Origin of the sequence: Lysobacter sp. ESA13C (assembly GCF_019970005.1) — a bacterium.
Taxonomy (GTDB): Bacteria; Pseudomonadota; Gammaproteobacteria; order Xanthomonadales; family Xanthomonadaceae; genus Lysobacter; species Lysobacter antibioticus_B.
On sequence record NZ_JAHXYK010000010.1, the window covers coordinates 109,004 to 222,985 of the forward strand.

Consider the following 113,982-nt stretch of genomic DNA (forward strand, 5'->3'; position numbering starts at 1 on the left):
TACGCAAATCAGCGGCTTACGAGGCTTGGTTCGCGGCCGCGCCGGCAGGCCGGCGATGCCTGGCCACAGGGCCGGGACGGGGCCCGACCAGAGCCGAATGCGCGAAACCTCCGCGCCGGCCCGCGGCCCGATCTTCGATGCGGCCGTCGATGCAGGCCGTCGTGCGGCGAGCGCCGCAGCCGCTGTGCGGGGGCGATCGACACGGTTCGCAGCGCCGGTTCGCGGCGCTACGAAGAAGGGCCGCTTTCGCGGCCCTGTGCAGGCTTACTGCTTTTTCTTCGGCGCGATCATCATGACCATCTGCCGCCCTTCCAGTCGCGGACGCGACTCGACGACGATGTCCTCGCCCAGGTCGGCCTCGATCCGGGCCGCCATCTCGCGACCGAGTTCCTGATGGCTCATCTCGCGGCCACGGAAACGGATGTTGACCTTGACCTTGTCGCCCTCTTCCAGAAAACGGCGCATGTTGCGCAGCTTGATCTGGTAGTCGCCTTCGTCGGTCACCGGACGGAACTTGAGTTCCTTGATTTCGACCTGCTTCTGCTTCTTTTTGGCCGCATTGGCCTTCTTCTGCAGTTCGAACTTGTACTTGCCGAAGTCCATGATGCGGCAGACCGGCGGATCGGCATTCGGCTGAATCTCGACAAGATCCAGCGCCTCGTCCTCGGCCATGCGCAAGGCTTCGTCGCGCGTAAGCACGCCGATCATTTCGCCATCGCTGCCGATCACGCGTACGCGCGGTACGCGGATCTCGTTGTTCTTACGATTCGGCTTCTCGGGGGTACTGATTGTTGCAATCTCCAAAGTGGATACGCTGTTTGCGCATCGGGCCGTCCCGGGCTCGGACCGGGACGGGATCTGTACGAGCTGCGCGCGGTTAGCCGACGTTCTCGCCGTTCAAACGCGAAGCGAACTCGGCGACGGTCATCGTCCCCAGGTCCTCCCCACCCCGCGTACGCACCGCAATCATGCCATTGTCCTTCTCGCGGTCGCCGGCCACAAGCAGGTACGGCACGCGCTGCAGCGTGTGCTCGCGAATCTTATAGCCGATCTTTTCGTTCCGCAAATCGGACTGGACCCGGAACCCTTGATTTGCAAGGAGTTTCCGGACTTCGTCCACATAATCGGCCTGGGCGTCGGTGATGTTCATCACGGTGGCCTGAACCGGGGCCAGCCAGGCCGGGAACTGGCCGGCGTGGTGCTCGATCAGGATGCCGATGAAACGCTCCATCGAACCGACGATGGCCCGGTGCAGCATGACCGGGGTGCGGCGCTGGCTGTTCTCGTCGACGTATTCCGCGCCCAGCCGGCCCGGCATCATGAAGTCGACCTGCATCGTGCCCAGCTGCCAGGTCCGGCCGATCGCGTCCTTGAGGTGATACTCGATCTTGGGGCCGTAGAAGGCGCCCTCGCCCGGCAGTTCCTGCCATTCGACCCCGCAGGCGCCCAGGGCGCTGCGCAGGGCCGCCTCGGCCTTGTCCCAGGTGGCGTCGTCGCCCAGGCGCGAGTCCGGGCGCAGGGCGATCTTGATCTGGATGTCCTCGAAGCCGAAATCGCCGTACACCGCCAGGGCCTGGCGGTGGAACGCGGTGACCTCGGACTCGATCTGGTCTTCCAGGCAGAACACGTGGCCGTCGTCCTGGGTGAAGCCGCGCACGCGCAGGATGCCGTGCAGCGCGCCGGAGGGCTCGTTGCGATGGCAGGAGCCGAACTCGCCGTAGCGGATCGGCAGGTCGCGGTAGCTGTGCAGGCCCTGGTTGAACACCTGGACGTGGCCCGGGCAGTTCATCGGCTTGACCGCGTAGGTGCGCTTCTCCGACTCGGTGAAGAACATGTTCTCCTTGTAGTTGTCCCAGTGGCCGGACTTCTGCCACAGCGACACGTCGAGGATCTGCGGGCAACGCACTTCGCCGTAGCCGCTGTCGCGGTAGACGCGGCGCATGTACTGCTCGACGACCTGCCAGATCGACCAGCCCTTCGGGTGCCAGAACACCAGGCCCGGCGCCTCTTCCTGCAGGTGGAACAGGTCCTGCTGCTTGCCGATGCGGCGGTGGTCGCGCTTTTCGGCTTCCTCGATGCGCTGGATATACGCCGCCAGCTGCTTCTTGTCGGCCCAGGCGGTGCCGTAGACGCGCTGCAGCTGCTCGTTCTTGGAGTCGCCGCGCCAGTACGCGCCGGAGATGCGGGTGAGCTTGAAGGCCTTGAGGAAACGCGTGTTCGGCACGTGCGGGCCGCGGCACATGTCGACGTATTCCTCGTGGTAGTACAGGCCCATCGCCTGCTCGTCGGGCATGTCCTCGACCAGCCGCAGCTTGTAGTCCTCGCCGCGCGACTGGAACACCGAGATGACCTCCTCGCGCGGCGTGACCTTCTTGATCACGTCGTAGTCCTTGTCGATCAGCTGGACCATGCGCTGCTCGATCGCGGCCAGGTCCTCGGGCGTGAACGGGCGCTCGTACCAGATGTCGTAATAGAAGCCTTCGTCGATGACCGGGCCGATCACCATCTTGGCGGTCGGGTACAACTGCTTGACCGCGTGCCCGACCAGGTGGGCGCAGGAATGGCGGATGATCTCGACGCCTTCGGGGTCCTTGGGGGTGATGATGCGCAGCTTGGCGTCGTGATCGATGCGGTCGCTGGCGTCGACCAACTTGCCGTCGACCTCGCCGGCCACGGTGGCCTTGGCCAGGCCGGCGCCGATCGAGGCGGCGACGTCCATGACGGACACGGGATGTTCGAATTCGCGGCGGCTGCCGTCGGGGAGCGTAATGGCGATCATGGCGGGGTCTTCGTAGGCTCGAGCGTTGGTGAGTGACCGCCCCGGCCGGCAGCGCCCCTTGCGAGGGCGGATCTGCGGCGGCGGCAGCGACCCGGAATCGGGAGTCGGTGCGAAACAAACAGCGGGGAGCGGCGAAACCGGTCGAATCGCCCGACGGGCAAACCCGGCTCGGGCAGCGCCGGCGAAAACGCCGATGGAGACGCCGACAAGCCGGCGGCAAGAAAAAAGCGCCACGAAGGCGCCTGCATCTGCGGGGCCTCGGGCGATTCAGCGATGGGCGCGGGTAGTGTCCATGTCGCACGCTAGGCCGGCGGTTCGCGCGGGCCACCTCGGGTTCGGCACGCGATCGGATGCCGCGTGATGACCGTAATAGTTGGGGACGAGTGAGGACAAGTCAATGCGCGCAGCCTCCGCGCCGACCCAGAACTCCGCCGCCGGAAAACAGAAAGGCCCGGCTTGCGCCGGGCCTTTCGTCACCGAATTGGTGGGCGGTACAGGGTTCGAACCTGTGACCCCTACCATGTCAAGGTAGTGCTCTACCGCTGAGCTAACCGCCCGTCGCCGTCTTGCCTGAAACCTGCTGCAAACTCCCCGGCGAGGGGCGCGCAGTGTAGCCCAGCGCGAGACGGCGGACAACCGTTTTTTACATCTCGGCGACACCGGCATCGGCGACCGCCTCGGCCGGCCCGAAAACTCGCCGTGTCAGGCGGCGAACCCCGCGTCCTTGAGCCGGCGCAACTGGTCGCGCACCGCCGCGGCCTCCTCGAACTCCAGATCGCGGGCGTGCTGGTACATCTGCTGCTCCAGGGCCTTGATCCGGGCGGCGAACTGGGACGGGCTGAGCGCGGCGTAATCGGCGGCCTCGTCGGCGACCTTGCGCCCCTTGCCGCGGGCTTTGAGGCCGTCCGGATCGACGCGCGCGCCTTCCATGACGTCGACGATGGTCTTGCTGACCGACTTGGGGGTGATGCCGTGCTCGGTGTTGTACTCGACCTGCTTGTGGCGACGGCGGTCGGTCTCCTCGATCGCCTTCTGCATCGAGTTGGTGACGCGATCGGCGTACAGGATCGCCTTGCCGCGCAGGTTGCGCGCGGCGCGGCCGATGGTCTGGATCAGCGAACCGGCCGAACGCAGGAAGCCTTCCTTGTCGGCGTCGAGGATCGCTACCAGCGATACCTCGGGCATGTCCAAGCCCTCGCGCAGCAGGTTGATGCCGACCAGCACGTCGAACTTGCCCAGGCGCAGGTCGCGGATGATCTCGACGCGCTCGACGGTGTCGATATCCGAATGCAGGTAGCGCACCTTGACCCCGTGCTCGGCGAGATACTCGGTGAGGTTCTCCGACATGCGCTTGGTCAGGGTGGTGATCAGCACGCGGTCGCCCATCGCGACCCGCTCGCGAATCTCGCCGAGCACGTCGTCGACCTGGGTCGCGACCGGGCGGATCTCGACCTGGGGATCGATCAAGCCGGTCGGGCGCACGACCAGTTCGGTCACCTGCCCTTCCGACTTGCGCAGCTCGTACGGCCCCGGTGTCGCCGAGACGAAAATCGAGCGCGGCGAGCGGCCTTCCCACTCTTCGAACTTCAAGGGCCGGTTGTCGAGCGCCGACGGCAGGCGGAAACCGAATTCGACCAGGGTTTCCTTGCGCGAGCGGTCGCCTTTGTACATGGCGCCGATCTGCGGAATGGTCACGTGGGATTCGTCGATGACCAGCAGGGCGTCCGGCGGCAGATAATCGAACAGGCACGGCGGCGGTTCGCCCGGCATGTGCCCGCTCAAGTGCCGCGAGTAGTTCTCGATGCCGTTGCAATAGCCGACCTCGGCCAGCATCTCCAGGTCGAACTGGGTGCGCTGGGCCAAGCGCTGGGCTTCGACCAACCGGTTCTGGGCGTAGAGCAGCTCCAGCCGTTCGCGCAGCTCGTCCTTGATCGTTTCGATCGCATCGAGCACCGTGCGCCGCGTCGTCACGTAATGCGAGCCGGGATAGATCGTGTACCGCGGGACCTTGCTCAAGGTTTCGCCGGTCAGCGGGTCGAACAGGGTCAGGTTCTCGATCTCGCCGTCGAACAGCTCGACCCGCAGGGCCTCCGAGTCGCTTTCGGCCGGGTGCACGTCGATGACCTCGCCGCGCACGCGGTAGGTCGCACGGCGCAGCTCGGTGTCGTTGCGGGTGTACTGCATTTCGGTGAGGCGACGGATCAGCTCGCGCTGGTCGATACGCTCGCCACGGACCATGTGCAGGACCATGCGGAAGTATTCGTTCGGGTCGCCGAGGCCGTAGATCGCCGACACGGTGCAGACGATGATCGCGTCGCGCCGCTCGAGCAGGGCCTTGGTCGCCGACAGGCGCATCTGCTCGATGTGCTCGTTGACCGAGCTGTCCTTCTCGATGAAGGTGTCGCTCGAGGGCACGTAGGCCTCGGGCTGGTAGTAATCGTAGTAGCTGACGAAGTACTCGACCGCGTTGTGCGGAAAGAACGCCTTGAACTCGCCGTACAGCTGCGCGGCGAGGGTCTTGTTCGGGGCCATGACCAGGGTCGGCTTCTGCACCGCCTGGATCACGTTGGCGACCGTATAGGTCTTGCCCGAGCCGGTCACGCCGAGCAGGGTCTGCTGGGCCAGGCCGTTGTCGAACCCCTGGATCAGGCGCTCGATGGCCTGCGGCTGATCGCCCGCGGGCGAATAAGGCGCGACCAGCTGGAAACCGGGGGACTGCTGACTGTCGTCCATCGTGCGACCCGAGCGTTGCGAGTCGTCCAGTTTAGCCAAGTCGGTCGCAGCGGGTGAGACCGGGCCGTGAAGTCGACCCTCTTAACGCGAAGGCCCGCTCAGGGAGCGGGCCTTCGTTCACCGATCGCGGATCAGTTGAGGTTCCAACACTCCTTCAGTGAAGCGTCGTTCGGTGTTTTCACCCCGGTGTTGGTGATGCCCAGCGTGCCGCATTTGTCCTTGCTTTGGCCGGTGCTGGCGCTCGGCACCGCCTGCAAGCTGAACGTGCTCGCGGTGGGCGCCCCGTTCAACGAGATCGTGTAATGGGCGGTATCGCCGACCTGAGGCGACTTGGTCGGCGCGCCGATGGTGGCCAAATCCGCTCCCACATACGTGTTGCGCATCGTATAGAAACGCTCCATCGCCTGAGCGGCCTCGGCCAGGTCCGCTTTGGCTTGGCCTCGACGGCTCTTGCGCACGCTGTCCTGGTAGGTCGGCACAGCGATGCCGACCAGGATGCCGATGATGGCCACGACGACCATGAGTTCCAACAAGGTGAAACCCCGCTGGACGCGTACCGCCGCTTTCGCAAACTGCTGCTTCATGTCCGCTCCTGTTTATCGAATCTGGCGCCAGGACTGGCGTCCGCACGGCCTGGGCAGATAGATCGGCTGCGAGCCGGAAGTCTGGACCATCACCGAGCACTTGGCCGCGACCGCCTTGGCGATCTCCTCGTCGGTCGCAGTGACAGGCAGGATGTCGGATGCTCCGGTCGCCGCCACGCTTACTTCCGTGACCGGCGCGGTGCCGGTGCCACTGCCCTGGCGCTTGAGCTTGACCGCGCCCACCCCTTCGCCGAAGCGGTTACCCGTGGCCGAGCCGATGCGTGCATTCGACATGCCGCCGGCGCCGCTGAGCGCATCCAGACCATACAGCCAGTTGTTACCGTCGGTCGAACAACCGTCGGTGCTATTCGGGTCGTAGGTCGGGAAGAACAGGATGCCGTTCTGCAGACGAGGCTTGCCGATGAAGCGCTCGCCGGTCGCGACCGGGTTGCCGTTCGCCCCCGCATCCACGCCCAGATTGATGTACCAACCCTTCTTGGTCGCGTTCAGGCGATCGCCGGTGACGAAGCGCAGCACGGCCCCGGTGGTATCGCGTTCTTCCTTGATGTACTGGGGCTGCAGCTCGTTGCGCCCGGCGACCACCGCGCCCCTGTCGATGATGCCGTACACGCTCTGCATCGCCTTGTCGCCGGGGTCGTCGGTGAAGGAGAAACTGCCGGTACCGAACAGGACCATTACGTCGTTGCCGACCGTGGTCGCCTCCAACCCGCCGAGGATCGGCTGGCGCAGGCTGTAGTTGTCGTTGTAGCGAGCGACGAACAGCGGCTGGCCACCGAATCCCACGCTGTTGTCGCGCAGGTCGAACTTCCACACCGCGCCGTTGAGGTCGCCGGCATAGACCGTGTCGGCGAAGCCGTCGCGGACCTGGGTGGTGCTGGTGCCCTGGTAACGGTCGATCACCACTACGTTGCCAAGACCGTTCTTGGTCCGCGTCGGCAGGGTGCCGGTGGTTTCCTGAGCGGTGATGCGGGTGACTTTGCCATCGGCGACGTCGACCAGGAACAGCACGGCCTTGCCGTTCACGCTGTCGTAGCCGTTGCCGAAGATCGCCTTCCACTTGATCGCGCCGCCAGCTTCCTTGACTGGAACGATGGCGATCTTGCCCAGCACGCTGCCGATGTCCTTGGCCCCATTGGCATCGCCGGACAGGTCGTTGACCTCCCACAGCACGTTCAATGTCGACTGCTCGGTCACGTCGAGCGCGAACACGCCCCGCCCGCCGGCACCGACGCTGGCCGCGAGCACAGTCTTCCAAGCGCTACCGTTATGCGCGTCGGACACCGTGACCTGGCCGTCGACATAGTAGCGGTGCTGGAACACTTGGTCGTTGCGGTCGCCGGCGCGATACGGGAACAGCAGATTGCCCATATGACCCACCGAGGTCGCCGGGATATAGGCGAACTGCTCCTTGCCGGTGTCGCCATCGAAGGCGTGGAACATGCCGTCGTTCGCACCGACGTAGACGAAGGTCTTGCGGCTGGTGCGCTTGCTGTCGAGGTAGTTGGCGTAGTTCAGCACGTCCGGGGTCACGCCGTCGGCGCTGCGCAGGCCGCGATAACCGTAGTCGTCGCCCTTGGACGAGAGAATGGGACTCGAATTGACGATGTCGCCGAGCAAGGTGGTGCGCTTGCGCAGCTTGCCGCCGTCGTGAGCACGGCTGCCGCGCAGGTAGGCCACCGCCTCGGCGCCGGTGACGCCGCCGTCGATGCGGTTGAACTTACCGGCACAGTTCTGCAACGCATCGCTGCACAGCGCCGCGAGCACCGCAGTGTCGGTCGAGCCCAGTGCGGTGGCGGTGAAGTCGCCTACGGTGGGCTTGACGCTACCGGCCGTGGTCTTGCCGAACCGGACCGCGCGTCCCGCATCCGTCAATTGGGACGCCGCCTCCCATTTCTGGGCGAACGTGATGGTGCCAGCGACCGGGTTATGGGTCGCAGTGTAGGCGGTAAGCCGGCTGAACCAGTCGGTGCCGTTGTTGGCCGACTCGTAGATCGGCTCGACCGACAGGGTGTTCGTGCCGACGCGGGCGCCGGTCAGGCCGATGGTTCCCGAGGGGGTCGCGCCGCCGCCGACCGAGGCCAGGATCTCGCGCATCGCCGAGGTGATGTCGGCCGGCGTCGAGGCGTTGATGTATTTGCCACGCGCGTTCATGGTCGCGTGCCAGATCTCGTCGACCGTGCTGGGCGCATCGTTCTGGAAAGCGCGCCAAGCCGGATAGCCAGCCGGCGTGTAAGGGTCCGGCGTATTGGTGACCGGATTGTAGGTAACGCCGTAGATGTCGCCGCGCGCGCCCAGGGTCACGCCGTAGAAATTCATATGCGGATCGGCGCGGCAATCCAGCTTGGGGTCGTTCGGCGTGGTCTTGCAGGCTTCCGGCACAGGCACCTTGCCCAAACCCAGGTCGCTACGCAGTGTGGTCTTGTAATACAGCGCGGCGGTGTCGGCCAGCGTATTGGGGTGCCCATCGGCGAGCGGCGCCGGCATGTCCGCATCGTGCGAGCCGACATTGGGACCGCCGCCGTTGCTGTAGCCGTCGGTGAACAGCATGCCGGCGTTGATCTGACAGGCGAACTTCACCGGGGCACCCGCGTCGGTGCGCAGGAACTGCTTGCCGATGTGCTCGACGGCGAAGCGGTTGGGGGTGCCGCCAGAAGCGTTCAGAGTCAGCAGCTTCTCGTTGTAGAGCGCCGCCTTATCGGCCGCCACGGACATATCCCGCATCGTTACGTCGGTGTAGCTGGTCGGATTGATCGTGAACATGCCGACGCGCATCTTCTCGGTGCGCTCGAGCGACAAGGTCAGAGCGGCTTTCATCGCGCGGTTGCGATTGCCGTAGAAACTGAACCAATTGGCGAAGTTCTGGATCGCCGGAGCGTACGCGCCTGCGGCGAAGTTGGCCGACTTGATTTCGTATTTGTACAGATTGCAACCGCTACCGCAGGCGTTCGTAGCAGTGGTGGGCGTCGCGGTATAGCCCCATGCAGCTCCCGCCGTAGCAGACTTGAGGTAGACCGTCGCGGGGTAGTACTCGATCGCCACCTCGCAGGCCGTGGTCAGGGTCCGGGCGGAACCCAACGTATTCCAACCGCCGCCGCTCAGTCCGCCGCAGCCGCCGTCGTCGTAAGTCTGATACACGGTTCCTTGCGGCAGGATCGCACCCTGCGGAACCAGGAAATGCTCTTCGCGGGTTGCGTTGGAACGCCAGTTGGATGCCAGATTGATGGTACGAGCGCCGTCGTCGGGATCAACCCGGGTCGCCGTGACGCTCGCCTGCGGATAATCGACGATCTCGTTGGAAGCATTGGGTCGCTTCCATGGCGAGTAAGTCACCAGCGGATTGAAGTAAGCGGGATTGAGGTCCGGCGAACGGGCGAAGCCGAAGTTGTCGATCGGCGCGATCGCCCGGCGATTGCCGTCGATGCGATACCCTCGGGACGGAATGGTGTGGTGGTACCCGTTCATGTCGCCATTGGTCGGCTGACCGTTGGCGTATTCGATCTCGTTGGCGACGCGTAGACGCGCACTGGCGCCGGTGCCGGTGAAGTAGCCATTGGTGGCCCTGGAACCGTAGTCCCAGAAGGCTGCGCCATCCTGTCCCGGGAACAGGGTCTGGAAGGTCATCGAACCGGAGTTGTCGACCGCCATGACGAACGCGGGCGGCACGGTGACGCTGGAATTCAGCGGCACCTGCGCCAGCGAACCGCCGGCCTGAATGGCGTTGGCGTTGTAGAGCCAGTAGCCGGTGCCGGCGAGGGCCAACACGAGCGGAACGGCGATGTAGACGCGCGGGGAAGTCATGGCGATACCCTCAGGGCACGAAAATGGTGTCGATGACGGCGTCCGAACCCGGGTTCGCGCCGCGGTCCACGGCGTAGGCCGTGACCTGGAAGATCAGATTGGTGTTCTCGCTGACCGGCGCGGTGCCCATGCCGATGCCGCCGCCGGAAACGCATTCGTCGATGCGGCGGGTATAGCTGAGCTTGGCCGGCAACGGGTTGGCGTACTTGAGCTTCTCGGCCCAAGCCGAGGGATCGAAGCCAGTGGTGCAAACCGATTCATCCAGGTCAATGGACTCGGTACCCGCGCTCTGGACTTGGCGCCTCAGGTCACTTTCCTTACCGCGCGCACGTCCCTCGGCGTTCTGGAACGCCATGTTGGTCGAACGGTAGCTGCCGGTCATGCGTTCCTGCAAACCGGTCACCTGCATCGCGGTAATGCCGAGCAACGCCAACAGGATCAGCATGATCAGGGCGACGTACAGCACCGCGCCCCGCTGAGCGCGGGGAGCGGCGAACGGACGAGTACGGATCGTATTCATGGCGGGCCTCAATTTCCGTACAGCCGGTTGCGCAAGGCGATATTGGTTTCGTACACGGAGCGGTAGCGCTGGTCGTCCGGCAATGTCAGCTGGGTCCCGAGCGAACGCGGCGCGGCCGTACGTTGCTGCGCCGAGGCAGCATCGGTGCTACGGATCAACAGGCCTACCTGCATGCCACCGACGCGCTGCCAGCCGCCGGTGCTGTCGTTGGTCGGCAGCAGGGCCGCCGCCGTGCGGATACCGTCGATGACGCCGGTCGGCGGCTGCGTCGGGTCGCTGACCATGTCCTGCGCGAACAGCAACTGCATGTTCTCGACGCTTTCGACGACTTCTTCGGCGATACCGCCGATCAACGTCACCGCTGCGGTGCCGGGAGCTGCGTTGAAACGCGCCCGGTACAAGGTCGGCTCTTCCACACCGCCGGGTCGAACCTTCAGTCCGACGTAGTAGACGAGCGTCTCAGCGCGGTACAGGCGCGCCTGACCCGAAGCGAACGTATCCGAACCGTCGAAACCGATCTGATTGACGCCGGCGGTGCGTACGGTCACGACCTTGGCGCCGCCGACGTCGGCGATCGCATTGGCCTGGAACATCACGACCGAGCGGCAATCGGCGATGCCGAACAAGCCCGGGTTATCCACGCCCCGCGTCAGCACGCCCCACTGCGTCGGATTGACCCGGATCGTCGCTGGATTGCCGGTGGTGAAGCCGGTGACTTCGGCGCTTTCCGGCGACAGGAAGCGCAGCACGAGGATGTCGCTGCCGCGGATCGGCACCGGGTTCAAGGCGCCGAAGAACTGGCTTTCTACGGCCGGCACCCAATCGCCGGCGGCGCCTTTGACCGGCTTTGCCGATAGGTTCAAGGTATCCGCGGGCCCGGTGTTGCGGGCTTCATACCCGCGCACCGAGTAATCGAAGCGCAGCGGCAGCCGATCGACGGGGATGTCCGCATAGTTGTTCCGATTGCCCAGGAACAGTTCCCCGAACATGCCGTTGCCGGCATAGAAATGGGCCTGGTCGGATACGCAGCCGAAGTGACCGCTCATGCGCGCGTCGCGCTGCAAGGCATCGATCGCGAAGCGCGAACTCTCCTGGGCGCGGGCGAGCCCTTGCGCCATCTGGTAAGAGGCGCGGGAAGCCGAAAATATTTCCACCAGGCCGAGCATCAGCACACCGCTCAACAACAAAGCCACCATCAGCTCGATCAGCGACAAACCCAGTTGCGGTCGACGGCTCACAGCGCGCTCCTCATCTCGAATTCGGTTCCCTCGGCGCCGACTCTCCAACGCTTGTCATCGTCCCAGGTGATTACGATGCTGACGGTCTTGTCGGGCTTGACCTCGACTACCGCCTTGCCGCTCTCGCCCAGGGCTTCGCGCATCCGGCAGGTGAACGCCGCTTTGCGGTCGTCCGGCGTGACCTTGTCGATCCTCGCGCAACTCGCGTTCGCGGCCGCCGACGAGGCCAAATAGGTGCCGGAGTACTTGGCCGCCAGCAGGCGGTTCGAACGAATGTCGTCGAGCAGATCGCTGGACAGGTTGGTAGCGATGGTGCGCTGGTTGGCGCTCTGCGACAGACGCAGGTTGGTCGTCTGCAGCATCGCGAGGCCGAGCAGCCCCAGCCCGAGCACCAGCACGGCCATCAGCACCTCGATCAGGCTGAGACCGCGTTGCGTTCTCAGGGACGTCGCGCCACGGGAAAGTCGACGGCTCATGGGCAGTTCTCCCTAGTCACGCTAACGCGGCCGATACGGTTGATGTCGAAGGCTCGGACGTTGCCGGCGCCGGCCTTGCAGGTGGACGCCTTCATTGAGAAGTTGAAGTTGGCGACGACGACGCCGGTCGGCGTCTTTTCGACGGCGCGCCCGCGGTCGTCGAAACCGATCGCGCTGATGGTGCCCATGCTGAGAGCGATTCCTTCCTGCGGCTCGATCACCCGTTTGACTTCGGCAGCAGTCCGCGCGCCATCGCCGTTTTCGTCGGTCCACACCAACATGCCTTCGGCCCAGTTCGTACCGCAGTCGGTTCTGGCCGTATTGCTCGGGCAAACCCAGGACTGGCTTTTGCTGCGCACGGCCTCCGCGCGGGCAAGATTGATCGTCGCCAGCATCTGGTTGGTCGCCGTCGACACGCGGTTGGAGCGGATCGATTCGGTAAACGTAGGCAGCGCCAGGGCCAACAGGATCGCAGCGATCCCGATCGTGACCATGAGCTCGATCAGTGTGAAGCCGGCAGCCCGACGCATTGGCATGAGCGGTTCTCTTCCCCAGAGGACATGAGGGATGCTAACAGCGGCTCCTGGCCCCAAATGGCACACTACCGACGAGCGGTCGGGCTGGGTTGGCCAGTGGTTTCGGGGCTGGAAATATCCCGACCTGCGTCACGCCGCAAGCGGCTTCCCGGCAGCCGATGCGCGAAATCCGGACGGGCCGAGCCGGGCCGGGCGGCTCGGCCAGCGCTTCGGGACGGTGTGGCGGCTGGGTCCCTAGGGTCGGCCGACACAGCGGCCCCTGCCTCATCCCTTCGGGCGACCGGCATCCGGAGCGGTCGGCGACTCCTTCCGGGCTACCGCGCGGTTTGCCGAGCGCATCCGCCCACGGGCGAAGCGACACTGCACTCCGCCGTCTATCGCATGCTCAGGCATCGGGGCATACGCGTCGAATCCGCGCCCAATCCGACGCGATCGTCGCAAGATGACTTGCGAGCCGAGCTTCGGCGCATTCGTCGACAGACTCGCTGAACGCCGGACTTTCCTGGAGAACCGCACAGGAAGCGAACCAACAAAAAAGGCCTCGCATTTCTGCGAGGCCTTCCGGTATTTGGCGCCCGAAGTTGGACTCGAACCAACGACCCCCTGATTAACAGTCAAGTGCTCTAACCGGCTGAGCTATTCGGGCGGGGCTGCATATGATGCTCAATGCCCCGCCCTTCGTCAACACTTCGGAGCGAAATTAACTCAGGTTACGACGCGGTAGCAGGGGCGGTATTCACCGGCGATCTTCATCCGGCGCTGCTCGACGAAAGCCCGCAGCAAGGCATCCAGCGACTGCATCATGTCGTGGTCGCCGTGGATCTCGAACGGGCCGAATTCCTCGATGCGGCGCATGCCGTCCTCCTTGACGTTGCCGGCGACGATGCCCGAAAACGCCCTGCGCAAGTCGGCCGCCAGTTCGTGCGGCTTGCGGCCGTGGTGCAGGTCCAGCGCCGCCATCGCCTCGTGGGTCGGAATGAACGGCTTCTGGAAGGTCAGCGGGATGTCGATCGACCAGTTGAAGAAGAACGAATCCTTGTGCTCGATGCGGTTCTCGCGGACCCGGCGGATGCCGGCGGCCATGCGCTTGGCCACGCGCTCGGGGTCGCCGACGATGATCTCGTAGCGCGAGGTCGCCGCCTCGCCCAGGGTCAGGCGCAGGAAACGGTCGATCTGCTCGAAATACGGGGCCGAGGCGGTCGGGCCGGTCAGGATCAGCGGGAACGGCAGCTCGGCGTTTTCCTCGCGCAGCAGGATGCCCAGCAGGTACAGGATTTCCTCGGCCGTGCCGACGCCGCCCGGGAACACGATGATGCCGTGGCCCATGCGGACGAAGGCCTCCAGGCGCTTCTCGATGTCCGGCATGATCACCAGGTGGTTGACGATCGGGTTCGGCGACTCGGCGGCGATGATGCCCGGCTCGGTGATGCCGATGTAGCGCACGCGGCGCTTGCGCTGCTTGGCGTGGGCGATGGTGGCGCCCTTCATCGGCCCCTTCATCGCGCCCGGGCCGCAGCCGGTGCAGATATCCAGGCCGCGCAGGCCAAGCTCGTAGCCGACTTGCTTGGTGTAGATGTATTCGTCGCGCGAGATCGAGTGGCCGCCCCAGCACACGACCAGGTTAGGGTCGGCCGGGTGCAGGATGCGCGCGTTGCGCAGCAGGCCGAACACCGAGTCGGTGAGGCCGTCGCTGCTGTCGAGGTCGCGGCCACCGCCCTTGTCGAGCTCCATGGCGGTATAGGCCAGGTCGCGGACCACGGCGAACAGCAGTTCGGCGACGCCGCGGATGATCTCGCCGTCGACGAAGGCCATCGCCGGCGCATGGCGCAGGTCGATGCGCACGCCGCGGTCCTGCTGGTGCACTTCGATATCGAAATCGGGATACAGCTCACGCGCGGCGCGCGGATCGTCGGAGGCGCTGCCGCTGGTCAGCACCGCCAGGGCGCAACGGCGCAGCAGGTCGTGCATGCCGGTGGAGGCGTCGCGCAGGCGCGCGACCTCGTCGCGGGACAGGACATCGAGCCCGCCCTTGGGATAGATGCGGGCGTTGACCGTCGGCAGGACGGCCGCTATGGGGGTTGCGGTCATTGCGTTTTTCTCTGCTTTTTTCATCGATTAGTGGGAAAGGACTCTAGCAGTTCGGGGTCGGGCTGCGGCGGCCGCCCCGTCCGCCGGACCGGTCCGCGGCCGTGCCGCCCCACCCTGTCCGGCCGCGAATGCTGCGGCCCCACAAAAGGGAAACGGCCGGGGTCGCCCCCGGCCGTTTCCGTTGTCGCCAGATACCGCAAGAATCAGAAGCGGTAGTGGAAGCTCAGCTGAGCCGCCCAGCGCGAGATGCCCTTCTCGTCGTAGATCTGTTCCGGATCGGGCTTGGTGAAGCGGTAGATGTACTTGCCGGTCGCCGGGTCGATACCGCCGTAATCGACGATACCGCGCATACCCGGGAACGCGACCTCTTCGATCTGTCCCCAATCCTTGTTCAACAGGTTGCCGACGTTGAGGATGTCGAGCGCGAGCTCGGCCTTGTGGCCTTCCCAGAAGCCCGGGAATTCCTGGGCGATGTGCAGGTCGAACTGGTTGACCCACTTGCCGCGCACTGCGTTGCGCTGGGCGACCTGGCCGCCGTGGCTGCGCAGGTACTCGTCGCTGTTGTAGAACTGCCAGAACGCTGCCTCTTCGGCGGCATTGCGGAACAGTACGTCGCCCGGGCCCTTCGGGATGTACATCAGGTCGTTGAAGCGGCCGTCGCCGTTGGCGTCGTTGTCGAACGCATAGCTGTACGGACGACCCGAACGGCCTTCGTAGAACAGCGAGACGATGGTGTTGTTGTCGCCGAAGAAGGCGTGCTTCCAGTTCAGCGAAGCGGTGAAGCGGTCGCGGACTTCGTAGCTGGAACGCGCGCTGACTTCTTCGTTGGCCTGGAACACGGCGACGTTGCCGAGCTGCGAGCTTGAGGTCGAGCTGGTCAGCGGGCTGACTTCGTCGGCATGCGTGTAGGTGTAGGCGACGCTCCAGCTCCAGTCGCTGTTGTTGAACGGCTTGTTCAACGACAGGGTGAACTGCTGGCTTTCGCCCTTGCCGGTCTGGCGGGCGATGATCGCGTCGTTATAAGCCGTCGCACGCCGCGCGCGGGCATTGGTGCGGCTGTTGGTGCAGGCCGAACCGTTCAGGCCGGTTTCGCGCAGGCAGGCGGTGCCGTCGGCGTTCCAGCTGGCCGCGGCCAGGCCGTTCGCGTCCCAATAGATGTTGCGGCCGTCCTGGCCGACCTTGGTGACGCCGCCCAGGTTGAGCTGCTGGTAGTACAGCGCGTCGTTGACCGAGGTCACCACCGCTTCGGCGGCGGCGACGATGCCGTACCACGGCAGTTCGGTATCGAACGCCAGGTTGGCCTTCCATACCGACGGCAGGCTCATGTCCTTTTCGATGAAGTCGACCGACTGGGTCGCGCCGGCGGCGCCGCCGGCGGCGTTGACCAGGCCCAGCTGGGCGTCCGGGTTCGGGCTGAAATCATTGATGCCGTTGGTGAACACGTAGTCGGTGTACGACACGCCGTTGTTCGAGTACGGGTTGGCCAGCCACACGGTCGGGGTGCCGCCGCGGAACAGGCCGATGCCGCCGCGCAGCTGGGTCGGACGCTCGCTGTCGAAGGTGTAGTTGAAGCCGAAGCGCGGCGCGATCAGGTCGGTGCCGTCGATGTTGTTGTCGTTGCGGGTGCCGAACAACGCCGAAGCCGCCGGGTTGAAGACCGGGCGGTCGTCGACGATGGCGCGGTCGTAGCGCAGGCCGAAGGTCAGGCTCAACTTGTCGTTGACCGCCCAGGTGTCCTGCAGGAACACGCCGACGTTCTTCTGAGTGAAGGTCGCGGCCATGTTGTCGAGGTCGCCGCCGCGCGGGTAGAACAGCTGGTAGCGGCTGGAACGACGGGCCTTGTAATCGGCGACGCTGTTGAAGGTGTAGACGCCGTTCACGCGACGGCCGAACAGGTTGTAGACCTCGTTCGACTCGTAGTCGGCGCCGAACTTGACGGTGTGGTCGCCGAGGAACAGGTTACCGGCGAAGAAACCGTTCCAGGTCTTGGTCTCGAGGACGTTGACGTGGGTGTTCTCTTCGGTACCCAGGTTCAGCGTGTTGCTGCCGAAACGGATGGCGATGGCCGGCAGGTCGAAGCGCGGGCTGCGCACGGCCGAGTAGTCGCGGTACGAGACCTTGGCTTCGGTCGAGAAGACGTCGGTCCAGTCGCTGAACAGCTGCGCGGTGTAGGTCTTGAACTCGAAGTCGTTGACGTAGTGATACGAGTTCAGCGCCAACGAGTTGGTGCCGAAGCCCTGCAGGAACGCGGTGCTCTGCTCGCTCTTGGCGTAGCGGAAGTTGGCGCGGTGCTTGTCGCTGATGTTCCAGTCGAACTTGATGCCGTACTCTTCGGTATCGGTGTCCAGCGCCGGCAGTGCCAGGCTGCCCGGGTCGAAGCCGTACAGGCTCTTCGAGGCCGAGATCACCTCGTCGATCTGCGCCTGGGTGATGTTGACGATGTTGTTGGCGCCGGAGCCCGCAGGACCGAAGCTGGAGTTGCCGGTGAATACTTCCTTACCGGTGTACTTCTCGTAGTTGGCGAAGAAGAACAGCTTGTCCTTGACCAGCGGGCCGCCGAAGGTGGCGCCGAAGGTGCTTTCGCTGTCGAACAACTGCGGACGCACGTCGTTCTGGTTCTTGCCCGACCAGTCGTTGTCGCGGTAGACGCCGTAGATCGAACCGTGGAATTCGTTGGTGCCCGACTTGGTCACGGCGTTGATCACGCCGCCGGTGCCGCCGGAGATGGTCACGTCGTAGTTGGCGACGTCGACCGCCACTTCGTCGATCACGTCCATCGAGAACGGCTGGCGCGGGGTCGGCAGGCCGTTGCCGCCAAGGCCGAAGGAGTCGTTGGTGCTGATGCCGTCGACGCGGATCACGTTGTAGCGCGGGTTCTGGCCGCCGACCGAGATCTCGTTGCGCGACTTGTCGGTGACGACGACGCGCGGGTCGAGGCGGACGAAGTCCTGCAGGTTGCGGTTGATGGTCGGCATCGACTCCAGCTGATCGCGGGTGAGGATCGAGCCGGCGCCCATCTTGTTGGACGAGAACACTTCCGAACCGAGGGCGGCGACGGCCTGCACGGCATCCAGGGTGGTGACCTGGTTGTTCAGTGCGACGTCGACTTCGTTGACCTTGTCCAGATTCAGGAACACGCCGTCCTGGCTGGCGGTGCCGGAGCCTTCCTTGTTGATGACGACCGTGTACGGACCGCCGACGCGCAGACCGCGCGCGTTGTAGCGGCCGTCGGCGCCGGTCGTGGCGCGGCTGACCGTGCCCGACTCGGAGTGGGTGATGGTGACTTCGGCACCCGCGACCGGCTGGCCGTCGGCGCCGAGGACGCGGCCGGCGAGGCCTGCGGAAGTGCTCTGCGCGAAGACCGGCGCAGTGGCGAGAACGGCAAGCAGGCCAAGCGTGAGCTTGGACAACCGGACGCGGTTCGGATGAGTCATTACGGTGACCTCGGGATGTGGAATGCGTGGCGGAGTTGGGCAGGCGCGGCTCTGCGCCGCTGCCGTGCTCTAAGTTGGATTGGCTAGCCCCTACCCGGACGGCGCGTGGCCGCTGGGTTAACAGCAGTTTAACAGGCTAGGGGGGAGGTGTGACAGAGACGTGACGCCGTTCATGGCTTGTCACACGGTGACTGCAGTCAAAGCTGAACGGGCACGTCCGACAAAGCAGGAGTGAGAAGTGAGAAGTGAAGAGCCAGGGAGAAGGCGGTAGCCCCAGGGCTCAGCCTGCTGAGGTCCGGGACAGCCTTGAAACGGAGCCGAGCCACTCACTGCTCACTCCTCCCCACTCACTCCCAGCCCCTCAGGGCGGCGAGATCTGCAGGTAGGTGCCCAGGCCGTCGAGGACCATCTGCACCGAGATCGCGACCAGCAGCATGCCCATCAGTCGCTCGATCGCGATCAGGGCGCGGCGGCCGAGCAGCTTGTACAACAAGGTGGCCGAGAACAGGATCGCCGCGGTCGCGCCCCAGGCGATCAGCAGGGCCAGGCTCCAGTCGGTCAGGCGCGAGGGGTCGTTGCTGCCCATCAACATGACCGCGGCCATGCCCGAGGGGCCGGCCACCAACGGGATCGCCATCGGCACGATGAAGGGCTCGCCGTCGGGCAGCTCGCCCATCAGCCCTTCCGGCGGCGGGAAGATCATGCGGATGCCGATCAGGAACAGGACGATGCCGCCGGCGATCGAGACCGACTCCTGGCGCAGGTGCATCAGGTCCAGGGCGTACTTGCCGCCCCACAGGAACAGCATCAGCACGCCGAGCGCGATCAGCAGCTCGCGCGCAAGCACGATCCGCTGGCGCTTGGGCGGCAGGCCGCGCAGCAGGCTCAGGAACACCGGGATGTTCCCGAGCGGGTCGAGAATGATGAACAGCAGCAGCGCGGCCGAGGCAATCGTCATGGGCGGTTGGCCGTCATGGGGTCGGCGCCCAGACCTGGCCGCGATGCACGGCGCCTTCGGGCGCCAGCAAGGTCACGCAGGCCGAGGCATAGGCCGCGGGATCGCGGGCACTGCGGTCGCTGTCTTCGACATAGGCGCGCGAACGCAGGCCGGTGCGCATCGGTCCGGGACGCAGGCCGGCTACGCGGATACTCGAATTGACCAGTTCGGCGTGCAACATGCCGACCAGTGCCGCCAGGCCGTGCTGGGCCGCGCCGTAGCCGCCCCAATAAGCCTGGCCGACGCGCTGCGGGTCGTCGAGCGCGAACACCAGCGCCGCATCGGCCGACTTGGCCATCAGCGGCAGGCAGGCCTGCGACAGCCACCACGGCGCGGTGAGATTGACGTGCACGGCGCGCGCGAACGCGGCCGGGTCGGTCTGCGCCAGCGGCGTCAGGCCGGGGAAATCAGCGGCGCAATGCAGCACCCCGTCGAGGCGGCCGAGCTCGCTTTCGATGCGCGCGGCCATTTCGGCGTAGTCGTCGGGCTGCGCGCCTTCCAGGTCGAGCGGATACAGCAGCGGCTCCGGGCCGAGTTGGGCGACCGCGTCGTAGACCCGGTTCAACTTCGGCAGCTTGCGCCCGAGCAGGACCAGGGTCGCGCCGGCGCTCGCGCAGGCGGCGGCCGCGGCCGCGCCGAGTCCGCCGGCCGCCCCGGTCACCAGGACGACGCGGCCGGCCAGGGCCTGCTGCGTCGTCGCCGTCGTGGCTGCCGTCGAACTCACTGCGCCTGGGTCTCGCTGATCATGCGCGCCAGCTCGCCGGACTCGTACAGCTCCATGGTGATGTCGCAACCGCCGATCAGCTCGCCGTGGATGAAGAGCTGCGGGAAGGTCGGCCAGTTCGAGTAACGCGGCAGATTCGCGCGCACTTCCGGGTCTTCCAGCACATTGACCGTATGCAGCGTGGTCGCGCCGGCGGCCTTGAGCGCCTGCACGGCACGGCTGGAAAAACCGCACATCGGGAACTGCGCGGTGCCCTTCATGAACAACACGATCGGGTGGGCTTCGACTTCGGCCTGGATCCGTTCCATAACGGACATGGGTACTGCTCCTGCGATGGTTTGTTGCCGACTTTGACGGTTCAGCAACGAAACGTGGGGATAGAATATGAATTGTAAGCCTACATGGCGCCGCCGACGCGTCCGTCCGGGAATGGTTTCATGCCCGGAACGGACTGCCGCCTGCGGCGTCCCTGCTAGCCAGCCCCCCGAATTCTGCAAGGAGCCCGCCAATGGCCATCGAATTGCCCGCCCTGCCCTACGACCGCACCGCGCTCGAGCCCACCATCTCCGCCGAGACCATCGACTTCCACTACGGCAAGCACCACAAGGCCTACGTCGACAATCTCAACAAGATGATCGAGGGCACCGAGTTCGCCGCGCTGTCGCTGGAAGAGATCATCAAGAAGTCGCAGGGCGGCATGTTCAACAACGCCGCGCAGATCTGGAACCACACCTTCTACTGGAACTGCCTGTCGCCCAAGGGTGGCGGCGAGCCGACCGGCAAGCTGGCCGAGCTGATCAACAAGGCCTTCGGCGACTTCGCCAAGTTCAAGGAAGAGTTCACCAAGACCGCCGTCGGCACCTTCGGCTCGGGCTGGGGCTGGCTGGTGCAGCGTCCGGACGGCTCGCTCGCCCTGGTCAGCACGCCCAACGCGGCGACCCCGCTGACCGGCGAAGACACCGCCCTGCTGACCTGCGACGTCTGGGAACACGCCTACTACATCGACTACCGCAACGCCCGTCCGAAGTACGTCGAGGCGTTCTGGAACCTGGTCAACTGGGACTTCGTCGCTTCCAACCTGAAGTAAGCGCAAGCCTCATCGCAATACCAAACGGCCGGGGAAACCCGGCCGTTTTTCATTGACCCGTCGGCCGGGGAAACCCGGCCGTTTTCGTTGGCCCGCTCAGGCCGGACCAGCGCAAGCCAAGGGGATCACCCCAGCCGCTCGATCACCGGCGCGACCTGGTCCTGTCGCTGCAAACGCTCGCCGACCCGCTGCAGGGCCAGGGCGAGTTCGCCGGCGCTGTCGGCGCGCAGCGTCGCGTGGCCGACCTTGCGGCCCTCGCGCGAAGACTTGCCGTAATCGTGCCAATGCCCGCCGGCCTCGCTCAGCACCGGCCCGGCATCGGGCATGGCGCCGATCCAGTTGAGCATGCAGGCCACGCCGAGCATGCGCGTATCGCCCAAGGGCAGACCGAGCACGGCACGCAGATGGTTCTGGAACTGCGAGGTCTCGCTGCCTTCAATGGTCCAGTGCCCGGAGTTGTGCACGCGCGGCGCCAGTTCGTTGGCCAGCAGCACGCCGTCGCGGCAGAACAACTCCAGCGCGAACACACCGACGTAATCCAGCGCCTCGGCGAGCTTGCGCGCATACGAAATCGCGGTCGCGGCGAGCGCCTCGTCGGTGCGCGCCGGCGCCAGGCTGGCCGACAGCACGCCGTCGACATGCCAGTTTTCGGTGATCGGCCAGGAGCGGAACTCGCCGTCGCGGCCGCGCACCGCGACCACCGACAACTCGCGCTCGAAACGCACGAAACCTTCGAGGATCAGGCCGACCTTGTCGGCCTGCGGGCCGAGCGCGGCCCAGGCGGCGTCGGCATCGGCCGGCGTCTTGATCCGGAACTGGCCCTTGCCGTCGTAACCAAGGCGCCGGGTCTTGAGGATGCACGGCGTGCCGATGGTCGCGATCGCCTCGTTGAGCGCGGCGCGGGTATCGATCGCGGCGAAATCCGGCACCGGGATATCGAGTTCGCGAAACAGGGTCTTTTCGGCCAGGCGGTCCTGGGCCACGGCCAGCGCGCGCGGGCTCGGGAACACCGGCCTGCGTTCGGCCAGCCAGTGCGCGGACTCGGCCGGCACGTTCTCGAAATCGAACGTGGCGACGTCGATCTTCGAGGCGAATTCGTCGAGCGCGGCCTGGTCGGTGTAGTCGCCGACCACCATCGGCGCGAACTGGCCGGCGCAGGCATCGGCGGCGCTGTCGAGCACCAGGAAACGCAGCCCCAGGGGCGCGCCGGAAAGCGCGAGCATGCGGGCCAGTTGCCCACCTCCGAGAATACCGACGGTGGTCATTGGCGCGGATCGTCGTTGGCGAGCACCTCGTCGGTCTGACGGGCGCGGAACGCGGTCAGCGCCGCGCCGATCGCCGGGTACTCCGCCGACAGCAGCGCCGCGGCGAACAAGGCCGCATTGGCGGCGCCGGCGTTGCCGATGGCGAAGGTCGCCACCGGAATGCCGGCCGGCATCTGCACGATCGAGAGCAGCGAATCCATGCCGTTGAGGGCCTTGGACTGCACCGGCACGCCGAGCACCGGCACCGCGGTCTTGGCCGCCAGCATGCCCGGCAGATGCGCCGCGCCGCCGGCGCCGGCGATGATCGCGCGCAGACCGCGCGCCGCCGCCGTGTCGGCATATTCGAACAGCACGTCGGGCGTGCGGTGCGCCGAGACCACCCGGACCTCGTGCGGAACGCCGAGCGCTTCCAGCTTGGCGGCAGCGTGTTGCATCGTTTCCCAGTCAGAGCGCGAGCCCATGACGATGCCGACGAGCGCAGGAGGGGTGACGGGCGTTGCGGAAGCTGGAGACATGGGGCGTGCCTTGGCGCAAAGACGTATTCTAACGCCCTGTCCCGTCGTATCGGCACCGCACCGTATGGATCGCAAACTGCTCGACCTGCTCGTCTGCCCCTCCACGCGCCAACCCCTGTTCCCCCTCGAGAGCCGCGGCCTGCAGGCCCTGAACGCTGCCATCGGCGCCGGCGGCATCGTCCGCGGCAGCGGCGACGCCCAGTCCGAGCCCCTGCGCGAGGCCCTGGTGACCCGCGACCGCAAGATCGTCTACATCGTCGACGACGGCATTCCGCTGCTCGACGCCGAAAACGCCCTCGCCACGGCCCAGGTCGAAGGCTTCCCGGCCGCATGAACGCGCCCGCCCGCGACCTGAGCCCTCCGCCGGCCGCCGAGATCGAGGCCGATGTCGCCGACGCGCTGGCCGAGGACCTCGGCAGCGGCGACGTCACCGCCGACCTGCTGCCCGACATCGCCGACAGTGCCTATCTGCTGTGCAAGGAAGACGCCGTCGTCTGCGGCCGCCCCTGGTTCGAGGCCTGCCATCGCGCCCTCGACCCGGACGTGCGTATCGACTGGCGCGTGGCCGAAGGCGAGCGCGTGAGCAAAGGCACCGTGCTCGCCCTGCTGCACGGCCGCGCCCGCGCCCTGGTCAGCGCCGAACGCGCCTCGCTCAATTTCATGCAGACCCTGTCGGGCACGGCCACGGTCACCGCGAGCTACGTCGAGGCGGTGCGCGGCACCGGCACGCGCATCCTCGACACCCGCAAGACTCTGCCCGGGCTGCGCCTGGCGCAGAAGTACGCGGTGCGTGTCGGCGGCGGGGTCAACCACCGTATCGGCCTGTACGACACGGTCATGCTCAAGGAAAACCACGTCCGCGCGGCCGGCTCGATCAGCGCCGCGATCGCAGGCGCCCGCGCCAAGCATCCGCAACTGCCGCTGATCGTCGAAGTCGAATCGCTGGAGCAATTGCGCGAAGCGCTCGGCGCCGGCTGCGACCGCATCCTGATCGACGACTTCGACGCGCCGACCCGGCGCGAAGCCGTGCGCATCGCCCGCGCCGCTCCGTTCGATGGACGCATCCCGCTGGAAGTCTCCGGCGGCGTCGACCTGGCCGGCCTGCGCGCGATCGCCGAGGACGGCGTCGACTGCATTTCCATCGGCGCGCTGACCAAACATGTGCGCGCCATCGATCTTTCGTTGAAACTCGGGCCGCCGCCGGGTTGACCCCCTTGGCTTTGCGCCCGACCGTCGCCAGAACCCTGTCATGCCTACCTTGATCTTGTTGATGATCTTCGGCGCCGCCGCGTTCTCGTTCTGGAGCGCCGGCCGCGCCGCCGCCGAACGCGCCGAGACGGTCGGGCGCGACGCCTGCCTCAAGGCCGGCGTGCAGTGGCTGGACCAGAGCGTGCACGCGATCGGCCTGAAGCTGATCCGCCACGAGAGCGGCTGGCTCGGGTTCGAGCGCACCTTCCGCTTCGACTATTCGATCGACGGCGAAGATCGCCACGTCGGCCGCCTGATCCTGCGCGGCGAACGGCTGATCGCCTTCAGCGGCCCGGTGACGCGGGCGCCGACGCAGTTGCATTGAGCGACGTGGCCCAGGGGCGGCTTGGCTTCAAGGGTAGGAGCGGCGCAAGCCGCGACCGCGCCGATGCGATAGCCGGCGTACCCATCCAACAAACCGATGCTCCCGTCGCGATGCAGACCAGGACGTAGCACCGCAAGGCGAAGCTTCGCGGTCGCGGCTCACGCCGCTCCTACAAAGGGTTACGCAGGCCTGATCAAGAACGGCGCAAGCCGCGGCCGCGCCGCCAAAATCGCGCCGCCAAGATCCGGCGCGGCTAGCGCAGGCGAAACAACGCCGACCAGCGCTTACTTGACGATGCGCAGATGTCCGCCGCGACGCGGGCTTGGCGTCTGCGGGCCGCCATCGTCGTCGCCCTCCGGCGCCGGGTCGTTCGGCACCGAACTCAACATCGGCGGCGCCGAGTCGATCTCGTCATGGCCTTCGTCGAGCGCCGACTCTTCCATGCCCACGTCTTCCGGCAAGGCCATGCCCTGCCCGGTTTCGCGCGCATAGATCGCCAGCACCGCACCGACCGGCACCGATACCGGATGGCTGACGCCGCCGAAGCGCGCGCTGAAGCGGATCAGGTCGTTGCCCATTTCCAGATGCGAGACCGCGCGGGCGGCGACGTTGAGGACGATCTTGCCGTCCTTGACCGCATGCGCCGGCACCTGCACCGACGGACGCGTGGCGTCGACGAGCAGATGCGGGGTCATGCCGTTATCGGCGATCCACTCGTACAGCGCCCGCAACAGGTAGGGGCGGTGGCTGGTCATCGGAGCACTGCTTTCGGTCATACGCACATTTTAGCGTCATGACGACGTGAACGACGAGGCCGTCCCGTGCGATTACGGCCCCGTCCGTCGCGTCCCCGGTGCGGCCGCGCCGACGCGGCCCGGCCGCCCGGCCCCAGCTCAGGTCGGCATGTCGCGCAGCTTGCGTTCCTGGTCGGTCAGGCTGCGGGTGAAACCGGGGTTGCGGAAGATGCGGTTGCCGTAGTCCTCGATCGCCTTGCCGTCCTTCGGCATGGGCACGTCGAGCGAGGGCAGGCGCCAGATGATCGGCGCCATGGCGCAATCGGCCAGGCTCATTTCGGGGTTCAGGAAGAACTTGCTGGCCTTGAACAGCGGCACCGAGGCGGTCAGCAGTTCCTTGAGGCGCTTACGCGCGGCTTCGGCCTGGGCCTTGTTGCCCATCTGGATGGCCTGGACCTGCGGCACCCAGTCGTGTTCCAGGCGCAGCATCGCCAGGCGCAGGCGCGCCCGCGACAGCGGGTCGACCGGCATCAGCGGCGGGTGCGGATAGCGCTCGTCGAGGTATTCGCTGACCACGCTGGCCGCGTACAGGACCAGGTCGCGCTCGACCAGGGTCGGGACGGAGTGATACGGGTTGAGGTCGACGAGGTCTTCGGGCGGATTCTGCGGATCGACCGGTATCAGGTCGTAGGTGACGCCTTTCGCCGCCAGCACCAGCCGGACCCGATGGCACAGCACGCAGTCGGTGGACGAAAACAGAGTCAGGGCATTACGCATACGGGGGCTCGCCGCCATCATCGACCTCTCCAGCGACCGGAATCCGCCGGTCGCAAGACGCCCTCCACCCGCTGTGGAAAGTCGTCACGGCCTCGAGCCTGCCCCCTACCCCATGCGCGGCGACGCCGGCTCCTGCCGTCGTCGTGCGCTAGCCCGCGCCTTAGCGGCGCGGGCCTCCCTGCGGGGATCGGATCAATGTTCCACGTCGCGCCAGTACTCGGTCTTCAACAGATACGCGATCAACGTGAACAACGCCAGGAACAGGATCACCCAAACGCCCAGACTCTGGCGCTTGAGCGCGGCCGGTTCGCCGGCGTACTCGAGGAATGTGGTGATATCGCGCGCCGCCGTCTTGAAGCCTTCGGCGTCGAGCTTGCCGGGCTGCGCGATCTTGAGGGCGTGCACCGGACGCTCGCCGGTGGCCTTGTCGAGTTCGCCGTACTCCGCATGCTGCAGACCCTGCAGTTCCCACAGCGGGTTCGGCATCGAGGCGTTCGGGAACAACTTGTTGTTCCAGCCCAGCGGACGGCTCTCGTCGAGGTAGAACGAGTTGAGATAGGTGTAGATCCAGTCGCTGCCGCGCACGCGCGAGATCACGCTGAGGTCCGGCGGCATCTTGCCGAACCACTGGTTGGCGTGTTCGGCGGTCATGTTGACCTGGATCTGCTCGCCGAACTTGGCGCCGGTGAAGTTGAGGTTGTTCATGACCTCCGCTTCGGTCAGGCCCAGGTCCTCGGCGATGCGCGAGTAGCGCAGGTACTTCAGCGAATGACAGCCCGAGCAGTAGTTCATGTACAGCTGGGCGCCGCGCTGCAACGACGCGCGGTCGTTGAGGTCGGTACCCGACTGCATCAGGTCGCCGCCGCCGGAGGCGAAGGCGGTCGCCGACACGAGCAGGCCGGCGGCAAAGGTGGCGAGCTTCTTCACGATACGCATCTTATGGAAGGGCCGGCTGTGATCAATCGAGCTCAGGTTAGTCATGCATCTTCACCCGTTCCGGCACCGGCTTGGTCTTGTCGAGCTTGGTCCACAGCGGCATGGTGATGAAGAAGGCGAAGTACAGGAAGGTCAGCACGCGGCCGATGATGGTCTCGACCGGGTCGGTACCCGGGCCGGCGCCGATCTTGCCGAGCCACAGGAAGCAGACCGCCAGCACCGCAAGCGCGAGCTTGCTCATCCAGCCGCGGAAGCGCACCGACTTGACCTTGCTGCGGTCCAGCCACGGCACCAGGAACAGCACCGCGATCGCGCCGAACATCACCAGCACGCCCGAAAGCTTATGCGGGATCACGCGCAACATGGCGTAGTACGGGGTGTAGTACCAGACCGGCTTGATGTGCTCCGGCGTCACCAGTCGATTGGCTTCGCTGAAGTTGTCGTGCTCGAGGAACCAGCCGCCGAACGCCGGGGCGAAGAAGATGATGAACGCGGCGATGATCAGGAAGAAGCCGACGCCCACCAGATCCTTGACCGTGTAGTACGGGTGGAACGGGATGCTGTCGAGCGGCTTGCTGGCATCCCAGCGGTTGCCCTTGGGGCCCTTCTTGATGTCGACGCCGTCGGGGTTGTTGGAACCCACTTCGTGCAGCGCGCCAAGGTGCAGCACGACCAGCAGCAACAGCACCAGCGGCAGCGCGATCACGTGCAGCGCGAAGAAGCGGTTGAGGGTGGCGTCGCCGGGCAGGTAGTCGCCCATGATCCACTCGGTCAGGCCGTTGCCGATCACCGGGATCGCGCCGAACAGCGAGATGATGACCTTGGCGCCCCAGAACGACATCTGGCCCCACGGCAGCACGTAGCCCATGAAGGCTTCGGCCATCAGCACCAGGTAGATCAGCATGCCGAGGATCCACACCAGCTCGCGCGGCTTCTGGTACGAGCCGTACAGCAGGCCGCGGAACATGTGCAGGTAGACGACGATGAAGAACAGCGAGGCGCCGGTGCTGTGCATGTAGCGGATCAGCCAGCCCCACTCCACGTCGCGCATGATGTATTCGACCGACGAGAACGCTTCGGCCGCGGACGGCTTGAAGTGCATCGTCAGGAAGATGCCGGTGACGATCTGGTTGACCAGCACCAGCAGCGCGAGCGAACCGAAGTAGTACCAGAGGTTGAAGTTCTTCGGCGCGTAGTACTCGGTCATGTGCTTGCGATAGAACGGCATCATGCCGGGCGCGCGAGCGGTGACCCAATCGAAGACGTTGTTGGCGGTGCGGGTAATGACGTTGGACATGACTTACGCCGCTCCCTTCGGATCAACACCGATGACGATGGTGTTGTCGTTTTCGTAGTAGTGCGGAGGCACCAGCAGGTTGGTCGGGGCCGGCACGCCCTCGAACACGCGACCGGCCATGTCGAAACGCGACTTGTGGCAGGGGCAGAAGTAGCCGCCCTTCCACTCCGGGTCGAACGCCTCGGGCCGGATCTCGGCCTTCATTTCCGGCGAGCAGCCCAGGTGCGTGCACAGGCCCACGAGCACCGAGATCTCGGGCTTGAGCGAGCGCAGTTCCGGGCTCTTCTCGCGCACGTACGCCGGCTGCTGGTCGACGTTCTCGGACTTGGGATCGCGCAGACGCCCGTCGAGGGTCGGCAGGATGTCGAGAATGGCCTTGGAGCGCTTGACGATCCAGATCGGCTGACCGCGCCATTCCATGACCAGGCGCTGGCCTTCGGTGAGGGCGCTGATATCGGCAGTCACCGGAGCGCCGGCGAGCTTGGCGCGCGCGCTGGGGTTCCAGGACTTGATGAAAGGCACCGCGGCAAAGCCGGCGCCCACGGCACCGACCACTGCTGTGGTCGCCGTCAGGAACCGACGTCGGCCCGTGTTGATAGGATCGTTGACCCCTTGGTTGGCCATCCGGCACTCCGCAAAGCTGCAATTCGAAGTTACGCCGCACCGTCTGGCGCCAAAGGCGACCACATACCACTGGCGGAAGGCTGGCGGCTCAAAAGACGGGGAAGTGTAGCGGAAGCGTTAAGCGCCCGACAATCCGCCATGACCGCGGAACGAGGATCAGCGCACGCCCGGAGGCGCCGAACGCCGGCGTCAAGACCTTGCCGGCGCGCCCCAGGCCGGGAAAAGGCCTGAAATCGGTGCGGTTCCGACACTGCACCGCCCTGCGCCCGACACCGGCCGAAGCAGGCGCCAGCGCGGAGCACGGCAAGGCCACCGCCGTCGGACGGATGAATCGGGAAGAGTCGGAGTGCGCCGAACGATCGGCGCGCGCTGGTCAGCGGGCGACGGTCGATGCCGAGCGGTAGCGTTCGGCGAGCACCGCCACGCGCTGTACGTAACGCTGGGTCTCGCTGTAGGGCGGCACGCCCTTGTACTTGTCGACTGCGCCCTCGCCGGCGTTGTAGCCGGCCGCGGCCAGGGTCAGGTTGCCGTTGAAGCGCTTGAGCAGCCAGGCCAGGTACTGCACGCCGCCCTGGATGTTCTGGCCGGCGTCGAAGGCGTTGCCGACCCCGAACCGGCGCGCGGTCGCCGGCATCAGCTGCATCAGCCCCTGCGCACCGACCCGCGACATGGCGTTGGGGTTGTAGGCCGATTCGGCGTGGATGATCGCGCGCACGATCGCTTCTTCGACCCCGTGTTGGCGCGCTGCCGCGGCGATTTCGGCCGAGAACGCCTCGGTGTTCAGGCGCAGGGTGCCGAAGTTGACGCCGGGCCGCGCCGCGCAGGCGAAGCAGCTCTCGATGAAGCTGTAACGGATGGTCCGCACCGCCGAGACGTTGGCCAGGCCCTTGGGCCGCTTGCTCGTGTAGTGGCGTACGCCGTCCTTGATATAGGAATAGACCTGCCCCTGCACCAACCGGGTCGGCGCCGCCTGCGGGGCTGCCGGCACCGCGACCACCGGGGCAATGGCGTTGGACCCGGTCTGGCCCGGCGTGGCCTGGCCCGACGCGGCCGTACCCGGTGCGAACGCGGCCGGCCTGAGCCCGGCCGCAGCCATGGTCGCAGCCGCGCCGCTGTAGGTGGCCGGGGGGTTGTTATGGATAGAGGCCGGGGCCGAGGTCGCGCTGCCCGAGCCGACCGAGCCCATCGCCGGCGGCGCATACGACACCGGGGTCGGGTTGCGCGGGCGGTTGGGACGGTTGATGTACTGGCCGGCGACCACGCAGCTCGCGCCCTTGACCTTCTTGCTGACGTAGCTGCGCTCGCCCGAGGCGCTTTCGCAGCGGTAAACGGTACCGGCCACGGCCGGCGCAATGGCCAGCAGGCAAACGGTCCCCAGCAGCAGCGAGCTCCCCCTCATGGGCGGGAGTGTCCTCTGCCGCGCTTGCGCTGCCAAGTACTTGATACAGAAACGTGACGCCCGGCCCGGCTCGGGCCCGCGAGAGCTGGCTTGGGGCTAAACTGGCGCCCCTTCCGGCGCGGATTAACCGCCGCCCTTCCCGGACCCGGACTACCCATGACCGACCTGCACCCCCTGCCCACGGCTCCGGCCGCCGGCTCCGCTTCCCCGCCCGCCACCGGCGCGTCGGGCGCAAAAAAGCTGTTCATCGAGACCCACGGTTGCCAGATGAACGAGTACGACTCGGCCAAGATGGCCGACGTGCTCGCCGCCAGCGACGGCCTCGAACTGACCCAGGACGTAAGCGAAGCCGACGTCATCCTGATCAATACCTGCTCGATCCGCGAGAAGGCCCAAGAAAAGGTGTTCAGCCGGCTCGGCCGCTGGAAGCAGCACAAGCAGGGCGGCCGCCCGGTCATCATCGGCGTCGGCGGCTGCGTCGCTTCGCAGGAAGGCGCGGCCATCGTCAAGCGCGCCCCCTATGTCGACCTGGTGTTCGGCCCGCAGACCCTGCACCGCCTGCCCGAGATGATCCGCGCCAAGCGCGAGACCGGCCTGCCCCAGGTCGACATCAGCTTCCCCGAGATCGAGAAGTTCGACCGCCTGCCCGAGCCGCGCGCCGAAGGCCCGAGCGCCTTCGTCTCGATCATGGAGGGCTGCAGCAAGTACTGCTCGTTCTGCGTGGTGCCCTATACCCGCGGCGAAGAAGTCAGCCGCCCGTTCGAGGACGTGCTGGTCGAAGTGGCGCAACTCGCCGCCCAGGGCGTGCGCGAGATCAACCTGCTCGGCCAGAACGTCAACGCCTATCGCGGGCCGATCGCCGGCGAGAGCGAGGCCGGCCAAGACGGCGCGGAGCCCGAAGTCGCCGACCTCGGCCTGCTGATCCGCACCATCGCCGAAATCGACGGCATCGACCGCATCCGCTTCACCACCTCGCATCCGCTGGAGTTCAGCGACTCGCTGATCGAGGCCTACCGCGACGTCCCGCAGCTGGCCAACTACCTGCACCTGCCGGTGCAGGCCGGCAGCGACCGCATCCTCGCGGCGATGAAGCGCGGCTACACCGCGCTCGAGTTCAAGCAGAAGATCCGCAAGCTGCGCGCGGTGCGCCCGGACATCTCGGTCTCCTCGGACTTCATCGTCGGTTTCCCCGGCGAGACCGAGGCCGACTTCGAGAAAACCATGAAGCTGATCGAGGACGTCGGCTTCGACCAGTCCTTCTCCTTCATCTACTCGCGCCGCCCCGGCACCCCCGCGGCCGATCTCGAAGACAGCGTCGGCGACGCCGAGAAGCACGCGCGCCTGTCGCGCCTGCAGGCCGCGGTCAACGCCAACGCCATGCGCATTTCCGAGTCCATGGTCGGCAGCGTCCAGCGCGTGCTGGTCGAAGGCCCCTCGCGCCGCGACCCGAACGAACTGACCGGCAAGACCGAGAACATGCGCTCGGTGAACTTCGCCGCGCCGGCCCGCCTGATCGGCGGCTTCGTCGACGTGTTGATCACCGAAGCCATGGCCAATTCACTGCGCGGTCGGGTCGTCGTCGACGACGGCCGCGCCGCCGCCTGATCCCCGCAACGGAGCCCGCATGGACCGCGACTTCATCATCCGAGAACTGGCCGCCGACGAATTCGAGCGGGTCTGGCCGATCTTCCGCGAGGTGCTCGCGCGCGGCGAAAGCTACAACTACCCGGCCGAGCTCTCGATGGAGCGCGCCCAGGAGATGTGGACCTCGCCGCCCTACCGCACCTTCATCGCCGAGGCCGACGGCGAGACCCTGGGCTGTTACAAGCTAGGCCCGAACCAGTCCGGCCGCGGCGACCACGTCGCCAACGCCAGCTACATGGTCGCCGAGCGCGCCTGGGGCCAGGGCGTCGGCTCGGCGCTGTGCGCGCATTCGCTCGAGCAGGCGCGCGAGGCCGGTTTCGCGGCGATGCAGTTCAACTACGTGGTCAGCAGCAACGCCGCCGCCGTGCACCTGTGGCTCAAGCACGGCTTCGAGATCGTCGGCCGCGTGCCCAACGCCTTCCGCCACGTCTCGCTGGGCCTGGTCGACGTGTTCGTGATGTATCGGCCGTTGTGAGGCGGGGATGGGTTGAAAGCCGGATGGGTTGAAGCGGGAATGGGGAATGGGGAATGGGGAATGGGGAATCGGGAATCGTAAGAGCGGTGGCGGGCTGCAGCGCTGACGCGGCGCGCGCCTTGCTTATCTCCCTCTGATCGCGCTCTGACTCCCTCATCGCGCCCTTCCCGCGCTGTGCCGCCTGGTCGCGCACTTGGCGTGCCGCCTCGCCGCGTCCCTGCCTACCGTCATTCCCGCGAAGGCGGGAATCCAGGGCCTTCCGTGCGAGAACGCTCCAGGTCTCCCGATGCCCGCCTTCGCGGAAACGAGGTGCCGGAGCGAGGACGCCGAAAGCACTCCCCCGCCGACATCCGGCTCCGCCCGGCAAAGCGCAGCACGCTCTTACCGCCATCGCCTGGCAAACGGTCGGCGGCGTGCGACTGCGCACGCCGCGCCGGCTAGCTACGCCATAAACCCGAGATTGCGCGAGTTGAAGTTGCCCAAATTCGGGAAGATCAAATCCAACTCGCTGTCGCCCACCCCGAACCAGCGCGCCAAGGTCGCCCCGTACTGATCCACCGAGGTGGTCGGAATGATCTGGCCCCAACCGGCGTCGTCGTCGCCGCCGTTGATCAGGGTCGGCATGGCGCCGAAGAATCGCCCGCCGCGCACCGCGCCGCCGACGATGAAGTGATGGCCGCCCCAGCCGTGATCGGAGCCGTCGCCGTTGGACGACAAGGTGCGGCCGAAATCCGAGGCGGTGAACGCGGTGACCTTGTCGGCCACGCCGAGTTCGCCGGTGGCCGCGTGGAAAGCGGTCATCGCCTGCGACAGCCGCGCCAGCAGGCCCGGCTGATCGCCGAGCAGGCTGTCGTGGTGGTCGAATCCGCTCATCGACACGAAAAACACCTGCCGCTTCAGCCCCAGCACCTCGCGCACCTTGATCAGCCGCGCCACCATCCGCAACTGGTTGCCCAGGTCGGACTCGGGAAATGCGGTCTGCAACGGCGCGGAGGCGTCCAGCGCCATCGCCACCGCCGAGGCGTTCTCCCTCGCGCGGCGGAACGCGCCGGCGTAACTGCGCCCGAACACGTGCGACTGCGCGCCCGGCGCCATCAACTGCAGAAAGGCCCGGCGGCTGTCTTCGTCCCACTCGAACCGGCTGAACTGGCGCGGACCGTCGTTGCCGATCACGTACTGGCTGGATTGGCTCGCGCGCTGCAGGATGCTTTCGAAGTTCAACGACACCGACATCGGAATGAAGGCGTCGGGATTGGCGTCGCGCAGCAGGTCGGCGATATGCCCGGCCCAACCGTAGCCGCGGCCCTCGCCCGTACGCGAGACCTGCCAGTACTGTTGCTGGTCGTTGTGCGAGAACAACTGCGGCGGCAATTGCACGGATTGATTGAGGTATTCGGCCTTGCTGGTCGGCCGGATCAGGGTGCCGACATTGCCCAGCACCGCCGCCTGCCCATTGTTGAACAAGCCTTGCAGGCCGCCCATGCCGACCAGGTCATCATCGGTGGTGCAGGCCTGCAAACCGTACTCGGCGCCGTCCGAAGCGCCGCCGCCGGCTTGCGCGACCAAGGGCAACAGTCGGTTCTGTTCGAGCGCCAGGGTCGCGCGCGCGGTCCGGTACTGCTGGTAATGACCGTCGTCGCGCGGCACGATCATGTTCAACGAATCGTTGCCGCCGAACAAGAACACGCAGACCAGGGCCTTGTAATCGTCGAAGCGCGATGGCCCATAGGCGTTGGCGGCCGCCTGCGCCAGACGCAGGTTGCCGAGCGCGGAATACAGGCCGGCGCCGCCGAGCGCGGCGCAGATCGTGTTGGTCAGGAATTGCCGACGTTTCATGGATGCTCTCTCCGTATTCCTGCTTACTTCTGCACGATGTAATCGGGCGAATTGACGATCACGTACAGCGCCTCCTGCACCCGCAGGCGCTTGGCCGCAGTGGTATTGGCCGGCATGCCGCTCAGCCGCTCGGTCAGCACTTGCTTCATCTGCTCGGTCATCTGCCCGGACAGGAACAGCGCGTCGTAACGCGCGATCAACGCGGGAATGTTGTTCGCCAGCGCGATCTCCGCGCTGAGGTCGATCGCCACCTCGTCGTTGCCGATGCCTTCCGGATTGCCGATATAGGCCTCGAAGATCTTCCTCATCAGATAGCTTTCGTTGGCCGGCATCATGTAGTCGGTCGCCAATTGCAATTCCGGCGCCACCAGCCCCAAGCTCTGCGGCTCGCCGTTGGGGCTGTAGCGCGGGCTGAAGAAGTTGAACACCGACGGCGCATACATCGGCACCTGGCCGAGGTAGTTGTCGACGCTCCAGAACTCTTCGGTGTGCCCGCTCTTGGACTTGCCCTTGAGCGCGCGCCACAGATGGGTCAGGCGCAGGATCGGCTCGCGCACCTTGCCGAAATGCGCCGGCTGCGCGGCCGGATCGCGCGCTTCGGGATCGAGCAGGATCGCGCTGACCACCGCGCGCAAATCGCCGCGCACGCCCTGGCCGTTGTTGTCGAACGCCGCGGCGACCCGGCCGACGTAGGCCGGGCTGGGGTTGCTGGTCACCAGCCGCTGAATCAACTGCTTGCCGATGAACGGCCCGACGTTGGGATGGTTGAAGATATTGTCCAGCGCCGCACTCAGATCGCCGCGACCGCTGCCGCCGCCGGCGAGCTTGCCGCCCGGCAGACTCACGCCCGGATACAGCAGCAACTGCTTCTCTTGCGCCGAGGCGTGATAGGCCGCATGGTTTTCCATCGGCGACACCCAGGCCGGCGCGTCGACCTCATAGAAATAGCAATCGAACGAGCCTTCGGCTTGACAGCCCTTGAAGGTCCAGCCGGTGAACACGTGGGCGAAACCCCTTACGGTGTCCTGGCCATAAGTCGGGATCGGATTCTGCGCTGCGTCGAGCAGCGGCGTTCCGTCCTGCTTGAGCTGGACCAGACCGACGCTGAACAGCTGCATCACTTCGCGCGCGAAGTTCTCGTCGGGACGGATGTTGTTGACCGGATCGGGCTTGCGGTTCTGCAGCATCGACAGATAGATGCCCATCACCGGATGCAGCGTCACGTCCTCGAGCAAGGTGCGGTAATTGCCGAACGCGTCGCGGGCCAAGGTGTCGTAGTAGTGGCTCATCCCGTACGACGCGTGGTAAAGCGGATCGGAAGTCGCATCCGACACCACCATGATCTGGCTGAGCGCGAACGCCACCCGCTGGCGCAGTTGGTCGCGGTGCACGATCAGGGTCGGCTTGATCGGGTCTTTGCCGCCCACGGCGTTGACGAACCACGCGTCCAGCCGCCAATCGCGGCTGAAGTCGTCGGGCCTGCGCACGCGGGCGTTCTTGAGGAACGTCAGTTGCGAAGACGCCGGGAACCCGATCTGCTCGTTGATCCAGGCGGTGTAACCGATCTGCTTGAGACGGTCGATGTCTTCGCGGGTCGGCCCGAACGTGGCTTGGGCGAGGAAGCGCGCGGCTTCGCCGTCGGTGGCGGGAATGTCGGCGAACCGCGCCGCGGGCGCGGCGCCGATCGCACCGCGATCGGCGCGCAGCAGCAGCGGATCCGGGGCGCCGGGATACGGCCCGCCGTAGTCGGGCGTCGGCGTGACGCCGCGCAGGGCGATCAAGATTCCCAACGCTAGCAACAGGCGCGACGATGCGCCCATCCGCGCTGCGCGCAGAAGTGTCGATTTCATTGCAGGCCCCCGAGGCTGGCTATTCGGGAGCGATGCTAGGGTCGGCGCAGACTATAAAGTTTGATCGATAGCTCGTTTTCAATTGGAGTCGCGGCGAAATCCGGATTGACAATCACGAAATTACGAGTCCGCTACAATCGTCATCGGCGTTGCGTGATCGCGGCGCGGAGCCGCACGCGGACGGCGGCACCATCAAGCGCTCGGCGCGTACTCGCAGCGGCAACGGGAAGCCGTCACGGCGCGGATCGCTCGGCACGCCACACCGGCTTGCCGTCGACATGGGTCGCCAGCACCGTCAAGGTGCGCAACTCGCGCGGATCGATCGCGAGCGGATCCTGCTTGAGCACGACGAAGTCGGCGCGCTTGCCGACCGCGAGGCTGCCGACTTCGGTTTCGGCGAAGCCGGCATAGGCGGCATCAAGGGTGAAGCCGCGCAGGGCCTCGAACGCGGTCAGTTTTTCTTGCGGATGCCAGCCGCCGAGCGGCAGGCCGGCGCCATCGCTGCGGGTGGTCGCGGCGTACAGGCCGAGGCGAGGATCGACCGCTTCGACCGGAAAGTCGGAGCCCAGGGCCAGGCGCGCGCCGCTGTCGCGCAGCTGCCGCCAGGCATAAGCGCCGGCGATGCGCTGTGGGCCGATGCGGTCCTCGGCCCAGGGCATGTCGCTGGTGGCATGGGTCGGCTGCATCGCCGCGATCACCCGCAGCGCGGCCAGGCGCGGCAGATCCTGCGGCGCGAGAATCTGCGCATGCTCGATGCGCCAGCGATGATCGCTGCCCTGGGCGTCGCTGCCCAAGGCCTGCTCATACAGGTCCAACACCTGGCGATTGCCGCGGTCGCCGATGCCGTGAGTCGCGACCTGCACGCCGCAACGCTTGGCCTTCGCCATCGCCTTCGCCATCGCCGGCGGCGTCATCCGCAACAGACCGCGGTTGCCGGCCTCGTCGCTGTAATCCTCGAGCATCGCCGCGCCACGACTACCGAGCGCGCCGTCGGCATAAAGCTTGACCCCGCGCATGCGCAGGTGGCCACCAGGATGCCGGTACAGCCCATCGCGGCACAGATGTTCGAGAGCGTCGCCGTCGCCGGCAGCAAAGGCGGTGATGCGCAGCGGCAACGCGCCGCGTTCGGCCAGGCTCTGGTAGCCGCGCAGCTGTTCGAGATTGACGCCGGCGTCGTGGACGCCGGTCAGGCCATGGGCCACGGCCTCCTGCATCGCCAGGACCAGAGCGCGCTCGGCCGTCGCCGCGTCGAACGGCGGGCGCGACGACTCGACCAAGGCCATCGCATCGTCGATAAAGATGCCGTTGGGCCGGCCCTGCGCGTCGCGCAGGATCTTGCCGCCCTCGGGTTGCCAGTCGCCGGACAGATCGCGCGCGATCGCCCGCATCGCCGCGCTGTTGCCCCAGCCGGCATGGCCGTCGATACGCTGCAGCCAGACCGGGCGATCGGGGAACTCGGCATCGAGGTCGGCCGCGCTCGGGAACCCGGCATCGGGCCAATCGTTCTGATCCCAGCCGGCGCCGATCAGCCATTGCCCGGGCGCCAATCGCTTGGCGTGATCGCGCAAGCGTTGCAGCACCTCCTGCTTGCTGCGAGTGCCGACCAAGTCGGCGCCGAGCTTGTTCAAGCCGAGCTCGAGCATGTGCGCGTGCGAGTCGATCAAGCCCGGAATCACCGTCGCCTCGCCGGCGTCGACCCGTTGCGCCCGCGGATACCGTCGCAGCAACTCGGCGCGGCCGCCGACGGCGAGGATCTTGCCCTGCCCGTCGTAGGCCATCGCCTCGGCGCTCGGCTGCGTAGGATCGAGGGTATGAATGCGCGCTGCGGTGAGGACGCTGACCTCGGCGGCGGCCGTCGGCAGCGACAAGACTGCGCACAAGCTCGGAATCAGATATCGCAGACGGCGCATCGCGTTCCCCGGCCCGGACCGAAGCGGAGAATGTGCGAGAAATCGGGTGTTCGGCGCAAGGGCCTGAGGCTCAAGTCACGGTTTGCCGCGCGGGACCGGGTCGGTCGCCCCTAGCTGCCGTTGCCGTTGCCGTTGCCGTGATTTTGATCTGCTTTGCTGCTTTGCCGGTCAAGTGGAGACCCGGAGGGCGCCGCACAGGACGTGCGGCGTTTTTCGATAAGACAGGGACGTCTTATCGAAAAATCCCGGCGCGGGCACCGCACTCGTGGCCTGTGCCCTTGCAAGGAAAGCCCTTTTCTTTGGTTACCTTTGACCGAAGGGAATCCAGACGGACTTTTGGGCTTAGCAAAAGAAAGTAACCCGGCCGCGTGAGCGGACGGAAGCTTTGCTCTTGCTCGAAGAAGGAAGCATCGTGAACTCTTCCACTGTAGGAGGGGCGTAAGCCGCGACCGCAACGCATCAATCTCGCGCCGATGGCGGCCGCAGCCCGTCAGGGTAGGAGCGGCGCAAGCCGCGACCGCGCTGCGATGGTCTCGCGGCGCTTCTCTCAAGCAAGATCAAACGCCAAGAGCTTCCGCCACTAAAGTGGCGGGTTACTTTCTTTTGTCATAAGCAACAAAAGTCCGCCTGGATTCCCTTCGGTCAAAGGTAACCAAAGAAAAATGCTTTTCTTTGAATCACAGGCCCGCACGCGCGGTGCAGACGCGGGGCTTTTTCATACGGGACATCCCTATCCCGATGAAAAACGGCGCGCATCCATGCAGGCCGCCCTCCGGGTATCCTGTTGCCTTCGCTGGTGAGACACGGCGCACAGCAACAGCAACAGCAACAATCCCGCAGGTATCAGAGTTCGAGGGGTAGGAGCGGCGTACCACTGGATTTCCTTCGGTCACAAGCCGCGACCACGCCGCCACTATCGCCACGCGCCGGCGGCCGTAGATTCGCGGTCGCGGCTCGCGCCGCTCCTACCCTGCGACAGATCAAGGCTTAGAGCGATGACGGCGGCCATGCGACTTCTGCGCATCCCTTGGTCGCGGCTCACGCCGCTCCTACACATCGACAACAGCGACGTGGCGGCACCAGCGCGGCCCGGCAGCCAGCAGCCGGAGCCGGCTAGGCTCGGGCTCGGCACGGACTGGGCTGGACTGGGTTACCCCGCAAAGACATCGAAGCCAATCCCCACCGATTCCTTAGTCCAGCCGCTTGCTGAATCTCGCCACCGCCGCCGTCATCATCACCACGATGAAGACCGACAGATACAACACGTCCTGCCACAGCTCCCACAGACTCGCGCCACGCAGCATCACTCCGCGGATCAGGCGCAGGAAATGCGTCATCGGCAGCACCTCGGCCAGCCATTGCGCGACCTTCGGCATGCCCGCGTACGGAAACATGAAGCCCGACAGCAGGATCGATGGCAGCAGAATGAACACGGTCATCTGCATGGCCTGGAATTGCGAACCGGCCTTGGTCGAGATCATCAGGCCCAAGGTCAGGTTGGCCAGGATCAGCAGGATCGCGGCCAGGTAGACGTCGAGCACGCTGCCCTTGATCGGCACGTCGAACAGCCACAGGCCCAGCAGGATCACCACCGTGGTCTGGACCAGGCCGATCACCGCGTACGGCAGGACCTTGCCGATCATCAGCTCGGTGCGGCTGACCGGCGTGGTGATCAACAGCTCCATATTGCCGCGCTCGCGTTCGCGCACGATCGCCACCGAGGTGAACATCACCATGGTCATGGTCAGGATCACGCCGATCAGGCCGGGCACGATGTTGACCGGCGAGCGCCGCTCCGGGTTGTAGAACGCGACCACGCTGATCGGAGCGACCTTGCGCGGCGCCGCCACCGTGCTGTCGATCGGCATCTGCGCCAGTTGCACCGCCGCGCTCTGCACCACGGTGTCGCTGCCGTCGACCAGCACCTGCACCGCTTCGCGGCCGTCGATGCGGCGGCGCTCGAAATCGGCGGGAATGCTGACCCCCACGCTGACCTGGCCGCGCCGCAGCATCTCCATCAATTGCTGCGGCGTGTCGGCATCGGCGACCGGCTCGATTACACCGGTAGCGACCATGTCCATGACCAGGGCGCGCGAAGCGGCGGTCTGCGATTGGTCGGCGATGGCGGCGTTGAGCCCGCGCGGGTTCATGTTGATCGCATAACCGAACAGCACCAATTGGCCGACCGGAATCACCACGATCATCGCCAGGGTGATGCGGTCGCGGCGCAGCTGGCGGATTTCCTTGAGCACGATCGCCCACAGCCGACGCAGTTTCATGAGGCCTGCTCCGTATTCGCCGGCGCGGTTTCGCGGCCGCGCGTGGCGGCGACGAACACGTCCTCGAGATTGGCCGCGGCCTGGTCGACCTCGGCGTCGAGCCCGGCCGCGCGCAAGGCCTCGGCGAGACCGTATTCGGCGCGGTCGGCGCGTTCCAGCAGCACCCGCAGGCTGTTGCCGATCTGGGCCACGCTGAGCACGCCGGGCACCTCCACCAGCACGCGCTGAGCCTTGCGCGGCTGCGCCGCGCGCACCTCGACCGCGCGCCCGGCGAGCGCGCCGGTCAGTTCCGCCGGAGTGCCGTCGGCGACCAGCACGCCGCGGTCGAGAATCGCCAGGCGATGGCAACGTTCGGCCTCGTCCATGTAGTGCGTGGACACGAGCAAGGTCGTGCCGGCGTCGGCCAACTCGAACAACTTCTCCCAGAAATCCCGGCGCGACTCGGGGTCGACCGCACTGGTCGGCTCGTCGAGAAACAACAATTCGGGCTCGTGGATCACCGCGCCGGCCAGTGCGAGGCGCTGTTTCTGGCCTCCGCTCATCGTGCCGGCGAGTTGCTTCTGGCGATCGCCGAAATGGTATTGCTCGATCAACTCGTCGACACGTCGGCGCGCCGGCGCCTTGGGAATGTCCTGCACGGCGGCGAGGAACTCCAGATTCTCGCGCACGCTGAGGTCCTCGAACAGAGAGAACTTCTGGGTCATGTAGCCGATGCGCCGACGCAGCGCTTCGGCCTGTTGCGGAATCTTCAGGCCCAGCACTTCGATATCGCCAGCAGTCGGCGTGAGCAGTCCGCACAGCATCCGGATGGTGGTCGACTTGCCCGAGCCGTTCGGACCGAGGAAGCCATAGACGCAGGCGCGCGGCACGGTCAGGTCGACGCGGTCGACCGCGCGCAACTGGCCGAAGTGCTTGCTCATGCCGCGTGCCTTGATGACGGCGGTCTCGCCATCGGGGTCGCCGCCGGGCGGCGTGGCCGTCATCGCAGCGGCGGGCAAGTCATCGCTCATGGCCCGAACTCGACCCGCACCGGCAACCCGGCCGGCAATTGCGCGGCCTTGGTGTCGATGACCTCGACTTCGGCCAGATAACTCAAACGGGCCGCGTCCTCGCCGGTCAGAGCGTAATACGGGGTGAAGCTCGGTTCGCTGCGGATCATCCGCACGCGGCCGTTCCATTTTTGTTCGCGGCCGTCGATGAAGACGCGTGCGCTCTGCCCCACCCGCACATCCTGCCGGATCGGTTCGGGTACGTAGACGCGCGCATACGGCCGCTCGCCGACCAGCATCACCGCCAACGGCGAACCGATTGGGGCCTGGTCGCCGAGCTTGTACGGCAGGCTGTCGATGACGCCGTCGCGCGGCGCGACCACGTCGAGCTTGCCGACGTTGACCGCCTGCACCTCGGCCTGGGCCTGCGCCGCGGCCAATGCAGCCCGGCCTTGGGCGATGCGCTCGCGGCGGGTGCCGTGTTCGAGTTCCAGCAAGGCGGCCTGCGCGGCGCGCACCTGCGCCTGCGCATTGCCGGCTGCGGCGCGCGCGCGATCGACCTCGGCCGCGGCGATCAGGCGCTGGCGGCCGAGCGGCTGCACACGGGCGTAGTACGCGGCCGCATCGGCGGCCTGGGCCTGGGCGGCGGCGAGGGTGGCGCGCGCCTGGGCAATGGTTTCGCTGCGCGGCCCCGCTTCGAGCTCGGCCAGCGCATCGGCCGATTGCCGCGCCTGCGCCTGCGCCGCGCTCAACTGCGAACGGCCGCGGTCGAGTTCGAGTTGCAACACGCGCGTACCGGCCTTGACCCGCTGGCCTTCGCGCACGTCGATGCGCACGACTTTCTCCGCCGCCGGTGCCGGCAAAGTCACCCGGTCCCATTCCAGGGTGCCGAGCGCCTGCGCCGGCTCTTCCTTGCAGGCCGCCAGGGCGATGCACAGCAGAGCGAGCGCGAACGGACCTGCGTGCGGCCTGAGTGCGTGCTTGATCGTATCCATCGCAGGGTTCTCGCAATCAGGGAGTGAGGCCGCGGTCGAGCAAGGCCAACGCATGACGGCGCTGGGTGTCGAGATCGAGATCGTCGGCGTCGAACAAGCGCCGCCAGATCGGTGCGCTCGCGGCCGGGAACAGGGTCAAGCCGACCAGGCTCACCATCAGCAGGCGCGGGTCCAGGTCGGCATTGATCTGCCCGCGCTGCTGGGCCTCGGCGAAACGCCGCGCCATCATCTGCGGCACCAGCGGGCCGATCTTCTGCAGCAGCAGGCTCTCGCGCAGCGCCCCGCCCTCGCACAGCACCTCGCGCACCCACAGCGACGGCAGCCACGGATGCGCGGCGATGACTTGGCCGATGCCGTGGACGAAACCCGCGATCAGATCCATGACGTCGCCGGGCTCGCGGGTCAGGTTGTCGCGCAGGCTCAGGAACACCGGCAGCAGGCGTTCGTTGCTGACCGCCTCCTGCAACTGCTCCTTGTCGCCGAAGTAGTAATGCAGCAGGGCCGGATTGACCCCGGCCTCGCTGGCGATGGCGCGCAGCGAAGTCGCGGCGATGCCCTGGCGGGCGTAGCAGACGATCGCCGCGTCGAGCAGGCGCGCGCGCAGATCGGGGTTGTCGGCGGCAGCCGGCCGGCCCGGTGCGCGCTTGTTCGCGGCAGGTCGGCCGGCAGAGCGCGGCTTGGCGGCAGGCTTGGCGGCAGCTTTGGCCGCGCGCTTGGCAGGCGGTTTAGTGGGGGGCGCAGTGTCCATGCGCCATATTTAATTCAACAATTAATTAGTTCGCAAGCCCGAGCCGACCGACGGTCGTCGTCCGAACGCCATCGCGCCGCCTATTTAGGGGGCGGCGCGAGCCGCGACTGACCGACGTTACGTGCTCGCAGCCAAGGTTTGCCCCGGGATTGGTCATTGGCGCCGCGGCACAGACCGCTGCGCGGCATGTAGAGCCGTTGCCGTTGCCGTTGCCGTTGCCGAGATTTTGATCTGCTTTGCCGCTTTGCCGGTCAAGTGGAGACCCGGAGGGCGCCGCACAGGACGTGCGGCGTTTTCCGATAAGACAGGGACGTCTTATCGGAAAATCCCGGCGCGAGCATCGCACTCGTGGCCTGTGCCCTTGCAAGGAGAGCCCTTTTCTTTGGTTAGCTTTCTTTTGGGCTTAGCAAAAGAAAGTAACCCGGCCGCGTTAGCGGACGGAAGCTTTGCTCTCGCTGTGGTATCTCAAGAAGCAGGATCAAACGCCAAAAGCTTCCGCCACTAAAGCGGCGGGTTACTTTCTTTTGTCTAAAGCAACAAAAGAAAGGTAACCAAAGAAAAATGCTTTTCTTTGAATCACAGGCCCGCACGATCGATGCCAACGCGGGGATTTTTCATACGGGACATCCCTGTCCCGATGAAAAACGGCCTGCATCCATGCAGGCCGCCCTTCGGGTCTTCGATTGCCTTCGCTAGTGCGAAGCTGCGCACAGCAACAGCCACTGCTACGGCAACGGCAACGGCAACGGCAACGGCAACGGCAACGGCGAGCTTGGCGCAGTTCCGAACTCGCGATGCAACTTTAGCCCCGCAGGGCGACCCACAAGAGGCTAGTCTCAACCGCCCCGCTCGCCCGCCTCCGCCTCCAACACCGCCGACGGATGGCGCCGCCGCCACTCCGCCAGCGTCTGCGCGCAATGCGCCGGGATCAACCAGGCCCCCGGATGGGTATCGCGGAAGCGCGTCAGCCTCCGCAAGGTGTCGCGGTAGGCGCTCGCATCGTCCATCACCAGCAGCCGCGTCAGCCACGGCAAGTCCCGACCAAGATCGAGTTGCTCGCGGCGCCAGAACGCATCGGCAGCGAGGATCGCCCGCTCGCCGTCATGGGTACGCAGCGCCAAGCCGATCTGGCCGCGCGCATGCCCCGGCAAGGGCAACGCGAACAGGCTGCCGTCGCCGAACAGATCCCAGCCTTCTCCGCCGAGCGTCGCCAAGTCGCCGTCGAGCCCGCGCCGGCCGCGTTCGTCGAGCAACTGCAGGCGGGCGACGAAATCCGCCGGCAGCAGTTCCTTCCAGATCTGCGCATGCAGCAGGCCGAACCAGCCCGAGTCCTCGACTTGCCGCCAGGCATCGGCATGAGCGACGAAACGCGCCTGCGGGAACTGGCCGAGCCCGCCGATGTGATCGGGATGGAAATGACTCAGCACGACCATGCGCACTTCATCGCGAGCCAGCCCACGCCGCTGCAGCAAGGCCGCCGCGTCGGTATGCGGCGCCGAGCAGGCGTGAATGACGCGGCGATAAAGCCAACGCAGGCCGCGCCGCATCGCCAGGCGCGCCTGCGGGCCGTAGCCGCAGTCGAACAGGATCGCGCCCTGCAGCGGGTGCTCGATCAAGGCCCAGCCGGCCGGGAAGCTCATCGCCGCACCGGCGTCGAAACCGAGATGACGCGGGTCGGCGCAGCTGTGCCCGGACACGCCGAGCGTCAGCGTGACCTCGCCGCTCACCGTCGCACCTGCGCTCGCGCGAGTTCGCCGAGGGTTTTCGCCAGCGCGTCTTCCATCGTCACGCGCGGCCGATAGCCCAGCTCGCTGCGGGCGCGGCCGATGTCGAGGGTCATGTCGACACTGAGCAATTCGATGCCGTAACGCAGCAGCGGCGGCTCGCGATCGGGACTGAAGCGGCGATACCAGGCTTCCACGCCGCTTGCCACGGCAAGCGCCAACGACTTGGACATGCGCCGTCTGGGCCGCGGCAACGACAAAGCGTCGGCGAGCCGGTCGATGACGCCCCAGATCGCGACCGGTTCGCCGTTGCTGATGTTGTAGACGCGGCCGTTCAATCGCCAGGAGGCATCGATCGCCGACACGATCGCGTCGACGACGTTGTCGATGTACGTCAGATCCACCCGGCAGTCCTCATGGCCGATCCGGCGCAGCCGGCCGCTGCGCAGCGCCTGCGCCAGGCGCGGCAGGATCGCAGTGTCGCCAGGGCCGAAAATCGCCCGCGGCCGCAAGGCCAGCGCGGACACGCCGCCGGCCGCGCAGCGCTCGAACACCCGCCGCTCGGCGATCAGCTTGGTCGCGACGTAGTCGTTGACCGCCTGCGCCGGCAAGGGATGGTCTTCGCGGATGTCCAGATGCGGGTGGCCATCGTGATAGATGCCGGGCGTGGAGATATGCACGAGCCGCCGCACCTGGCGCGCGATGCAGGCGGCGACGACGTGATCGGTGGCGTCGATGTTGGCGGCGACGAAATCGGCGCGCCGTCCCCACGGGCTCGACAAGGCCGCCGAGTGCACGACGATGTCGGCGCCGCGCAAGGCGCGATGCACCGCGGCCTCGTCGGTCAGGTCGATGGCGACGAACTCGATGCCCTGCGCCTGCAGCGCGCGGCCGCGCGCGGGGTCGCGACCGAGGCCGACGACCTGGGTCCAGGGGCGCGTCGCGACCAGATGGCGGGCGAGCGCGCCGCCGACGAAACCGGTCGCGCCAGTGACCACGATGCGTTGCGTCGTCATGCGTCCCTGCCCATGCGAACTGTCCACGAGCGCTGCGATCGGGCTGCGCCGAGCTTCGTCGTCATAGCGTCGTCGTCATGGCATTCGGTCGTATCGTGGCTACGAATCCACCTCAGTATGGCCCCTGGGCCCGGTTCTCCGATAGAACCGACCGGCCCTGCCGAGCCGGCGACACCTGCGACGACACGGCCCTAGCCTAGCTACTGGCCATCCAGGCCCGGTATCGACGATCCTGCACACCGCAGCCACATGGACGGATCTCCGCCCATGCCCATCCGCCGCGAGCGCAACGATGACTTCAGCGCGAGCCTCCCCACCGATGACCCCGTCCGCATGACTGCCGCCTCCATCGACACGACCGCCGCGACCTCGACCGAGGTGCCCTTGCCGCGACGCATCGCCATGGTCCTGGCGACCATGACCATCGCCACCGTGTTCTACCTCGCCATCAACACCTATCCGCTGCGCGAGCCGCGGCTGTTGCCGCTGACCTTCATCGACGAGTGGATCGGCTGGCAGGCCTGGACGATCTGGCCGTACTGGCTGCTGCTGTTCACCGGCCCGGCGCTGTTGCTGTCGATCCGCGAGCGCAGCCTGCTGCTCGCTACCCTGCGCGCGTACGCCATCGCGATGTCGCTCAACGCCGCGATCTGGCTGGCCTGGCCGACGCGGATGCTGCGCTCGGGCCTGCCCGAAGAGATGGACCCGTTCACCGCATTCGCCTGGCACTGCCTGTATGCGCTCGACGACGTCAACAACTGCTTCCCGTCCGGGCACATCACCATCCCGGCCGTGGTCGCGGTCGGCGCGGGCCTGCAATACCCGCGGGCACGGCCGTGGATCTGGCTGACGCTGATCGCGCTCGCACCGAGCGTGATCAGCACCGGCCAGCATTACGCCTGGGACATCGCCGGCGGCCTCGTCACCGCGACCATCGGTCTCTTGCTGGCCGGCGTACCCTTGTGGCGTCCTGGCGCGGCCCCGCTGTTGCAGCCGCAGTAAACCTGCGGCCGCTGCATCTTTTCGCATTCACGAGGACACGACATGCCCGACCCCCAACCCAAGCCCAGCTTGATCTCGCGCGGCGCGGTCGGCTTCTGGTTCCTCGGCCTCGGAGTGCTCGGCCTGGTGCGCTCGCTGATGCGCGCCTACCGCAGCGGCGTGTTCGACGCCGACGCGATCACCCTGCTGTGGTTGATCGGCTCGATCCTGCTGACCCTGATGGGCGCGCTGCGCGTATGGCGGGCCTGGCGCGAAGGCAGCCTGCCGCGTGACTGAACCGTACCGACTGAACCGGACCGGCTGATCCGGGCCGGCTGATTCGGCACGGCCGAGCGAGCATCGCTGCGCCCGCACGCCGAGCCCACAGCAACGCCCCCAAGCGAGGCTGCCGCCCATGAATCTCGCCACTCGCACTGCCGGCCACGCAAGGCCGGTGCAGCAGCGGCGGCGTTCATCCGGGCCGCCCTCGAGCCACCCCGCGGCTTTGCGAAAACGTTCCGACAGGCGCAAGCTGTAAGGCCTCGACGCGTCATCATCACGCGAACTTCTTACGCTTCCTCTATGTCCGCACGCACCGTTTCCGAATTCACCCTCGACCCCGTCGACAGCGAACGCCTGGCGAATCTGAGCGGGCCTTTCAACGGCCATCTGCGCATGATCGAACTGCGCCTGGGCGTCGAGATCGCCAACCGCGGCAACGTGTTCCGCATCGACGGCCCGGCCGCGGCGGTCGGCCAGACCGAACGCTTGTTGCGTAATCTGTGGAAGGACTCCGCCGCGGAAACCCTCGACGAAGCCGCGATTCACCTGGCCCTGACCGAAACCGGCGCCGACCAGGTCGTGGCCGACGACATCGAACCGCAGGAAGTCGCGATCCGGGTCAAGCGCGGCACCATCCGCGGCCGCGGCGCCAACCAGGCCAAATACCTGCACGCGATCGCCACTCACGACATCAACTTCGGCATCGGCCCGGCCGGCACCGGCAAGACCTTCCTCGCCGTCGCCAGCGCGGTCGAAGCGCTCAACGAGACGCGGGTGCAGCGTCTGATCCTGGTGCGCCCGGCGGTCGAGGCCGGCGAGAAGCTCGGCTTCCTGCCCGGCGATCTCACCCAGAAGGTCGACCCCTATCTGCGCCCGCTGTACGACGCGCTGTACGAAATGCTCGGCGTGGAGAAAGTGGTCAAGCTGCTCGAACGCAACGTGATCGAGATCGCGCCCTTGGCGTATATGCGTGGCCGCACGCTCAACGATGCCTATGTGATCCTCGACGAAGCCCAGAACACCACCATCGAACAGATGAAGATGTTCCTGACCCGCATCGGCTACGGCAGCACCGCGGTGGTCACCGGCGACCTGACCCAGATCGATCTGCCCAAGCACCAGAAGTCGGGCCTGCGCGACGCGCTCGACGTGTTGCGCAACGTCAACGGCATCAGCTTCACCTTCTTCGAGGCCAAGGACGTGGTCCGTCACCCGTTGGTCGCGCGCATCGTCAGCGCCTACGACGCGCGCGACGCCAAGGACGTGGAGACCGGGCCGGGCGTTTGACCCGGCGCGGCCCCGGCCGCGCCCACGCGATCGGAGGATCGCGCTATCGCAGGACCGCGCTTCGGCCTGCGCTATCGACCAGCCACCGCGAAGCGCAGGCTGCAAACCACGAACCGCCGAACAGTGAACCGCCGCAATGACCAAAGGTCCGATCCGTCTCGATGTCTCGATCAACTACGGCGTGCCGCGCAAGGGCCTGCCGGCGGCGAACAGCTTCCGTAAATGGGTCGCCGCGGCGCTGGAAGGCCGCATCCGCGAGGCCGACCTGGCGATCCGGGTGGTCGACAACAAGGAAGGCCGCTCGCTCAACCGCCATTACCGCGGCCGCGACTACGCCACCAACGTGCTGAGTTTCCCGGCCGACATGCCCGAGGGCCTGCCCGAAGGCGTGCGCCTGCCGCTGCTCGGCGACCTGGTGATCTGCGCGCCGGTCGTCGCACGCGAGGCCCGCGAACAGAAGAAAGCGCTCAACGATCACTACGCCCACTTGACCGTGCACGGCACCTTGCACCTGCTGGGTTGGGACCACGAGGACGAACGCGAAGCCGAGTGCATGGAACAACTCGAACGCGAGATCCTCGCCAGCCTCGGCATCGCCGACCCGTACATCGAAGACTGACGCTGCGAACTGCACGGCGCGGACGCGACGGTGCGAGTTCGGACTGAGGTTCCGCCAGTGTCGGCATAATCCCCAGGGCGCTGTCGGCCGATTCCGACACCGTGCCGGCGGCACTGCATCGCTGCAGGCAAACGCCGGGAAGCCCGCTCGGTATCGACGGATTCGCCCTGATGCGGGCCTGCCGGGCCCGATGGCGTCCTAGCTCCCTCACCGACGAATCCCCACTCCGGCGCGGGCGCATTTCCTATGCGCCGTCCTCGCGCCTCGGCCCAGACTGCCCACATCGCAGGAAGGAGCCTGGTATGCGTCGGATGAAAGGAATCTCGTTGCTGGAAGTGGTGGCCGCCTTGGCCATCGTGTTCTTGTTGATCGGCGTGGCGATGCCGGCCTTGCTCAACGCGGTCGCGCGAGTGCGCATCGGCCACACCCGCATGGCCCTGGTCGACAGTTTCCTGGTCGCCAATCGCCTCGCGGTGGCGGCCGGCAGCGCGACCGTGATGTGCCCCGCACCGGCCCAGGGCGGTTGCAGCGGGCGCCCGGATTGGAGCCGCGGCTGGCTGGTGTTCGCCGATGTCGACGGCGACCGCAAATTCACCGCCCGCGACACCTTGATCCAACGCCGGCCGGCGCTCGGCGGCGACCTCCGCCTGCACAGCACCTTGGGCCGCACGCGCATCGTGTTCCAACCCGACGGCGACATCGCCGGCACCAACCTGACCTTCACCCTGTGCTCGGCGCAGGCCGATCCGGCCGGAACGGTCGTGCTGTCCAATGCCGGCCGCTTCCACCTGGGGCAGGCGTCCACCGCCCAGGTACGCAGTTGCCGGGATGGCTGAGCGGCCACGCCGGAGCCCGCGCAAAGCCCGCTTCGGCGCCGAACGGCGGCCATCTCGCGCGCATTCGCGGCGGTCGCCGCCCCTGTTGCAGGATTGCTACAAAGCGCGACCGGCAGCCCGCTACCAGGGGCCGAACGGCGCCTTGACCGCCCCATGCCGACCTTCCGGGTTAGACTTGCGGCACAGCCCTCCCCCCGAGGGCCACAGTTCAAGAGTCGAATGTCCGAGGACGACAGTAGTAGCACCCACGCGCCGGAAATCCCCGAGAAACGGCGTTCCTGGCTCGACCGCATCAGTTCCGCGCTGTCGGGCGAACCCAGCTCCCGCGAAGATCTGGTCGAGTTGCTGCGCGATGCGCAATCCGACGGTCTGATCGCCGCCGACACCCTGCACATGATGGAAGGCGCCATCGCGGTCTCCGACCTCACCGTCGGCGACGTGATGATCCCGCGCTCGCAGATGATCGCGCTGCCGGCCGAGGCGAAATTCCTCGACCTGATGAAGATGGTGGTCGAGTCCGGCCACTCGCGCTTTCCCGTGCACGGCGAAGACAAAGACGAGATCCTCGGCATCCTGCTGGCGAAAGACCTGTTGCGCGGCGTGGTCGCCGACAACGGCCCCGGCACGATCCACGAGTTGCTGCGTCCGGCGGTGTTGATTCCCGAATCCAAACGCCTGGACGTGCTGTTGCGCGAGTTCCGCCAATCGCGCAACCACATGGCCATCGTGATCGACGAACACGGCGGCGTCGCCGGCCTGTTGACCATCGAGGACGTGCTGGAGCAGATCGTCGGCGAGATCGACGACGAGCACGACGATGCCGAAGACCCGAACGCGCTGATCGCGGCCCAGGCCGACGGCCAGTACGTGGTCGACGCGCTGACCCCGATCGACGACTTCAACGAACGCTTCGGCGCCGATTTCGACGACGACGAGTACGACACCATCGGCGGCCTGGTCACCGCGGCGATCGGGCACCTGCCCGAGGCCGGCGAAGAACTCACCCTCGACCGTTTCGTGTTCCGCGTGGCCAGCGCCGATGCGCGGCGCGTGCATGCCTTCCACGTCGGCGTGCTCGGCAGCCTGTGACCGCCTGGGCGGCGCACGGCAAGCTCGTGCGCCCCGAAGACGTGGCCCGCGAAGAGGCGGCCTGTCCGGGCCGCCATGGCCCCTTGAGCCACTACGTCCCCCGCACCACACCAGGCGGAATGGCCGGCCGGGGGCGTTGCAGCCATGCGGAGCCTGGCACCGATCCGCAGCCGCCGACCTGACTGCGGAGCGGCTCATCGGTTAGAGCTCCGGGCGAACCCTGTCGCCGTGGCTGTTTACAATGGCCGCTATTCGCCTCGCCGGACCCTGTCGCCTGTGACCTCCACTTTCCGATTCGTCCGGTCGTTCGCCCTCGCCAGCCTGCTCCTGCTCCACAGCATCGCCTTCGCCGCACCGACCGGCACGCTGGCGGCCGCGCCGCAGCCCGCCGACACCACCGCAACGACCACCGCCACGCCGCGTGTCGGCATGGTCACGATGCAGCCCGGCGAAGAGTTCTGGTCGCGTTTCGGCCATGACGCGTTGGTCGTCCTCGACCCCGCCAGCGGCCGGGCGATCTCGTACAACTTCGGCTACTTCGATCCGACCGAATCGGACTTCGTCCCACGCTTCATCCGCAACGACATGCGCTATCGCCTGTTGGCCCTGCCGTTCGACGACGACATGGCGCAGTACGCACAGGAAGGCCGCGGCGTGTCGGTGCAGTGGCTGAACCTCACCCCGAAGCAGGCGCGCGAGCTGGCCGAGGCGCTGCGCGTCAACGCCTTGCCCGAGAACGCCTACTACCGTTATCAGTACTTCGACGACAACTGCGCCACGCGCGTGCGCGACGCCATCGACAAAGTGCTCGGCGGCGAACTGCGCCGCCAGACCGAAGGCCGCTCGCACGGCAGCAGCTTCCGCAGCGAAGCGCTGCGCTTGTCGGCGCCGGAACCGTGGATGTGGCTGGTGCTCGACGTGATGATGGGCCCGGAAACCGACAAACCGGTGCCGGTGTGGGCCGAGTCCTACGTCCCGAGCCGGCTCGCGGCGGCGCTGCGCGAGGTCAAGAACCTGCAAGGCCAGCCCCTGGTCCAGGAAGAACGGCCGCTGCTGCCGCACAAAATCTCGCCCGAGCCCAAGGACCAGCCGCTGCCGTGGTGGCCCTGGGCCCTGGCCGGCCTGGCGATCGCCGCGGCGCTGGCCTGGATCGGCGAGCGCAGCCCGCGCGTACTCGCGGTCGCGGCGTTGCCGCTGTGGGCGGTGCTCGGCCTGGTCGGCGCGGTCCTGCTGTACGCCTGGGTCGACACCGGCCACAACTACATCTGGGCCAACCGCAACCTGTTGCTGTTCAACCCGCTCTGCCTGCTGCTGTGGTTCGGCGGCTGGCGCGCGCTGCGCGGCCGCGAGACCGGCCCGGTGTTCGTCTGGCTGACCGGCCTGGTCGCGTTGTGCGCGCTGGCGGCCTTGTTCCTGTACTGGCTGCCGGTGTATCCGCAACGCAACGCCCACTGGATCGCGCTGTGGCTGCCGATCCAGGTCGGGCTGTGGGCCGGGTTCCGTAAAGCCGCCCGATTGCGCCTGGCATGACGGCTTGCCGCAGCCGTCTTGCGCGGGCAGGATTCGGGCCATGAGCGATCCCACCCTGCCCCAATGCGTCATCAACTGCGCGACCTACAGCCGCGACGGCACCCGCCGCGACATCGGCCTGGACGCCATCAGCGACGTGCTGGCCGTCGACGACGGCAGCTTCGTCTGGGTCGGCCTGTACGAGCCCGACGAAGGCATCCTCGACAAACTGCAGGAAGAGTTCTGCCTGCACGACCTCGCCGTCGAGGACGCGCACAACGCCCATCAGCGGCCGAAGATCGAGTCCTACGGCAACTCGCTGTTCATCGCCATTCACACCGCGCAGAAGATCGACAACCGCATCCGCTTCGGCGAGACGCACATGTTCGTCGGCCCGCGTTATCTGGTGACCGTGCGCCACGGCGCTTCGATCAGCTACAAGAGCGCGCGCGCGCGCATCGAACGCGAGCCCGACTTGCTGGAACACGGCCCCGGTGCGGCGCTGTACGCGGTGTTCGACAGCGTCGTCGACAACTTCATGCCGATCGTCGAAGGCTTCACCCAGGAGCTCAACGAGCTCGAGAAGGACATCTTCGCCGAGGATTTCCGCAAGGAGACCGTGCAGGAGCTGTACGACCTCAAGCGCGAACTGACCCGCCTGCGCATGGCGGTGTCGCCCTTGCAGGACATCCTCGGCCAGCTCGCGCGTTCGCGCGGCGGCCTGGTCGACGAAGAGATCCAGTTGTACTTCCGCGACGTGCTCGACCACGCCGTGCGCATCAACGAGACCACCGACACCTTGCGCGAAATGCTGACCGCCGCGGTCAGCGTCAACCTGTCGCTGGTGACCGTGCGCCAGGGCGAAGTGGTCAAGCGCCTCGGCGCCTGGGCCGCCCTGCTCGCCGCCCCGACCCTGATCGCGAGCTGGTACGGCATGAACTTCGTGCACATGCCCGAGTTGCCGGGGCAATGGAGCTATGCGGTATTGATCGGCTCGGTGATCGCGATCTGCCTGGTGCTGTATATCGGCTTCAAACGCGCGAAGTGGTTGTAGGGGCGTCAAGAGCAAATCCCCCCTGCCCCCCTTTCCAAAGGGGGGAACAGCAAAGGCGGCAGCGGCATCGACTCAGCAGCGACAGCAACAGCCACGACGCTGCCTCGACCAGATCACCGCCTCAGCCATCGACAACTCGCCCCCTTTGACAAAGGGGGCTGGCGCCTGCGGCGCTCGGAGGTCCGATCAGACCGGCGGTGCCGGGGGATTTGCTCTACACCGCTCCGCCATCGCCAAGATCGCTCACCGCGTAGCCACCGCCCCAAGCGCCAGAATCCGTATTTCCAGTCGCCCGAACCGCGACCCTAAGACCAAAGTATCAGCCGCTATTGCGGCACTGCGCATTGACCCGCGCCGACCCAGGGGCGACGCTGCCTGAGTTCAATCTGGGAGGGTCGTCATGAAAGGTGGTCTCGGCAAACTGGGCTGGGCGGCCCTCGCAGTCCTCGGGGCGTTCTGCCTCGGCACCATCGCGCTGCGGCGCGGCGAACACATCAATGCGTTGTGGATCGTGGTCGCGGCGGTATCGATCTATCTGGTCGCCTACCGCTACTACTCCCTGTTCATCGCCGAGAAGGTGATGCGGCTCGACCCGACCCGGGCCACGCCCGCGATCATCAACAACGACGGCCTCGACTACGTCCCGACCAACAAGCACGTGTTGTTCGGCCACCATTTCGCCGCCATCGCCGGCGCCGGTCCGCTGGTCGGCCCGGTACTCGCCGCGCAGATGGGCTACCTGCCCGGATTGCTGTGGCTGATCGTCGGCGTGGTGCTGGCCGGCGCGGTGCAGGACTTCATGGTCCTGTTCGTGTCCAGCCGCCGCAACGGCCGCTCGCTCGGCGACCTGGTGCGCGAGGAGATGGGCCGCATCCCCGGCACCATCGCCCTGTTCGGCGCCTTCCTGATCATGATCATCATCCTCGCGGTGCTGGCGATGATCGTGGTCAAGGCGCTCGCGGAAAGCCCTTGGGGCATGTTCACGGTTATGGCGACCCTGCCCATCGCGGTGATGATGGGCGTGTACATGCGCTACATCCGCCCGGGCAAGATCGGCGAAATCTCGGTGGTCGGCCTGATCCTGCTGCTCGCGGCGATCTGGTACGGCGGCAAGGTCGCCGCCGATCCGGTGTGGGGCCCGGCCTTCACCTTCACCGGCACCCAGATCACCTGGATGCTGATCGGCTACGGCTTCGTTGCTGCGGTGCTGCCGGTGTGGCTGGTGCTGGCGCCGCGCGACTACCTGTCCACCTTCCTCAAGATCGGCACCATCATCGCGCTGGCGATCGGCATCGTCGTCGTGATGCCCGACCTGCGCATGCCGGCGCTGACCCAGTTCACCGACGGCACCGGCCCGGTCTGGAAAGGCGGCCTGTTCCCGTTCCTGTTCATCACCATCGCCTGCGGCGCGGTGTCGGGCTTCCATGCGCTGATCTCCTCGGGCACCACGCCCAAGCTGCTCGCCAATGAATCGCATATGCGCTACATCGGCTACGGCGGCATGCTGATGGAATCCTTCGTCGCGATCATGGCCCTGGTCGCGGCTTCGGTGATCGAACCGGGCGTGTACTTCGCCATGAACAGCCCCGCGGCCCTGGTCGGCAGCGACGTGCACGCGGTGTCGGCGACGATCTCGAGCTGGGGTTTCTCGGTCACCCCGGAGATGCTGCAGAGCACCGCCAAGGACATCGGCGAAAACACCATCCTCGCCCGCGCCGGCGGCGCGCCGACGCTCGCGGTCGGCATCGCCCAGATCCTGCACAACGTGTTGCCGGGCGAGAACACGATGGCGTTCTGGTATCACTTCGCGATCCTGTTCGAAGCCTTGTTCATCCTCACCGCGGTCGATGCCGGCACCCGCGCCGGACGCTTCATGCTGCAGGACCTGCTCGGCAGCTTCGTGCCGGCGTTGCGCCGCACCGAAGCCTGGGGCCCGAACCTGCTCGCCACCGGCGGCTGCGTCGCCTTGTGGGGCTACTTCCTCTACCAAGGCGTGGTCGATCCGCTCGGCGGCATCAACACCTTGTGGCCGCTGTTCGGCATCGCCAACCAGATGCTCGCCGGCATCGCGCTGATGCTATGCACGGTGGCTTTGTTCAAGATGAAGCGCGACCGCTATGCCTGGGTGACGATCGTGCCGACGATCTGGCTGCTGATCTGCACCAGTGCGGCCGGCCTGATCAAGATCTTCGACGACAACCCCGCGGTCGGTTTCCTCGCCCAGGCGCACAAGTACCAGGCCGCGATCGCCAAGGGCGAAGTGGTCGCCCCGGCGAAGAGCATCGAGCAGATGCAGCAGATCATGCTCAACAGCTACGTCAACACGGTGCTGACCGGCTTGTTCCTGTTCGTGGTGTTCAGCGTGCTGGTGTACTCGCTGCGCGCGATCGCCAAGGCGCGCGCGAACCCCGAACGCAGCGACCGCGAATCCCCGTACGTGGCCTTGAAGCCGCACGAAATGGCGAACGTGTGATGGGTACCGCGCTCGTTCCCGCCAGCCAGTACCAGCTCTACAAGCGCACCTGGCATCGCCTGGTGCAGACCGCGCGGCTGTGCTGCGGGGTGCCGGATTACGACAACTATGTCCGCCACCTGATGGAAAAACATCCCGAGCGGCCGATCCCGGACTACGCGACCTTCTTCCGCGAGCGCCAGGAGGCGCGTTACGGGGGTGGGCGGTTCGGGTGTTGTTGATCGGGTTCCGCGAGAACGAGAGGCCGCCTTCGGGCGGCCTTTTCTTTGGGGGTTTCGCCGCATGGCAGCTGGCGCTTCGCAGGCAGAATAGACGCCTCCTCACAGGGACTTTCTGCGATCGCAAACTGTGACCGCTTATCTGGCCGGCGCAGATCTTTCGCCGTCTCCGCCTATATTCATGGGTTTTGGCTTTGGCTTTGGCTTTGGCTTCGGCTTTGGCTTTGGCTTTGGCTTTGGCTTTGGCCGTGGCTGCGGCTCTTGCTTTGCCGGTCAAGTGGAGACCCGGAGGGCGGCGCACAGGACGTGCGCCGTTTTTCGATAGGACAAGGATGTCCTATCGAAAAATCCCGGCGCTAGCATCGCGCTCGTGGCCTGTGCCCTTGCAAGGAGAGCCCTTTTCTTTGGTTACCTTTCTTTTGGGCTTAGCAAAAGAAAGTAACCCGGCCGCGTAGCGGACGGAAGCTTTGCACTTGCTTGTGGCTTATGGCTTGTGGCTTCTTGCGAAGCAAGATCAAACGCCAAAAGCTTCCGCCACTAAAGCGGCGGGTAACTTTCTTTTGTCTAAAGCAACAAAAGAAAGTCACCAAAGAAAAATGCTTTTGTTTTGAATCACAAGCCCGCACGAGCGATGCATACGCCGGGATTTTTCATACGGGACATCCCTGTCCCGATGAAAAACGGCGCGCATCCCTGCGCGCCGCCCTCCGGGTCTTCTATCGCCTTCGCTAGTGCGAGGCGACGCACAGCAACAGCCACGGCCACGGCCACGGCCACGGCAAAATCTTCACGGCAACGGCAACGGCAACGATGATGGTTGCCGGCGCTGCGGCCGCCCTCGCCTCAAGCCGGCGCAGCGCCCGCCAGCGAACGCAGGGTGATGCCGACGATATAGGCCAGGCCGGTGCCGGTCGCGTAGCCCAGGGTGCCCAACAGGGCGCCGACCGGTGCCAGCGAGGGATGGAAGGCCGAGGCGACGACCGGTGCCGAGGCCGGGCCGCCGATGTTGCTTTGCGAGCCGATCGCGAAATAGAAGAACGGCACGCGCAACAGGCGCCCAACCGTCCACAGCAGCACGATGTGGATCGAGATCCAGATCAGGCCCAGCGCGAACAACCAGGGCCGGTCGAGCAGCGCCAGGATGTCCATCTGCAGGCCGATGCAGGCGATCAGGAAATACAGCAGCAGGCTGCCGATCTTCGAGGCGCCCGCGCCTTCCAGCGTGCGCGCGCGGGTGAAGCTCAGCGCCAGGCCGGCGAAGGTGGAAATCGCCACGACCCAGAAGAAGGGCTCGTGCAGGCTGACCGTCTTGGCCCAGGACACGTTGGCCGCGAACCAGCCCGACAGCGGCGTCGCGATGGCGTGCGCGAGCCCGACCACGCCGAAGGCGATGCCGATGATCATCGCCAGGTCGCTGAGGCTGGCGACGCGTTGATGCTGGGCCTGGAACTGTTCGATGCGCTGCTTGAGCTCCTCGATGCCGCGGGTATCGGCGCCGCTGCGCGCATCGATGGCCTGGGCGCGACTGGCCAGGAAGATCAGCACCGCCATCCAGACATAGCCGACGCCGACGTCGACCACCGCGAACTGGCCGAAGGTGGTCGCGTCGACCTGGAAGATCTCCTTCATCGCCAGCATGTTGGCGCCGCCGCCGATCCAACTGCCGGCCAGCGCGGCCATGCCGCCCCAGGTATCGCCGGCCACGGTTTCCGGATGCACCGCGCGCATCAGCAGGAAAGCCGCGATCGCGCCGATCATCACGCTGAGCGACGAAACCGCATACATCACCAGCAACTTCGGCCCGAGCTTCAAAACGCCCTTGAGGTCGATGGTCAAGGTCAGCAGCACCAACGCCGCCGGCAGCAGCACGCGGCTGGCGACCGGGTTGTAGAGCTTGGTATTCGCGCCGTCGACCAGGCCGATGGTGTTGTAGATCCCGGGGATGAAGTAACACAGCAGCAGGGCCGGCACGTAGGTGTAGAACTTCTTCCACAGCCCGGTCTCGCGCGAAGACGTCCAGAACACCAGCCCGAGCGTCGCCGCAATCAGGCCGAGGACGACGATGTCGTTGCTGATGAGCGCCGTGCGGGCGGTTTCTGGCATGCCGGTGTTCCCCAGGGATGAGCGAGCGGTAAAACGTCCTCGCTTTTACTTCGGATGCGGGATCGGAGCAAGGGCCGCCGGTGCGGGATGACAACGGGCTTGCGCGTGGAGAGGGACCGCGGTCGTCACCTCCCATCTGGAAGAAACGCCATTCAGGAGAACGACTCAGCGCTGCGATAAAGAAGCCCGGGCGGCGAATCGGCGGGCGGGATTCGTCTTGGGTGTCGGAACGGCAAATCCCCCCTGCCCCCCTTTTTCAAAGGGGGGAACAGCTAAGGCAAAGTTGCTGTTGTTGCTGGGCTGCTGTTGCTGTTGCGGTTGCCGTTGTCGGGGCTGCGACCACTGCCATTGCTACGACCACGACCGCATCATCGCCAAGCCCCGAGTTGCAGGCGACGATAACGTCGCCCCCTTTGACAAAGGGGGCTGCGCGTTGCGTTGTTCGATGTCGATTCGGCAATCGGCGCGCGGGGGATTTGCTTCGCTCTGAGAGCGAGGAGCAAATCCCCTTGCCCTTTTTTCAAAGGGGCACTGATGCCTAGGCATTCGGAGCGGCGTTTACTCGCCGATGTGCTGCTTCAGCCAGCCGTTGACGGTGTCGTGCCACTGCACGCTGTTCTGCGGCTTGAGCACCCAGTGGTTTTCGTTCGGGAAGTACAGGAACTTCGACTCGATGCCCTGGCGCTGCAATGCGGTGAACACGCCGATGCCCTGCTCGACCGGAATGCGGTAATCGAGCTGACCGTGGATCACCAGCATCGGAACCTTCCAGTCCTTGACGTGGTTGACCGGGTTGAACTTCTCGTAGTTCTTCGGTACGTCGTACGGCGTGCCGCCCTGCTCCCACTCGGTGAACCACAGCTCTTCGGTCGCGTAACCCATCATGCGCTGGTCGAACACGCCGTCGTGGCTGACCAGGCACTTCCACGGCTGCTGCCAGTTGCCGGCGATCCAGTTGACCATGAAGCCGCCGTACGAGGCGCCGAGCGCGCAAGCCTTGTCGCCGTTGAGGAAGCCGTATTTCTTCTGCGCCGCCGCCCAACCCTTCTGCAGGTCTTCGAGCGGGCGGTCGCCCCAATGCTCGCTGATCGCATCGGTGAAGGCCTGGCCGTAACCGGTGGAACCATGGAAGTCGATCATCACCACCGCATAGCCCTGGCCTGCATAGGTCTGCGGGTTCCAGCGATAGCTCCAACCGTCGCCGAAGCTGCCCTGCGGGCCGCCGTGGATCAGGAACGCGACCGGATACTTCTGGCCCTCCTGGTAGTTCCACGGCTTGACCACGTAGCCGTGCACGGTGTCGCCGTTCCAGCCCTTGAAGTCGAACTGCTCGTACTCGCCGAAACGCACGCCCGGCAGGCGTTGGCTGGCGCTTGGGGTGATCGCGCGCTCGGGTGCGCCGTCGAGACCGCCGACGAAAATCTGATCGCCGCTCTTGAGGCTGTTGCGGGTGAAGGCGAAGGTCTTGCCGGCCAGCTGCGGCGAGCCGAGGCTGCCGTCGCCGATCAAACGGGTCGGCTTGCCGCTGGCGATGTCGACGCCGAACAGGGGCAACTGGCCGACGTCCTGGGCCAAGGTATAAATCGTCTTGCCGTCGGCCGACAGCACGATGTTCTCGGCCGAACGGTCCCAGTCCGGCGCGATCTCGCGCGCTTTGCCGCTGGCCAGGTCGAGCGCGAACAGGCCGAAGCGGTCGGCCTCGAAGCCCGGACGCTTCATCGCACGGTAATAGAGCGTCTTGCCGTCGGCGGCGAACACCGCGCCCGTGTCCCAGGCGGGGTTGGACGCGGTCAGGTTCTTGGCCGCGCCGCTGCCGTCGGCGGCGACGAGGTAAAGATCGAAATTGGTCGACCACGGTTCCTTGGCGTCGGCCTTGCGCGCGCTGAACACCAGCGACCGACCGTCGGGCGACCAGGTGTATTCGCTGCTGTCGCCGAACGGACGCGAGGGCACGTCGCCGATCACGTCGGCGCCGACCAGCTTGGCGGTGGCGACGGTCTTGCCGGCGGCCGGCAGCTCGGTCACGAACAGACGGTTGAGGCGGCCATCGTTCCAGGCGTCCCAGTGGCGGATGAACATGCGGTCGAAGACCATGCCGCTGGCCTTGTTCTTCTCGGCCGCGTCGAGCTTCTTCTTGGTGCAGGCCAGGTCGGCCGCGCACTCGGCATAGGTTTCGGCGTTGAACGCCACGCGCTTGCCGTCGGGCGAGATCTGGTAACCGCCGACGTCGCCGTCGAACGCGGTCAGCTGCTTGGGCGCGCCCCGGCCGGCCCAGTCGATCGAATACAGCTGGTTGCTGCCGCTCTTGGCGCTGAGGAAATACACCAGCTTGCCGTCCTGCGAAAACGACGGCGAATTGACGTTCCAGCCTTCCGGGGTGAGCCGCTTCGGCGGCGCCGCATCGCGCGCGAACAGGTCTTCGATCCACAACGAGGTCGAGGACTTGTTGGCGGCGAAGTCGACGCTGCGCTGGGCGAACACCAACAGACGGCCGTCGGCCGACAAGGTCGGCGAGGACACGCGGTCCATCGTCGCCAGATCGCGGACTTCCAGGCCGCGCGGCAGCGGCGGCGTGAGCGAGAAAGCCGGCGCGGATGCGCAGGCCAGCAGCAGGGCCATCGGCAGGAGTGCGTGGCGTGGCGTCATGGCGAAACCTCTTGCGTTAACGGATCGGCCGATCGAGCGGATGCGCAGCGATCGGCGAGGGATTGAAGACGAACGGCCCGGCTGAGCGCCGGGCCGTCGAATCGGATCAGGCTTGCGGCACCGGCGCGTTGCGGCTGCTGCGGTAGAACAGCCACACCACCACCGCCAGCACCAGCAGGCCGATGCCGGCGCCGAAGTGGAAGCGTTCCGGCAGGGCCAGCACGTCGGCGCGCTTGCTGATCACGATCGGGAACGCGATGGCGATGCCCATCAGCGCCTCGCCGGTGATCAGGCCGGCGGCGAACAAGGTGCCGGGACGGTGCACGCGGTCGACCTCGGCTTCGTCGCTATTCGCGGTCAGGCCGCGGCGACGGCCGACGATGTGCGACAGCAGGCCGCCGAGGAAGATCGGCACCATCAGTTCCAGCGGCAGGTAAATGCCGATCGCCGCGGCCAGCACCGGCACGCGGAACTTGGCCTTGCGCGACTTCAGCCATTCGTCGAAGGCGATGATGAGCGCGCCGATGGCGGCGCCGATTCCGATCATCGTCCACGGCAGTTCGCCGCCGAACATGCCCTTGGCGACCGAGGCCATCAAGGTCGCCTGCGGCGCCGCCAGCGAGTTGGGATGCTCCGCGGTCGGCGCGCCGATGCCGTAGGCGGCGGCGAGCAGGTTCAGCACCGGCGCCATGATCAACGCACACGAGAACGTGCCGATGCCGAGCATCAGCTGCTGTTTCCATGGCGTCGCGCCGACGATGTAGCCGGCCTTGAGGTCCTGCAGGTTGTCGCCGCCGACCGCCGCGGCGCAGCACACCACCGCGCCGATCATGATCGCGGCGACGGCGCCGATCGGCGAGTCGCGGCCGAGCATCAGCACCAGCACCGCCGAAGCGAACAGGATGGTCGAGATGGTGATGCCCGACACCGGGTTGTTGGACGAGCCGATCAGGCCGGCCAGGTAGGCCGATACCGATACGAACAAAAAGCCGGCGACGATCATGATGATGGTCATCGGCACGCTGACGAACCAGTTGCCGACGATGGCCTGGTACAACAGCAACAGCGGCATCACGAACGCGACCAGGGCGATCAGCATCCACTTCATCGGCAGGTCGCGATCGGTCTCGGCGACCACGCCGCCGCTGCCCTTGCGTGCCGCGGCCAGGCCGCTCTTGACGCCCGACATCAGCGACTTGCGCAGCGAGAACAAAGTCCAGACGCCGCCGATCAGCATGGTGCCGACGCCGAGGTAACGCACCTTGGCCGACCAGATGGCGCGGCCGATCTGCTCGGCGCTGCCGTCGGCGATGCGCGCGGCCAGTTCCGGGTCGGAGCCGAGGAAGAACATGTGGTAGATCGGAATCGCGAACTGCCACGACAGGATGCTGCCGGACACCACCACGATGCCGACGTTAAGGCCGACGATGTAGCCCACGCCGAGCAGCGCCGGCGACAGGTTGGTGCCCATGAAGCCCAGGTACTTGCCCATCCAGCCGGAGACGATGGCGTTGTCCGGGATCAGGCGCATGCCGCTCTCGGCGGCGACCTTGACCAGCGCGCCGATGCCGCCGGCCAGGGCGAGAATCTTCAGGCCCGGGCCCGGGTTCTCGCCGGCCTTGAGCACTTCGGCCGCGGCCTTGCCTTCCGGGAACGGCAGCGGGTCTTCGACGATCATCGAGCGGCGCAGCGGCACCGAGAACAGCACGCCGAGCAGGCCGCCGAGGCCGGCGATCGCCAGCACCCAGGAATAACGGAAGTCCTGCCAGTAACCCAGGATCACCAGCGCCGGGATCGTGAAGATCACGCCGGCGGCGATCGAGGAACCGGCCGAGGCGCCGGTCTGGACGATGTTGTTCTCCAGGATCGTGCCGCCGCCGAGCAGGCGCAGCACGCCCATCGAGATGACGGCGGCCGGGATCGCGGTGGCGATGGTCAGGCCGGCGAACAGGCCCAGGTAGGCATTGGCTGCTGCCAGGATCACCGCCAGGAAGACGGATAGCAGGACGGCTCGGAAGGTTAATTGGGGCGTAGCGGACGAGGCCATCGGCGTCTCCATCGCGGGTGATCGTTCAAGTGCGGCAGCGTATGTGCGGAGCCGGCCGGCAAGGACCGGGCGCCACGCAATCCGCCGATGATCGCATCCGCCGCCGGCCCCTGTAAAAGTGCAGTGCGGCAAAAAGCGGGATTGGGCAAAAAGCCGCGACCGAGGGCGGCGAGGGCGGAATTCCCCGGGTTTCTGCGGGAAAGGGGTTGGATGGTCGGGACAAGGACTCGCTGGTGGCCGCGAACAGGAGCGAGCGGCCCTCACCCCAGCCCTCTCAGCCTTGCACTGCCTGCGGTCGCCGCAAGCGGGAGAGGGAGCGCAAGCAGGAGCGTGAGAGCAACCGTTACGTGGGCGAGTGCAGGGACTCGAAACAGACCGCATCGAAGGCTGTCCCTTCTCCCGTTCACGGGAGAAGGTGACCCGCAGGGCTGGATGAGGGCAGCGGCCCCATCGAATCTCTTTCCCGCGCCGCCTCCCCTTCACGCCCCGCCCCGGGCCTCGACCACCTGCCCCGCCCTATACTCCCGCCTCCCGGCCCGCTCCTGGTCCGAAGGGAATCCGCTCGTGCCCGCAAGCAGTATTTCGAACCCGGCGCCGGTCGCACCGCGCAACGACGACTTCCTCGGCCATCCCAAGGGCCTGTACGTCTGCTTTTTCACCGAAATGTGGGAGCGCTTCTCGTTTTACGGAATGAAGGCGCTGCTGTTGCTGTATCTGCTGAAGTACCACCTGTTCGGCGACGACGCCGGCTACGACCTGATCGGCGCCTACGGCGGGCTGGTGTACGCGGTGCCGGTGATCGGCGGCCTGCTCGCCGACCGCTACCTCGGCATGCGCAAGGCGGTCGTGCTCGGCGGCGTGTTGCTGGTGCTCGGCCACCTGGGCATGGCCTACGAGGGCCACGCCGCCAAGATGGTGAACGGCGTGGCGGTGCGCGACGAGACCGCCTTGCAGGTGTTCTATTTGTCGCTCGCGCTGATCATCAGCGGCGTCGGCTTTCTCAAACCGAACATCTCGACCATCGTCGGCAAACTCTACGAGCAGAACGACCCGCGCCGAGACTCCGGCTTTACCCTGTTCTATGCCGGCATCAACGTCGGCGCGCTGTTCTCGGCCCTGATCTGCGCCTTCCTCGGCGAGACCTATGGCTGGAAGTACGGCTTCGGCGCCGCCGGCGTCGGCATGGTCGCCGGGCTGTTGATGTTCCTGTGGGGCCAGCGCTATCTGCGCGGTCATGCCGAACCCGGCGCCCCGTCGCGCCTGCGCGAGCGCGTCGGCCCGTTCTCGCGCGAAGTGTGGATCTATCTCGGCACCGCCCTGGGCGTGCTGGTGATGTGGGGCACGATCCAGGTCGCCTCGAAGATCACCCTGAGCCTCGGCAGCCTCAGCTTCACCGCGGCGCTGGCGATCATGCTGGCGACCCTGCTGGTGTTCCTGGTCTGGTTCTTCGGCTTCATCGCGCGCCAGTGCAGCGCGGTCGAGCGCCAACAGATGCTGGCCCTGGTGGTGCTGATCTTCGCGGTGCTGATCTTCTTCACCCTGTACGAGCAGACCTACGGCTCCTGGGTGACCTTCAACGACCGCCTGATGACCAAGGACATGTTCGGCCTCGCCGTCGGCGGGTACGCACCGACCCTGCCCTGGTCGGCGTTCTCGATGGCGCTCAGCCCGCCGCTGATGGTCGCGGCGCTGATGGCCAGCGACCGTGGCCGCGACGGACTGGCCAAGCTCCTGGTCGGCCTGCTCGCGCTCGGCCTGGCGCTGGCGACCGCACACGACGTGGTGCTGGTGCCGCAGACCGCCGGCTCGCTGACCTATCTCGGCGCCTTCTTCATCGTGGTGCTGGCGCCGCTGTTCTCGTGGCTGTGGCCGTGGCTGGCGCGGCGCGGGCGCAACCCCAGCAAGCCGGTGACGATGTCGCTCGGTCTGATCTTCGCCGGCCTGTCGTTCCTACCGTTGATGGCCGCGGCGAAAGTGTCGGGCAGCGGCGAGATGGCCAGCGTGTGGTATCTGGTCGCCGCGTATTTCATCCTCGAAGTCGGCGAGATGTGCCTGTCGCCGATCGGCCTGTCGGCAGTGACCCAGCTCTCGGTGGCGCGCGTGGTCGGGCTGATGATGGGCGCGTTCTGGTTGGCCACCGCGTTCTCGGAAGTGCTGGCCGCGCAGTTCGCCAAGATCGCCTCGGTCGAGATCCCGGAAGGCGGCGCGATCGACATGGCCTCGGCTTCGGCCAACTACGCCGAACTGTTCTCGATGCTGATGTGGCTCGGCATCGGCTCGGGCGTGCTGTTCCTGCTGCTGTCGCCGCTGTTGCGGCGCTGGATGCACGGGGTGAAGTGAGGCGGGCAGGAGCTGGGTAACGAGGAGTGAGGTTTTAGGAGTGAGGTTTTAGGAGTGAGAAGGGAGGAGTGAGAAGCGAGTTGCAACGCTTACTCGTTACTACCTGCTGGTGACTGGCGCGAAAAGCGAGCAGGACAGCGGCGACGGCCCTTGCTCACTCCTCACTTCTCCCCACTCACTTCTCGCTTTTTACTACCCGCTGGTGACTGGCGCGAAAAGCGAGCAGGACAGCGGCGACAGCCCTTGCTCACTCCTCACTTCTCCCCACTCACTTCTCGCCTTTTACTACCTGCTGGCGACTGGCGCGAAAAGCGAGCAGGACAGCGGCGACGGCCCTTGCTCACTCCTCACTTCTCCCCACTCACTTCTCGCCTTTTACTACCTGCTGGCGACTGGGGCGAAAAGCGAGCAGGACAGCGGCGACGGCCCTTACTCACTCCTCACTTCTCCCCACTCACTTCTCGCCTTTACTTGCCCTGCGCCGGCGCTGCCGCCTTCGGCGCCGCCGCCACACGGCCTCCCAGCGACTTCGACAGGAACGCCAGCAACCGCGTGTAGTACTCGCGCTGGTGTTCTTCGCGGTAGAAACCGTGGCCCTCGGTCTTGTAGTACAGCGTCTCGACCGGCGCGCCGGCCTGGCGCAAGGCCTTCTCCATCTTTTCGCTGTGCACGATCGGCGCACGCTCGTCTTCGCCGCCGGCGGCGAGGAACACCGGCACCTTGATGCGGTCGGCCAGACGCGTCGGCGACACCTTGTCGAGCGCTTCCGGCGAGCCGAGCCAACTGCGCAGATAGGCCTCGCCGGAACCGCGGCGCTGGATGTCGCCGGTGGTGTGCATCATCGGCAGGTCGTACACGCCGACATAACCGGCGGCGCAGCGATACAACGCCGGCTCCTTCGCCACGCCCATCAGCGAGGCGTAGGCGCCGTAGCTCGCGCCGTACAGGCAGATACGCGAAGGGTCGGCGATGCCCTGCTCGATCGCCCAACGCGTCGCGTCGGTGACGTCGTCCTGCATCTTGCCGCCCCACTCGCGCTTGCCGGCTTCGAGGAAAGCGCGGCCGTAGCCGCCGGAGCCGCGATAGTTCAACTGCAGCACCGCATAGCCGGCATCGGCGAGCAACTGCGAGTCGTCGTCGAAACGCCAGGCATCCTGGATGCCGAACGGACCGCCGTGCGGCATGACCACTAGCGGCAGGGACTTGCCGCTGCTGTCCTTCGGCGTGGTCAGCAGGCCCGACAAGGGCAGGCCGTCGCGCGCGCGCAGGTTGACCGCGCGCACCGGCGCACGCGTGGCCGGGTCGAACCAGGAACGGCGGCTCAGTACGTGCGCGGCATGCTTGTTGGCCTTGTCGAACAAGAACAGATCGCCGGGGCTGCGATCGTTCCAGACCTGGACCAGGGCCAGCTGGCCGTCGGCGCTCTGCGAGGTGATGCGCACCGCATCGCCGGGGAACGCCGCCTCCAGGCTGCGGTACTGGCGCGCCTCCGGCGAGGCGTTGTCGAAGAACACCGTGCGCGGCTTGCCGTCGGCGAAGAACACGCCGACCGGGATGCGGGTGTTGTTGCGATAGATGATGCGGTCCGGATCGGCGGTCTTGTCGCGCAGGACCTCCTTGCGGGTGCGGGTGGCGAGGTCGTAGGCGACGATCGCGTCCGGCCCCTGCGTCTGTTCGCTCTGGAAATACGCGACGCTGTCGTCGGCGGAGAAGCCGATCGGGTGATCCATGACCTCGTCCTGCGTATCCGAGCCCAGCAAAGCCCACTCGGCTTTTTCATCCGCACGGTAGAACAGCTTGCGTCGCAGATCGGTGCCGAAGCCGAGCGCGAAACGGACCACGCCGGCGTTGTCGGTCATGTAACGGGCATTGCGCACCGGCGCGATCGCGAGCCGGTTGCGCTGGCCGGTGATCGTGTCCAGGCGCTCGGCACGGGTATAGGCGTCGGCGCTGAACTGCTGCACCGAGATCACCACGCCCTTGTCGTCGGCCGGCAGATCGTCGACCAGAAAGCCGGCGACGTCCTCGACCTTCTTCGGCTGGATGCGCGTGCCGGCGCCGCGGCTCTGCACGCGGTAGCCGATCAGCACGTCGGCGCCGGTGCCGTTGGCGTTGATCGCGAACAGTTCGCCGGTGGGGATCGGCGCGTCGCGCGAGCCCAGCTTCTGGGCCATGCCGATCAACACACGGGTCGGGCTGACCCACCAGAAATCGTCGACGTGATTGTTCTTGCCCACCCGGAATACGCCGGTGCGTTTCATGTCGGCGCGACTGAAGATCACCAACGCGGTCTCGTCCTCCATCGGCACCGAGGCGGCGTAGAACTCGCCGGTCGGCGACAGTTTGACGTCGGTGAAGGTATCCGGTTTGACGAAGGCTTCTACATCGACGCCTTGAACGGCCGCTCCTCGAGCGGCGGCGCCTGCGCTCACCGCGTTTTCCGCGGCGCCGACATCCACGATCGGCGCAGCCAGCAGCCCCGCCAGCAACAGCGCGCTTCCCCAATGCTTCATTGCGATCCCCTGTAGTCCATGAATGGTTCCGCCGAGAACGGTTCCCTCGAGAACGGTTCCCTCGAAAGCCGGCGGCATCCGCCGCCGGTCGGCGCGGACTGCCGTCATGGAGGAACGCTCGCAAGCCGCGCACTCCCTACGTCTTCGCAGGCCGGGCTTCAGCCGGCCTGCCGGTCCGCCCTCGCCCATCCCCGCGGCGAAACGTCGGCCCGTCGCGTCCGCGACGCAGCGATCATAGAAGGCCGACGGCGCTCACACAATTGGGCCGCGGCAGTGTGCTGCGTGGCCCACGGAAGCGTGGCGATGCCGCGGACGCGCGGGTTCAGGCGGCGGCGTCGAGCGTGGTCTTGAGAGCGTCGCGCCACTGCGGAATCGACAGACCGTACTCGGCTTGCAGACGGCTGGTGTCGAGCACCGAATAGTTCGGCCGCCGCGCGGGCGTCGGGTAGTCGGCGGTGGTGATCGGCAGCACCTGCGGGCGGCGCTCGATCAGGCCTCGGGCCTGGGCTTCGGCGAATATAGCTTCAGCGAAACCGTGCCAGCTGGTCTGCCCGCCGGCCACGATATGGCGCACGCCGGATTCGACGATGCCCTGGCCCAGCACCGTCGCCGCGGCATCGGCGAGCAACCAGGCCGGCGTCGGCGAGCCGTGCTGGTCGGCGACCACCCGCAATTCGTCGCGCTCGGCACCGAGGCGCAGCATGGTGCGCAGGAAGTTATGGCCGTGAGTGGCATAGACCCAGGCCGTACGCAGGATCAGATGAGAGGCCCCGCTGGCGCGGATCGCCTCTTCGCCGGCCAGCTTGCTCTCGCCGTAGACGCTCAGCGGGCCGGTCGGATCGCTTTCGAGATACGGACGCGTGCCGTTGCCGTCGAAGACATAGTCGGTGGAGTAATGGACCAGGCCGATGCCGTCGGCCGAGCAGAGCTCGGCCAGCCGCGCCGGCGCCTGAGCATTGACCGCGAACGCGAGCTCGCGCTCGCTTTCGGCGCGGTCCACCGCGGTATAGGCGGTGGCGTTGACGACATGGTCGGGACGCACGCGGCGCAGCAGGGGTTCGATCGCATCGGCCTGGGCCAGATCGAGGGTCTCGCAGACGCTGCCGTCGACCGCGAGCCGGCCGCTGCGGGTCGTAACGACCACTTCGCCGAGAGCGGCAAGGCTGCGGCGCAGTTCATGGCCGACCTGACCGTCGCCACCGAGCAACAGCACCCTCATGGCGTGTAGACCGGCAGGCGGTCTTCGGCAACGTCCTTGAGCAAGGGCGCAACGGCGTCCTTGGCCGACAAGGACGGATCACCGACCGGCCAATCGATCGCCAGGTCCGGGTCGTCCCAACGCACGCCGGCATCGGCCTTCGCATCGTAGGTGTTGGTGCACAGGTAACTGAACACTGCGCGTTCGCTGAGCACGGCGAAGCCGTGCGCGAAGCCTTCCGGGATCCAGAAATGGCGCTTGTTCTCGGCGCTCAACACGACCGCGGTCCAACGCCCGAAGTGCGGCGAACCGCGGCGGATGTCCACCGCCACGTCCCACACCTCGCCCTCGATCACCGAGACGTACTTGCCTTGCGGGTTGGGCCATTGGTAATGCAGGCCGCGCAGCACGCCGCGCGCGGACGAGGAAACATTGCCCTGGACGAAGCGCGGGTTCAGACCGGCCGCCGCGAGCTTGTCCTGGTTGAACGATTCGTAGAAAAACCCGCGGGCATCGCCGAACACCTGCGGTTCGATGACGACGCAGCCGGGCAGATCGGTTTCGATAATCTTCAAGAGCGGTTCCTTTACGGCACGAAGCCACGCTCGGCCAAGCCGAGCAGATATTGACCATAGCCGTTCTTAGCCAGGGGACGAGCGAGCTCGGCCAGTTGATCGGCGTCGATCCAGCCATTGTTCCAGGCGATTTCCTCAGGGCAGCAGATGCGCAGCCCCTGGCGGGCTTCGATGGTTTCGATGAAATTGGAGGCTTCGAGCAGCGACTGGTGCGTACCCGTGTCGAGCCAGGCATAGCCCCGGCCCAGTTGCTCCAGGTGCAACGACCCCTCTTCGAGGTAAAGCCGGTTGAGATCGGTGATCTCCAGTTCGCCGCGCGCCGAAGGCTTCAGGCTCGCGGCGAAATCGCTGGCTCGGCCGTCGTAGAAATACAGCCCCGTCACCGCATAGTGCGAGCGAGGCTTGAGCGGCTTTTCTTCCAGGCCGACCACCCTGCCGTCGCCATCGAACTCGGCGACGCCATAACGTTCCGGGTCGCTGACCCAGTAACCGAACACGGTCGCGCCCTCCTGGCGCTGGTCGGCGCGCTTGAGGATCGAGGTCAGGCCGGGGCCGTGGAAGATGTTGTCCCCGAGCACCAAGCAGCTCGGCTGACCGGCGACGAACTCGCGACCGATCAGATAGGCCTGCGCCAGTCCGTCCGGACTCGGCTGCTGCGCGTACTCGATACGCATGCCCCAGCGCGAACCGTCGCCGAGCAGGGTCTTGAACAGAGCCTGCTCGTGCGGCGTATTGATGATCAGCACTTCGCGAATCCCCGCCAGCATCAGCACGCTGAGCGGGTAGTAGATCATCGGCTTGTCGTAGACCGGCAGCAGCTGCTTGCTGATGCCCTGGGTGATCGGATACAGCCGCGTGCCGGAGCCGCCGGCGAGGATGATGCCCTTACGGTTCATGCGTGGTTCCTCTTGAGCGGCCGCTTCAAGCCTGGCCGATGCGTTCCAGTCGATAGCTGCCGTCGAGCACGCGCTGCACCCAGGCCTGGTTGTCGAGGTACCAATCGACCGTACGGGCGATCCCCTCTTCGAAAGTGACCGTGGGCGCCCAGCCGAGCTCGCCCTTGAGCTTGTCGGCGTCGATCGCGTAACGGCGATCGTGGCCCGGGCGGTCGGCGACATAGGCGATCAACGATTCGCGGGCACGGCCGTCGGCGAGCGGACGACGCTCGTCGAGCAGCGCGCAGATGGTCTTGACCACGACGATGTTCGCGCGCTCGGCATCGCCGCCGACGTTGTAAGTCTCGCCGATACGGCCGGCTTCGAGCACGCGCGAAATCGCGGCGCAATGATCGCCGACGAACAGCCAGTCGCGGACGTTGAGGCCGTCGCCATAGACCGGCAACGGTTCGCCGGCCAGCGCCTTGGCGATGATCAGCGGGATGAGTTTCTCGGGGAACTGGAATTGCCCGTAGTTGTTCGAGCAATTCGTGGTCAGCACCGGCAGACCGTAGGTGTGGTGGAACGCCCGCACCAGATGATCGGAAGCGGCCTTGGAGGCCGAGTACGGCGAGTTCGGCGCATACGGCGTGGTTTCGGTGAACTTGCCGGTGTCGCCGAGGCTGCCGTAGACCTCGTCGGTCGACACGTGCAGGAAGCGGAACGCGTCGCGGGCCGGCGCATCGAGTTGCTTCCAGTAGTCGCGCACCTGCTCGAGCAGGCTCAGCGTACCGACGACATTGGTCTGCACGAACGCCGCCGGACCTTCGATCGAGCGGTCGACGTGGCTTTCGGCGGCGAAATTGACCACCGCCTGCGGCCGGTGTTCGGCCAGCAGACGCTTGAGCAGGGCGGCATCGCCGATGTCGCCCTGGACGAACACATGATTCGGGTTGCCGTCCAGGCTGCCCAGGGTGTCGAGATTGCCCGCATAGGTGAGGGCGTCGAGATTGACGACCTTGATCCCTTTGCGGACCGCATCGAGAACGAAGTTACCGCCAATAAATCCGGCGCCGCCGGTCACAAGCCAAGTAGGCACTCAGGACACTCCTTTATTGATCGACTGAGATCGAACCGGCCACGCGGAGCGCTTGTGGCCTGCAACACCGGAACGGCGCCTTGGGCGCGGCGTTCGCCAGCTTGCGCGGCAGGTTTCGACAAGTGCGGGATTGTAATGCCTATCGGGGCCGGGCCAGCAATTGAAGCAACCGGCGCTTAAGACGCCTTACAGCTTCCTAATCGCGGCCTTGCGCACGCTGCGATCGTGACGCTTGGCAATCACCGACGACCACAAAACCATGGCGCGCGGCAGTAAACGGCCCAAGCCTGCGCACGCCCCCCTCCCTTGCCTCGCCAGGCTCGCGACCTCCGAGCGAGTTCCATGGGCAGCCCTGTTAATTTTGTTTTTTTCTTACATGGATTTTTTATCCTCGATCTAATATGCAATAAGCACACTTGAATTATTTAGTTTCTTATGAAATTAACTGTCACAACAAGCACACATGATCGAATTTAAATTCTTATAAAACATATATTTAATTATACAATCTGGTCAAATACCGCCCTAATTACCATTACACAATCCGCTAATGTCATTCAAAACATATATCAAAATATTCTAATAAATACTCAGGAAATTTAGCTACATTCCGCGTCAACGACACGAATGTCCGCTACACGCAATCGCATCGCTGCATCGACATCAGCGATGGCCGATTCGAGATCAGGGAGATCGCCGGGCGGACAAGGTTGCATCACGAGGGGCATGGGGATGCTGGCTTTCCTGGATCACGCCGAACTGGACCACACCGAAACTCCGCGACAGCTGCGCTCTGCGCAGCCGCCCGCCTGCGTCCCAAGCGCAACTCGCTCGGACAGGGCCTGGGCCTTGCGGTTCGCAACGCCCTCACCCGTCCCCCTCGCGTCCCGTACCGCAGCGATTTACGTCCGGCACGGCTACGGCCTCCCCAGTCGGGCCTCGACGAAGCCCCTCTCCTGTTTTCGCGGGCTCGATTGGCATCGTCCCTCTCTCCCGATGCCAATCGACAGCCCGCGCTTCGACACCCGGCCCGCTCGTTACCACGCTACCGGCGCAGCCACGAGCGCATCGAGCGAGGATCGAGCGATGCGCATCTACGCGGCGAGCACCCTGCCGCGGCAAGACGCGCAGCTACCGCACAGCGGAGGGCGGACCCCTCCGGCGCCGCGTCGACTGCCCCCGACGCCCCGCGAAACCGAATCGACCGGCGCGCGAAAACGCTAGCCGCTCGACGACCGCCCTCCCCCACGGCGGTCTGCGCCGCAGTTCTTGCTCGGCGCTCCTCGGTGCCGCGCGCACCACCCCGGCCATCCGGGCACGAGAGCAAGCATTCGACGAGTCGCGCAACCAGCGCACGTCGCGAGTCTTCAACCAGGTGAAAGGGGCAGCCATGACCTATCGCGCGACCTGAGTTTCACGACCGCTTATCCACCGCACTTCGCGCGGCGCGCGGCCAGTGCGCTCCACAGCCGCCCGGAACCGCCGCGACGGATTCCATACGAATAAGAGAGAAACCCGATGCCAGCCAGAACTCCCAGCACGCGACTGATGCGCTCCGTACTCAGTCTTGCCCTCAGCGCCAGCCTGTTCTCCGGTGCCGTCATGGCCCAGAGCGCGATCGGCTCGATTTTCGGCCATGCCGCGCCCGAAGCCGTCATCAGCATCGAGAACGTCGGCACCGGCGCGAAACGCACCGTCAAGGCCGGCGGCGACGGGCGCTTCACCTTCAGCCAGCTGCCGCCGGGCGACTACCGCGTCAGCACCGGCAGCGACAAGCGCGACGTGCACGTACCGGTCGGCACCGGCGTGAATGTCAGCTTCGTCGCCAAATCGACGGCTGCCCCGGGCCAGGCGACCGATCTCGACGGGGTCGTAGTCAACGGTTCCAGGATCAACCCGATCGACGTCTCGTCGGTCGAGTCGACCACGGTGATCAGCGCCAAGGAACTGCTGAAGCTGCCGGTAGCGCGCGAACTCAGTTCGGTCGCGCTGTTGGCGCCGAGCGTGGTCAAGGGCGATGCCGGTTACGGCAACCTGGTCTCGGTCGGCGGCTCCTCGGTGGCCGAGAACGGCTACTACATCAATGGTTTCGACATCACCAACATGCGCGACATGTTGTCGTACTTCGACATGCCCTTCGAGGCGGTCAGCGAAATCCAGGTCAAGACCGGCGGCTACGGCGCCGAGTTCGGCCGCTCGCTCGGCGGCGTGCTCAGCGTCGTCACCAAGCGCGGCACCAACGATTGGAAGGGCGGTGCCAGCGTGTACTGGGAACCGCGCTGGCTGCGCGAGCGCAATCCCAATCTGCGTCAGCGCGATCCGCACCTCGCCGCCGTCGGCAACGGCGACCAGGAAACGATGCCCTGGTTCAGCTACTCCAATCCGGCCAACGAAACAGAGAGCACCAAGTACAACGTCTACCAAAGCGGTCCGATCATCCGCGACAAGCTGTTCTTCTTCGCCCTGTTGCAGGGGCGCTACGACATCGACGAAAGCTATGGCTACAGAGATGCCGCCCACACGCGCAATACCAGCCCCCAAGGCGTGGTCAAGCTCGACTGGAACATCAACGATGACCACAGCCTCGAACTGACCGGAGTCTTCGCACCCCGCGACGTCAGCAGACGCGATTATCGCGGCATCGATGCCGACGAAGACGGCTATCCCGATCGCCCCTTCGGCAGCGGACGCGATCTGGAGTTCTTCCAGAAGAAGGAAACCGGCGGCGGCGGGCGCATGGGCCTGCTCAAGTACACCGGCCGCTTCGGCGACGACTTCATCCTCTCGGCACAGGCAGGCCGACTCGATTCCATCCGCGACTTCGACAAGCAACTTCCGCGCGGCATCGAGTGCCCAGGCGCCTACGATTCGCGCGGGTTGAATCAAGGCAGCATCAAATACATAGGCTGTTGGAACCCTCTGTACCTGACCTACGTCGACGGCACGGTCAAACAGAAAGACATCCGCGATGGCTATCGGATCGACGGCGAGTGGCATACCGACGACCATACCGTCCGCTTTGGCGTCGACTACGAGAAGAACTCGTCCAATACGCTCGTCGCCCAATACAGCGGCAACAACACCTACTACCGCTACCTCACCGCCGATGCCGGCGGACGAGTACTGGGCGTTTCCGGGTTCACTCCCGGCGGCGAGTACGTACGCTTGCGCAGCATGGAGACCGGCGCGGGCGGATTCAGCGCCACCAATACCGCGGTCTACCTGGAGGACAACTGGCAGGTCACCAAGAACCTGTTGCTGTACGGCGGCCTGCGGCGCGAAACCTTCGACAACAAAAACATGCGCGGCGCGACCTTCATCAAGGTCGACAACCAATGGTCGCCGCGCCTGGGCTTCTCCTGGGACATGAACGGCGATTCGAGCTTCAAGGTGTACGGCACGGCCGGGCGCTATTTCATTCCGATCCCGAACATGCTCGCGATCACCCTGTCCAACTACACCGACTTCGTCGCCTCCTACCACACCTACCAAGGCATCGATCCGGCCACCGGCGCGGCCGTCGGCCTGTCGGCTCCGCTGACGGTCAATACCAACGGGACCGTCGGCAGCCAGTTCCATACCTATAACGGCCCCCGCCCGCCCGATCCGCGCACGATCACCGACACCGAACTCGAGCCGATGAGCCAGGACGAGTTCATCCTCGGTGCCCAATGGACGCTGGCTAACGACTGGACCGTAGGCGTGCGCGGCATCCGTCGCGCAGTCAACAACGGCTTCGACAACTACTGCACCTACACCCCGTACGTGGCCTGGGCCGAAGAGAACGGCTCGAGCCTGACGCGCGCCGATTTCATGCGCACCCAGTCGAGCTGCATCTTCATCAACCCGAACAAAGACGCCACCATCGGCATGCATCTGGACGGCGACATCAATGGCCCGCTGACCAATGTCACCCTGCCCGCGCGCTATTTCAATCTGCCCAGCTACAAGCGCAAGTACAACGCGATCGAGCTGATGCTGGAAAAAAGCACCCCGACGTGGTCCATCCAGGGCTCTTACACCTGGGCGCACAGCTACGGCAACGTCGAAGGCTATGCCAACTCCACCGAAGTCGACGGCGCCGTCGCCCACAGCATCGACTTCAACAACCGGAGCCTGCAGGAAGGCTCCTATGGCGATCTGGCCAACGATCGCCGGCATACCTTGAAGGTGTTCGGCAGCTATAACCTCAACGAGGAATGGCGCTTGGGCGGCAACCTGACGGTGCAGTCGGGCTTGCCGCGCAGTTGCCGCGGCCGCCTGCCCACCTTCGACCAGGACGTGCACAACGGCGAAGTGCCCTCTTACTACTCGGCCGAAGACATCATCGCCTCGCACGACGGCGGCTGGGTAACCCCGAGCACCAATTGGTGCCACGATCGGCCGTTCCAGGACAGCTGGACCGATACCTCGGGCAACGTCCACCAGTACACCAACTACGGCGTGCGTCTGAGCCAGCGCGGCCAGATGGGACGCACTCCATGGTGGTGGAACTTCGATTTCCAGGTCGCCTACATCCCGAACTGGGCGGACAAGAAGCTGACCCTGCAATTGGACGTCTACAACCTGTTCAACCGCCACAAGGCGCTGAAGCAGAACGAGGCTTTCGATCGCAGGATCAGCGTCGAAGACGATCCGAACATCCCCAGTCCCGATCCTGCATTGAACTCGGGCGACTACTTCGAGCTGTGGGGGCCGAACCCGAACTGGGGCCAGACCACCAACTTCCAGACCCCGCGCTACGTGCAGTTGTCGGCGCGTTACGAATGGTGACCTGAGGCAGCCCTTGCGGGCCACCGGCATCGCCGGTGGCCCGCGATCGCGCATACGGCCGAACACCATGTTTCCGCCCGACCTATCCGGACGGGCGCCAGAACCACAGCAACGGAGAATGATGCGATGAGAAAGCTATCCATCGGCCTGTTGGCAATGCTGTTCTGTATCAACGCCAATGCGACCGACCTCAGCCCGAATACGATCGGCGGCGGCGATATTCCCGGCAACTACGCCGCGATCGACTTCTACATGAAGAATCGCGACTGGGCGCCGACGCTGACCCTGTCCAACGACGCAGCCGATCAATCGACCGTCGCCATCCACACCACCGCCTCGATGAAGAGCAACTTGATCACAGGCAATACCGATTACCCCTTGAGTTCATTGACCTTGAATACCGGCGACGAAGTGTCCTTCGTCTACCAAGCCTCCAAACAACAGTGGAGCATGAACGCTCCCAGCCTCAGCCCGAACAGCAACGGCGGCAGCGGCGCCATTCCCGCCTATACCAGCGGCAAGCTGCTCCGCTTCGATCTCGCCAACGGCAATTGGGCGCAGGCGGTCACGTTGCCGGCGAGCGCCCCCGATGGCAGCGTCATCGCGATCGCTTCCACTGCCACCTGGACTTCGCGGATCAATGCCCAGAACGTGATGTTCGCCGGCACCTTCAATATTCGCACCGGCGACCAGTACGTCTTCGTCTATCGCGCCAGCCTGCAACGTTGGGTCAGCGTCAAAACTCCAGAGCTCGCCTTGAACGCCGCCGCCGTCGGAGCGCAAATGGCCGCTCCGGTGGTTCCGTACACCAAGGTCAACTTCAGCAACGGCAATTGGGTTCCGGAAATCAGCCTGCCGGCCACGGCAGGCGATCGCGACCGCATCAGTCTGAGCTCCGACGCGACTTGGACGGCGAACATTTCGAATCAGAATCTGGAGGCTGCCGGCTCGCTGAAGCTGTATACCGGCGCGCGCTACGACTTCATCTTCATCAAGGAGAAGAATCGCTGGGTGCTGCAGTCGAGTCCGGAAACCGCCTACACCGCCAATAGTCTCGGCGGCTCGCAGCTGCCCGACATGAAGTCGCCGTCGGCGCGCTACACCGCTGCGGACGGCAACTGGACCGCGTCGCTGCGCCTGCCGGTCAATGCCTCGCCGGGCGACTGTTTGGTGGTCAAGAGCGACGCCAGCTGGGACTTCAGCGTCAGCGGCGAGAACACCGCCTTCGGCACCGTGCCGGTGCGCAAGGGCGAAACCTTGCGCTTCGTGCGCACCGCGGCCGGCGCGTGGGCGCTCGACACCCGCATCATCACCATGCTGTTGATCTACAGCGAGGAAGCCGCCGCCCAGCTCGGCGAGGTCGCGGCGCAGATGCGCCTGCTCGAAGGCCTGCGGCTGACCAACGAGGCGCTGGAGAACTCTGAGGTCGATTTCTACGTCAAGGCGGTCGGCCTGCTCAAGCGTCAGTTCCAGGCCGAGACCCTGGGCGACATCCTCAATGTCGTGCTCAAGGACTCCGTAGTGGCGTCGATGCGCACCCAATCGGCGGCCGACGCGGTCTACTACGAAGGCACCGAAGACGGCTGCGGCCTGGCCGGGGTAAACGCCTCGAAGGAACACATGCTCGGTTCGGGATCCCTGAACTGCGGGATCACCGTGATGCGCCATGAGTTCGGTCACAACATGGGCCTCAACCACGGCGACGATTCGACCGGAGGCTCGGCGCCTTACGCCAAGGGCTACAGCCTGATCGGGGACATCATGGGCGGTAACGGCATCGCGTACTACTCGAACCCGAATCTGTACACCTCCGACTACAACGTCGCGATGGGGCTGCCGATGGGCATCGCCGATGTCACCGATTCGGCCCGCGCCTTGAACGAACGCTCGCTGGAAGTCTCGCAGTACTACTGATCGTCGGCTCGATCCGCCTGGCAGCTCGCCGCCTGGCGGATCGAGGATCAACTTGGCGGGGAAACGTCCGCATGCCCATCGGATGCGATCACTTGCAGAGCAAAGGTCAGGTCGCATACCCGATACGCCAGAAACTCGCACGAAGCAGTCGTCGAAGGAACGGGACGCATGTATGGCAGGAAGGCCGGATGCACCAGAACCAGGAACACGCGCAGCATGGCGAAACGCCGGCCGGCACCCTGGAATCCCCGCAGTGGAGAACGATGAAATGAAGAGATTGTGTATCGGCTTGTTCGCGATGCTGTTCGCCATAAACGCCGCCGCCACCGACCTCAGCCCCAGCGCCGTCGGCGGCGGGGATATCCCGGGCGACTACCCGTCCATCGACTTCTATATCTCGAAGAACGATTGGGCCTCCACGCTGACGCTGTCGAACAGCGCCGCCGATCAATCCACCGTCACCATTCATTCGAGCACCACCAAGACCAGCAACCTGATTGCGAGCAACACCGACTTCCCGCTGACGTCGATGACGATCTACAAGGACGATCACGTCACCTTCGTCTATCAGGCGGCCAAACAACGCTGGGTGGTAACGGCGCCGAGCTATACGCCCAACTCCAACGGTGGCAGCGGCAGCATCCCCTCACCCGCAGTCGGCAAGTACACCCGCTTCGATATCGCCGACGGCGACTGGGCGCAGACCGTCACCCTGCCCGCCAGCGCACCGGACAACAGCGTGCTTGCGGTAAACTCCACCGCCACCTGGGGCAGCAAGATCAGCTCGCAGAACCTGCAGTTCGCGAGCACGTTCAACCTGCGCGGAGGCGACCAGTACGTATTTGTCTATCAGACCAAGTTCCAGCGCTGGTTCAGCGTCAAGACGCCGGTTACGACCTTGAACGCCGGTAGCATCGGCGCGCAGATGGCCGCTCCGGCAGTACCGAACACCCAGGTCAAGTTCGCCAACGGCAACTGGTCGCCGAGCCTCATCCTGCCGGCGACCGCAGGCGATCGCGACCGCATCGGCGTCACCTCCGACGCCACCTGGTCGGCGACCATCAGCAACCAGAATCTGGGTACGACCGGCACCTTGAAGCTGTTTCCGGGTGCGCGCTACGACTTCATCTTCATCAAGGAAAAGAATCACTGGGCGCTGCAGTCGAGCCCGGATGTCGTACATACGCCCAATAGTCTGGGCAGCGACCAATTGCCGGACATGCGTACTCCGACGGTGCGTTTCAATGCGCTCAACGGCAACTGGTCGCAGAAGCTGTTGCTGCCGGTCAACGCGCAACCCGGCGACGAAGTGATCGTCAAAAGCGACGCCACGTTCGGCTTCGATGTCACCGGGCAAAGCACCACCTTCGGCTCGCTGCCGGTCAGCACCGGCGACATCGTGCGATTCGTCCGCGACAGCGCCGGGCGCTGGACGCAGGACACCCGCATCATCACCATGCTGATGGCCTACACCGACCGGGCCGTGGCCCGGGTCGGCGAGTCGGGAGAAAAGATGCGGCTGATCGAAGGCCTGCGACTGACCAACGAGGCGCTGGAGAACTCCAAGGTCAACTTCTATGTCAAGTCGGTCGGCTTCCTGAAGCATCAGCTCGCGGAAACCAGCTTGTCGGACGCCCTCAACGCGGCACAAACGGACCAGACGGTTCTGGCCACCCGCCAACAACTTTCCGCGGATGCCTTCTACTACGAGGACTACTACAACGCCACCGCGGCATCGTGCGGCCTCGGCGTAGTCACGGCGACGCGCCGCGAGGCTATGGTCGGCATTGGCGCGTTGGAATGCGGGACTACCGTGATGCGCCACGAGCTGGCCCACAACATGGGCATCGCCCATGCCAACGAGAACAACGGCGCCACGGCCTATGCCAAGGGCTACCACATGACCAAGGAAATCATGAACGACAACGTGATTCCGTATTACTCGAATCCGCGCATCTACACGCCCGACCATGGTGTCGCGATGGGCATCGAGAACGAAATCGATGCGGTGCGCGCGATGAATGAGCGTTCCCAGTTCGTTTCGGAATTCTACTGACTATTGCGTTCATCGCCTGCCCGGCCGGCCATCGGGGCCGGCCGGGCAGGTCCGTCGGTCAATCGCGAGGACAGTCATGCACGTTCAACGAAACCAGGCTCTGATCATGGGGCTCGTCCTGACCGGCGCGGCGACGGTCGGCCTGTTGCTGCACTTCCGAGCGGACCCGTCGACTGCGAACGGCAGCCCGCAGGACTCGAGTTATGCCCCGCCCGGCACCGCTGGGCCCGAGCAAGGTGGCGCGTCCGCCTCGCACCGCGATGGCGATATCGAACGCCTCGTGTCCAGGCGCAGCACCTTCTCCCTGGACCGGACGAAACTGCAGGCAGCACTCGGTAAGAAGGCCATCCTGCAATTGGCCGACCCCGACAAGGTGATCGCGGGCAGTTTTCGCCCCTCGGCCAAGCAAGTTTCCGATGGTCGCCAGTTCGTCGCCTACGACCCCTATGTCGTCGAGTCCAAGGGGGTCGGCGACGATATCGAGGTCTATCTGCCTAACATCGGCCTGACCGCGCACGGCGTCATCGACAATGTCGAAGTCAACGGCGACATCATCCGTTGGTCCGGACGGTTCGAAGACTTCAACTCGACCCAAAGCAGCTTCTCGATCAGCCAGACCATGATCGACCAGTACGTGCTCGGGGTGTTCGAGACGCCGATGGGCACGTTCAACCTCGAAGCCAAGAACGGCCTGGGCTGGATCGTGGACCAAGGCACGGACTTCTATCTGCCTGCCGATGGCAAGGACTATGTCGAGCCCGAAGGCAAGCACTAAGCAAGCATTAAGTCCGCCTCGCCGCACAGCACGTCCCAAGACAAAGGCAGGAAGCCCGCTTCCTGGCTTTTCTCAGTGATCCTATGCGATGCGGGCAAACCGCGCCGACCGCCCCACAGCTAGTCCAGGTAGGCCGGAAAAACCGGCAGCGCGTTGAAATCGTCCATCGAATGCTGGATCACTACGCGGGCCCGTTGGTTTTTCACGATGCGCTCGATGCGGTCCATCGACGCCAGCGTCTCGCTACGGCTCACGTTGAACACCGGCATGCGCTTCCCGGCGCGGTTCTCGTGCGAGTGGTACAGATCGCCGGTCAACAGGACCTGGCCCGAACGCGGCAGCCGAAGCAGCAGCACCTGGTGCCCCGGCGTGTGGCCCGGCGCCTTCAGCAAACGCACGCTGCCGTCGCCGAACACGTCGTGATCGCCGTCGATAAGCACCGTGGCCGCCCGTGCCTGGGTTTCGATCAGCTTGAGGTTGGTGCGCGGCGGCGCCGGAACGGACTGGATCCATTCCAGCTCTTTGCGGTTCACGATCCAGGTCGCCTGCTTCAATGCATTCGCATTGCCGAGATGGTCGCCATGGCCGTGCGAGAAAGCGAAGTAGTCGATGTCGTCGAAGCTCAGCTCCAACTGCTGAAGCTGAGCCGCAACCGGGGTATCGACTATGGCGCGGTAAAGCGGAAGCTGAGTCCCGCCCAGGGGTTCGGCGTAACGATCGCCCAGGCCCGCCTCCCACAGCAGGTCGCCCTTCGGGTGGCGAATCAGGAAGCACGGCATCATCAGGGTACCGGGGTGGCCGTCGTACTCCCCGGTATCGGCGAACGGCGCGAGATCCGCGAATTGCGCGCGGCCGCAATCCATGGCGTAAAGCTTGATGGCCGGCTCGGCCGCCGAGGCCTGCGAGAACACAGCGGACAATACGATCGGTAACACAAAGCGCTTCAACAACGAGGTCATGACGTTGATCCGAATGAGGCGACAGGTGGGGGCGATGCGATGCAACCGGCGCTTACGCGTCAGGCGCTTCGGCGTCGTTTGGCCGGACGCCGCTCGATCAGCATCCGTGCGATTTCTTTGGCGGACGAGGATGCCGCCGCCGAGCCGGTACGCAGCGCGGTGACGATCGCGCCGTCGATCAGCATCATCAGTTGGCTCGCCAGATCGCCGGCCGGGCGTATCTGCGCGTCCACGAGCAGGCGTTCGAGATAGGCGGTGACCTGTTGCTTGTGGTCGTGGGCGACCGCATGACCGGCGTGGTCGCGATCGGCCAGTTCGACGATCGAGTTGATGAAGATGCAGCCGCGGAAACCGCTGCTGTTCAAGCGCTCGGTCAGCGCGTCGAACACCGCCAAAGGGCGCGCGCCGGGGTCGTCGGACAGCCGATCGACCGCATCGGCCAACCATTGCCGCCAGGCCGCACCGAGTTGGCTCAGGACTTCGGCGACCAGATCGTTCTTGGATGGGAAATGCTTGTAGAAGCTGGCCTTGGCGACGCCGGACTGATCGATGATCGTGTCGATCCCCACCGCACGGATGCCGTGCGCGTAGAACAGCTGCGAGGCGACCGCGAGGATGCGCTCGCGCGGAGGGGGCGGTACCGGCTCGGCGGTTTTCATGGCCGGAAATATACAGACAGGTCTGTCTATGTCAAGCGGAGGAAGCCACGCCCCTGGCCACGCCCTTCCGGGAGGGCCAGGGCAACGACCCGGGTCCTGCGTCCGCACGTGACGACGCCGAACTGTCGGCGACCCGATGCTCAACCCTCGAAACCAAGCCTGCGAAGTTCCCTTCGGCGATGGAAGGGCCGGCGGCGCCACTGCGATGCTTCGTAGCCATCGCAGCGTCGGGCTGTATCGGCGGCTGCGACCTCAAAGAGCGACAGACACCGCGTCTTCGCCAAGCTCATGCACCATGATGGAAAATGCGCCACTGAGCTCCGGCGACTTGCTCGTGGCCTGCAGATCGTACTGAGCAGGCAGTCGCGAAGGGCAAGCCTCGAATTTCTCGATGTATTCGAAAGAGCCTTGGGCGCCAAGAACTTCCAGCTCAGTCGCCGACAAACTGCGCGCTACGAGTTCCGATCCGTCCGCCGCATAGGCGGCTACCACCACCGAATCCAGATCTGCAGACTCGGGAAGCGGCTGGGCGTTGCTGATGCACACTCGGAACACTCTTTTGCAGATCAAGCCGTCTTCCCACTCGTTGACGGGGAGGTCGTAGCAAGACTCATCGGGCTCGGTGGGCTCCGCTGCCTCCCTCCTGATCCCCCGGTGCCTGAAACTCAGCCCCGCGTATCTTTCGAACTGTTCAACCGAACGATGTCGTCCAAGACCGTACCTGCCGAAATCGACGGCCTCGTGATCTTCGGAAATACCCAGCAGCGACAAAGATCGCTCCAGCGCCAGAATTGCCCGGTCGGTTGCGCTTCCTTCTATCTCGCCGTTCGATTTCCGTTCGTCGGTGTGGTCGTCCCACACCTTCCTGGCCCCCGAGTTGTACTGATGCCACAGCAGGGGGCGATGCGGGTGAAAGAAATCGTAGCCGTGGGTAAACGCCCTGACCGCCATGACGATTTCCTCGGTCGAGAAGAAATGTTCGGCATCGTTCATGACCTCCTCGACGAACCGGCCGTCCGAGAAGACGAAACCGCCGCTCATGAAGCGCGCCCTCATCGGTTCCGTACGTTCCTCCCAGCCGGGCATCCTGGCCGCGCGATAGCTCACGATCCCCAAGGTGGAGAACTTCCGGACCAGCATTTGCCCGACATGATTCTGCCGGCCCTCCGGGAAAACGGCCGGGTCGAAGGACGGGGGATAGCCGGTCAATAACGGCTTCTCGTACCGGCCGCGCAAAGACTCGAGCATGTCGATCATGGCCGCATCCCAGTGCTCGACGAAGCGGTGATGCGCATCTATCTGCAGGTTGTAGCGCTCGCCGTCGTAATGCCCCTGGCTCGCGTTGCGCGCCCATCCGCAGCCTTTGGAGTCGAGGAAGTGGACATCGATCACTTCGACGATCGCTCCGTCCTTGTCCAACAGGTGCACGAGGTGCCCGTTCCTGCGGGTGCTGCCCGAGTGGCGGAAGCCGGAATCGATGAAGTCGTCCGGGGATTCGTCGCTGTCGTGCTGCCAGCAAACCACGATGCGGAGCCCGCCGGGGTCCGACGCGTTCTCCACGAGATCCGTCAATGTCGGGATGAGCTGCCTGTCGCGGTAGCTCGGCACTTGCACGAAGATCTTTCTCTGGATTTCCATATTCTGGTTTCTACAGGTTCGAATCAGGAACCCACCGTCGGCCGAGCGATCGCCATGCGACCACGCTCGCTAACGGCAGTCGTTTACGACGACGCGGTAATGCTTACAGGGCCATGACGCGAGGGGCGTCCGGCCGCAGCGCTGCCGCTCCCTCAAGTGCGCGGGCCGATACCGGGCGAGGCGTTCTTGCATCGATGCGACGTTCCCACGCGAGTGCGCTGCCGATGATCACATCGATATCGTCGTAACGCGGAACCCAGCCGAGCACACGACGGATTCTTGTTGCATCCGCGATCAGCAGCGGCACATCCCCTGGCCGTCGCGGCGCGTCGACGACCGGAATCGGGCCGCCATTGGCCCGTTCGACGGCGCGCAATACCTCGCGAACCGAATAGCCGCGCCCGTAACCGCAGTTCAACACGACCGATTCGCCGCCGCCCCTGAGGTAGGTCAAGGCGTCGAGATGCGCGCGTGCGAGATCGTCGACGTGGATATAGTCCCTGACGCCGGTGCCGTCGGGGGTCGCGAAATCGGTGCCGTAGATGGCAAGGTGCTTGCGCTTGCCGGTGGCGACTTCACAAGCGACCTTGGTCAGCAAGGTCGCGTTGCGGGTGCTTGGGCCTATGCGCCCACGCAGATCGCTTCCGGCGACATTGAAATAGCGCAGCACTGCAAAGCGCAGCCCACTGGCGGCCGCCTGATCGCGCAGCATCCATTCGCCCATCAGCTTGGATGCGCCATAGGGATTGAGCGGAGCGGCCGGCATCTGTTCGTCGGCGATGCCCGAGGCGGGCATGCCGTACACCGCCGCGGACGAGGAGAATACGAAATTGGCTACGCCGGCCTGTGCGCAGCACGACAGCAGGCTGCGGGTCGCACAGGCATTGTCGGCGTAGTAGCGCAACGGGTCTGCGACCGATTCCGACACGACGGTGCGGGCGGCCAGGTGCAGGACGGTATCGAACTGGCGCTCGCGCAACAGGCGCAGGACGCCGCGGCTGTCGGCGACATCGCCGACCACCAGTTCGGAGCCGATGACGGCATCGGCGAAGCCTGTGCTCAGGTCGTCCAGGACGACGACCCGTTCGCCTCTTTCCACCAACTGAAGTACTACGTGACTTCCAACATAGCCGGCGCCGCCGGTCACAAGTATGGAGCTCTTCATGAGCGAGAAGGAATTCCCTATTGACGCCAGTACCGACGGGACACGAAGCGTTCGCGCCTATCATCTGTGGGAAGCGGACGCAGTTCAACCAAATTTTTCTTTCGTTTTATGCCAATAGCGACAAATTAAATTTCGTTTTCTACCGCCTAAGCAGAAACACGTATTTGGATTGACGCTCCAAATCGCCCCTTGCTAGTGTTCCGCGGCTGGCAAGAAGCCAGCCCATCAAACCAGTATCAAGGAGCGCACAGTGAAGTCGAAGATGATCGTCGGTCCTATGTTAGTAGGCGGATTTATTGCCGCGGCCGCGACGGCCGCAATCGCGGGGGATTCGGTAATCCTCAATGGACGCAAGTACACCTGCACGAACACCTGCAGCGTGACCACGACCTCCACTGGCTATCGCGTCACCGATTGTTGCGGTGGTCGGGTATCGATGACCATCGAACCCACCCTGCCGCCGGAGTGAGCCATAACTTCACTGGGGTGTTCGACACCCTGACGTGAAGCATCCCGCCGGGCTCCCTTGGGAGTCCGGCACTCATCCAGAGGTCGACCGTGAAACTTCATCCGGCATTCGTAGTGTTTGCGGCAACGTTGCTCGTCGGTTGTTCCGACAAGGCAAGCCAGTCCCCAACGCCCTCCTCCCAAGTCCCGGCAGCGCAGGTCGCGCCCGACTCGAAAGATCCCACCAAGGCCAACAGCGCCCCGGCCTTGGCCGATGGCACCAGCGGCACGAGCGGCACCGCTGCCGCAAGCGCACCGCCATCCGCTCCTCCGCCGTTGCCCTACCTCCCTGCCGAAAGCAAGCTGTTGGCCGATGGCGGGCTGGCTACCGAAAGAGCCGCCACGCTCCTGCAGTCCGACAAACAATTTCAACAAGCGGCCCGCCTGTTCGATCAAGGCGCCGCGAACAACCCCGAGGCTCACGACCTGGCGGCTCACTACAAGGCCGCCATTTCGCGAGGCCTCGGCGACAAGGCAGTGCTGCGGGATTTCTCCTGCGGCCTGAGCCTGTGCATCGGCTCGATGCGCACGAAATCCGCCGACGACTACACCGCCTGGTCCGAACGCTTCGCCAAAGACACCGGCGCACCGACCTACAGCTTTATGGAAACCACCAAGAAATTGAGCGAGGGCGAGTACGAGAGCCGGTTCGTGTTCTCGACCGACCCTGGCGCAAATTCCATGAGTGTCCCCGGCAAACCCCGCTAAGCCCTAAAAGCGATGCCGCCCTGAAGCAGCAGCCCGCTGGGAGCTGTTTCAGGGCGACAAGGCTATCGGGATCGGGTGTACCACGAAGATCGCGCCGGCAATGCCGGCGCGATCTGTTTCGTCAGAACTTATAGCCGACCGTGACGCTGTAGCTGCGGCCGAGGATGGTGGCGTAGTCGCTGGAGTCGCCGAGGAAGCTGTTCGGGTCGTAGAACGGCTGACGGTCGAACAGATTCTTGACGGTGAAACCGACGTTGAGCTTCTCGGTCGGACGCCAGGCCAGGCTCAGGTTAGCCGTCCACCAGGACGGCACACCGTCGCACTGCGCTTCCGGCACCGGCAGGAACCCGGCGGTACAGGTTTCCGGGTTGTTGTCCTCGGCATCGACGCGGTCCCAGGCCCACTTGGTGTGGCCGACGTAGTTGACGAAGAAGCTGGTGGTGAACTGGCGGTAGTTCCAATCGGCGTTTATGGTGGCGCGCAAACGCGGATTGCTGTGATAGCCCACGGTGTTGCCGTAGTACCAGCCGTTTTCGTCGTCGAGGTAGGCCTCCTTGCGGCGCGCGATGGTGGCGGCCACGCCGACGTTCAGGCTGCCCCACTCGCCCAGCGAGAAGCGGCTGCGGGCATCGATATCGAAGCCATCGACCAGGGTGCGGCCGCGGTTCTTGTACTGGCCGACGACGCTGGCCACGTTGCCGGCGCTATAGCCCGGCAAGGTGCCCGGACAGCTCACGCCACTGGCCGGGTCGGCGCACATCGCCGCCAACGCGGCTTGCGCGGCGCGGTCGGAATCGGTGATCGGCGAACGGGCCATCGACACGATGTCCTGTTCCTTGCTGAAGTCCGGTGCGGCGATTTCGTTGCGGCGATAGATGAACCAGTAATCGGCCGACACCGACAGCCAGTCGAGCGGCTCGAACACGAAGCCCAAGGTGGCGATCTTGGCCTTCTCCGGCTCCAGGTCCTGGTTGGGCTGGGTCATGCGCGCCACGGTGCGGCTGCAGTCGGCATTGAGCAGCGAGTTGCCCAGGTCCACATCGCCGCCGCGGCGCGACTGGCGCAACAGGTTGGCGATCGCGTTGGTCTCAGCGCAGCGCAGCTCGTCGCGGAAACCTCCGAGCTGGGCGAACACGCCGCCGGTACCGGCCTCGGCCAGGCTAGGAGCGCGGAAGCCTTCCGAGTAAGTACCACGCAACAACAACTGCGGCAGCACCTGATACTTCAAGCCGATCTTCGGCGCCAGGTTGGCGCTGAAATTCGGGTACTTGTCCACGCGCAGCGCAGCGTCGAGCTCCAACTTCTCGGTCAACGGCGCTACGGTCTCGGCGAACAAGGCATAGGTGTTGCGCTTGCCGTCGAACCACGAACCGCCCTGCTGGGTGATCAGGCCGTTGGCCGCGTCTGCGTTGCCCGGGGTGTAGAAGGTCTCGCGGCTGATGTTGAAGCCGAACGCCGCACGCATTTCGCCGGCCGGCAGGTTGAACAGCGGGCCTTCGATCTTGCCGTCCAGGGTATGCAGGCGAGTCCAGGACTGAATGTCGAAGGTCGGATAGGCCTCGCGCAGCAAGGCCGCGTTGGCTTCGCTGATCTCGCCGAACTTGTACGCCGGATGATCGGAGATGATCACGCGGCCGGTGCCCGGGTCGACGGTGAACGGGCCGAAGGCTTTACGGAAGCCGTCCAGGTTGACGTTGATGGTCTGGTAGGTAACCGAGTGCGTACCGGCGGTGGCGAACGCGGTTTCCCAGTTCCAGTCGCCGATCGCGCCGCGCAGGCCGAACAGCCCGCGGTAGCTCTTGTCGGTGTTGCGCTGGCCGAAGTAGTTGTCGCCGACATCCTGCAACAGATACTGCAGGCCCACCACCCCGCCGTTGATCGCCTTGAGCTGGGGGCTGGCGTGGTTGTATTCGTTGTTCGGCCCCAGGAAGGGATAGCGGAACTGGTTGACCGTATTGCCGGTATTGCGCGAGAACCAGCTGGTCGGGTTGCCGGTGGTGGTGCCGAACGAACGCGGCGTGCCGCCGTTGGCGCGCAGGTCGATGTCGGTGTAGGTCAGCTCGGCGAAGGCTTCGGTGCTTTCGCCGACCAGGAAATGAGCGTTGACGTAACCGGTCATGCGCTCGGTTTCGGCGCCCGCGTCGATCTCGTTGTTCATCCAGGTCTGCCAGATGCAACGCGGGCCGGCGGCTTCGCCGGTCAGCACGTTGTTGCAGCCCGGTGCGGGTTCCTGCACGCGCGCGCCGGTCCTGGGGTTGATGGCGAAGTAACTGCCGGGATTGAACACACCCGGCTTGCTGCCGGTGCCCAGGCGCAGGTTCTTCAGATAGTTGGGATTGTTGACGTAGAACTGGTCGGGACGCTTGTCGTAGAAGTCGCTCAACGGAATCGCATCGCGGCGATACAGGTTGACCGAGGCGTAGACGTTGTAGCGATCCTTGTCGAGGTCGCCGAAGCCGGCGGTGATGCTGGCCTGGTGCTCGCCGTAGGAATCGATGCGCGAGGATTTGTCGGTGGTCACGCTGACTTCCGCGCCCTGGTAGTTGCGCTTGGTGATCACGTTGATCACGCCGGCCACTGCGTCGGTGCCGTACACGGCCGAGGCGCCGTCGGTCAGCACCTCCATGCGCTCGATCGCCGCGGCGGGAATGGCGTCGATGTTGACGAACTGGGTCTGGAAGCCGGCCGGCGCGCCGTAGTACGACAGGCGGCGACCGTTCAACAGCACCAAGGTGCCCTGCGCGCCGAGGCCGCGCAGGTTGGCCTGCGAAGCGCCATCCGAACCGGTGAACAAGGAGCGCGAATCCTGCTGCGCCGGACGCGCCGCCGGCAGGTTGTCGAGCACCTGCAGCAAGGTGCGCGCGCCCATGTTCTCGATGTCCTGCTTGCTGATGACCTGCACCGGCGAGGCGGTTTCCACGTCCAGGCGACGGATATTGGAGCCGGTCACTTCGATGCGGGACAGCTCAGTGGTCTTGTCGGCGCTGTCGGTGCCGTTCGTGCTGCTCTGGCCATCCTGTGCGGCAGCGAAGGAAGCGTGGCCCAGCAGCGCGGCGGCGAGGGCCAACGACAGCGGGGTGGCGGTGATGCGGGATGGGCGATTGGCGCGTTGACGGCGCGGGCGGCGGCTTGCGGGCAACATCGGAACTCTCCTGGCGGATCTGCGGCGCGGATGGCGGACGAAAGGCAACAGCGATCCCGGGCCGCGGCCTGACGGCCGCAGTCGGTTGGAGCGGGGGGAGGAGCGGTGTACGCGTTCGGTGTTCGGCGTTACGTGTTCGAAGTTATGCGTCGGGTGTTCGGTGTACGTGTCGCGTGTTCGCTTGGTTCATGGCGGAAGGATGCTGGCGCTATCGCCCTCCTGGCCGATCAGCACGGCGTTGGCCCAGTTCGCACAGACCTGGGTGGGTTGGCTGCCTTGCGCGCCCAGCGTGCGCAGGCTCAAGGACGACAGGCCACGGATATCCAGCTCCGGCTTGACCACGCCGGGCGCTTTCACCAGGCCGCTGTCGTAGAGCAGGCGGCCGTCGCCCCAGACCTGGAATTGCAGGCCGCCGGCGGCGCGGCAAGCGTCGTCGATGCCGAGGTCGGCGCGCAGCAGACGCCACTGCCCTTGCAGGCGCAAGTCGATGCGGCTGCTCGGGCCGACGCCGAGGCCGCGGCGGAACAACAAGCCGTTCATGCGCAGCGCATCGTCGCCGCGGAAGGCGTGATCGGCGCGGACCTGATCGGCCAGCGCGGCCGGCAACGGCAGCTCGGAGAGATAGCGTTGCTGTGCCGGCCGCTCCGGTTCCTGGTGTTCGAGGATGTGGAAACTCGACAGCGCGATCGGGCCGACATCGCGCGGTTGCAGCGCGTCGACCGCGCGCGCCGCGCCGCCCTGGGCGGCGGTGACCATCGGATCGGTGGCCGAGGCGCCGTCGCCTTCGGGGTTCTGCACGCTGAGCACGCGGAAGCGCAGCAGCCGGCCGGCGCGGGCCGGGAAGTCGATGCGTTGCAGCTCCTGCTTGAGCTGCAGACGGCCGCGCGCGATCGGCTCGCCCCACTCGCCGTTGCTGTCGCCCAGGTACACCTCGTAGTCGCGCACCTGGCCGTGCTTCCAGTTTTTGTCGTTGCGCGGCGCCAACTCGATGCCGTCGATCAACTTGCGCTCGCCGAAACCGACGGTCCACTCGTGCGCGCCGGTGCGCACGGCCTGGTTGCGCACGCTGCGAAACCACGTTTTCGCATCGTCGTCGAAAGCGTTTTCGAGCGCGTGGCCGGGCTCTTCGGCCGGGCGATTGACCACCAGCAGGCCGTCGGCCGGCAACGCGCGGCCCTGCGCCGGCGCGGCCGGGAAGGCGTCGTCGGCGAGCGCCGCGGCGGTGGCGAAGTCCAGCGCGAACTCGAGCGGTTTGCGGATATCGCTGGCGGCGCTGCGCACGTGCACGCTGCCCTTGCGCTCGGCCGCATCGAAATACCAACCCTCCGCCGCCGCTTGCAGCGCGGCGGCATCGGCCAGCTGCGGCAGCGCACGGCCGTCCAGCGAGACCGCGCGCGGCGCCTGGCGGCTGAGCACGCGCAAGGCGTAGCGGCGCTGCGGCAACTGCCCTTGGTATTGCCCCTGCACTGCGTCGATGCGCACCGTCACCGGGCCGCTGCCCTGCGCCGGCGCCGTCATCTTTATCTGTTGCGTGCTCGACTCGCCCTGCTCATGGCGACGGGTGTTGCCGTCGTCTTCGTACAACGCGTACTGCGAATCGCCCTGCGGGTACAGATCGAAGGTGACCTCGTCGAGCGGCTTTTCGCCATCGAACAGCATCGCCGGGTACATCGGCAGGATCGCACCGGCGCGCACAAACAACGGCAAGGTGGCGAGGTCGACCTGGCGATCGAGATCGCGGCCGGCCGCGTCGGCCTGCACGCTGCGCCCGTCCCAATAGTCGAACCAGCGCCCGGCCGGCAGATGGATGCCGCGCCGCCAACCGCGACTCGCGGCCTGGCTGCGGTAGACCGGCGCCACCAACAGGTCGCGACCGAGCAGGAACTGATACTTGTAGGCCTCGTCCTGCGCGTGCGGGTCCTGCGGGTAATCCCACATCAGCCCGCGCACCGGCGGTGCGCCGGTCTGCGCGGCCTGCTGCGCCAGGCCGTACATGTACGGCGTCAGGCGCATCTTCAATTTCAGGTAATGGCGGTTGATGCTGCGGTACGGCTCGTCGAACCACCACGGGTGCTTGCGCGCATTCGACGACCAGCCCGACATGCCCATCAGCACCGGCGTGAAGGCCTTCCACTGCAGGTCGCGGGTGTAAGTCTCGGCGCTGCCGCCGAAGATCGCGTCGACGTCGCCGGTGGCATAGGCCATGCCCGACAGGCCCGAGCCGATCAAGGTCGGCACGTGCCAGCGGATGTAGTCCCAGCTCGCGCTCTGGTCGCCGGTCCAGGCCACGGCATAACGCTGGATGCCGGCCCAGCCCATCACCGTCCACAGGAACGGGCGCGAATCGGAGTTGTGCAGGATGCCGTTGAACGCCGACTGATTGGCGTCCATGGCGAATTGATAACCCTTGCCGGTCCAGGCCACGTCGAGCTTCTGCACCCGGCTGCCGGCGGTGCCGACTTCCCAGGCGATCTTGTCGACGCCGTTCTCGGTCCACAGGCCGGTGCGGAAACCGTACTTGGCCAGGCCCTTCACCGTTTCGGGCAATTGCTTGTAGCCGCAGCCGTAGCCGTCGTTCGGCAGGATCCAGCCGCCGGGCATGTCGTGTTCGCGGTACTGGCGCGCCACGCTTTCGACCACGTCCGGCGTGGTGCCGGTGGCGCCGTCGTGCCAGCCTTCCGGCACGGTGCCGGGCTTCTTGCCGTTGTCGCCATCGTTGTAGCAATCGGCGTCGCCGTACGACAGCGCCCAGCGCGCCAGCAGGCCGGGACGGCCGGTCAAACGGGTGTAGCGCTCGAGCAAGCGCGGCAACTCGCCGACGAAGTAATAAGCGTCGAAGCGGTCTTCGCGGTGCAACAAGGTGGTCTGATCGGGTTGCCGCAGGTCGTAGCTGCCGTCGCTCCAGGTATTGCGCAACATGCCCCAGCCGCGCGAGCTCAACAGCATCGGCGCCGGGCTGGGGCGGTCGCCCTCCTCCCAACCGCCGGAGTAAGACACTTCCAACTCGCGGCCCTTGAACTGATAGCGGCCGTTCTGCTGACCGCCGCCGTAGAAGGCTTCGTCGGCCTGCGAAGACAGCACTTGCACGCTTTGCGCCGCGTCCAGGTCGAGCGGCTGCAATTCCTGCCACAGCGGCGTACTGCGCTCGCCGTCGATCCGCTCCAGCCGCAGCTTCAGCGGTTGCCGCTGCACATGCAGCACCAGCGCGCCGGTGCGCACCCGCACTTCGGCATCGTCTTCTTCCAGGCTGGCGGCGATCTTGGCTGCCGGCTGCGGCAACACGATCGGCGCGGCCTTGTCGCCGGCCGGCGCCAACTTGCCGCGGCGCCCCGCCTGCACGCGCACGATGTCGTCGGCCAGCACCTCGATGCGCAGCAGGCTGCCGGTGTCGGTGCTCAGCTCCCAGCTCGGCGTCGCGCCGGTGCCGGCGCGGACCGCGCGCAGGTTGCCGACGGGCTCGGCCGCGGCCGGCAACGCCGACGCCATCAGCGCAGCCAGGATCGCAATCGACAGTCGCGGACGACACACGCGGAATTCCACCTTGCCCCCAGGCCCGCTCGGCGGGCTTCGAAATGTGCTGCGGCCGACTCTAGGGCAGGCTTTCGAAAGCTGTCAATGAATTGAAAGAAAAAAGGAAGAATTTATTTTATAAAACGAAAGTTTGTGCGATGCAATACTTTCTAAACTAGCCGAAAACCCCTGTTAATACCGCAACGAAAGCTAATACAACCGAATCTTTCGTTTTGATTCCGTGGCACCGATCACTACACGAACTTGGTCTATTTCTTTTGTTTTACTTTCGATAATTGACTTTCCGAAAGAAAACACAGATCGTGCCCTCGCTCAACAGGAATCATCCATGGACGTCACCCCGCTCTCCGACTCCTCCGCCTGGCAGCGCCTGGGCGGAGCTGACACCGCCGCCGAGATCGCCCAGCAACCGGCCCTGTGGAATCGCCTGGCCGAGGATCTGGCGCAGGCCTGCGAACGCGTGCAAGCCTTTCTTGGCGACTGCTTGAACGATCCGCGCCAGCGCGTGCTGTTCACCGGCGCCGGCAGCTCGGGCTTCATCGCCGACCTGGTCGCCGACCGCATCAACGCGCAGTGGCCGGCCGAAACGCGCGCCGTGCACACCACCAGCCTGCTCACCCATCCGGCGTTGTACCTGCAGCGCGACCGCCCGACCCTGCTGGTGTCCTTCGCCCGCAGCGGCTCCAGCCCGGAGAGCGTGGCCGCGGTCGAACTGGTGCGCGCCGAAGTCGAGCACGCGCGCTTTCTCGACATCACCTGCAACCCCGAGGGCGAACTGGCCCGTCGCGGCGCCGGCCGCGAGGACACCTGCACCCTGCTGATGCCGGCCGACAGTTGCGACCGCGCCTTCGCCATGACCAGCAGCCTGAGCTGCATGCTGTTGACGGCGCTGAGCGTGTTCGACACCGCGCCCTGGCCGCAGCGCATCGAGCGCCTGCCGCAACTGGCCGCGTTGGCGCACGAGGGCCTGGCGCAATGGGACGCGCCCGCCGCGGCGCTGGCGCAACGCTCGTTCAACCGCGTCATCTATCTGGCCAGCGGCCCGCTCGAAGCGCTGGCGCGCGAAGCCGCGCTGAAGCTGCTCGAACTCACCGCCGGCCGCGTGCTCGCTTTGGCCAACACGCCGCTGGGCTTCCGCCACGGCCCCAAATCCACGCTCGACGGCGACACCCTGGTGGTGGTGGTGCGCAGCGCCCACGCCTTGGCGCGCCGTTACGAGCAGGACCTGCTCGACGAATTGCGCCGCGACGGCATCGCCGGACAAGTGCTGGCGATCGGCCCGCATGCCGACATCGGCGCCGACGACGACCACAGCTTGCGCGTGCCGCCGTTCGACGACACCTGGCTGGCGCCGGTGTGGCTGACGTTCGCGCAGATGTACGCGCTGCAGCGTTCGGCCTCGCTCGGCCTGACCCCCGACAATCCCTTCCCGGACGGCACCGTCAACCGGGTGGTCAAGGGCGTCACCATTCACCATGGCTGAAGCGCCCATGGCTGAAACTTCGGTCCCCGCGATTTGCTACGGCATCGACATCGGCGGCACCAAGATCGAACTGGTCGCCTGCGATGCCGCGCTGGAGGTGCGCCATCGCCGGCGCATCGCCACGCCGCAAGGCGATTACGCCGGTTTCCTGGCCGCACTCGAAGCGTTGATCGCCGCGGCCGACGCCGAGCTCGGACTCGTCGACACTCCGATCGGCATCGCCCTGCCCGGCGTGCGCGACCGCCGCAGCGGCCGCCAACTCAGCGCCAACGTACCGGCGCTGACCGGCGAAAGCGTCGCCGCCGACCTGCAAGCGCGGCTGCGCCGGCCGCTGCACTTCGGCAACGATCTGCAATGCTTCGCTTTATCCGAAGCCCACGGCGGCGCCGCCGAGGGTTACCCGAGCATGTTCGGCGCGATTCTCGGCACCGGCGCCGGCGGCGGTTATTGCCTGCACGGCCGGCTGGTGGTCGGTTTCAACGGCCTGGCCGGCGAATGGGGCCACTGGAGCGTGCCGGCGCATCTGCTGCAGCGCCACGGCCTGCCCGTGCTCGACTGCGCCTGCGGCCTGCGCGGCTGTATCGAACGCTATGTCTCGGGCAGCGGCCTGGTCGCACTGCATCACCACTTCGGTGGCGAGGCCGTCGATGCCGGCGCGGTAATCGCCCGGGCCGAAGCCGGCGATGCACGTGCGCGCGAAGTGCTGGCCATCCATCTGGACCTGCTCGGCCACAGCCTGGCGGCCTTGGTGCTGGCGCTGGATCCGCACGTGATCGTGCTCGGCGGCGGCCTGTCGCAGCACGCCCCGCTGTACGACGTGCTGCCGTCCGCGGTCGCCGCGCATTTGTTCATCGGAGTGCAGGTGCCGCCGATCGTGCCGCCGCGCTTCGGCGATGCCGGCGGCGCCCGCGGCGCCGCCCTGCTCGCCTGGCCGTCGGCGCTGTCCTGAGTTCGCTTGCCTGAGGGCTGGTTTGTTTGAGTGCTGGTTTGTCTGAGTGCCGGTTTGTCTGGGTACCGGTTTTTCTAAGTTCTGGCTCGTCTGAGTTCTGCCTCGTCCCGAGTCGCGTTGGAGTTACCCCATGTCGCCCGTGCAATCGCTGATCGCCTCCCACCGCAAGGGCCGCAACGTCGGTCTGTACAGCGTGTGCTGCAGCAACGAACTGGTGCTGCGCGCCGCCATGGACGTGGCCCATCGTCACGGCACCTTGCTGCTGATCGAAGCGACCTCGAACCAGGTCGACCAGTTCGGCGGCTACACCGGCATGACCCCGCCGCAATACCGCGACTACGTGCTGGCACTGGCGCGCGAAGAAGGCTTCCCGGCCGACCGCCTGGTGCTCGGCGGCGACCACCTCGGCCCCAACGCCTGGCAGAAGCGCCCGTCCGAGGAAGCGATGGCGCATGCGCGCGTGCTCATCGAAGCCTACGTGGCCGCCGGCTTCCATAAGATCCATCTGGACTGCAGCATGTCCTGCGCCGACGATCCCACGCCGCTGCCGGATGCGACCGTCGCCGCGCGCTCGGCCGAACTGGCGCGCATCGCCGAACGCACCGCCGCCGAACACGGCCTGCCGCCGCCGGTGTACGTGATCGGTACCGAAGTGCCGGTGCCCGGTGGCGAAGCCTCGCTCGCAGGCGGTCTCGCGGTAACCACGCCGCAAGCGGCCGAACAGACGCTGGCCATTCATCGCCAGGCCTTCGCCGCACCGGATTTGGCCATCGCCTGGGAGCGGGTAATCGCGATGGTGGTGCAGCCCGGGGTCGACTTCGACCACAGCAGCGTGCACGACTACGACCCGGTCGCAGCCGAAGCCCTGGCCGACTTCCTCGAACGCCAGCCGCGCATCGTGTTCGAAGCGCACTCCACCGATTACCAACGCGAAGACGGCCTGCACGCGCTGGTGCGCGACCACTTCGCCATCCTCAAGGTCGGCCCGGCCGCCACCTTCGCCTACCGCGAGGCGCTGTTCGCGCTGGCCGCGATCGAGGCCGAACTGCTGCCGCCGGAGCAATGCTCGATGCTGCCGCAGGTGTTGGAGCGCTGCATGCTCGACAACCCGAAGCACTGGCAACAGCACTATCACGGCGACGAACGTGACTTGCACCTGCTGCGCCTGTACGCGCTCAGCGACCGCTGCCGCTACTACTGGGGCGAGCCGGCCCTGGTCGCCGCCGTGCAGCGCCTGTTCGACAACCTGCGCGCGCATGCGCCGCCGGCGTTCCTGCTCAGCCAATACCTGCCCGAGCAATACCGCGCGGTGCGCGCCGGCACCCTAGCGAACACTCCGGAAGCGCTGGTCCGCCACCGCATCGGCCTGTGCCTGGACGAATACGCCCGCGCCTGTTCGGCGAACACTGCCGGCGAGCGTGCCGTCGGCGAGCGCGCGCCCGCCAACGCCGTCGCTGCGGCGAACGGCTAATCTTCGGTTTTTTCCTGCGGATCGAGAGATGGCCATACGCAATACCCGCTCCCGCCGACAGCAGATCCTGCAGTGCCTGATCGAACGCGGGTCGGTGCAGGTGGCCGAGTTGGTCGAGCGCTTCGACGTGTCGGCCGTGACCATCCGCGCCGACCTCAGTCATATCGAATCGCAGGGCCTGGCGACCCGCACCCACGGCGGCGCCAACCTGGTGCGCACGCCGCCGCAGGAACAGGACATCCACGAGAAGGACGCGCTGAACCTGCCGCTGAAGGAATCCATCGGCGCACGCGCCGCGCAGCTGGTGCAGGCCGGCGACAACATCATCATCGACTCCGGCTCCACCACCATGACCCTGGCCCGCCACCTGCGCGGCCATCGCGACGTCACGGTGATGACCAACGGCCTGAACATCGCCTGGGAACTGGCCAACGCCCCCGGCGTGGACGTGCTGCTCACCGGCGGCCTGCTGCGCAAGCAATCGCTGTCGCTGCAGGGCAGCCAGGCCGAGGCCAGCCTTACCGCCTACAGCTTCGACACCTTGTTCCTCGGCGTGGACGGCCTGGACCTGCAGTTCGGCCTGACCACCCACGACGAAGCCGAAGCGCGCCTCAACCACCGCATGGTCGAGCGTGCGCGCCGCATCGTGGTACTGACCGACGCTTCCAAGTTCGGCCGCGTCAGCCTGCACCGCATCGCCCACCTCAACCAGGTCCACGCCATCATCACCGACGCCGGCATCGACGACCGCTACCGCGAAGGCCTGCAGCAACTGGGTATCGAATTGATCATCGCCGAGCCGCAACCGTGACCGAACTGCACAGCCTGCAAGGCCGCATCCTGACCCCCGAGGGTTGGCGCCGCGGACGCATCAGCTTCGATCACAAAATCCGGGCGATCGAAGAAGCCTCTGTCGAAGCAGGTGCGATCGGCGGCATCGACGGCGACGACGGCGACGACGCCATCGTCCTGCCCGGCTTCATCGACCTGCACGTGCACGGCGCCGCGGGCGTCGACCTGATGCAAGGCGGCGACGCCGCGCGCACCATCGCGCGCACTCACGTGCGCCACGGCACCACTGCCTTGCTGGGCACCACGATGACCGCCGCCGAGGCCGACATCGTCCACGCGCTGCGCGGCCTGGCCACGGCCATCGCCGAACCCGACCCGGACGCGGCGCAGATACTCGGCGTACACCTGGAAGGCCCCTTCATCAGCCCGCAGCGCCTCGGCGCGCAGCCGCCTCTGACCGTCGAAGCCACCTTCGAATCCGTGCAACGCCTGCACGCGCTGGCGCCGATCCGCGTACTGACCCTGGCACCGGAAATCGGCCGCCACACCGAACTGATCCCGCTGTTGAACACGCTCGGCATCCGCGTCCAGATCGGCCACAGCGCCGGCACCTACGAAGAAGGCCTGGCCGCACTGCGCGCCGGCGCCGCCGGCTTCACCCATCTGTTCAACGGCATGACCGGCGTCGACCACTACAAACCCGGCATCGCCGCGGCCGCCCTCGCCCATGCCGAATACGCCGAACTGATCCCCGACCTGCAACACGTGCACCCCGGCGCCATCCGCCTCGCCGTGCGCGCCATCCCGCGCCTGTACGCCGTCACCGACGCCACCGCCGCCACCGGCATGCCCGACGGCGAATACGCACTGGGCTCGCAACGCGTGCACAAATGCCTCGGCTGCGTGCGCCTCGCCAGCGGCTCGCTCGCCGGCAGCGCACTCACGATGGATCAGGCGCTACGCAACCTGGTCGAAGTCGGCCTGGACCTCGCCGACGCCGCGCATCGCGTCTCGACTTTCCCTGCCGACTACCTGGGCCTGAGCGACCGCGGCCGCTTGGAGCCCGGCGCTTGCGCGGACTTGGTGGTGCTGGATTCGCAGTTGCGGGTGGTGCGGGTGGTGGTTGCGGGGCGAGCTGTCGGGCTGGCTTGATCGCTCCCCTGCCGCCCAACTGCTTCGCGTTTCAAGCGGGCGTCTCCAGCGGCAGCGCGAAGTTGATTACTTGGCGACCGATTGCGGTTCGCGAGCGAGCAAAACTGAGCGCGGTCGCGCAAATAATCCGGCGTGGGAGGATCGTCTTAAAAGAAGACAGAGACCTCTGGTTGTGGCTGGAGTGCGTTTACGGGGAGGCGACACAAAAAATCGGCGCCCACCAAGGGCGCCGAGTTAGAGAGAAGTTGGAGGGCGGGCGAAGCGTCGCCCGCCCCCGATTTTTCGCTGCCGGTCAGGGCAAGGTGTTCAAGGTCGCCCGCACCGGCCTTGAGAAGATGAAACCATCGTGCCGGTCCCAATTGATCGACCAGGTCATGACGCCGCGGAAGCTGGGGTAGGCCTGCTGGGGCCGAATGGTTCCGCAACTCTGCAGCCGTGTCAGGCAGTTCAGGGCATTGGCGATCGTGGTCTGCGACGCCAGCCCGCTGTTGGCCGAGGAGGGCCCCGAGGGCAGTCCGAACGCCACCTGGTCCGGCCGCAGGCCGTTGAAGACGACGCCGGTGTTGTTGTTGGTCCTGAACCCTTCGATCAGCATCAGGCTGGCACCGACCAGCATGTCGACCGAACCCTCGGGCAAGCCGTTCTGGCTGTACGGCGAATACAGCGCGCCGTTGTTGTAGTACTGCACATGGATCAGGTCCAGCTCCTGCCGCAGTCCGTCGATGATCGGCAGATAGGCGCCCCAGATCCCGCTGTACGCGGCAAAGCCGCCCTGGACATACGGGTGCTCGGGCGCCATCGACAGGTAGAACGACGGACCGATGCGCGCATTGAGTTGCTTGACGGCCGTAACGAGGTTGGTCTGCACGGCCGCGCCGTGGTAGACGCCCGCGCCGCTTTCCAAGTCGATGTCCACGCCGTCGAAACCGTAGTAGCGGATCAGGTCTTCCATGCTGTTGACGAAGTTGGCGACCTGCGTCGCATTGTTCAGGGTCACCGTGCCGTTCTGGCCGCCCAGCGACAGCACGACCTTCTTGCCACGCGCGCGCGCCGCGGCCACGTCGGCCCTGAACTGCGCTTCGGTTCCGGCGCCCGGATCGACCGTGAAGCTGACGGCGCCGTTGCCCGCATCGTCGCCGAAGGCGACCACGATGACGTCGAAGTCATTCGAGACCTGGCTGATCGGGAAGGTGGGGCCGGATGGATTGCTGAAGTTGTGCCAGTACCCCACCAGCGCATGGCGCGGCAAGCTGTTGTCGCCGCCGGCGCCAGTGGTCGCGCTGATCTGCGTGCCTTGCGCCGAGGCGTTGCCGGCGTTGTCGCGGGCGCGCACGCGGAAGGTATAGGCCGTGGATGCGGCCAAGCCGGTGTTGCTGAAGGACGTACCGGCAGGCGAGCCGACCAGCGTGCCATTGCGGTAGACGTCGTAGCCGGCGATGCCGCTGCCGCCCGCGTTGTCGGTGGAGGCGTTCCAACTCAGGTTGATGCTGGACGATGTCACCGACGTCGCGACCAGTCCGGCCGGCACGCTGGGTGCGGTGGTGTCGGGCGTGCTCGTATTGACGGTGATGTTGGCCGCTGAGGACGTAGTGGTGGCGCCCGCGTTGTCGGTGGCGACCGCAGTGATCGCGTAGCTGCCCGCGGCCGCATTGGTCCAGATCGCGCTGTAGGGGGACGTGGTATCGATGCCCAGCGAGGTGCTGCCACGGAAGAACTGCACCTGGGCGACGGTGCCGTTGGAATCGGCGGCATTCGCCGTAGCGGTGATGGTGGCGCCTGCGGTGAAGGTCGCGCCGTTCGCCGGTGCGGTCAACGCGACCGTTGGCGGCGGGTTGCCGCCAACACTGCAGGCACCCAGATCCTGGTAGTAGCCGCAACTGGGGCAATGTGTGGGCGGTGTATTCCAGATCGACATAGTCGCCTGGTACAGCCGCCCCTGATAGACGAGCTTGCTGCCTGCGTTATAGATGGTGGCCGCATTCCATTCGGCGATCCCCGCGCAGCTGACGCTCTGCGCGTGCGCGGGCGACAGCGCGGCCGCCAGCAAAACGCCGGACAGCAAGATTCCTGTCAATCGGATGCTCATTAGGTGTGTTCTCCAGATACCTGGTGGATAGGGAAGGAGGCGGGCGCGGAAGCGCCGACCTTTTCGAGCCACGCGGCAAACCCGTTGCGGCGCGGCCGTTCCCCCCAGAGAACAATGACGATCGTTGTGCGGTCAGTTGCTGATCCGCGCAGTGCGCTGCATGCATGTGCAGCGCTATAGGACGCTGCCGACTGTGGTGCGCGACGCCCCGCGTGTCAAGGTGTCCATTTCCGATAAATGCGGTGATCGTCACGGTGATGACTAACGGCTTGAACATCGCCTGGGAACTGGCCGATGCGTCGGGCCTGGACGTGCAGCTCACCCGCGGACTGCTGCGCAAGCAATCGTTGTCGCTGCAGGCTAGCTAGGCCGAGGCCAGCCTCAACGCCTACAGCTTCGACACCTTGTTGCTCGGTGTGGACAGCCTGGATCTGCAGTTCGGCCTGACCACCCACGATGAAGCCTAAGCACGCCTCAACCACCGCATGGTCGAGCGTGCGCACCACATCGTGGTGCTGACCGACGCCTCCAAGTTCGGCCGCGTCAGCCTGCACCGCATCGCTCACCTCAACCAGGTCCACGCCATCATCGCCGACGCCGGCATCGACGACCGCTACCGCGAAGGTCTGCAGCAACTGAGCATCGAATTGATCATCGCCGAGCCGCAACCGTGACCGAACTGCACAACCTGCAAGGCCGCATCCTGCCCCCCGAGGGTTGGCGCCGCGGACGCATCAGCTCCGAAAAGTTTGGCTGTTTCGATGGCTGGAGCGTGGGCAACCTGAATCCAACTCTTTTGATGCCCCAGGGTTACCCATGGTTATCCAGAAATATCCCGGATCAAGATGCCTCGCCGGTGTAGCCAGCCCCCTCGCCGCTGCCAGGCCAAGCCGAGTCACGACATTGCTCGCCGGCCGCGCAAGCACGACGCAGGATTATTTGCGACGCATCGGCGTGATCGCGGTCACGGCGAAAAACGCCGTGTGCGGCAGTGATCGGGCTCGAAGCCGCGGCCGCGCAGGCGTCGCCGCGGCGCTAGGGTCGTTCCTAGCTTGCGGGCGCCCGAGCCCCCATTAAGGTTTCCGGCAAACCCCACTCGCGCTCGCGTCCGTCCATGACCGACCCCACCCGTCCCGTCGCACCTCCGCCGATCTTTCCGCTGCCCACCACCGGTTCCAGCTACGACGCTGCGGTGCTGGCCGAAGCCGACCGCATCGTCTCGACCCACCAGTACTGCGGTCGTACCGATGTGGAAGGCATGGCCTACGCGGTCGCCGACTATGCGCGCCAGCATCCCGAGCAGGGCCAGCAGCTGCAGGACGCGATCGGCTCGCGCTTGCTGCCGATGGATCAGATCGCCTTGACTAATGCGGTGCAGACCGTGCAGCGCCTGGATCAGGCCAAGCCGATCGGCACCCAGCACGGCGTCGCCGTCGATGTCGCTCCCGGCGACAGCGAGCGCAGCGTGCTCGACAAGGGCTACCGGCAGATGGCCGCCGACGCCGGGCTGTCGCCGCAGGCCGCCGCCGAGTTCGCGCGCCGCGCGCCGGCGCTGGACGACGGCACGCTGCACGCGCCGTCGGGCGATCCGCAAAAGCAGGGCCCGGCCATCGACTTGTCGGCCGCACGCGACGGCAAAATCGAACTGGCGCCGACCTCGGCGCAGTCGGGCCTGCTGAAGCTGCTGGCCGCGCAGGACCGCTCCAGCCTGGATCCGAACGCGCCGACCGGCGCCGCCGCCGGCATTCCGTTCATGCCCGACGGCAGCCGCGCCGGCGCGCCCGGCAACGGCGCGGTCACTCCGGAAATCGCCGCCGAAATGCTGCGCAACGTTTCCGAGGGCAAGCCGCCGTTCCGTCCCGACCTCGGCAAAGTCGGCCCGGTGTCGTGGTTCGTCACCGAAGGCAATCCGCACGTCGGCGTCGGCAACGACAAGAGCGTGGTGGTGCCGGTGGAAGTCGCCAACACCAGCGGCAAGCCGCCGCTGCAGTTCGGCGAGCGCGAGCTGCTGGAGATCTACGACCGCAAGTACGCCGCCGCTGCCGAAGCGGTGGAGCAGCAGGTGCGCGAGAAGGCCGGCAAGGGCCCCGACGAGCCGCTGTCCAAGCGCAACCAGAACACCATCGAACGCAGCGCCAGCAAGATGGCTGAGCGGCAGATGTGGACCGAGGTCGGCGAAGCCGTGGCCAAGTCCGAAAGCGGCGTCGGCAAGGTCAGCCTGCAAGACAGCATGTTCTCGCGCTCGGCCAACGGCGAGTTCACCCTGACCAGCCGCCCCGAGAACGTACGCGTCCAGGGCGGCGCGCAAGGCCTGCTCGACGTGATCAAGAACCACGGCGTGAAGGCCGACCCGGAGGTGCTCAAGTCGGCCAACGACCTGGCTGCGCGCGAAGGCTGGGCCGGCAAGGTCGAAGGCGCGTTCCGGGTCGGCGGACGGGTGCTGATCGTGGTCGGCGTGGCCGCCGACGCGTACCGGATCTACACCGCCGAGGACAAGGTCAAGACCGTGGTCGAAGTGGCCGGCGGTTGGGCCGGCGCGGCCGCCGCCGGCGGCGCGTTCGCTACCGTCGCCGCGCCGGTCAACACCACCGGCCCGTGGGGCTGGGCCGCGTACGGCGTCGGCACGCTCGCGACCGGCGCGTTCGGCTACATGGCCGGCTCGGAAATCACCAAGACCATCTACGAGCTGGTGGTGGAAGGCAAACCGATCGAGGTCGGCGGTTGACGGCGCGGGCCGACAGCGGCCCGACGCCGATTCTATACCGATCCTATTCCGGCAAGATGCAGGGCATGAACGCAGAACATCGATCGCACATCCTGCTGCGCGGCCCGGTCGGGCGCTGGCAATCGGCGCTCGGCACCGCCGCCGGCTTGACCGGCGACCGCATCGAGTTCCACGACGGCGGCCGCGGCGTGCTGCACAGCTGGTCGCCGGCATTCGGTCAGGAAGCGCTGCCGTTCGAATGGCGGATGCAGGCGCCGGGGCATTTGCTGGTGCGCCAGATCTACGACGACGGCGACGACGAAGTCGAAGCCTGGACTGGGCTGGAGCTGGAGTTCCGCGAACGCGCCAGCGACCTGGGCGCGCAGACGGTGCTGGCGGAAAAAGGCGCCGAAGGCTTCTGGCTGATGCTCGATCCGCTGGCCTGGGTCGGCCCGCCGCAGTGACGCGGCGGCGCACGGCTCGGAAATCATAGGCCTCCCAGCCCGGCGTGGTGCCGTCGGTGGAGCGCCCCTTGAAGCCTGCATTGAGGGTGTTCTGCGGCCAGGCGTCGGCCTGGGCGATCTGCGCCGGGCTCAGGCCGGCGGCGACCGCGGCCAGCGCTTCGTGTCGGAATAGCGCTGGATGTCGCGCTGCATCCGCGCCAGCCGACGGCGCGCAAGCGCAGTTCGATTGCTCAGAAGACGCTCGTCAAACAGCATTAACGCGAAGTCGTCGCCCCGGGAGACAACGCGCCTGCTTTGCCATCAGAACCGTCGACCTGACTCTCGGGGGCGGCGCTCCCACTGCGCGGAGTTCCACATTATGTACAGACCGCCCGTTCAACGCGGTCACCCAAGCCGGCCTTAGGGTGTCCGCTGCAGCACCGCGCCCTGCCCCTAAGGCCACAGGAAAAAGAAAAACGGGAGGCCGAAGCCTCCCGTTTTTTGATTAAAGCGATCGAGCGCGCCGACTCAGAACGGAATGTCGTCGTCCGCGAAATCGTCGCCGAAGTCGTTCGATTTGGCCGGGGGCGCTTCGCGACGCGGGGCGGAATCCTGGCGACCGCCGCCGTAACCGCCACCACCACCACCACCACCGCCGGACGGACGCGCAGAACGCTCGCCACCGCCGCCGGAGGAGCGCGCGGGGCGTTCGCCGCCACCGCCGCCCGCATCGCCACCGCCGAGCATCTGCATCTCGTCGGCGATGATGTCGGTGAAGTACTTCTCGACGCCGTCCTGACCGGTGAACTTGTCGTAGCGGATCGAGCCTTCGATGTAGACCTGGCGGCCCTTGCGCAGGTATTCGCCGGCGATTTCGCCGAGCTTGCCGAACAGCTTGACCCGGTGCCACTCGGTGCGTTCCTGGGTCTGGCCGTCCTTGTCCTTGCGGACGCTGGTGGTGGCCAGGCTGAGGGTGGTCACGGCCATGCCGCCCTGGGTGTATTTGGTCTCAGGATCGTTGCCGAGGTTGCCGACCAGGATGACCTTGTTGATGCCGCGTGCCATGGGATTCCTTACATATTGCCGGGGGTACGGCCGGGATGATGGATTATAGCGGCCTCCCCGGCCATCGGAACCCGGCGCGGCTTGGGGTGGGATTTGTCCGACGGGGCGTCCGGGAGCACGCGCACATGAGGGTATGAGGTTAGCGAATCGGGACGAGAGCCTTGACTGGCCTCGCTCTGGCGGCCGTGAGCTATGCGGCCAGGGTCCAAACTTCGTGCCTGAACAACCCGGAATCTCCTTGGCCGACAACCCTTAGCGCCTATCGGGGCTTAGGAAATGCTCGGTTCGTCGCCCTGTAAAGGTAAGTATCCTTCCGCCGCACGCCGGTCGCGGCTTACCCGCCTTAAAGCGCTACAGCCTGGTGCCGCGCTAAGTCTTCCAAATAGCGCCAACCTAACGATCAGTACGTCGAATTTTCGGTTCGATCCCATCGGCCCCCAGAAGATCTCCCAGTTCTTCAACATCTGGGAAAAATCGCCAACTTGGCATCCCAACGCGACCGCAAGCCTAGCCAATGTAGGAATGGTCGCGGCGCGCTTCCCGTTCGCCAGCAGCCCAATGTGGGCTCGGTCCATATGGATGCTGTAGGCCAATCCCGCGCGCGACCCTGATTCCCCGAATCCTCGCGCCCACCGCTCCCAGAACCGGGGGTGGTGCCGACTGGCGCGTTTTGGTCTTCGGGGCGGGTGTCGAAGCGGCAGATACGGAGGTTGATTTCTTCCTCATCGGCATAAAGTTAGGTCGAAGCCGCTAAAACGCCCTCTGACGGCCGCCACCCTGGCGGATGCCACCTAAGAGTAAGAACTTTATGCGCGCGACTCAAAGCAGCATCTCCGGCCGTCAGACACTGCTTACGCCCCCCTCCATCTCATGGGCAGCCATCTAACTCCATCGAGCAACAGAACTACTTCATTCCGATTCGACACCCAATCGCTGCCCTGAAGTGATTTCGTCGCTCCAGCACCCAGTTGCAAAGTGCAGCAGCGCTGGTGCCGTGTCGCCCTGCACCGCCAAGATTCAGCCAAGCGCGTGGCGCGTACATGCATAGCGAAAACGATCGCGCGCGAACTTGCAGCGCTCGCACCGTGCGCTCACCGCATCGAGCGACTCGAAGGCTTCGTCGTGCGCCGCTTCTAAGCGATCGAGCGCGGATGCGTACACGACGACAGCGACTGTACCATCCCCGGAGCGTCACTCATTGCTGGCAGGCCGAAGGGCGAGTTCCCTCGCACGGCACTTCGCGCTACGTCAGAATGCCGCGTACTGCTCATGCCGGATCTTTAATCGCGCGGCCGGACTGCGCTGCGCGCGCGCCGGCAGCAGCCTGCAAGGCGGATACCGCAGCGAGCATCGGGCTAGCCATTGCAGTGGTGATGATTGCCATAAAGAACAGCGCTGTGAACATGTCGGCGCCGATCAGGCCGGCTTGGAACCCAATAGTAATCACAACCAGTTCCATCATCCCGCGAATGTTCATCAACACGCCAACCTTAGCCGAGGCGCTCCAACCATATCCGGCGAAACGCATTCCGATCGCGCCGCCGACCAACTTGCCGACAACTGCAACCACAATGATCGCCAATAGCGAAGCGCCCAAACCGACCGACGCGATGGGCAGCGTCTGGAGTCCTGCCGAGGCGAAGAAGCACGGCATTAGAACCAGCGTCGATACAGGCGTGACGGCCGCATCCAACTTGTGCAACAGGCCGGCGTCGCGCGGCATGCATAGACCCGCCAGAAACGCACCGAACACCGCGTGAAAGCCGATCGCGGACGTGCTCGCGGCAAAGATCACGCCGCACACGAGCGGTGGCCCAACCACCATCGCAGTCGGTGCATCGACTGGAACGCGGCTCCACCAGGCCGCAAGCAGCGGGCGAACGCCATAGATAGCGACTATAGCCAGTGCAACTAGCGCCCCCGTGCTCTTGAGCGCCGCGCCTGTGTCCAGGGGCGCTTTGGAAAATCCAACGATCAAAGGCAGCCCGAGCCACACGAGCACGTCGCCAAATGCGGCGGCGGACAGTGAGACTGCGCCTTCCGTCGAACCGAGTTCACCGCGTTCCTGCAGCAAACGCGCCATGACCGGCACTGCGGTAGTGGCGATAGCGAGACAGAAGAAAGACGCGAACTGCCAGAAGCCAACGCCAGCCGGTGCATATTCGTAAACCCAAGGTGCCAGCGCCAGAGCCAGGAGCGCCGGAACAGCAACCGCAGAAATGGCAACCAAGCCCCCCGCGGTTCGCGCTCGACTAATGCCCGCTCCGGTGAGCTCTGCGCCCACCACGAACATGAAGAGCGTGAGCCCAATCTGTCCCAGCACGTCAAGCGCGGTCCTGGCAGAGACGAGCCACTCGACTGCCGACATCGAGATCGCGCCGAGCGCGGCCGGCCCGAGAACAAATCCAGCAGCCATCTCCGCGACGACGGTCGGCTGGCCTAGGCGGCGCAGCAGCAATGCCAACAATCGTGCGGTGAGCAACACGACCACCAACTGAGAAAAAAAACCATGCATACCGTCGACCTAATGAATTCGTGTTTGCGTATGGCGCCGATCACAAGAAGCGCAACTCCACTTGCCGCCCTTCCCTTCTATCAGCCGGGGTCGGCCGCATCTACAGCGCCCTCGTCAGCCGCAGGCCCGAAGCGGCCGATCGGAAAAACTACAACCACGATAGCGTCGGCCACATCAGATGGCATTCGTAATGCGCCCCTTGCGCTTTGCACCATGCTCCAAGCAACCGAAAGTAAAAAGGATTCAAGACAGGAATTCTTCGCGGCACTCCGGAACGTACGCGCGCCCCGCATCGAAACGCACTATCCGGTCTGCAAGATAAAAGTAATTCTCGTCATGCGTGATGGCAATAATTGTCTTTCCCCGACGCTTGAGATCGGGAATCAGCTCGGTGTAAAAGTACCGCCTGAAATGCTGATCCTGGTCCGCCGCCCATTCGTCGAACAGGAAGATGTCTCCATCGTCGACGAAGGCCTGCGCGAGCGCGAGACGCTTGCGCTGTCCCTGTGAAACCTTGACCGTCGAGAACGCGCCACCCGCGAGCGTGACCTTCCCGTCGAGCCCGAGCCTGCGTAGCAGCGCGTTCACCTCGACGGCGCTCGGCGCATATCCGGTCCGGTCGACCACGTCCTCGAATAGATGGAAATCAGAAAATACCGCCGAGAACATGCTTCTATATGCCGACATATCTTCTTGTTCGATCCGCATGCCGTCGACCTCGATATGGCCGACAGTGGGTCGGACCAGGCCGGACAGCAACAGTCCCATTGTGGACTTTCCGCTGCCGTTGCTGCCGACGAGGAACACGACCTCGCCTCGGTCGAACGACAGGCTTACCGGGCCGAGGTGGAACGCGTCGACGCCCTTTTGGTACTCGTACTCGATTCCGGTCAGCGCGATCGACCGCCAGTGCCCCGCAACGAAACGACCGTGCGCGCCCGCGGTAGAGCGCGCAGGCTCGGGATCGCCGAGGGTCCCCACCATCCGTTCGATGTGCCGCACGCTTGCCATGCCGGTGAAGACGTCGCGGGACGCCAAGATCAGCAGATTGAGGGGCCCGATCAGGAACAGCAGCACGACTACGAACGTCGACATCACTGCCGTGGCGGATTCCAACCACCAGCTGCCGGCGAGCACGACGATGAACACCGTGGTGAACATCGCAAGCATCGACCACGATTGCCCCAACCCCCACCATTTGTGTGCGAGGAACAGCAAATCCCGATTGCGTTGCACGCCGCGCTCAAGCACTTCGTTGCAGAAGTGCGTCGCCCTCGGCTCGCTCATAGCGAGCTCCTTCTTGCCGTCGCCAATCGCGCGAAAGTGCTCGAACAGCTCGGCTTCCTCTTCGCGTACGGCCTGGAATACGTTCTTAGCCCGGCGCATGATCGTGACCGTCGTGAACACCGACGCCGCTAGCGCGCAGACCAGCACCGCGAAAAGCGGCAGGTCCAGCACAGCCAAATAGACGAGACAGGACGCGACAAGCAGAAAATTGAACGTCACCGCCGGAATCAGCATCAGCAGCGTCGACACGCGCGTCACGTCGGCTACTAGCGTGGAGCTCAGCGCCTGCGGCCCGACCCCCAGGAAACGGTCGTAGTCGAGCGCGATGAATCGCCTTGACAGCTCTCTGCGAAGGCCGGAGATGACCGCCGCGCTGAGATGGGCGAGGGTAATCTGCGCCGCGGAGCTCGTGACGATCATGGCGAGCAGTGAACCGATGGCGGGCAATGCGGCCGCCGCCGTACCGAGACCTTCCCGGGCTATGCGACCCACCTGACTCAACAGCATGAGCAGTGACGCAGCGCTAAGCGCGGACAGCACGGTTGCAAGCACGAGAGTGCCGGCATTTCCTTTGACGTGAAATTTGATCATGGATGTATTCGATTGATGGATTACAGGAACGACGGCTTCATGCCGTCGCGACCGATGCTGCGCCAAACGTCAGGCTCTCGTCGGTCAGCTGCTCGCGAAGCCAGCTCCCGAGCCGCTCGGCGTTAGGAGGCTTGAGTGCGGTCATGTGGTTACCCGATCCGATGGAGACGTTGAGATTCGGCAGCCAGCGCCTCCAACGGATGATCGAGCGTGCGTGATCCGGGCTGAAGCCTGCGCTCTCGCCGAACAGCATCAACCTTACGGCGCCGTCGTACGGCGTCCTCGGTACATAGTAGGTACGAACGCATGCGGCGAAGACAGACAGCGCCGCATCCAGCAACGAAGCCGGCGTGTTCCGGCCCAGTAGTCCCGCCTCCACCATCGCACGATGCAGGGCATGTTTCCTCGCTTCGGGCCCGCAGGTTGCTAGCGCTGAAGCGCTTAGGTCCAACGAACGCTCGGCTGTCTGTTCCAACAAGTGAATGTAGCGCGCCAGGATCGTTTCGCTCGTCACTTCCCTGTCCTGGGCCGGGTTTGGGGGGCTGGAATCCAGCATCGTCACGGATGCGGGCTGAATGCCCATGGCGCTGATCCGGCGTGCGACCTCGATCGCGATCCAACCACCGAACGAGTGACCGACCAGATGGACTTTGCTACTACGGCAATGAGCCAGGATTGTCTCGGCCGCTGAATCGGCAGCCGCTTCCACTGAGGAATGCGGCAGCGTCGTCCCATCCAGTCCGCGCGGCTGGATGCCGAATATGCCACGTGCGTCGATGCTTCCGGCCACGTCGATGAAGCTGGTCACGCTGGCGCCGGCGCCTGGGAAGAAGCAGATAGGCACAGTGTCGAGAGAAGACCTCTGCAACTGAACGACCGTTTCCCGCTCCCCCCCCGCCGAACTTCTCGTCGTATCGGACGCATGCTGGAGGTCGCGCGAAAGCCGCGATGCCAAGTCCTCCAGATGCGGAGCTGCGATCATGGAGTGATGAGTGCCCGGCACAGGACGGTAGACAATCCGATCTCGGGGAACAATCTTATCCCAGCCGCGCAACGGATCCGCGTTGGAGGTCGACGCGCTGTAGAGATGGACATCGATCGAAGTAGCGGGCACCCAGTAGTCCTGCATGGCCGCCTCGGTGGCCGCAAGACGACCCAACAATGCACGAATCCCTTCCGCGTCGTGGTGGCTTAGCGCGACCGGCGCGAGGTTATGCTGCCGGCATTCGGCGAGCAGGTGCGCCAGCGGTGCGCCACGAAGCGCTGTGCCGAGCGTGGCCAGCGGTGACCGTCCCGTATGGTGCGGACCGAGATAAGCCTTGAACAGCGCCAGCGTGTCGTCCGTTTCACTGGCTGCGGCCCCCTGGAAGCCAACGAGTTCCGGCTTCACGAACGTATCCAGGAGTCCCAGGTACGCGACCCGCTCATTCGCGCCGATCAACTGGCAAGCGACCTCGTAAGCGAGCATGCCGCCAAACGACCATCCTGCCAGGAAATACGGCCCGTGCGGCTGGACACTGCGGATCGTATCGACCATTCGGGCGGCGATGCCCGTGACGGTTTTTAGTGGCTTGCCGCTCGCTACAGGCAACCCGTAGACGGGGAAACCGTCCAGCAGCTTCGTTGCGATCAAATGGGCATAGTCCAGTGCACCGGCGCCGTCGTGCATAAAAAACAGCGGAGCCCCATCGCCGCCTGGACGAATCCGGACCACGTCGCTCCGGTCCCACACCTGCGTGGGTACGCACGACGCGCACCTCGCTACCGATTCGATAGTCGGCTGCGCGAGCAGGTCCAGCAGGGCGATCTTTATCCCTACACCCGCCAGTCGGCTAACCACTTGCACCGCCAACAACGAATGCCCACCGAGCTCGAAGAAATTGTCGTATCGGCCGACCTGCTCCAACCGCAACAACTCACACCAGATCGACGCCAGCGTCGTCTCGACCTCGCCTTGCGGCGGCTCGTAGGCACGCTGCGTATACGCCTGCCCATCCGGCGCCGGCAGCGCGCTGCGATCCAGCTTGCCGCTCGGCGTCAGCGGCCATTGCGCCAGGTGCACGTACGCCGCCGGCACCATGTAGTCCGGCAGTTCCTGCTGCAGCGCCGTGCGCAGCGACTGCGCGCTCAACGCCTCTTCGGCCAGGTAGTACGCGATCAGCCGCTTGTCGCCCGGCACGTCCTCGCGTGCCAGCACCACCGCCTCGCGTACCCCCGGCTGCGCCACCAGCCGTGACTCGATCTCGCCCAGCTCGATCCGGAAGCCGCGCACCTTCACCTGGAAATCGTTACGACCCAGGAACTCGATCGTACCGTCCGGCAGCCAGCGGCCCAAGTCGCCCGAGCGATACATCCGCGCCTCGGGGACCGCACTGAACGGATCGCGCACGAAGCGCTCCGCCGTCAGCTCCGGCCGGTTCAGATAACCCCGCGCAACACCCACGCCGCCGATGTACAGCTCACCCGGCACACCGATCGGCACCGGCTGGCCGTACGGATCTAGAATGTATACGCGCGCGTTGGCGATCGGCCGTCCGATCGGCGGCGCGTTCGTATGCGATTCGCGGCAGTCGAACGTGGTCGCACATATCGTCGCTTCCGTCGGGCCGTATGCATTCATCAGTCGTTGCGGCCAGCGATCGACCAACGCCTGCGGCAACGCATCGCCGGCAACGACGATCGTTTCCAATTCCGGGAGACTAGCCTCGGGCAGACCGCCGAGCACAGGGGGCGTCAACGTCACATGGGTGATGCGCGCGCGTGCCAATAGTTCGCTCAACGCCGGGCCAACCAGGCTCGCGGCATTGCCCACAGGCAGTCGCAGTTGCGCGCCGCTGCCCCATGCCATCACCATCTCCGACACGCATGCGTCGAAGCTGAACGATGCGCACTGCAGGATGCGGCTGTCCGGCCGTACCCCGAACCGTTCGATCTGTGCCTGGGCCAGATTGCACAGCCCGCGATGCTCCACCATCACGCCCTTGGGCTGGCCGGTGGAGCCGGACGTGTAGATCACGTACGCCAGATGATGCGGCGACAACGTCCCGCGGACCGGATCGTCTGCCGGCGCGTCCTGCCACGGCGCCCGATCCGCATCCAGCGTCAGCACCGGGATACCCGCCGGCCATGCCAGCAAGGTCTGCAGCGACTGCTGCGTCAGTACCGCCACCGGCGCGCTGTCCTCCAGCATGTACGCCAACCGATCCGCCGGATAGCCCGGGTCCAGCGGCACATACGCACCGCCCGCCTTCAGCACCGCCAGCAGCCCCACCACCATCCCCGGGCTGCGCTCGACGCATAGGCCCACCCGGTCGTCCGGCTGCACCCCCAACGAACGCAGATAATGCGCCAGGCGATTGGCCTGGGCGTTCAATTCCGCGTACGTCAGGCTCGCTTCGTCCTGCACCAGCGCGATCGCGTCCGGCGTCTTCGCCGCCTGCGCCTCGAACCACTCGTGCACCAGCCGGTCGACCGGATACGGCGCGTCCGTGGCGTTCCACGTCTCCACCACCAGTTGCCGCTCGGCCTCGGGCAGCAACCTCAGCGCCGACACCGGACGCTGCGTATCGGTCACCATCTCGCGCAGCAGCGTCCGCCAGCATTCGATATAACGTTCGATCGTCGTCGCATCGAACAACGCGCTCGCGTACTCGATGCCGCCGGCGATCACCTCGCCTGCGTCCGACAACGACAGCGTCAGGTCGAACTTTGCATGCCTGCGCTCGCCCGACGACAGCGACTGGGCCGACAGGCCCTCGAACCCGAACGCAGCATCGTCCGTGGCGTTATCCCACGCGAACATGGTCTGGAACAGCGGGCTGTGCGACAGGCTGCGCTCCGGACGCATCAACTCCACGACCTGTTCGAACGGCAGGTCCTGATGCTGCTGCGCCTGCACCGTCCGCGACTTCACCTGCGCCAGCAGCGAACCCACCGACTCCGCTGCACCCACCTCGATGCGCAACGCCAGCGTGTTGACGAAGAAGCCGATCAGCCCTTCGATCTCGCGCTGACCGCGGTTCGCCGTCGGCGTGCCGATCACCACCTCGTCCTGGCCCGACAGCCGGCTCAGCACCGCCGCCCAGCTCGCCAGCAAGGTCATGAACAACGTCGTGCCGTGCCGCTGGCTCAAGGCGCGTACGCCGCGCGTCAGTTCCGCATCCAGCTCGCAGCGCACGAAGCCGCCCGCATAGTCCTGCTGCGCAGGACGCGGTCGGTCGCTCGGCACCTCCAGCAGCCCCGGCGCTCCCGCCAGCGCCTCTTTCCAGTACG

General features: G+C 65.8%; 81 protein-coding genes, 2 tRNA genes and 1 pseudogene. 32 read left to right on the plus strand and 52 right to left on the minus strand.

Going from position 1 to position 113,982, the window contains the following annotated elements:
• Positions 1 to 264: 264 nt before the first annotated feature.
• The 16 genes from infC to grxD all read right to left on the minus strand — a co-directional run bounded on the left by infC (position 265) and on the right by grxD (position 20,245).
• Positions 265 to 789, minus strand: coding sequence for a translation initiation factor IF-3 (gene infC, locus LC490_RS18970; RefSeq protein ID WP_223621266.1), 525 nt, complete (start codon positions 787 to 789; stop codon positions 265 to 267).
• 88 nt (positions 790 to 877) lie between these two features.
• Positions 878 to 2,779 (minus strand): threonine--tRNA ligase, encoded by a 1,902-nt coding sequence (gene thrS / locus LC490_RS18975; protein ID WP_223621219.1) that lies wholly within the window; start codon positions 2,777 to 2,779, stop codon positions 878 to 880.
• 482 nt (positions 2,780 to 3,261) lie between these two features.
• Positions 3,262 to 3,336 (minus strand) — tRNA-Val (locus tag LC490_RS18980).
• Positions 3,337 to 3,481: 145 nt separating this feature from the next.
• The gene (gene uvrB / locus LC490_RS18985) at positions 3,482 to 5,512 is read right to left on the minus strand and encodes an excinuclease ABC subunit UvrB (RefSeq protein ID WP_223621220.1); all 2,031 of its coding nucleotides are present in this window, start codon (positions 5,510 to 5,512) and stop codon (positions 3,482 to 3,484) included.
• Between the two features lie 131 nt (positions 5,513 to 5,643).
• Positions 5,644 to 6,096 carry a type IV pilin protein gene (locus tag LC490_RS18990; RefSeq protein WP_223621221.1) on the minus strand — a complete coding sequence of 151 codons (453 nt, stop codon included), beginning with the start codon at positions 6,094 to 6,096 and terminating at the stop codon, positions 5,644 to 5,646.
• A gap of 12 nt (positions 6,097 to 6,108) precedes the next feature.
• Positions 6,109 to 9,915 (minus strand): PilC/PilY family type IV pilus protein, encoded by a 3,807-nt coding sequence (locus tag LC490_RS18995; RefSeq protein ID WP_223621222.1) that lies wholly within the window; start codon positions 9,913 to 9,915, stop codon positions 6,109 to 6,111.
• Positions 9,916 to 9,925: 10 nt separating this feature from the next.
• Complete coding sequence (locus LC490_RS19000; RefSeq protein ID WP_223621223.1) at positions 9,926 to 10,435, minus strand: PilX N-terminal domain-containing pilus assembly protein; 510 nt, start codon at positions 10,433 to 10,435, stop codon at positions 9,926 to 9,928.
• 8 nt (positions 10,436 to 10,443) lie between these two features.
• A complete protein-coding gene (locus tag LC490_RS19005) occupies positions 10,444 to 11,673 on the minus strand; it encodes a PilW family protein (RefSeq protein WP_223621224.1) in 1,230 nt (409 codons plus the stop codon).
• Positions 11,670 to 12,149, minus strand: coding sequence for a type IV pilus modification protein PilV (gene pilV / locus LC490_RS19010; protein WP_223621225.1), 480 nt, complete (start codon positions 12,147 to 12,149; stop codon positions 11,670 to 11,672). The genes LC490_RS19005 and pilV overlap by 4 nt, the downstream gene beginning before the upstream one ends.
• Entirely contained in the window at positions 12,146 to 12,685 is a 540-nt protein-coding gene (locus tag LC490_RS19015; RefSeq protein WP_343223025.1) for a GspH/FimT family pseudopilin, read from the minus strand. The genes pilV and LC490_RS19015 overlap by 4 nt, the downstream gene beginning before the upstream one ends.
• 569 nt (positions 12,686 to 13,254) lie before the next feature.
• Positions 13,255 to 13,331, minus strand: a tRNA-Asn gene (locus LC490_RS19020).
• Positions 13,332 to 13,390: 59 nt separating this feature from the next.
• Positions 13,391 to 14,773 carry a nucleotide 5'-monophosphate nucleosidase PpnN gene (gene ppnN, locus LC490_RS19025; protein WP_031370397.1) on the minus strand — a complete coding sequence of 461 codons (1,383 nt, stop codon included), beginning with the start codon at positions 14,771 to 14,773 and terminating at the stop codon, positions 13,391 to 13,393.
• A 203-nt stretch (positions 14,774 to 14,976) separates the two neighbouring features.
• Positions 14,977 to 18,207, minus strand: coding sequence for a TonB-dependent receptor (locus tag LC490_RS19030; protein ID WP_031370398.1), 3,231 nt, complete (start codon positions 18,205 to 18,207; stop codon positions 14,977 to 14,979).
• Between the two features lie 361 nt (positions 18,208 to 18,568).
• Positions 18,569 to 19,165 (minus strand): YhgN family NAAT transporter, encoded by a 597-nt coding sequence (locus LC490_RS19035; protein WP_031370399.1) that lies wholly within the window; start codon positions 19,163 to 19,165, stop codon positions 18,569 to 18,571.
• Between the two features lie 13 nt (positions 19,166 to 19,178).
• Positions 19,179 to 19,928 carry an SDR family NAD(P)-dependent oxidoreductase gene (locus tag LC490_RS19040; RefSeq protein WP_031370400.1) on the minus strand — a complete coding sequence of 250 codons (750 nt, stop codon included), beginning with the start codon at positions 19,926 to 19,928 and terminating at the stop codon, positions 19,179 to 19,181.
• Positions 19,925 to 20,245 (minus strand): Grx4 family monothiol glutaredoxin, encoded by a 321-nt coding sequence (gene grxD / locus LC490_RS19045; protein WP_031370401.1) that lies wholly within the window; start codon positions 20,243 to 20,245, stop codon positions 19,925 to 19,927. Before grxD ends, LC490_RS19040 begins: the two co-directional genes overlap by 4 nt.
• 191 nt (positions 20,246 to 20,436) lie before the next feature.
• Here grxD and LC490_RS19050 point away from each other — a divergent pair, with 191 nt between their 5' ends.
• A complete protein-coding gene (locus tag LC490_RS19050) occupies positions 20,437 to 21,015 on the plus strand; it encodes a Fe-Mn family superoxide dismutase (protein WP_057917359.1) in 579 nt (192 codons plus the stop codon).
• Positions 21,016 to 21,140: 125 nt separating this feature from the next.
• Here LC490_RS19050 and LC490_RS19055 read toward each other — a convergent pair whose 3' ends face one another.
• Positions 21,141 to 22,280: a 5-(carboxyamino)imidazole ribonucleotide synthase gene (locus tag LC490_RS19055; RefSeq protein WP_223621226.1), complete on the minus strand. Its 1,140-nt coding sequence runs from the start codon at positions 22,278 to 22,280 to the stop codon at positions 21,141 to 21,143.
• Complete coding sequence (purE, locus tag LC490_RS19060) at positions 22,277 to 22,795, minus strand: 5-(carboxyamino)imidazole ribonucleotide mutase (RefSeq protein ID WP_223621227.1); 519 nt, start codon at positions 22,793 to 22,795, stop codon at positions 22,277 to 22,279. Before purE ends, LC490_RS19055 begins: the two co-directional genes overlap by 4 nt.
• Before the next feature lie 64 nt (positions 22,796 to 22,859).
• Here purE and LC490_RS19065 point away from each other — a divergent pair, with 64 nt between their 5' ends.
• The 3 genes from LC490_RS19065 to LC490_RS19075 are packed head-to-tail and all read left to right on the plus strand — an operon-like array spanning position 22,860 to position 24,368.
• Positions 22,860 to 23,129, plus strand: a complete 270-nt coding sequence (locus LC490_RS19065) for a Trm112 family protein (RefSeq protein WP_223621228.1) — start codon at positions 22,860 to 22,862, stop codon at positions 23,127 to 23,129.
• The gene (gene nadC / locus LC490_RS19070; RefSeq protein WP_223621229.1) at positions 23,126 to 24,004 is read left to right on the plus strand and encodes a carboxylating nicotinate-nucleotide diphosphorylase; all 879 of its coding nucleotides are present in this window, start codon (positions 23,126 to 23,128) and stop codon (positions 24,002 to 24,004) included. Before LC490_RS19065 ends, nadC begins: the two co-directional genes overlap by 4 nt.
• Positions 24,005 to 24,044: 40 nt before the next feature.
• On the plus strand, positions 24,045 to 24,368 hold the full coding sequence (locus LC490_RS19075; protein ID WP_031370407.1) for a DUF3301 domain-containing protein: 324 nt from the start codon (positions 24,045 to 24,047) through the stop codon (positions 24,366 to 24,368).
• Positions 24,369 to 24,652: 284 nt separating this feature from the next.
• Here the strand turns inward: LC490_RS19075 and LC490_RS19080 are convergent, their stop codons facing one another.
• The 6 genes from LC490_RS19080 to LC490_RS19105 form a co-directional block, all read right to left on the minus strand.
• The gene (locus LC490_RS19080) at positions 24,653 to 25,144 is read right to left on the minus strand and encodes a ClpXP protease specificity-enhancing factor (protein WP_057917353.1); all 492 of its coding nucleotides are present in this window, start codon (positions 25,142 to 25,144) and stop codon (positions 24,653 to 24,655) included.
• A gap of 117 nt (positions 25,145 to 25,261) precedes the next feature.
• Complete coding sequence (locus LC490_RS19085) at positions 25,262 to 25,897, minus strand: glutathione S-transferase N-terminal domain-containing protein (RefSeq protein ID WP_031370409.1); 636 nt, start codon at positions 25,895 to 25,897, stop codon at positions 25,262 to 25,264.
• A 174-nt stretch (positions 25,898 to 26,071) separates the two neighbouring features.
• A complete protein-coding gene (locus LC490_RS19090) occupies positions 26,072 to 26,815 on the minus strand; it encodes a cytochrome c1 (protein WP_036147863.1) in 744 nt (247 codons plus the stop codon).
• Positions 26,816 to 26,852: 37 nt separating this feature from the next.
• The gene (locus tag LC490_RS19095; RefSeq protein ID WP_031370411.1) at positions 26,853 to 28,112 is read right to left on the minus strand and encodes a cytochrome bc complex cytochrome b subunit; all 1,260 of its coding nucleotides are present in this window, start codon (positions 28,110 to 28,112) and stop codon (positions 26,853 to 26,855) included.
• Between the two features lie 3 nt (positions 28,113 to 28,115).
• Positions 28,116 to 28,736, minus strand: coding sequence for a ubiquinol-cytochrome c reductase iron-sulfur subunit (gene petA, locus LC490_RS19100; RefSeq protein WP_031370412.1), 621 nt, complete (start codon positions 28,734 to 28,736; stop codon positions 28,116 to 28,118).
• A 373-nt stretch (positions 28,737 to 29,109) separates the two neighbouring features.
• On the minus strand, positions 29,110 to 30,135 hold the full coding sequence (locus LC490_RS19105) for a lytic transglycosylase domain-containing protein (RefSeq protein WP_223621230.1): 1,026 nt from the start codon (positions 30,133 to 30,135) through the stop codon (positions 29,110 to 29,112).
• Positions 30,136 to 30,291: 156 nt separating this feature from the next.
• Here LC490_RS19105 and miaB point away from each other — a divergent pair, with 156 nt between their 5' ends.
• Positions 30,292 to 31,740: a tRNA (N6-isopentenyl adenosine(37)-C2)-methylthiotransferase MiaB gene (gene miaB, locus LC490_RS19110; RefSeq protein WP_223621231.1), complete on the plus strand. Its 1,449-nt coding sequence runs from the start codon at positions 30,292 to 30,294 to the stop codon at positions 31,738 to 31,740.
• A gap of 19 nt (positions 31,741 to 31,759) precedes the next feature.
• Positions 31,760 to 32,254, plus strand: a complete 495-nt coding sequence (locus tag LC490_RS19115) for a GNAT family N-acetyltransferase (RefSeq protein ID WP_036147865.1) — start codon at positions 31,760 to 31,762, stop codon at positions 32,252 to 32,254.
• Between the two features lie 441 nt (positions 32,255 to 32,695).
• On the opposite strand, the gene LC490_RS19120 is transcribed toward LC490_RS19115, so the two are convergent.
• The 9 genes from LC490_RS19120 to LC490_RS19160 form a co-directional block, all read right to left on the minus strand.
• A complete protein-coding gene (locus LC490_RS19120; protein WP_223621232.1) occupies positions 32,696 to 34,090 on the minus strand; it encodes a DUF1501 domain-containing protein in 1,395 nt (464 codons plus the stop codon).
• A gap of 23 nt (positions 34,091 to 34,113) precedes the next feature.
• Positions 34,114 to 35,940: a DUF1800 family protein gene (locus LC490_RS19125; protein WP_223621233.1), complete on the minus strand. Its 1,827-nt coding sequence runs from the start codon at positions 35,938 to 35,940 to the stop codon at positions 34,114 to 34,116.
• Between the two features lie 233 nt (positions 35,941 to 36,173).
• Positions 36,174 to 37,850: an amidohydrolase gene (locus tag LC490_RS19130; RefSeq protein ID WP_223621234.1), complete on the minus strand. Its 1,677-nt coding sequence runs from the start codon at positions 37,848 to 37,850 to the stop codon at positions 36,174 to 36,176.
• Positions 37,851 to 39,040: 1,190 nt separating this feature from the next.
• Positions 39,041 to 40,129, minus strand: coding sequence for an ABC transporter permease (locus LC490_RS19135; RefSeq protein ID WP_223621235.1), 1,089 nt, complete (start codon positions 40,127 to 40,129; stop codon positions 39,041 to 39,043).
• On the minus strand, positions 40,126 to 41,064 hold the full coding sequence (locus tag LC490_RS19140) for an ABC transporter ATP-binding protein (protein WP_031374218.1): 939 nt from the start codon (positions 41,062 to 41,064) through the stop codon (positions 40,126 to 40,128). Before LC490_RS19140 ends, LC490_RS19135 begins: the two co-directional genes overlap by 4 nt.
• 71 nt (positions 41,065 to 41,135) lie before the next feature.
• Positions 41,136 to 42,113: an HlyD family secretion protein gene (locus tag LC490_RS19145; RefSeq protein WP_223621236.1), complete on the minus strand. Its 978-nt coding sequence runs from the start codon at positions 42,111 to 42,113 to the stop codon at positions 41,136 to 41,138.
• 16 nt (positions 42,114 to 42,129) lie between these two features.
• Complete coding sequence (locus LC490_RS19150) at positions 42,130 to 42,861, minus strand: TetR/AcrR family transcriptional regulator (RefSeq protein WP_081931384.1); 732 nt, start codon at positions 42,859 to 42,861, stop codon at positions 42,130 to 42,132.
• Between the two features lie 836 nt (positions 42,862 to 43,697).
• Positions 43,698 to 44,588, minus strand: a complete 891-nt coding sequence (locus LC490_RS19155) for an MBL fold metallo-hydrolase (RefSeq protein WP_223621237.1) — start codon at positions 44,586 to 44,588, stop codon at positions 43,698 to 43,700.
• A complete protein-coding gene (locus LC490_RS19160) occupies positions 44,585 to 45,601 on the minus strand; it encodes an NAD-dependent epimerase/dehydratase family protein (RefSeq protein ID WP_223621238.1) in 1,017 nt (338 codons plus the stop codon). Before LC490_RS19160 ends, LC490_RS19155 begins: the two co-directional genes overlap by 4 nt.
• Positions 45,602 to 45,934: 333 nt before the next feature.
• Between LC490_RS19160 and LC490_RS19165 the strand changes: the two genes are divergently transcribed.
• The 10 genes from LC490_RS19165 (at position 45,935) to LC490_RS19210 (ending at position 55,952) form a co-directional block, all read left to right on the plus strand.
• The gene (locus tag LC490_RS19165) at positions 45,935 to 46,603 is read left to right on the plus strand and encodes a phosphatase PAP2 family protein (protein ID WP_161786161.1); all 669 of its coding nucleotides are present in this window, start codon (positions 45,935 to 45,937) and stop codon (positions 46,601 to 46,603) included.
• Positions 46,604 to 46,645: 42 nt separating this feature from the next.
• Positions 46,646 to 46,879: a hypothetical protein gene (locus tag LC490_RS19170; RefSeq protein WP_031374019.1), complete on the plus strand. Its 234-nt coding sequence runs from the start codon at positions 46,646 to 46,648 to the stop codon at positions 46,877 to 46,879.
• A 285-nt stretch (positions 46,880 to 47,164) separates the two neighbouring features.
• Entirely contained in the window at positions 47,165 to 48,151 is a 987-nt protein-coding gene (locus LC490_RS19175) for a PhoH family protein (RefSeq protein WP_031374018.1), read from the plus strand.
• 136 nt (positions 48,152 to 48,287) lie between these two features.
• Positions 48,288 to 48,770, plus strand: coding sequence for an rRNA maturation RNase YbeY (ybeY, locus tag LC490_RS19180; RefSeq protein WP_031374017.1), 483 nt, complete (start codon positions 48,288 to 48,290; stop codon positions 48,768 to 48,770).
• 302 nt (positions 48,771 to 49,072) lie between these two features.
• Complete coding sequence (locus LC490_RS19185; protein WP_161786160.1) at positions 49,073 to 49,606, plus strand: GspH/FimT family pseudopilin; 534 nt, start codon at positions 49,073 to 49,075, stop codon at positions 49,604 to 49,606.
• 219 nt (positions 49,607 to 49,825) lie between these two features.
• Positions 49,826 to 50,695 carry a transporter associated domain-containing protein gene (locus tag LC490_RS19190; RefSeq protein WP_031374015.1) on the plus strand — a complete coding sequence of 290 codons (870 nt, stop codon included), beginning with the start codon at positions 49,826 to 49,828 and terminating at the stop codon, positions 50,693 to 50,695.
• A 276-nt stretch (positions 50,696 to 50,971) separates the two neighbouring features.
• Positions 50,972 to 52,225 carry a DUF4105 domain-containing protein gene (locus LC490_RS19195; protein ID WP_223621239.1) on the plus strand — a complete coding sequence of 418 codons (1,254 nt, stop codon included), beginning with the start codon at positions 50,972 to 50,974 and terminating at the stop codon, positions 52,223 to 52,225.
• Between the two features lie 40 nt (positions 52,226 to 52,265).
• The gene (gene corA / locus LC490_RS19200) at positions 52,266 to 53,258 is read left to right on the plus strand and encodes a magnesium/cobalt transporter CorA (protein WP_031374013.1); all 993 of its coding nucleotides are present in this window, start codon (positions 52,266 to 52,268) and stop codon (positions 53,256 to 53,258) included.
• Between the two features lie 400 nt (positions 53,259 to 53,658).
• Positions 53,659 to 55,731: a carbon starvation CstA family protein gene (locus LC490_RS19205; RefSeq protein WP_223621240.1), complete on the plus strand. Its 2,073-nt coding sequence runs from the start codon at positions 53,659 to 53,661 to the stop codon at positions 55,729 to 55,731.
• Entirely contained in the window at positions 55,731 to 55,952 is a 222-nt protein-coding gene (locus LC490_RS19210) for a YbdD/YjiX family protein (protein ID WP_057917336.1), read from the plus strand. Before LC490_RS19205 ends, LC490_RS19210 begins: the two co-directional genes overlap by 1 nt.
• 840 nt (positions 55,953 to 56,792) lie before the next feature.
• Here LC490_RS19210 and LC490_RS19215 read toward each other — a convergent pair.
• From LC490_RS19215 to LC490_RS19225, 3 genes are all read right to left on the minus strand, one after another.
• Positions 56,793 to 58,052, minus strand: coding sequence for a DUF819 family protein (locus LC490_RS19215; protein ID WP_031374010.1), 1,260 nt, complete (start codon positions 58,050 to 58,052; stop codon positions 56,793 to 56,795).
• Between the two features lie 558 nt (positions 58,053 to 58,610).
• Positions 58,611 to 60,698, minus strand: coding sequence for a S9 family peptidase (locus tag LC490_RS19220; protein WP_223621241.1), 2,088 nt, complete (start codon positions 60,696 to 60,698; stop codon positions 58,611 to 58,613).
• 106 nt (positions 60,699 to 60,804) lie between these two features.
• A complete protein-coding gene (locus tag LC490_RS19225; RefSeq protein ID WP_031374008.1) occupies positions 60,805 to 62,745 on the minus strand; it encodes an oligopeptide transporter, OPT family in 1,941 nt (646 codons plus the stop codon).
• A 564-nt stretch (positions 62,746 to 63,309) separates the two neighbouring features.
• Here LC490_RS19225 and LC490_RS19230 point away from each other — a divergent pair.
• Positions 63,310 to 65,085, plus strand: coding sequence for a peptide MFS transporter (locus LC490_RS19230; protein ID WP_223621242.1), 1,776 nt, complete (start codon positions 63,310 to 63,312; stop codon positions 65,083 to 65,085).
• A gap of 467 nt (positions 65,086 to 65,552) precedes the next feature.
• On the opposite strand, the gene LC490_RS19235 is transcribed toward LC490_RS19230, so the two are convergent.
• The 5 genes from LC490_RS19235 to rfbB form a co-directional block, all read right to left on the minus strand.
• Positions 65,553 to 67,598 carry a S9 family peptidase gene (locus LC490_RS19235; RefSeq protein ID WP_081930839.1) on the minus strand — a complete coding sequence of 682 codons (2,046 nt, stop codon included), beginning with the start codon at positions 67,596 to 67,598 and terminating at the stop codon, positions 65,553 to 65,555.
• Between the two features lie 322 nt (positions 67,599 to 67,920).
• Positions 67,921 to 68,817 (minus strand): dTDP-4-dehydrorhamnose reductase, encoded by an 897-nt coding sequence (rfbD, locus tag LC490_RS19240; protein ID WP_223621243.1) that lies wholly within the window; start codon positions 68,815 to 68,817, stop codon positions 67,921 to 67,923.
• Positions 68,814 to 69,371, minus strand: coding sequence for a dTDP-4-dehydrorhamnose 3,5-epimerase (gene rfbC, locus LC490_RS19245; RefSeq protein ID WP_031371896.1), 558 nt, complete (start codon positions 69,369 to 69,371; stop codon positions 68,814 to 68,816). The genes rfbD and rfbC overlap by 4 nt, the downstream gene beginning before the upstream one ends.
• Before the next feature lie 11 nt (positions 69,372 to 69,382).
• The gene (rfbA, locus tag LC490_RS19250) at positions 69,383 to 70,267 is read right to left on the minus strand and encodes a glucose-1-phosphate thymidylyltransferase RfbA (protein WP_031371895.1); all 885 of its coding nucleotides are present in this window, start codon (positions 70,265 to 70,267) and stop codon (positions 69,383 to 69,385) included.
• Positions 70,268 to 70,292: 25 nt separating this feature from the next.
• Entirely contained in the window at positions 70,293 to 71,345 is a 1,053-nt protein-coding gene (gene rfbB, locus LC490_RS19255) for a dTDP-glucose 4,6-dehydratase (RefSeq protein ID WP_031371894.1), read from the minus strand.
• Between the two features lie 1,548 nt (positions 71,346 to 72,893).
• On the opposite strand from rfbB, the gene LC490_RS19260 reads away from it, so the two are divergent.
• The 4 genes from LC490_RS19260 (at position 72,894) to cpaB (ending at position 80,863) form a co-directional block, all read left to right on the plus strand.
• Positions 72,894 to 76,118 (plus strand): TonB-dependent receptor, encoded by a 3,225-nt coding sequence (locus LC490_RS19260; protein WP_223621244.1) that lies wholly within the window; start codon positions 72,894 to 72,896, stop codon positions 76,116 to 76,118.
• Between the two features lie 126 nt (positions 76,119 to 76,244).
• The gene (gene cpaA, locus LC490_RS19265; RefSeq protein WP_223621245.1) at positions 76,245 to 78,032 is read left to right on the plus strand and encodes a metalloendopeptidase CpaA; all 1,788 of its coding nucleotides are present in this window, start codon (positions 76,245 to 76,247) and stop codon (positions 78,030 to 78,032) included.
• 268 nt (positions 78,033 to 78,300) lie between these two features.
• Positions 78,301 to 80,088 carry a metalloendopeptidase CpaA gene (gene cpaA / locus LC490_RS19270; RefSeq protein ID WP_223621246.1) on the plus strand — a complete coding sequence of 596 codons (1,788 nt, stop codon included), beginning with the start codon at positions 78,301 to 78,303 and terminating at the stop codon, positions 80,086 to 80,088.
• 76 nt (positions 80,089 to 80,164) lie between these two features.
• Positions 80,165 to 80,863, plus strand: coding sequence for a metalloprotease secretion chaperone CpaB (cpaB, locus tag LC490_RS19275; RefSeq protein WP_223621247.1), 699 nt, complete (start codon positions 80,165 to 80,167; stop codon positions 80,861 to 80,863).
• Between the two features lie 119 nt (positions 80,864 to 80,982).
• Here cpaB and LC490_RS19280 read toward each other — a convergent pair whose 3' ends face one another.
• The 4 genes from LC490_RS19280 to galE all read right to left on the minus strand — a co-directional run bounded on the left by LC490_RS19280 (position 80,983) and on the right by galE (position 85,266).
• Positions 80,983 to 81,867, minus strand: a complete 885-nt coding sequence (locus LC490_RS19280) for an N-acyl homoserine lactonase family protein (RefSeq protein ID WP_223621248.1) — start codon at positions 81,865 to 81,867, stop codon at positions 80,983 to 80,985.
• Positions 81,868 to 81,881: 14 nt separating this feature from the next.
• Complete coding sequence (locus LC490_RS19285; RefSeq protein WP_031371888.1) at positions 81,882 to 82,481, minus strand: TetR/AcrR family transcriptional regulator; 600 nt, start codon at positions 82,479 to 82,481, stop codon at positions 81,882 to 81,884.
• Between the two features lie 252 nt (positions 82,482 to 82,733).
• A complete protein-coding gene (locus tag LC490_RS19290; protein WP_223621249.1) occupies positions 82,734 to 84,119 on the minus strand; it encodes a GlcNAc-transferase family protein in 1,386 nt (461 codons plus the stop codon).
• A 103-nt stretch (positions 84,120 to 84,222) separates the two neighbouring features.
• Positions 84,223 to 85,266, minus strand: a complete 1,044-nt coding sequence (gene galE / locus LC490_RS19295) for a UDP-glucose 4-epimerase GalE (RefSeq protein ID WP_343223026.1) — start codon at positions 85,264 to 85,266, stop codon at positions 84,223 to 84,225.
• A gap of 268 nt (positions 85,267 to 85,534) precedes the next feature.
• Between galE and LC490_RS19300 the strand changes: the two genes are divergently transcribed.
• Together LC490_RS19300 and LC490_RS19305 are read left to right on the plus strand one after the other, a co-directional pair.
• Complete coding sequence (locus LC490_RS19300; protein WP_144436320.1) at positions 85,535 to 85,753, plus strand: hypothetical protein; 219 nt, start codon at positions 85,535 to 85,537, stop codon at positions 85,751 to 85,753.
• Between the two features lie 89 nt (positions 85,754 to 85,842).
• The gene (locus LC490_RS19305; RefSeq protein ID WP_223621251.1) at positions 85,843 to 86,499 is read left to right on the plus strand and encodes a hypothetical protein; all 657 of its coding nucleotides are present in this window, start codon (positions 85,843 to 85,845) and stop codon (positions 86,497 to 86,499) included.
• Positions 86,500 to 86,620: 121 nt separating this feature from the next.
• On the opposite strand, the gene LC490_RS19310 is transcribed toward LC490_RS19305, so the two are convergent.
• Both LC490_RS19310 and LC490_RS19315 read right to left on the minus strand, forming a co-directional pair.
• Positions 86,621 to 89,572, minus strand: coding sequence for a TonB-dependent receptor (locus tag LC490_RS19310; RefSeq protein ID WP_223621268.1), 2,952 nt, complete (start codon positions 89,570 to 89,572; stop codon positions 86,621 to 86,623).
• 255 nt (positions 89,573 to 89,827) lie between these two features.
• Entirely contained in the window at positions 89,828 to 93,127 is a 3,300-nt protein-coding gene (locus tag LC490_RS19315) for a TIM-barrel domain-containing protein (protein WP_223621269.1), read from the minus strand.
• A gap of 373 nt (positions 93,128 to 93,500) precedes the next feature.
• On the opposite strand from LC490_RS19315, the gene LC490_RS19320 reads away from it, so the two are divergent.
• The 5 genes from LC490_RS19320 to nagA all read left to right on the plus strand — a co-directional run bounded on the left by LC490_RS19320 (position 93,501) and on the right by nagA (position 99,019).
• Positions 93,501 to 94,655, plus strand: coding sequence for an SIS domain-containing protein (locus tag LC490_RS19320; protein WP_223621252.1), 1,155 nt, complete (start codon positions 93,501 to 93,503; stop codon positions 94,653 to 94,655).
• 7 nt (positions 94,656 to 94,662) lie between these two features.
• Positions 94,663 to 95,604 carry an ROK family protein gene (locus LC490_RS19325; protein WP_223621253.1) on the plus strand — a complete coding sequence of 314 codons (942 nt, stop codon included), beginning with the start codon at positions 94,663 to 94,665 and terminating at the stop codon, positions 95,602 to 95,604.
• A 130-nt stretch (positions 95,605 to 95,734) separates the two neighbouring features.
• Positions 95,735 to 97,075 (plus strand): D-tagatose-bisphosphate aldolase, class II, non-catalytic subunit, encoded by a 1,341-nt coding sequence (locus tag LC490_RS19330; protein WP_223621254.1) that lies wholly within the window; start codon positions 95,735 to 95,737, stop codon positions 97,073 to 97,075.
• 34 nt (positions 97,076 to 97,109) lie between these two features.
• Positions 97,110 to 97,886: a DeoR family transcriptional regulator gene (locus LC490_RS19335; protein ID WP_223621270.1), complete on the plus strand. Its 777-nt coding sequence runs from the start codon at positions 97,110 to 97,112 to the stop codon at positions 97,884 to 97,886.
• Positions 97,883 to 99,019 (plus strand): N-acetylglucosamine-6-phosphate deacetylase, encoded by a 1,137-nt coding sequence (gene nagA, locus LC490_RS19340; RefSeq protein WP_223621255.1) that lies wholly within the window; start codon positions 97,883 to 97,885, stop codon positions 99,017 to 99,019. The genes LC490_RS19335 and nagA overlap by 4 nt, the downstream gene beginning before the upstream one ends.
• Positions 99,020 to 99,311: 292 nt before the next feature.
• On the opposite strand, the gene LC490_RS19345 is transcribed toward nagA, so the two are convergent.
• Positions 99,312 to 101,105 (minus strand): glycosyl hydrolase family 18 protein, encoded by a 1,794-nt coding sequence (locus tag LC490_RS19345; RefSeq protein WP_223621256.1) that lies wholly within the window; start codon positions 101,103 to 101,105, stop codon positions 99,312 to 99,314.
• Between the two features lie 248 nt (positions 101,106 to 101,353).
• Here LC490_RS19345 and LC490_RS19350 point away from each other — a divergent pair.
• The 4 genes and pseudogenes from LC490_RS19350 to LC490_RS19365 form a co-directional block, all read left to right on the plus strand.
• A pseudogene (locus tag LC490_RS19350) lies at positions 101,354 to 101,779 on the plus strand (DeoR family transcriptional regulator); the annotation flags it as partial.
• Positions 101,776 to 101,967, plus strand: a complete 192-nt coding sequence (locus tag LC490_RS19355; protein WP_223621257.1) for a hypothetical protein — start codon at positions 101,776 to 101,778, stop codon at positions 101,965 to 101,967. The pseudogene LC490_RS19350 and the gene LC490_RS19355, both read left to right, overlap by 4 nt.
• 252 nt (positions 101,968 to 102,219) lie before the next feature.
• Positions 102,220 to 103,830 carry a hypothetical protein gene (locus tag LC490_RS19360; protein ID WP_223621258.1) on the plus strand — a complete coding sequence of 537 codons (1,611 nt, stop codon included), beginning with the start codon at positions 102,220 to 102,222 and terminating at the stop codon, positions 103,828 to 103,830.
• 65 nt (positions 103,831 to 103,895) lie between these two features.
• Positions 103,896 to 104,273, plus strand: coding sequence for a hypothetical protein (locus LC490_RS19365; protein ID WP_223621259.1), 378 nt, complete (start codon positions 103,896 to 103,898; stop codon positions 104,271 to 104,273).
• A gap of 507 nt (positions 104,274 to 104,780) precedes the next feature.
• On the opposite strand, the gene ssb is transcribed toward LC490_RS19365, so the two are convergent.
• The 4 genes from ssb to LC490_RS19385 form a co-directional block, all read right to left on the minus strand.
• The gene (gene ssb / locus LC490_RS19370) at positions 104,781 to 105,317 is read right to left on the minus strand and encodes a single-stranded DNA-binding protein (protein ID WP_223621260.1); all 537 of its coding nucleotides are present in this window, start codon (positions 105,315 to 105,317) and stop codon (positions 104,781 to 104,783) included.
• A 1,267-nt stretch (positions 105,318 to 106,584) separates the two neighbouring features.
• Positions 106,585 to 107,832, minus strand: coding sequence for a cation:proton antiporter (locus LC490_RS19375; protein ID WP_223621261.1), 1,248 nt, complete (start codon positions 107,830 to 107,832; stop codon positions 106,585 to 106,587).
• Between the two features lie 243 nt (positions 107,833 to 108,075).
• Positions 108,076 to 109,710 (minus strand): cyclic peptide export ABC transporter, encoded by a 1,635-nt coding sequence (locus LC490_RS19380; RefSeq protein WP_223621262.1) that lies wholly within the window; start codon positions 109,708 to 109,710, stop codon positions 108,076 to 108,078.
• A 37-nt stretch (positions 109,711 to 109,747) separates the two neighbouring features.
• Positions 109,748 to 113,982, minus strand: a 4,235-nt coding sequence (locus tag LC490_RS19385) for an amino acid adenylation domain-containing protein (protein ID WP_255611019.1), incomplete at its 5' end; no start/stop codon positions are given.

Bases quoted from the DNA above. Each gene is read 5' to 3' on its own strand.
- LC490_RS19375 (WP_223621261.1), bottom strand. From the start codon at position 107,832: ATGCATGGTTTTTTTTCTCAGTTGGTGGTCGTGTTGCTCACCGCACGA.
- LC490_RS19135 (WP_223621235.1), bottom strand. From the start codon at position 40,129: ATGAAACTGCGTCGGCTGTGGGCGATCGTGCTCAAGGAAATCCGCCAG.
- uvrB (WP_223621220.1), bottom strand. From the start codon at position 5,512: ATGGACGACAGTCAGCAGTCCCCCGGTTTCCAGCTGGTCGCGCCTTAT.
- corA (WP_031374013.1), top strand. From the start codon at position 52,266: ATGAGCGATCCCACCCTGCCCCAATGCGTCATCAACTGCGCGACCTAC.
- rfbD (WP_223621243.1), bottom strand. From the start codon at position 68,817: ATGAGGGTGCTGTTGCTCGGTGGCGACGGTCAGGTCGGCCATGAACTG.
- LC490_RS19150 (WP_081931384.1), bottom strand. From the start codon at position 42,861: ATGGACACTGCGCCCCCCACTAAACCGCCTGCCAAGCGCGCGGCCAAA.
- LC490_RS19090 (WP_036147863.1), bottom strand. From the start codon at position 26,815: ATGCGTATCGTGAAGAAGCTCGCCACCTTTGCCGCCGGCCTGCTCGTG.
- LC490_RS19290 (WP_223621249.1), bottom strand. From the start codon at position 84,119: ATGGAAATCCAGAGAAAGATCTTCGTGCAAGTGCCGAGCTACCGCGAC.
- LC490_RS19175 (WP_031374018.1), top strand. From the start codon at position 47,165: ATGTCCGCACGCACCGTTTCCGAATTCACCCTCGACCCCGTCGACAGC.
- LC490_RS19320 (WP_223621252.1), top strand. From the start codon at position 93,501: ATGGACGTCACCCCGCTCTCCGACTCCTCCGCCTGGCAGCGCCTGGGC.
- LC490_RS19000 (WP_223621223.1), bottom strand. From the start codon at position 10,435: ATGAATACGATCCGTACTCGTCCGTTCGCCGCTCCCCGCGCTCAGCGG.
- LC490_RS19170 (WP_031374019.1), top strand. From the start codon at position 46,646: ATGCCCGACCCCCAACCCAAGCCCAGCTTGATCTCGCGCGGCGCGGTC.
- nadC (WP_223621229.1), top strand. From the start codon at position 23,126: ATGAACGCGCCCGCCCGCGACCTGAGCCCTCCGCCGGCCGCCGAGATC.
- LC490_RS19075 (WP_031370407.1), top strand. From the start codon at position 24,045: ATGCCTACCTTGATCTTGTTGATGATCTTCGGCGCCGCCGCGTTCTCG.
- LC490_RS19185 (WP_161786160.1), top strand. From the start codon at position 49,073: ATGCGTCGGATGAAAGGAATCTCGTTGCTGGAAGTGGTGGCCGCCTTG.
- petA (WP_031370412.1), bottom strand. From the start codon at position 28,736: ATGGCCAACCAAGGGGTCAACGATCCTATCAACACGGGCCGACGTCGG.
- LC490_RS19225 (WP_031374008.1), bottom strand. From the start codon at position 62,745: ATGGCCTCGTCCGCTACGCCCCAATTAACCTTCCGAGCCGTCCTGCTA.
- LC490_RS19235 (WP_081930839.1), bottom strand. From the start codon at position 67,598: ATGAAGCATTGGGGAAGCGCGCTGTTGCTGGCGGGGCTGCTGGCTGCG.
- LC490_RS19080 (WP_057917353.1), bottom strand. From the start codon at position 25,144: ATGACCGAAAGCAGTGCTCCGATGACCAGCCACCGCCCCTACCTGTTG.
- LC490_RS19165 (WP_161786161.1), top strand. From the start codon at position 45,935: ATGACTGCCGCCTCCATCGACACGACCGCCGCGACCTCGACCGAGGTG.
- LC490_RS19130 (WP_223621234.1), bottom strand. From the start codon at position 37,850: ATGCGCCGTCTGCGATATCTGATTCCGAGCTTGTGCGCAGTCTTGTCG.
- cpaA (WP_223621246.1), top strand. From the start codon at position 78,301: ATGAAGAGATTGTGTATCGGCTTGTTCGCGATGCTGTTCGCCATAAAC.
- LC490_RS19120 (WP_223621232.1), bottom strand. From the start codon at position 34,090: ATGAAACGTCGGCAATTCCTGACCAACACGATCTGCGCCGCGCTCGGC.
- ppnN (WP_031370397.1), bottom strand. From the start codon at position 14,773: ATGACCGCAACCCCCATAGCGGCCGTCCTGCCGACGGTCAACGCCCGC.
- miaB (WP_223621231.1), top strand. From the start codon at position 30,292: ATGACCGACCTGCACCCCCTGCCCACGGCTCCGGCCGCCGGCTCCGCT.
- LC490_RS19030 (WP_031370398.1), bottom strand. From the start codon at position 18,207: ATGACTCATCCGAACCGCGTCCGGTTGTCCAAGCTCACGCTTGGCCTG.
- ssb (WP_223621260.1), bottom strand. From the start codon at position 105,317: ATGGCACGCGGCATCAACAAGGTCATCCTGGTCGGCAACCTCGGCAAC.
- LC490_RS18990 (WP_223621221.1), bottom strand. From the start codon at position 6,096: ATGAAGCAGCAGTTTGCGAAAGCGGCGGTACGCGTCCAGCGGGGTTTC.
- LC490_RS19015 (WP_343223025.1), bottom strand. From the start codon at position 12,685: ATGCCAATGCGTCGGGCTGCCGGCTTCACACTGATCGAGCTCATGGTC.
- LC490_RS19215 (WP_031374010.1), bottom strand. From the start codon at position 58,052: ATGCCAGAAACCGCCCGCACGGCGCTCATCAGCAACGACATCGTCGTC.
- rfbA (WP_031371895.1), bottom strand. From the start codon at position 70,267: ATGAACCGTAAGGGCATCATCCTCGCCGGCGGCTCCGGCACGCGGCTG.
- LC490_RS19210 (WP_057917336.1), top strand. From the start codon at position 55,731: ATGGGTACCGCGCTCGTTCCCGCCAGCCAGTACCAGCTCTACAAGCGC.
- LC490_RS19055 (WP_223621226.1), bottom strand. From the start codon at position 22,280: ATGACCACCGTCGGTATTCTCGGAGGTGGGCAACTGGCCCGCATGCTC.
- LC490_RS19220 (WP_223621241.1), bottom strand. From the start codon at position 60,698: ATGACGCCACGCCACGCACTCCTGCCGATGGCCCTGCTGCTGGCCTGC.
- LC490_RS19035 (WP_031370399.1), bottom strand. From the start codon at position 19,165: ATGACGATTGCCTCGGCCGCGCTGCTGCTGTTCATCATTCTCGACCCG.
- LC490_RS19145 (WP_223621236.1), bottom strand. From the start codon at position 42,113: ATGGATACGATCAAGCACGCACTCAGGCCGCACGCAGGTCCGTTCGCG.
- LC490_RS19330 (WP_223621254.1), top strand. From the start codon at position 95,735: ATGTCGCCCGTGCAATCGCTGATCGCCTCCCACCGCAAGGGCCGCAAC.
- pilV (WP_223621225.1), bottom strand. From the start codon at position 12,149: ATGAGCCGTCGACTTTCCCGTGGCGCGACGTCCCTGAGAACGCAACGC.
- LC490_RS19050 (WP_057917359.1), top strand. From the start codon at position 20,437: ATGGCCATCGAATTGCCCGCCCTGCCCTACGACCGCACCGCGCTCGAG.
- LC490_RS19365 (WP_223621259.1), top strand. From the start codon at position 103,896: ATGAACGCAGAACATCGATCGCACATCCTGCTGCGCGGCCCGGTCGGG.
- ybeY (WP_031374017.1), top strand. From the start codon at position 48,288: ATGACCAAAGGTCCGATCCGTCTCGATGTCTCGATCAACTACGGCGTG.
- LC490_RS18995 (WP_223621222.1), bottom strand. From the start codon at position 9,915: ATGACTTCCCCGCGCGTCTACATCGCCGTTCCGCTCGTGTTGGCCCTC.
- LC490_RS19380 (WP_223621262.1), bottom strand. From the start codon at position 109,710: ATGATCAAATTTCACGTCAAAGGAAATGCCGGCACTCTCGTGCTTGCA.
- LC490_RS19315 (WP_223621269.1), bottom strand. From the start codon at position 93,127: ATGGCGTCGGCGTTGCCGGCCGCGGCCGAGCCCGTCGGCAACCTGCGC.
- LC490_RS19085 (WP_031370409.1), bottom strand. From the start codon at position 25,897: ATGGCGGCGAGCCCCCGTATGCGTAATGCCCTGACTCTGTTTTCGTCC.
- LC490_RS19115 (WP_036147865.1), top strand. From the start codon at position 31,760: ATGGACCGCGACTTCATCATCCGAGAACTGGCCGCCGACGAATTCGAG.
- cpaB (WP_223621247.1), top strand. From the start codon at position 80,165: ATGCACGTTCAACGAAACCAGGCTCTGATCATGGGGCTCGTCCTGACC.
- LC490_RS19105 (WP_223621230.1), bottom strand. From the start codon at position 30,135: ATGAGGGGGAGCTCGCTGCTGCTGGGGACCGTTTGCCTGCTGGCCATT.
- cpaA (WP_223621245.1), top strand. From the start codon at position 76,245: ATGAGAAAGCTATCCATCGGCCTGTTGGCAATGCTGTTCTGTATCAAC.
- LC490_RS19065 (WP_223621228.1), top strand. From the start codon at position 22,860: ATGGATCGCAAACTGCTCGACCTGCTCGTCTGCCCCTCCACGCGCCAA.
- LC490_RS19260 (WP_223621244.1), top strand. From the start codon at position 72,894: ATGCGCTCCGTACTCAGTCTTGCCCTCAGCGCCAGCCTGTTCTCCGGT.
- LC490_RS19190 (WP_031374015.1), top strand. From the start codon at position 49,826: ATGTCCGAGGACGACAGTAGTAGCACCCACGCGCCGGAAATCCCCGAG.
- thrS (WP_223621219.1), bottom strand. From the start codon at position 2,779: ATGATCGCCATTACGCTCCCCGACGGCAGCCGCCGCGAATTCGAACAT.
- purE (WP_223621227.1), bottom strand. From the start codon at position 22,795: ATGTCTCCAGCTTCCGCAACGCCCGTCACCCCTCCTGCGCTCGTCGGC.
- LC490_RS19205 (WP_223621240.1), top strand. From the start codon at position 53,659: ATGAAAGGTGGTCTCGGCAAACTGGGCTGGGCGGCCCTCGCAGTCCTC.
- LC490_RS19160 (WP_223621238.1), bottom strand. From the start codon at position 45,601: ATGACGACGCAACGCATCGTGGTCACTGGCGCGACCGGTTTCGTCGGC.
- LC490_RS19360 (WP_223621258.1), top strand. From the start codon at position 102,220: ATGACCGACCCCACCCGTCCCGTCGCACCTCCGCCGATCTTTCCGCTG.
- LC490_RS19345 (WP_223621256.1), bottom strand. From the start codon at position 101,105: ATGAGCATCCGATTGACAGGAATCTTGCTGTCCGGCGTTTTGCTGGCG.
- grxD (WP_031370401.1), bottom strand. From the start codon at position 20,245: ATGTCCGTTATGGAACGGATCCAGGCCGAAGTCGAAGCCCACCCGATC.
- LC490_RS19125 (WP_223621233.1), bottom strand. From the start codon at position 35,940: ATGAAATCGACACTTCTGCGCGCAGCGCGGATGGGCGCATCGTCGCGC.
- LC490_RS19325 (WP_223621253.1), top strand. From the start codon at position 94,663: ATGGCTGAAACTTCGGTCCCCGCGATTTGCTACGGCATCGACATCGGC.
- LC490_RS19285 (WP_031371888.1), bottom strand. From the start codon at position 82,481: ATGAAAACCGCCGAGCCGGTACCGCCCCCTCCGCGCGAGCGCATCCTC.
- LC490_RS19095 (WP_031370411.1), bottom strand. From the start codon at position 28,112: ATGTCCAACGTCATTACCCGCACCGCCAACAACGTCTTCGATTGGGTC.